Here is a 115,343-nt window from a genome sequence, read left to right on the forward strand (position 1 = left end):
GCTATGACCGGTTCATGGTCCGTGTCGAGGAAGTCCGGCAGAGCGCGCGGATCATGCGCCAGTGCCTGAATGAAATGCCCGGCGGGCCCGTTGCTTCGACCGACCGCAAGATTGTCCCGCCCAAGCGCGGCGAGATGAAGCAGTCGATGGAAGCCCTGATCCATCACTTCAAGCTTTACACCGAAGGCTTCCACGTTCCGGCTGGCGAAGTCTATGTCGCGACCGAAAGCCCCAAGGGCGAATTTGGCGTCTATCTGGTCAGCGACGGCACCAACAAGCCCTATCGCTGCAAGATCCGCCCGACCGCGTTCAGCCATCTGCAGGCAATGGATTTCATGACCAAGGGCCATATGCTGCCGGACGCCACCGCCATATTGGGCGCGATTGACGTCGTATTTGGAGAGTGTGACCGATAATGGCTGAAGCACCCAACATCCCCGACGAAATCGAAACCCGCGCCAAATGGGGCGATTTTGCGTTCACGCCGGAAAACGAGAAACTCGCCAAATGGCAGATCGCCAAATATCCGGCCGGCCGACAGAAATCGGCGGTTATGGCTTTGCTTGATCTGGCCCAGCGGCAGGTCGGTGCGGATACGAAAACGCAGGGCTGGCTGCCGGTTCCGGTGATCGAATATGTCGCCGCCTATCTCGATATGCCTTATATGCGGGCCTATGAGGTCGCGACCTTCTACACCATGTATAATCTCGCGCCGGTCGGCCGTTTCCATGTGCAGGTTTGCGGCACCACGCCGTGCATGCTGCGCGGCAGCGACGATGTGATGGCGGCGTGCAAGAACAAGGGGCTCAACAAGGGCAAGACCACGCCGGATGGCCTGTTCACGCTGACCGAGGTCGAGTGCATGGGCAATTGCTCGAACGCGCCGATGGTCCAGATCAACGACGACAATTACGAAGATCTCGATTATGACATCATGACCCGGATCCTCGAAGATCTCGCCGCGGGCAAGGATATCAAGGTCGGTTCGCAAATCGGTCGCAAGACCAGCGAAGCCGTGGGCGGTCCGACCAATCTACAGGCGATGGTTGAAGAAAATCACGATTACCGGGGGGAATGGTGATGGGTGTTGCAGTGCGCCGTTTTCCGTTCGTGTCGAGGCTAGTCGAGACACATTGCGCGATATCCGGTCTCTCGACTTCGCTCGAGACGAACGGTGTTGGAAGGGAGCGCTAATGCCATGCAACTCGACGGATATGCAGGCTGGATCGCGCTCGCGGTGGTTGCCATTGGCATCATCGGAGGCGTCATGGGCCGCTGGAGGAAAAAATAATGGCGTTTGATTTCCTGCAGGACAAGGACCGCATCTTCACCAATGTCTACGGTTTCCAGCACTGGGGGCTGAAAGAGGCGCGCGCGCGCGGCGACTGGGACGATACCAAGAAATTTATCGCACTCGGCAATGACAAGATTATCGAGGAAGTGAAGGCTAGCGGCCTGCGCGGTCGTGGCGGGGCGGGTTTCCCGACCGGTCTGAAATGGTCGTTCATGCCCAAGGAAGCGCCGAAGGACAGCCAGGGCAATCCACGGCCGAGTTTTCTGGTTATCAACGCCGATGAATCCGAGCCGGGCAGCTGCAAGGACCGCGAGATCCTGCGCAACGATCCGCACAAGCTGATCGAGGGCGCGCTGATCGCCGGTTTCGCGATGCGCGCGCGGGCCGCCTATATCTACATACGCGGTGAGTATATTTACGAAGCCAAGGTCATGGAGGCGGCCATCCAGGAAGCCTATGACGCTGGCCTGATCGGCAAGAATGCCGCCAAATCCGGCTATGATTTCGACGTCTTCGTCCATCGCGGCGCCGGCGCCTATATTTGCGGCGAAGAAACCGCGATGATCGAAAGCCTCGAGGGCAAGAAGGGCCAGCCGCGCCTGAAACCGCCATTTCCTGCGGGGGCGGGTCTTTACGGCTGCCCGACCACGGTCAACAATGTCGAGTCAATCGCGGTGGTCCCGACGATCATGCGGCGCGGCGGGGCGTGGTTCGCCAGCTTCGGCCGCGAAGGCAATCATGGCACGAAACTGTTCCAGGTTTCGGGCCATGTCGAGAAACCGGCGGTGTTTGAAGAAGCGATGTCGATCCCGTTCAAGGACATGATCGAGAAACATTGCGGCGGTATCACTGGCGGCTGGGACAATCTGCTTGCGGTCATTCCGGGTGGTTCGTCGGTTCCGCTGGTTCCGGCGGCGCAGATCATGGACGCGCCGATGGATTTTGACGGGCTCAAAGAGCTTGGCTCCGGCCTCGGTACGGCGGCGGTCATCGTGATGGACAAGTCGACCGATATTGTCCGCGCCATTTCGCGGCTGAGCTATTTCTACAAGCACGAAAGCTGCGGCCAGTGCACGCCCTGCCGCGAAGGCACCGGCTGGATGTGGCGGGTGATGGAAAAAATGCGCGATGGCGATGCGGATATCGAAGATATCGACACGCTTTACGAAGTCACCAAGCAGGTCGAAGGCCATACCATCTGCGCGCTTGGCGACGCAGCAGCCTGGCCGATCCAGGGCCTGATCCGGCACTTCCGTCCGGAGATGGAACGGCGGATCAACGAGCATAAGGGCGCGGATGTGCTGGAGGCGGCGGAGTGACTTTTCGCACATCCTTCGCTTTGGCTCTGCTCACGGTTGTGGCAACAGCTTCTCCTGCTCTTGCAAAAGAGAAGAACCCGACAGAGGTGCGGGCAATCTCTCAAGAATATGCCGATTGTGTCGTTCAGAAAAAACCTGAATTGGCCCGGGAAGCTATCCTGTCCAATGCGAATAACGACCAAATAGCAAAGCAATATAAGCGACTGATCATAGGGGGCTGCCTTGTAAAGGCAAATGATGGACGCGGCGCACGCATGGCATTCGGTGGGGATTTATATCGATATGCGCTGGCTGGCGCGTTGATCAGGATGGATTTGCAGGATCATGTGCCACGGAGCTTTGCGGATGTTCCGAAATTAATCCATTTACCGGTTAAGATTTCCGATCCGGATTTGATGCAACGGACAGATCGAAAAGGCAGAAGGCATCAAGATTCGGTAGCGAGATCGAAATCCGTGCGTGCGCTTTCGCTATACGGCGAATGTGTCGTGCGTAGCGATCCGCAAAACAGCTATGATCTGGCGATGTCCAAGGTTGGATCGGCCGAGGAAGCAGAAAGCTTCAAGAAATTGCAGCCAGCTTTTGGGCCATGTCTTAATAATGAAGGCGAAGTCGCTTTTAACAAGTCCGCGCTTCGGGGACTGGTGAGCGTTAATTACTACAGACTGGCGATGGCGATGCAGCAGGCAAATATGACAGATGCAACAGCTTTGGAGGTGACCCAATAATGCCTAAAGTCACCGTAGATGGCATCGAACTGGAAGTGCCGCAGGGCGCGACCGTGCTGCAGGCCGCCGAGCTTGCGGGCAAGGAAATTCCGCGTTTCTGCTACCACGAGCGGCTGTCCATTGCGGGCAATTGCCGCATGTGTCTGGTCGAGGTAAAGCCGGGACCACCGAAGCCGCAGGCGAGCTGTGCCTTGCCGGCTGCCGAAGGGCAGGAAATCCGCACCGACAGCGAAATGGTCAAGAAGGCGCGCGAAGGGGTGATGGAATTTCTCCTGATCAACCATCCGCTCGACTGCCCGATTTGCGATCAGGGCGGCGAATGCGACTTGCAGGATCAGGCGATGGCCTATGGCAAGGGCGGCTCGCGCTACGAAGAGAATAAGCGCGCGGTGACCGAGAAATATATGGGGCCGATCGTCAAGACGGCGATGACCCGTTGTATCCACTGCACCCGCTGCGTACGGTTCAGCGAGGAAGTCGCCGGTGTCGAGGAAATTGGCGCGATTGGCCGCGGCGAGGGGATGCAGATCACTTCCTATCTGGAACAGGCGGTGCACAGCGAACTCAGCGGCAATGTTGTCGATCTCTGCCCGGTTGGCGCTTTGACCAGCAAGCCTTATGCGTTTGAAGCGCGTCCCTGGGAATTGACCAAGACGCTTGGCATCGATGTGATGGACGGGGTCGGCACCAATATCCGCATCGATTCACGTGGCCGCGAAGTGCTGCGCGCTCTGCCGCGCGTCAATGATGACGTGAACGAGGAATGGGCGACGGACAAGACCCGCCACGCGATTGACGGCCTGATGAAGCGCCGTCTCGACAAGCCTTATGTGCGCAAGAACGGCAAGCTGGAAGCAGCGAGCTGGAACGAAGCCTTTCAGGCGATTGCCGATGTGAAGGCTGGCAGTTCGGTTGCCGCCATTGCCGGTGATCTGGTGGATTGCGAGACGATGTATGCGGCGAAGAAGCTGCTGAAATCGATGAAATCGGACATGCTGGAAGGCCGCCAGACCGGGCTTTCCTATGATGTCTCCAGTCTCGCAGCGGTGAATTTCAACAGCACCATCGCCGGGATTGAGGACGCGGACGTGATCCTGCTGGTTTCGACCAACCCGCGCTGGGAAGCGTCTCTGGTCAACACCCGTATCCGCAAGGCGGTGCGCAAGGGTGGCGCGAAAGTCTTCGGCATCGGGCCGGAAACCGACCAGACCTATCCGGTCGAGTGGCTGGGCGATGACATGGGTCTGCTGGCGAAACTGCCGAAAGCGGCTGCCGATGCGCTGAAGGGTGCGGAGCGGCCGGCGATCATTCTTGGCGGTGGCGCGCTCAGCGTCGAGGGCGCGCATGGCGGGGCGCTCAAGCTGGCAACCAAGTACAAGCTGGTACGGGATGGCTGGAACGGGTTCAACGTCCTGCATATCGGGGCCTCGCGCACCGGCGGGCTGATGCTCGGCTATGCGTTTGACGGCGGGATCAGGGCGATTGCGGCGAAGAAACCGAAACTGGTCTTTGCGTTGGGCGCGGATGAAACCGACTTTTCGCAGTTCGATAAGAGCTTCAAGGTCTATATCGGCCATCATGGCGATGCCGGTGCCCATGCGGCGGATGTCATTCTACCGGGCGCGGCCTATACCGAGAAAAACGGCACCTATGTCAATCTCGAAGGCCGGGTCCAGCGTTCGAACAAGGCAATTTTTGCGCCGGGCGACGCGCGCGAGGACTGGAGCATCTTGCGGGCCCTGTCCGACGTGCTGGGCAAGACCTTGCCGTTTGACAGTTTCGAGGAATTGCGCGCGCATATGGCGAAGGATCATCCCGAACTGGCCGCCGAAGGTCTGGTGACGCTCGCATGGTCGCCGCCAACCGGCTTGCCCGACAAGCCAAAGGGGCAGGGCGTGCTGCCGATCAAGGATTTCTATCTGACCAACAGCATCGCCCGCGCCAGCGCGACGATGCAGCGCTGTTCCGCAGAATTGTTGCATGCCGATGACGAAATGATGGAGGCGGCGGAATGACCGAGTATCTCCAATCCCTTCTCGGCTTTGAAGCCGGCTGGTTCGTCGGTACGCTGGCGTTGATTCTACTGATTGCGCTGCCGCTGATGCTGGCCGTGGCGATGATCATTTACACGGACCGGAAAATCTGGGCGGCCATGGCGCTGCGCCGCGGTCCCAATGTCGTTGGTCCGTTCGGCCTGCTGCAAAGCTTTGCCGATGGTCTGAAAGTATTCCTGCAGGAAACGATCATCCCCTCGGGTGCCAACAAGGGCCTGTTCCTGCTCGCGCCGATCATCACCTTTTCCGTGGCCTTGCTTGCCTGGGCGGTGATTCCCTTTGGCGAGAATATGGTGCTGGCCAATATCAATATCGGCCTGCTCTACATTCTCGCGGTCAGTTCACTGGGCGTATACGGCGTGGTGATTGCAGGCTGGGCAAGTAACTCGAAATATCCGTTTTTCTCTGCCATGCGCGCCGCCGCGCAAATGATCAGCTACGAAGTGTCGATCGGTTTCGTGATCATTTCGGTGGTGCTGTTCGCCGGCAGTTTCAACATGCAGGATATCATCACTGACCAGAAATCGCATCTGCTCGGGATCAATGCCTATGGCGTCAATCCGCTGCTGTTCCCGATGGCGGTGGTCTTCCTGATCTCGTCACTGGCCGAAACGGCGCGGACGCCGTTCGATCTGACCGAAGCGGAAAGCGAACTGGTCGCCGGCTATCAGACCGAATATTCTTCGATGTCGTTCGCGCTCTTCTGGCTCGGTGAATATGCCAATGTGCTCTTGATGTGCACGCTCAACGCGATCCTGTTCTGGGGTGGCTGGCTGCCGCCGATTGACTGGGCACCGCTTTACATGGTGCCGGGTATCATCTGGCTGTTCGCCAAGATATTCTTCTTCTTCTTCATCTTCAGCTGGGTCAAGGCGACCGTTCCGCGCTACCGTTATGACCAGCTGATGCGTCTGGGCTGGAAAATATTCCTGCCGCTGAGCCTGTTCTGGGTATTCCTGGTCAGCGGCTATCAGATGATCGACAAATTTGGATTGCCGCTATGAGTATTGCACAAACCATCAAAGCCTTCACCCTGTTCGAATTTATTGGCGCGCACTGGCTGACGCTGAAATATTTCTTCAAGGCGAAGAAGACGATCAACTATCCCTACGAGAAGAATCCGATTTCGCCGCGGTTCCGGGGCGAGCATGCGCTGCGCCGCTATCCCAATGGCGAGGAACGCTGCATTGCCTGCAAGCTGTGCGAAGCGGTCTGTCCGGCGCAGGCGATCACGATCGAGGCTGAGCCGCGCGAAGACGGATCGCGCCGCACCACGCGCTATGACATCGACATGACCAAGTGCATCTATTGCGGTTTCTGTCAGGAGGCGTGTCCGGTCGATGCGATCGTCGAAGGTCCGAATTTCGAATATGCGACGGAAACGCGCGAAGAACTGATTTACGACAAATCGAAGCTGCTTGAAAATGGCGACAAATGGGAGCGGGCAATCGCGGCAAACCTTGCCGCCGACGCGCCCTATCGGTAATGGGCGTGCGAATTGAAAATCAAAACCCGGCTCCGTTCGTGTCGAGCGAAGTCGAGACACAGGGAAAACACGCAAACGTCTCTCGACTTCGCTCGAGACGAACGGGAAATGTGGACAGGGGCTAAGACAGAATAATATGCAAATTTTCGCATTCTATCTCTTTGCATCCATCGTGCTCGCCAGTGGTGCGTTCTGCATCTTCGCGCGCAATCCGGTGCATAGTGTATTGTGGCTGATTCTGGCCTTTTTCAACGCAGCCGGTCTGATGCTGCTGGTCGGCGCGGAGTTTATCGCGGCCTTGCTGGTGATCGTCTATGTCGGTGCGGTGGCGGTGTTGTTCCTGTTTGTCGTGATGATGCTCGATATTGATTTTGCCGAATTGCGCGCCGGTTTCATGAAGAACCTGCCGCTTGGCCTGCTGCTGGCGCTGGTGCTGGTGGTGGAAATCATCTTTGGTGTCGGGGCCTGGCAATCCTCGGGCATGGGACAGGCGACTGCCGTGGTCGGGCTGCCGGAAGGCGCGCCTTCGAATATCGAGCAGTTGGGCGCCTTGCTCTACACCAAATATGTTTTCCTGTTCGAGACCGCGGGCCTGATCCTGCTGGTTGCGATGGTGGGTGCGATCGTACTGACCCTGCGGACGCGCGGTGGTGTGCGGAAGCAGAATATTGCTGACCAGATCGCTCGCCGTCCCGAGGACGCAACCCGCAACACGCAGCCTGAAGTTGGCAAGGGAGTGGAGCTATGATCGGCATTGAACATTATCTCGTCGTCAGCTCGATACTGTTCGTGATGGGCATGCTCGGCATATTTCTCAACCGCAAGAATATCATCATCATCCTGATGGCGATCGAATTGATCCTGCTTGCGGTAAACCTGAATTTCGTCGCGTTCAGCGCCTTTCTCGGCGACATGACCGGCCAGATATTCGCGATGTTCATCCTGACCGTTGCGGCAGGCGAGGCGGCTATCGGGCTCGCCATTCTTGTGATTTATTTCCGTCAGCGCGGCACGATTGCCGTCGATGATGTCAACCGGATGAAGGGATAAGACCTTGGCTATCCAGCTAATCGTATTCCTGCCCCTGCTGGCAGCGATAGTCGCCGGGTTCGGCAATCGCGTGATCGGCAATGTGCCGGCCAAGATCGTCACCACGGGCGCGCTGTTCGCCGCCTGTGCGCTCAGCTGGCCGATTTTCATCGGCTTTCTGACCGGAGCCAACAGCGCCGAAGTCGTCCCGGTGCTGACCTGGCTGATTTCCGGTGACCTGCAATTTGACTGGGCGCTGCGCGTCGATACGCTGACCGCAGTGATGCTGGTGGTGGTGACCACCGTCTCCGCGCTCGTGCATCTCTACAGCTGGGGCTATATGGACGAGGACCCGGACCAGCCACGCTTCTTTGCCTATCTGTCTTTGTTCACCTTCGCCATGCTGATGCTGGTGACTGCCGATAATCTGGTCCAGATGTTCTTTGGCTGGGAAGGCGTCGGTCTGGCATCCTATCTGCTGATTGGTTTCTGGTTCAAGAAGCCGAGCGCCAATGCCGCCGCGATCAAGGCATTTGTCGTCAACCGGGTTGGCGATTTGGGTTTCATGCTGGGCATTTTCGGCACGTTCCTCGTTTTTGGCACCGTCTCTATTCCCGAAATTCTCGAAGCGGCTCCGGGCATGGCCGGATCGACGATCACCTTTGCGGGCATGCGTTTCGATACGATGACGATTCTCTGCCTGCTGCTGTTCATAGGCGCGATGGGCAAGTCGGCGCAGCTCGGCCTGCACACATGGCTGCCGGACGCGATGGAAGGCCCGACCCCTGTGTCGGCGCTGATCCACGCCGCCACCATGGTGACCGCGGGCGTGTTCATGGTCTGCCGCCTGTCGCCGATGTTCGAGACCAGCGATGTGGCGCTGACCGTTGTCACCATAGTCGGGGCCTGCACCGCGATATTCGCGGCGACCGTCGGGCTCGTCCAGAATGATATCAAGCGCGTCATCGCCTATTCGACCTGTTCGCAGCTCGGCTATATGTTCTTCGCCGCCGGTGTGGGCGCTTATAATGTCGCGATGTTCCATCTGTTCACCCACGCCTTTTTCAAGGCCTTGTTGTTCCTCGGTGCGGGCAGCGTGATCCACGCGATGCACCACGAGCAGGACATGCGCTATTATGGCGGTCTGCGGAAAGAAATCCCGCTGACCTTCTGGGCGATGATGGCCGGTACGCTGGCGATCACCGGTGTCGGCATTTACTGGCTGCACGCGGGTTTTGCCGGCTTCCATTCGAAGGATGCGATCATCGAGGCGGCCTTTGCCTCCGGCACCGAAGCGGGGCAATTTGCCTTCTTCATCGGCGTGCTCGCGGCCCTGCTGACCAGTTTCTACAGCTGGCGGCTGATGTTCCTGACCTTCTGGGGCAAGCCGCGCTGGATCCAGTCCGAGCATATTCAGCACAGCGTCCACAAGACGCCGGAACAGGCTGGCAATGACACAACCGGCGGCTATCATCCGCATGAAAGCCCGCTGTCGATGCTGATTCCTCTCGGCGTACTCTCCGTCGGCGCGGTGCTGGCAGGCTATGTGTTCAGCCACGCATTTATCGAAGATGCCGGCTTCTGGAATGGTGCGATCGCCTATGATGCGGGCCTGATGCACCATATGCACGAAGTACCGCTCTGGGTGAAATTGTCGGCGACTGCCGCCATGTTGACCGGTCTCGCCACTGCCTATTTCATGTACTTCCGCGGCACTGACCGTCCGGCGCGCCTCGCTGCGACCTTCAGCCCGCTCTACCAGTTTTTCTTCAACAAATGGTATTTTGACGAGCTGTACAACCTGATCTTCGTTCGGCCCGCATTCTGGCTGGGACGGCAGTTCTGGAAGAAGGGTGACGAAGGCACGATCGACCGCTTTGGTCCCAATGGTATCGCGGCGCTGGTCGCCAGCGGTGCGGGCGTGGCCAAGCGCTTCCAGAGCGGATTTCTATATAGCTATGCCCTCGTGATGCTGCTCGGTCTGGCGGCTGCGGCCACCTGGGTTATCGTACGGGGAGCCAGCTAATGAACCAGCTTGATTTTCCGATCCTGTCGCTGATGATGGGCCTGCCGATGCTGGCCGCAATCATCTGCCTGTTCCTCAACGCGCAGGCCGCGCGCTGGCTGGCTCTGGCCACCACGCTGGCGTTGTTCCTGCTCGGCGTGGTGCTGTGGGCCAATTACGATATTGGCGGTCCGCAATGGCAATATGTCGAGCGCGCCGAGCTGTTCGGCAATTTTTCTTGGGCGCTGGGTATCGACGGCATTTCGATGATGTTGATCATGCTCACCGTATTCCTGATGCCCATCTGTATCGGCGCCAGCTGGGAATCGATCCAGACCAGGGTCGGGGAATATATGGCGGCCTTCCTGTTCATGGAAGTGCTGATGATCGGCGTGTTTGCCGCGCAGGACATCTTCCTCTTCTATATATTGTTCGAGGCAGGCCTGATCCCGATGTATCTGATCATCGGTATCTGGGGCGGCACCAACCGGATTTACGCCAGCTATAAATTCTTCCTCTATACATTGCTCGGTTCGGTGGTGATGCTGATCGCGATGTTGTGGATGGTGCAGGACGCTGGCACCAGCGATATTCCAACCTTGCTCAACTATGATTTTGCGCCCGAGGCACAGACATGGCTCTGGCTCGCCTTCTTCGCCAGCTTCGCGGTCAAGATGCCGATGTGGCCGGTGCACACCTGGCTGCCGGACGCGCACGTTCAGGCACCGACCGCCGGTTCGGTCATATTGGCCGGCGTGCTGCTGAAAATGGGCGGCTACGGCTTTCTGCGCTTCTCGCTGCCGATGTTCCCGGAAGCATCCGAACAGTTCATCTGGCTGGTCTTTGCCCTGTCGATGGTAGCGGTGGTCTACACCTCGCTGGTGGCGCTGGTGCAGTCGGACATGAAAAAGCTGATTGCCTATTCGTCGGTCGCGCATATGGCGATTGTGACACTCGGCCTGTTTGCCTTCAACCGCCAGGGCATCGAGGGCGCGATTGTCGTGATGCTGAGCCATGGTCTGGTATCCGGTGCATTATTCCTGTGCGTCGGCGTGATCTACGACCGTCTGCACACACGCGAAATCAGCCGCTATGGCGGGCTGGCGATCAACATGCCGAAATATGCCATATTGTTCATGCTGTTCACCATGGCCTCGATCGGCCTGCCGGGAACCAGTGGATTTGTCGGCGAATTTCTCTCGCTGATCGGCCTCTACAAGGTCAACAGCTGGGTCACTCTCGTCGCCACGACCGGCATTATCCTGGGAGCAGGCTATATGCTCTATCTCTATCGCCGGGTCGCTTTCGGTGAACTGGTACACGAGGATGTCAAAGCCATGCCGGACCTGTCGGCGCGGGAAATGGCGCTGCTTGCCCCGATCGCTGCTGCGGTCATGTGGATGGGCGTCTATCCCGAAAGCTTCATGGCCCCGATCCGGGGTGACGTTGGCGCGCTGGTGGCGCGTATCGACCGGGCCGCGCCAGAAGGCGATGCTCATCTGAAAATGGGTGAGGCCAAAGCCGTCACCAAAGATCACGCCGAAGGGGAGGCGCACTGATGGATATCGGAAATTCCCTCTGGCTGGTTTCACCGGAAGCCTTTCTGTCCGTATCGGCCCTGATCCTGCTGATGATTGGTGCCTGGGGCGGCGAAAAATCGGCGCGTCTGGTGACGATCTTGTCAGCCGCGGCGCTGTTCGGTGCTTCAACCCTCTTGATGGTGCTCGCCCACCTGCCGGAATTCAAGGATGGCGCCTCTGCCTTCAGCGATCAGTATCGCATGGATGCCTTTGGCAGCAGCGCGAAATTCCTGGTCTATCTGGCGGCGATCGTATCGCTGATGATCGCGCCCCGTTTCTTTCAGGGCGGTCGCAAGTATCGACCGGAATATCCGGTCCTGATCCTCTTTGCCTGCATCGGCATGGGCCTGATGGTCTCGGCAACCGACATGATGACCCTTTATATCGGTCTCGAACTGAACAGCCTTTCGGCCTATGTGCTGGCCAGTTTCATCCGCACCGACGTCCGCTCGTCCGAAGCCGGTCTCAAATATTTCGTTCTCGGCGCGCTGGCCAGCGGGATGCTGCTGTTCGGCATATCCCTGGTCTATGGCTTCGCCGGTTCGACGAATTTTGCCGTGATCGGCGAAACGCTGGAAGGAGATCTTTCCACCGGACCGCTGATCGGTCTGGTGCTTGTCCTCTCCGGTCTGGCATTCAAGATCAGCGCCGTACCGTTCCATATGTGGACGCCGGATGTTTACGAAGGCGCGCCGACACCGGTCACCGCCTTTTTCGCCAGTGCCCCGAAAGTGGCGGCCATTGCGCTGACAGCGCGGGTGATTATCGACGCCTTTGGCGGCCAGACATCGGCCTGGCAGCAGATCATCGTGTTTGTCGCGCTGGCCTCGATCGTTCTTGGCGCGGTTGCCGCAATCGGGCAGCAGAATATCAAGCGTCTGCTGGCCTATAGCTCGATCAACAATGTCGGTTTTCTGCTTATCGGTCTCGCTGCCGGTACCCCGGAAGGCATTTCGGCGATGATGTTTTATCTCGCCATCTATGTCGCGATGACATTGGGCAGCTTCATCTGTGTGCTGGAAATGCGCGACAAGGACGGCAATCCTCTGGAAAGCCTGTCTAGTCTCGCCGGTCTGTCACAGACACGGCCGGGTCTGGCGGCAGCTTTTGCCGTGTTCATGTTCTCGCTCGCCGGCATCCCGCCATTGTTCGGTTTCTGGGGCAAGTTCCTGGTCTTTGATGCCGCTGTGGCAGCGGGCATGTTGCCGCTGGCTGTAATCGGTATTGCCGCTTCGGTGATTGGTGCCTTTTATTATATCAAGGTCGTCAAGATCATCTATTTCGATGATCCCTCTGGCGAGATTGTGGTCACCGGGCACAAGACGGAAAATGCCCTGATTGCTCTTATGGCGCTGCTGGTATCGCCGCTCGGATATCTGACGATACCGTTCGTGGCACCGATTACCGCTGCTGCGGCGGCGTCGCTTTTCTGACTATCCGGGTAGAAACCGTAAAACAGACCGCATCCACCAATGCGGATATGAAAGCGCTGGCGGGGCAGGGGAGCGCCGGCGAAGGTTTTTGGCTGCGTGCGGAAAGGCAAAGCGGCGGCGTCGGCCGTCTCGGGAGAAAATGGGAGAGCCCGGAGGGCAATCTCTATTGCAGCACGATTGTGGATATCCGGGCCGGAGATCCGGCTCCGTCCTCGCTATCCTTCCTGGCCGGGCTAGCGGTTTATGACGCCATTCGCTCGTTTCTTCCTGACGCCGATATGGTCCTGAAATGGCCCAATGATATTCTGGTGTCTCGGGCCAAGATTTGCGGTATTTTGCTGGAACGCGTGAAGGATCAGGTGGTGGTTGGTATCGGCGTGAATATCGCTGTTGCGCCGGAAGTCGCTGACCGGGCGGTTACCAGTCTTGCCGATCAAGGTGCATCAGTGGATGCCGCTGGCTTTCTCGCCTGTTTGTCGCAGGCATTTGAAGCATTGGTGAAAATCTGGCGCGAACGGGGGGTGGCGTATATATTAAGCGAATGGCAGAAGCTGGCCCATCCAGTTGGCAGCATGATATCGACAAGCGATGAGCGCGGAGAGAAAATCACCGGAGAATTTGCTGGTCTGACAGCAGAAGGCGCACTTTGCTTGAGAAAAACTGACGGAACGCTTATCGAAATACATGCCGGTGATATTTCGATCGGATAACAAGAAGAGTCGCTCATGCTATTGGCCATCGATGCCGGGAATACCAATGTTGTCTTCGCCCTCTTCGACGGTGATGAGATTCGTGCGCGCTGGCGCATCGCAACCGATGCCCGGCGTACGGCAGACGAATATGTCGTCTGGCTCCGTCAGCTGCTGGAGCTGGAAAGTCTCGAACTCGGCGCCGTGGACGCGGTAATCATTGGCACCGTTGTGCCGCGTGCGCTCCATAATCTGACGGTATTGGCCGAGAAATATTTTGGCGTGACGCCGCTGGTCGCCGGTCGAGGTGCGGCGCACTGGGGTATTGCTCTGGATGTTGAACAGCCCGACAGCGTCGGCGCTGACCGCGTGCTCAATGTCATTGCGGCGCATGAGAAATATAAGCAGGATATCGTGATTATCGATTTCGGCACAGCGACAACCTTCGATGTCGCCGACTATGAAGGCGCCTATAAGGGCGGCGTCATTGCGCCCGGTATCAATCTGTCGCTGGATGCTCTGGTCGGCAAGACCGCTCAGCTCCCGCGTATCGCACTGGAATCTCCGGAGACGGACAATGTTATTGGCACCACGACCGAAAGCCAGATGCTGATCGGCATTTTCTGGGGTTATGTAGCGATGATCGAGGGGCTCGTCACACGCACCAAGGCGCAAATCGGTCGCCCAACAAAAATCATTGCTACCGGCGGCCTGGCCGTACTTTTTGACGAACATACAGATGTATTCGATCATCTGGAATCGGACCTGACTCTTCAGGGCCTGCATTTCCTCTATCAGCGAGCAACACACGCTTCATGACAAAACCAAAAAAAGAACTTCTGTTCCTGGCTCTCGGTGGGTCAGGCGAGATCGGCATGAATGTCAACCTCTACGGCTGTGATGGCAAGTGGGTGATGGTCGATCTCGGCATGACCTTTGCCGATCCCAGCTATCCGGGGATTGACCTGATCCTGCCCGATCTCGAATTTATCGAGAAACATCGGAAGGACTTGCTTGGCATTGTGCTGACGCACGGCCACGAGGATCATATCGGTGCGGTGCCTTATTTTGCGGCGGATCTTGATGTTCCGCTTTTCGCAACCCCGTTCACGGCAGGTCTGATCCGTCGCAAACTGGAAGAGGTCGGTCTGGAAAAACAGGTCGAGCTCCATATCATTCCCAATGAAGGCAGCTTTGATCTCGGGCCCTTCGGCTTTCGTTATCTGCCGATCGCACACAGTATTGCCGAGGGCAATGCGATGCTGATCGACACGCCTTATGGCCGGATTTTCCATACTGGTGACTGGAAGCTTGATGATGAGCCCGTGCTCGGTATTCCTTCGACACCGGCAGCTTTTGCCGAGATTGGCGACGATGGCATATTGGCACTGGTGTGTGATTCCACCAATGTATTCAACGACAAGGCGTCCGGATCGGAAGGCGAAGTGCGCCGCAATCTGATGCGGGTCGTCGAAAATATCGACACGCGCATCGTGGTGACAACTTTTGCATCCAATGCGGCCCGGCTGCAGGCATTGGGAGAAGTCGCTAAATATACGGGACGCAAGCTCTGTGTGGCTGGCCGTTCGCTTGATCGCATCATCGATAATTGCAGGGAAACCGGCTATCTCAAGGATTTTCCGCCAACGGTGAATTTTGAAGAAGCCATGAGCCTGCCACGCGGAGAGGTGATGATCATTGCAACCGGCGGGCAGGGGGAAGCCCGGGCCGCATTGGGGCGAATTGCAGGTGATAGCCACCAGATCAAACTCTCCGAGGGCGATCATGTCCTATTCTCGTCCAAGCAGATCCCCGGCAATGAAATCGCGATCGGCCGGATTCAAAACCAGCTTGCAGCCAAGGGTGTTGTGATGATCACCGAGCGTCAGGAACATATCCACGTTTCCGGTCATCCCGGACGTCCCGAACTGGCCCAAATGTATGACTGGATCAAACCGGAAATATTGGTACCGGTTCACGGCGAAATTCGGCACATGAAGGAACAGGCGCGCTTCGGCCTGGAGCAAGGCATTCCCAAGGCAGTCTTCCAGCAGAATGGCGATGTCGTGCGACTGGCTCCGAAAGGCCCGAAAATATTGGGACAGGAGCGGACCGGACGGCTTGTTCTGGACGGCGATGTGATCATCCCGGCTGACGGCAAAACTCTGAACGAGCGGCGTAAAAGTGCGCATAACGGGATGATTTCGGTCGCCATTGCGCTTGATCACAACGGCAGTATTTTCGGGCAGCCGGTGCTGAAATTAAACGGTGTGCCGCTTGAGGAAGACGAGGAAGATTTTCTCGATGAAGTCATTGACGATATCCTGTCAAAATATAAAAAACCCGTCGGTGATATCAATAAGTTCAGCGAAGCCGTCCGGCTGCTTGTCCGCCGTGCCGCGACCGAGTGGACCGGCAAGAAACCGGTCGTCTCGGTGCTCACTGTGGAAGCCTGACCAGCGATGGAATTCACCTCAATTTTGGCTATTTACGTGCTCTTCTGGGTGCTGTCGGCATTTATCATCCTGCCGATTGGCATTCGCAGCCATGATGAATCCGGAGTCAAAATGGTGGAAGGGCAGGCCGATGGCGCGCCGGTTAACTTCCGGCCGCTACGGGTGATATTGCTTACCACATTGCTGGCGACAGTCGCATTTCTGCTGTTCTATCTCAACTATGCCAACTGCTGGATCACACTTGACGATATCGATTTTTTCGGAAGCCGCTCACGGCTGAACTAGTTGCGCAGGCGCTCGATCGCCTGTGCCAGTGCGACATATAGCTTGCCGACGTCCGACGACAGCAAGGTCACGCTAATCGCACTGCCATCCCGCGTGGCGAGGACCCCGCGCAGCATCGCTTCGAAATCATGGATATAACGGTTCACATGTTCGCGGAATTCGTCATTGCCGGAATATTGGGCAAGGATTTCGCGAACCTCTTTGCCGTCCAGCAAGCGGACCGCTCGGCGCGTGAATATTCCGCGGTCGCCTTTCAAATAGGCGGCCCATTCCATATCGGTGACATCATTCGACAGGATTTTTCCGACATCGATCGAGATTGAATTGAGCGATTCCGTCAGTTGCGCAACCCGCCGGCTGAAATTCTCGTCGCTGCTCTGCTCGGATTTTTCCTTTGCAAAGAGGATGCGCTGCTCGAGATTGGTTGTCATGTCCTCGATGGCGGCCAATTGATCCGTCAGATGGGCTGCGGTTGACTGGGTCGTCGCCACCGCGCTTGATACCGCGCGCTCCAGTTTCGGTGCGATTGAGGCAATTTTTTCATCAATCACCCTGTTCAACGCGTCTTCGCTCATCTTTTCGAATGTTTCAGCCGAGCCAGCGATCGAATTCTCAAGCACTTCTCGCGAATGTTCCGAAGCCTGTTTCGCTGTGTCCTTGACTCGCAGAAGCGCGCTGATCAACTTTTCGCCGGCGCTTTCCGCGAGCGATTCATTCTGTTCGCGAACGGCTTCGATCGATTTCGAAATCTCTTCAATTTGCTCGACAATGGACTGGCTCGCCAGGTCTCCGTCTTCCTGCAATTTGCGAATTCGATCCTGTTGATTGCTGATCGACTGATCTGTTTGTGCGATCTGCTCTGCAACGCTGCGCGCGGACTTGCGCGCCTTGTCCGCTTCGCCAGCAATCTGGCCGTAAAGCGCCAGGCTTTCCCTGGATTTTTCAGAAACGCGCTCGAAGGCGTTCGGCAGGGTTTCGTCCAATTCCCGCGCGCTGCTGTCGAGTGCGACGAGCAGCTTCTCCATCCGCTCGAGCATGCTATCGGCAACGCCATAACCATTTTCGAGGGATAGTTGCAAGGCAGCGCTATTCTGTTCCATTGCAGTCATCGCAAAGGCGAGCTTCGCCGTTTTCTCGCCGCTTTCATTATCAAGGTTTTTGACATTCTCGGCAATATCGGAAATATTCTGATTGAGCGTTGCGGCCATTGCCTTCAACCGGACTTCTTCGTCATTGGCAATTTGACTGGCAGCAGCCAGAGCCGATTCCAGCGCATCAAGGTCGGCGCGCATGGCCAATGTCGCATCCGACGTTTCAGTGGCCAGCTCTGACCGCGTTTTGTGGAGGGCAGCGATTGTTTCCGACGTCGTGTTTTTCAACAAGGTCGCGAGCTGGGTCGATCCGGCTTCGGCTTCCTTCAGCTGTTTCGTCAGTCCGATTTTAATCTGCTCTGCTTCAATCGCAAGATTTTCGACCGATAGCGTAGATTTGTCCGTCAGCTCGCTAAGGCTTTGGTTGGCCAAGGCCCCGACATTCTCGATTTTCTGGAGGATCGAAGCCATCGCTGTCATTTCGGTTTGCGCGGTGCGTCCGCAATTGCCGATCTGATTGGTTACGTCTTTTGCAGTGTTGATAACCACTGGCAGATGTTCACGAAGCTGTTCAAGATTCTTGTAAGCGGCTTCACTGACTGTATCGAGATTCTTCATCTTGCCCAGACCGTCGTCCATAGCCTTCTTGATCAAATCGGCGGCGGTGGTGAGTTTGCCGGAAGATTGCTCTCCCAGAAATTCGAGTTCGCGGCTTTCCCGACCGAGGAATTCACGTGCGACACTGAGTTCGTTATTGACCGTCTTCAGCCGGGTTTCCAGCAAATCGGATTCAGCCCGCAGCGACGAGGATACATCCGCAAAACGGCTTGCTTCTCTGGTGCTGTTGCGCATGTAAAGCAGATAGCCGACTCCGAGTGTCGCGATCGGCAGGCACCATTGGCTCAGAAGATCAATGCCGCCCTTCGGAGTTGGCATTGTTGTAAAAATGTCGCGATTTGCCCACAGGAAAAACCCGGTCCAGCAGACCGTTAAAAAGGCCAGCAACAACGCCGGCATAAACCGGCCGCGGGCAGGGGGCGTTGCGATATCATCGGCATAATGGCTCCAGTCGTCGTCCGGAACGCCATCGCTAATTTGCTGAATTTCTTCAGAAAAACCCTGGTCGTCCATCTCTGGATCCTGCGTGTCATCTTCCACGCTTGTTGTTGCTTTCTGGTCGTCAGAGGGACTTTCCTCCCGGTCACGCCACATCCCGATAATTTTATTTTCACCTGCCATATAAGCTATTTAACACAATAATGGATCATAGAAACCATAAGTTAACCATATCGCCTGTAAAACGGACAAATGTCATTTGATTATGGAGCTTTAGATGCCGCTCTAACGGCTGCTGTAGGGGACGACCAGTTCCTCATTGCAGAATTGCGCGCGGCGTTTCTGGAAAGTGCAAAACGGCAAGTCAATCTTCTGGGACGAGCGCGCTGCGATGCTAACTGGGAATATGCTGCATGGCGATTGAAGGGGCTGGCGGCCAGTTTTTCCGCAACCCACATTCTTCAACTGGCGGATGAAGCCGCCCATTCCGCGCCGGGCGATCCGGTCATTTTGCGAAAGCTGGAACGCGCGGTTTCGGCGGTTGAGGCCCATCGGGACTGATCGCCCGTTTGTGGCACGTTGTGCGTGCCTTTATCTCAGAGAATATCGCTTGGCATGTCCCGATGCCACCATCTATGGACAGGATAGATTTACCTATTCATCTTTCGGGAACCCAATATTCGTGAAACTGGCATTGATTTCCCTCGCAAAGGACGATCTCGACGGAAACGGACCAATTGCCTTGTTGCCGATGTTCGCCGGTACTCTGCTCGACCTGCAGATCAACGCCGCGCAACGTTTTGGCTGCGAGAAATTTATTTTTCTCTGCCCGGTAACTCATGGTGCGCTTCTGCAGAAAATTGATGCAATGAAACAGCAGGGGCTGGATGCGGAATATGTCCGGAGCCCCCGCGATTTATTGCAATATGCAAGCGAACAGGATCATGTGGTCTATATCGCGGACGGTATCCTGCCAAATGACGAGATTGTCGCTCAGTTGAGCGGTTCGCCGCAGGAACTCCTGTTCACCGTGCTGCACGGCGAGGAATATCAGGAGTTTGAACGCATCGATCTCAATCAGCGCTGGCTGGGTATTGTTTCGCTCAAAGCATCGCGTCTGACGGCTCTGATCGATGTTCCGGATGATTGGGAAATTGGATCAGCCTTGCTCAGAATGGCCGTTCAGGCGGATTGTCCGCGGGCCATTATCTCGGATCGGAAGATGGGTGCCGGGGCGATCGCCCATGTCCAGAGCGAGATTAGCGCGGGGCAATTTACCCGGCGCAAATTGAAAGAAATCCCCACAAGGGGCGATAATTTTCTGAACCGTTTTCTGCTGCGTCCCTTGACCAAGCGCAGCCTGCCCAAGCTCTGGGCAAAGAAAAGTGCACCGCAATATCTCGGGCTTTTCTCCCTAGCGGCTGGTTTTTCAGCAATAGTCACGACCATTTTAGGCTATCCCCTCGCATCATTGAGTCTGTTGCTTTTAGGCAGTATTGCGCAATTCACCCGGGCTTCGATGGTGCAATTTGGCAGCGTCGCGAAAATCGACGACTGGGCCGATGTTGTGCTGGATTTGCTCGTCGCTGCTGGTGTGATCGTGCTGCTATCGAAAGAGTCGGACGCGACGACATTGGTGCCAAATCTGATAATAACAGCATTATTGCTATCCCATCTGCTGTTGTCGAGGACCGGGGTCGAGGATCGTCGCTTGGCGCTGGCCAGACCGGACATGCGGATGGTTCTGGTCATATTGCTGCTGGCGAGCTTTGTGGGTTCCATGGTTTATGGCCTCTACGCGGTGGCACTTTACACAGGCATGTTTCTTGTTCTTGATCGTCAATTGGCGCAAAACTCGCGGGAGCGGCGGGATTAGCCGGATTTTGGCACACTGTTCCACTTAGCAGCTTGTTAACCACATTAGGGTACGGCCTAACTATGGCACAGCGAGTTTTTCCGATGGACCGAACAAAGCGAAACGATATCATCAGCTATGCTTCGGCGACGGCCGACAGGGCTTCTTACGTGGCTGGTGATTTTGCTCAGGCTCTGTTTCCGCGCACCAATGTGGTTTTTAATGACCGCATGCTGTCGAGTGCGCGCCAATATCTGCACCGTGTCGTTGATCAGATTGAAAAACGCATCTGTTTGATTGCGACCGAAGAGCTTGGTGTTACCGACGAAAAACTTCTGACAATCGGGCATGGTGGAGACGGGCCGAGCTTTTCCTTGCTTGAGGATAGCGGTTTGCTCAAGACTGATGAAATTGTTCATCATCTGTTTGTAAAAACGCAGCAAAACGAATTAGCGGCCAGATTGCTGCAAAAAATTTCTCAGGAAGATCTCGAATCAACGTTAACCTGTCATCTGGATCATGAAGATCCCATTGTCGCAGAAGCTGCGATGGCACTCCTTGTCGCTCAATCCAACGCCACCGGGGCGACAGGCGAAATCGCTGCCAGTCTCGCTGACCTGCCGGCTGAAATTGCCTATGCTTTCGCATGGCCAGTGACGGCTGCACTCACCAGGCTTGCCGATTTTTCCGGAACGCAGTTGCGACAGGCGACAGAACGACTGCTTGCCTCGCACGACGAGAGCGCTGGTGTAGCGCGCAAGGCTGACCGTCTCGCCCAGTTACTCATGCAATCCATGACGGATAAGGATTCTATCCCGCACCCGATGAGAGATGGACTGTCATTATTTGTCGCACGGCTGGCGCGGAAATCCGGCCTGACCGGAGATCAGATCATTGCCTTTACGGCGGAGCCAAATATGGCGCGCCTGGTCGTGGTGATGCGCGCGGCGGATTTTCCTGCTCAGGAAGCCTTGTCGATATTTGCCGCACTCGATGGCGGTAGCGAAATTTTGACTGCGGCAACTTATAATGAGGCCGACCAAGGGCGAGCGAAAGCCCTGGTGTCACACTGGGCGACACCTGCTGCTTATCAAAATGCTGTACGGATTCTGGCCCGCGACACGCTGGGCGATCGCGAAAAATGACGGCTTTGGGAAAATTGGCCGAGCCGGTGCGCGGGCAAGTGGACGCTGATGGATTTTTACTGTCGGCCGATCCGTTGCTTTTGCGGCTTCATTTGCACAGCGGTGGTTATGAAGGCGGACCCCTGGCGGTTCCCGAGCTGGCAGAACTCTGCCGGCTCAGTCGGCGCCTGGGTATGAACTTATCGCGACCGGCGCAGGCATCGGATGACGACTGTCTGATCGATATGTGGGTCGAAACGCGGATTGCCGCGTCGGAACAAGACGAACTGCTCAGTCTGGCGATAGTTGACTGGAAAGAGCGGGCTTATGATGCAGCCGACAAGATCGATCCGGCGCGCGACAGGGATTTTGACCGGCTGGAAGGAAAAGGCACGATCCGGACCGACGCTGCGCTGCGGATCATTGCCCAACAAATGCCCGGAGAGGACAGCGAGGCAGCCCAGACTATCGGGAGATCGCTGATCGACATATTTGATGTGATTCCACCTTCCGCTCACGCCCGATTGCTCGAAGCGGTAGCGGAGCGCCAGCCAATGCACAATCAGCGCATGCGGGAAAAATATGGGGCCCAGCGCTTGTTCATGCTGCAAGGCCAGCCGTTGATAGACAAGGCGGGTATTTTTTCGGGCTACCGTTTCACCGCCACGCCGGATGGTAGCGGAGTGAGTGGCACGGACCAGAAGCGCTCGGCTGGCAAACTGATTAGCGACAGCCTGTTCGGGTTGCAGTTGGGGCCGGCCCTCCGGCAGCCACTGGGTAAGATCATTGCCAATGCCGAAACGATCAGTGGCAAGCTGGAAGGGCCGCTTAGGGGCGATTATGCCAGCTATGCCAAGGATATCGCCTCCGCTGGGCGTCATTTGCTCGACCTGGTCAATGATCTGTCCGATCTGGAAGCCATTGAGCGTCCTGACTTTACGGTGGCAGCGGATGATATTGATCTCGTGGACCTGGCCCATCGTGCGGCCGGTCTGTTGGCGGTCAAGGCCGCCGATCATCAGATACGGATTGATTTGCCGGACGAGGATGAAAAACTGCCCGCTCGTGGTGAATTTCGTCGGTCTCTGCAAATTCTGGTCAATCTGATCGGAAATGCAATTCGCTATTCGCCCGATGGGTCGGTGATCAAAATCCGGGTTTCCGCTGACAAAGAAAGGGCCCGGATTTCGGTGGCCGATCAGGGCGACGGTATCGCGCCGGAAGATCATGACCGGATTTTCAAAAAATTTGAACGGCTGGGACGATCAGGTGATGGCGGCAGCGGGCTGGGACTGTTTATTTCTCGGCGGCTGGCACAGGCAATGGATGGCAGTCTTACCGTAAAGAGCGCAGCTGGCAAGGGTTCAACCTTTACATTGACCTTGCCCGGTCGAAGCGAGAACAACAGCTAGGAAACTGACAAAAAAAAGGGGAGCGCCAGGCCCCCCTTCTTTCTCAAAATTCGATCATTCTAGCGCTTGTCGATCGGCACATAGTCGCGCTTGGTCGGACCGGTGTACAGCTGGCGTGGTCGGCCGATACGCTGGCCCGGATCGGAAATCATCTCGTTCCACTGGGCAACCCAGCCAACGGTGCGGGCGAGAGCGAACAACACGGTGAACATCGACGTCGGGAAGCCAATTGCCGACAGGATGATTCCGGAATAGAAATCGACGTTCGGGAACAGTTTCTTGTCGATGAAATAGGGGTCGTTGAGCGCCATTTCTTCAAGCTGCAACGCTACATCGAAGACTGGATCCTTGACCTTCAGCGTCTTGAACACTTCGCGGACGGTTTCCTGCATTACCGATGCCCGCGGATCGTAATTTTTGTAAACGCGGTGGCCAAAGCCCATCAGGCGGAACGGATCATCCTTGTCCTTGGCGCGCTCGATATATTCCGGAATGCGGTCAGGATGACCGATTTCATGCAGCATGTTGAGCGCCGCTTCGTTGGCGCCGCCATGGGCAGGTCCCCACAGGCAGGCAATGCCGGCTGCGATGCAGGCAAACGGGTTGGCACCGGATGAACCGGCAAGGCGTACGGTCGAAGTCGACGCATTTTGCTCATGGTCGGCATGGAGGATGAAAATCCGGTCCATCGCTTTTTCAATTGCCGGGTGAACTTCATATTCTTCTGCCGGAACGCCGAAGGTCATGCGCAGGAAGTTGCCGGTATAGGACAGTTCGTTGTCGGGATAGACGAACGGCTGGCCGATCGAATATTTATAGGCCATGGCTGCAATGGTCGGCATTTTGGCGACCAGACGGTGGCTGGCGATCATCCGCTGGGCGGGATCGTTGATGTCGGTGCTGTCATGGTAGAAGGCAGACAGCGCCCCGACCACACCGCACATGATCGCCATCGGGTGAGCATCACGGCGGAAGCCCTGATAAAAACCGCGCAACTGCTCGTGGACCATCGTGTGGCGGGTGATCGTATTGGTGAAGTCGGAATATTCATCCGCTGTCGGCAATTCGCCGCGCAGCAAAAGATGGGCCACTTCCATGAAGCTGCTGTGTTCGGCGAGTTGCTGGATGGGGTAGCCCCGGTGCAGCAAAATGCCTTCGCCGCCGTCGATGAAGGTCAGCTCGGATTCGCAACTTGCGGTCGATGTGAAGCCGGGATCATAAGTGAAGGCATCGGTCTGGCCATATAATTTGCGGATATCGACAACATCGGGGCCTTCAGTGCCTTTCAGAATCGGATATTCGTAATTGTCGCCATGGATGCTGAATTTTGCGGTATCGCCCATGAAATTGTCCTTTCTGCTCCTGAAACTCAGGTTTTCTCTATTTGATCTGCAAGGCGTCCCAGCGATTCTTCTTTGCCAAGAAGAATCAGGACGTCAAAAATTCCGGGTGAACTGGTGCTTCCTGTCAAGGCGGCACGCATGGGTTGTGCGAGCTTACCTAGCCCCAATTCGGCAGACTCTGCGATCGCTTTTATGGTTTCTTCCGTTGTCTCAAGCGTCCAGTCTTCCAGATCGGTCAAGCCAAGGTGAATCGATTTAAGCAGCGTCCGTGCGTCAGCGTCTAGCAGGTTTTCTGCCCGCTCGTCGAGGCCAAGTGGGCGTTTTTTAAAGAGAAAAAGACTGGATTCGGCCAATTCAATGAGATTTTTTGCCCGGCTTTTCAAAACCGGCATCGCCTGGCCGAGCAATTCTTTATCGGAAGCCGTCAATGACGCACCCAAATGTTGCTCGATCCATGGGGTCGCAAGCTCTGCCAGATCCGCATCACCGGCATCGCGCATATAATGCCCGTTCAGATTTTGCAGCTTTTTCGTGTCAAACCGCGATGGCGATTTGCCGACGCCCGACAGGTCGAACCATTCGATCGCCTGTGCCCGGGAGATGATCTCGTCATCGCCATGACCCCAGCCCAGACGCAGCAGATAGTTGAACATTGCGTCTGCCAATATGCCCATGTCGCGATAGGCTTCGACGCCCAGCGCGCCATGGCGCTTCGACAATTTGGCACCGTCATTGCCGTGGATCAACGGGATATGGGCATAGACCGGCTCCGCCCAGCCCATCGCCCGGATCAGGGCCAGCTGACGGAAGGCGTTGTTAAGATGGTCATCGCCGCGGATGAGATGGGTGACGCCCATGTCATGGTCATCGACCACAACCGCGAGCATATAGGTCGGCGTACCGTCGGAGCGCAGCAGGATGAAATCGTCAATCTCGCTATTCTGGACCGAGACATCGCCTTGCACCTCGTCCTTTATGGTGACCTTGCCGGATGTTTCCGTTTTCAGCCGGATCGCGAAGGGCGCGCCTTCCGGCGCTTCCGACGGATCGCGGTCGCGCCAGCGGCCGTCATAGCGCATCGGCTTTTTCTCCGCGCGCTGCTGTTCGCGCATGGCGGTCAGCTCTTCCGGGGTTGCGAAACATTTATAGGCATTGCCGGTTGCCAGCAGTTCGTGCGCGACTTCGGCATGGCGCGCGGCGCGTTCGGACTGGAAAACCGGTTCATCATCCCAGTCGAGACCCAGCCATTCGAGCCCTTCGAGAATCGCATCAATCGCTTCCTGCGTCGAGCGCGCCTTGTCGGTATCCTCGATCCGCAGCAGCGCCTTGCCGCCATGGTGGCGGGCAAACAGCCAGTTGAACATCGCGGTCCGGGCACCGCCGATATGCAGAAATCCGGTAGGCGAGGGGGCAAAGCGGGTTACGACCTCGTTTGTCTGTTTCGGCTGATCTGCGACATTTGAATTCACGCTTGCTTGACCCTTGTGATAGGTTTTGAAAAATGCGGGATGGATTGAGCCTGTATGGCACCAGAGGCACCGGTTCCGGTTCGATTGGCACCGCCCTTAGCATGCTGTTTCATCCACGACAATTGCTTGAATTGATGCGCGCAAAATGGTCTCGGGAGCCGCTTGAGCGCCTGCTGGAACGCGAACGTGACCAGATGGCTCTGTGGCTTCCCGTGGCACTGGGCTGCGGGATTGCGGCCTGGTTTGATCTCGCCGGTAGCGCCTGGTGGCTGGCGTTCATCAGCCTATGTGGTGCGATCGCTCTGTTCACGGCGCTGCCCGGGCAGAAGAGCAGGGCGGGACAGGCGCTCTGCTGTTTCTGTCTGGTCGCTGCAATCGGCTGCGGCCTGATCTGGTTTCGGTCCTGGCAGGTGGCCGCACCGGTGCTGGAGCGTCCCGTGGTTACCCGGTTCACCGCCAAAATCGAACGGATCGAGCCGGTTCTGGCCCGCGACATGGTGCGGCTGACGCTGAAAACCGGTAAAGGTCAGCAGCTGCCACCGCATGTCCGGGTGAATGTGCCCCTCGATCATGCCGGAGCGGATCTGCAAAATGGGGCCCTGATCCAATTGCGCGCGCGTTTGATGCCACCGGCGATGCCCGCTCTTCCAGGCGCCTATGATTTTTCCCGGCGGGCCTGGTTTCAGGGGCTTGGCGCGACCGGCCAGGCGCTGGGAGAGATCAGCATATTGCGACGCGCCGATCCTCTGTTCTCGCTGTCAGAATACCGGCAGCAACTGTCCGCCCATGTCCAGTCGCAAATGACGGGGGCTGCGGGTGCGATCGGGGCGACATTGGCCAGCGGGGATCGCGGCGCCATTGCCGAATCCGATGCGGAAGCCATGCGGCGCAGCGGGCTGGCGCATCTGCTTTCGATCAGCGGTCTGCATGTCACGGCGGTGGTCGGGGCCATCTATCTGATGATGTTGAAGGCACTCGCATTTTTCCCAGCGCTGGTCCTGCGATTTCGTTTGCCGATTTTTGCCGCAGGCTGCGCGGTCCTGGCGGCAGTGGCCTATACGCTGATGACCGGCGCTCAGGTTCCGACCATCCGGGCCTGTGTCGCGGCCCTGCTGGTGCTGGTGGCGCTGATAATGGGCCGCAGCGCGATCACCCTGCGGATGGTCGCGGCGGGGGCGCTGTTCGTATTGATCTTCTGGCCGGAATCACTGGTCGGGCCGAGTTTTCAGCTCAGTTTTGCAGCGGTCACCGCGATCATTGCCCTGCACGAACATCCGCGGATCAAGGCTTTGTTTGCGTTGCGCGAGGAAAATCTGGCACGCCGGACCGGCCGCTTCCTTCTGTCCCTTTTCCTCACCGGTCTGGTGGTGGAAATCGCCCTCATGCCGATTGCGCTGTTCCATTTCCACAAGGCCGGGCTTTATGGCGCGCTGGCCAATATCATCGCTATTCCGCTGACAACATTTGTGATCATGCCGCTGGAAGCGCTGGCGTTGGTGCTCGACTGCGCCGGGCTTGGCGCTCCGGCATGGTGGCTCTGCGAGAAAGCGCTGGGCAGCCTGATCGCTGTGGCCCATTTTGTCTCCAGCCGGCCGGGTGCGGTGACCCTGTTGCCGACCATGCCGGTTGTCGCTTTCGGGCTGGTGATCGCAGGGGGGCTGTGGATCTGCCTGTGGCGGGAGCGCTGGCGCTACTGGGGTCTGATGCCTGCCGCTGTCGGGGGATTGCTGATCGTCACCACCGGCGCGCCGGATATCTATATCACCGGTGACGGCCGTCATGTCGGAATCCGCAATGAACAGGGAGAGCTGGCGATGTTGCGTCCCCGCAGCGGCGATTATATTCGCAGCATGATATTGGAAAATGCCGGCGTTTCCCGAGGGGCACAAATGCTTGACGATTGGTCCGGTGCCGACTGCAATGCCGATTCCTGTCTTGTCACCCTGTCCGGCAAGGATCGCAACTGGACGCTGATGGCGACCCGCAGCTCGCATTATATCCCGGCGCTGGCGCTTTCCGCAGCCTGTCGCCGCGTGGATATCGTCGTCAGCGACCGGCATCTGCCGACCAGCTGCGAGCCACGCTGGCTGAAAGCGGACCGCGACTTGTTATCGCGTGTGGGCGGGCTGACCATCAATCTGCAAAAGCAGGCAATATCCACTGCACTCGGGTGGACAGGACGTCATGACTGGACGCGCTACAAGTCCCGGAAAATTGGCGGGCAGGACAAGCGTCCCGCCGTCAAAAATCAGTAACGGCGGAGCAAGCCGGCCATCTTGCCCTGGATACGGACTTCGCCCGGCCCGTAAAGCTGTGGTTCATAGGCGGCATTGGCAGGATCAAGCCGCACACGAACTCCGTCCTTGTGGAGATATTTCAGCGTGGCTTCTTCCTCGTGGATCAAGGCCACGACAATCTCGCCATCGCGCGCCACTTCGGTTTTCTGGATCAGCGCATAATCGCCGTCCAATATACCCGCGTCGATCATCGAATCGCCGGATACTTCCAGTGCATAATGTTCGCCGGGGCCGAGCAGGGCGGCAGGAACGCTGAGCGCCGACTGGCCTTCCATCGCCTCGATCGGCGCGCCGGCGGCGATCCGGCCGTGCAGCGGGATTTCCAGCACGTCATTATTGGCGGCGGGGGCAGGATTGGAGATCACTTCGCGCACCGGCGTTTCCGGATGCAGCGAGACAACATTGGAGGGCTCCGCTTCCTGCACGCCACCTTCCGGCAGCTTCAGCACTTCCAGTGCCCGCGCCCGGTTGGGCAGGCGGCGGATGAAGTGCCGCTCCTCGAGCGCGCTGATCAACCGGTGAATGCCCGACTTGGACTTGAGCCCGAGCGCTTCCTTCATTTCCTCGAACGAGGGGGAAACGCCGCTATCCTTCAGCCTGTCATCGATGAAACAGAGCAATTCATGTTGCTTTTGCGTGAGCATGTCCAGTGTCCTGTTCTGGGAACGAATAAGGAACAATTAAGAAACAAAACGGGGGAAGTCAAGCGGGAAGTGATTATCCCTTTTACATAGGTAATTGACTCGACTCACTATCGACGCGATAGCTGATGAATGTCGCTTCCCATGAAATGCAATAAATGTGACCATCAATTCATAGCCCACGGGATTAAAATTAGAAACTCGCGCGGCGGTTACATCGGTAACGTCAGTGAACCTTGTGAACGCTCAGATTGCAACGGTATCGCGAGCAGCCAACCCGGCACATATGATCACGATGCTGATGGAAACATTACGTTTTTTATTAGTGGAGTTGCGAGAGCATTTCACGCACCTGAAATGACACGCGAAAAGGTCAGCGCAGCCAAGGAGGTTGTCCAAGATGCATCGAATGGCGCAATTGGATCAGATGAGGCCTTAAAACAGCTAGAAGAAATAAGTGCGACGTTGGCGTCGGTGCTCAGGCAATCAGGACAAAGAAAAATAAATTGGGAGCTTCTACTCGCAATAATCGTTTTTATTGTTTCGATTTATCAACGTGAGCAAGACGCCGCTGACGCTCAATCTCAGATAGAAGCTCTTGAGCAGCAAGTCGAGTTGTCTCAGAAGCAGTTAGATGCAACTCAGAAACAGACTGAGACTTCTCAAGAGATGTTAAAAGAGTGGCGGAAATTGCGCGCTGACGCTCAAGAGCGGGAAGCCAGAACAATGAAGCAAGAGCAACACCAAGTAAAAAGCACAGTCTTTGGGACGGCAAATCGCCACGAGCGCAGAAAACAGAAGGCGATTGAAAGGCGCGCTCAAAAGAAGAAATGACATTTCTTAGCATTGATGATAGAATCGCATAATGCCCACCTTAAAGCAAGCAATAAAAGACAATAGACTCAAAGAGTTCATCAAGGAACATGAGTCGGATCATGACGGCGACGAAGCCGCCATTGAGGCCACGCTCACATCGATGGTTGGTAAGTCGAAACCAGTTCCGAAAACATCGTCTCGGGACGGTGACGACGATTGAAACGATATTCAGCTTCCTTGGCATATTTCCAAAGGTGCTGCGGCGAAACATGAATGTGAGTGCCAAAGATACCGCGCTTCAACTGTGACCAGAAACCTTCAATTCCGTTTGTCGTCGTGCCGGTAGGGCTAACCCACTGCTTTTCGCTGTGATTGACCGTCTTGTGCCAATATTTGTGACCCGTTCCGTCCAGACCGGCATAGCTCATGAAATCGTCGGTGTGAATTTCGGTGTGAGGCAGCACGTTGGCGACGATATTGCCCTGTAGCGTCGATTTGCGGCGATTTGGGATAACAACCGTCATGACTTCGCCGTTACGCTGCATCATGCCCATGATCGCTGTCTTGCCGTCTTTGTTGCCGGGACCGCCGCCATGATTGACGCCGCCAATATAGGTTTCGTCCACTTCAACGATTTTCATAAAGCCGCCAAGGGGTGTTTCACCGTCCACATCGGCCATATGCTCACGGATCAGGCCAGCCATGCGCCATGCGGTCTTGTAGGTGACGCCTAGCTGGCGCTGCAATTCCTTGGCCGCGACGCCGTGGCGCGTGGTGGTGAACAGATAGATCGCATAGAACCAAAGCTGCAAGGGCGTCCGGCTCTTTTCAAAGGGAGTGCCAACAGTCGGGTGCAGGTGGTGACCGCACCACTGGCAGGAATAAGCGCGCTCGGCTTTGATCCGATACCAGTTCGACGCCTTTCCGCATTTTGGGCATTCGTAGCCCTGTCCGAAACGAACATCAAAGATATGCTGCAAGCAAGCTTCATCATCGGGAAACTGCTTAAAGAATTGAGCGATTGTGAGGGGTTTCTGTTTCATGCCTATTATGTAGCATAAATCACTACGTATGGCAAGGGGATAACCACTAAGCGGGAAGTGATTGTGCCGTTGGCAGAACGGTGGGCAACATGGACAAATTGATCCGTGGCCTCAATGGGGGGCTATTGGCGTTTTCCGGTAGAAAGCTGTCGTTCTGGACACGCCCCAAATGCTGGTCGTTCAATGATGATTCGAAGCTGTCTGAGAGCCGTTATTTTCAATCCGAAATGCACGCTTACCGAACGACGGGCAAGGGGTGGGAACGGATCATATCTCGAACTTGAAACGATCAACAGTGATGAGATAATTCTGAATCAACGCTCCAGAGTTTATGGTCTGAAGCGGATTATTTACCCCAGCCTCCGAGCGACTTGGCGACCATCCACAAGTAGAAAGCGTAGAGTGCGACAAACAGAAGTGCGACGAAAGCAATTGCCGGAATGACGAGTCCTTCGTCGCCGGGCTTTGTCGGGACAAAGATTGAAATGAAAACCATCGCAATAAGCACGAAGGCGAACAAAGCCGGGATAAAGGCGAGGGCGAAGCGACGCGGTGCTGTTTTGGTCACCGTGCCATCGAGCAACCATTGCATTGGCAGCGTCGTTTCGTTGCGATAGCGGTAATTTGCTCGCCGCGACATTTCCGTCATTACAACTATCGTTATGATTGCAATAATGGACTGGAGCATCTCGCAAGCCTTCTGTGTCTGCCTTATCCTATGCCTGTCCTCCTTTTTTGCAACTAAATGTGGAAGGCCAATGGAACGCGTGATCACGTCGAGCAGACTATTTGATGTCGCTTATCGGATCCTAGGCGGTGGTGGACACAATTCTAAGGAGTGCCGTACGCCTGTTTTCACCTCTCGGAACCCGACATTCCGCGAACCACCCAATTTCAGCCTTTCAGCGCGCTCTGGCAGCAGGCCAATAGCGGACCTCAACTAGGCAAAAAGATTAGGAGAAGGCCTGAGAAATTAAGTGTCAATCGCTGTTATCGAAGCGTTATCTTTCGACCCTGGCAATTATATCGCAATATAGGGCACCATCTCGCCTACATCAGCCGCCTCCGCCTCGGCCGGACGGCAAAGCAGCGCATTGGCCGCAGCCAGCACCGAAAGCTTGGCGCTGTCCTGGCTGCCAAAAGGCATGATCCCGGCTTGATCAACTTTCGCACGCAGAAACTGGGCGCGGGGGCCGTTGGCGGGTAGGGGCTCTGTGGTCGCTGCGCGTTGATATTCGGGCAGAAAATGGTTGGATCCGGCCATATATCGTATCAAAGGGAGCAGAAACAGGGTTGCCGCGACAAAGGCGGAGGCGGGGTTGCCGGGGAGCGCCAGGATCACCGTCTTGCCGAGCGTTCCGGCCATCACCGGCTTGCCCGGTTTCATCGCGATCTTGTAGAAATCAATGTCCGCGCCAAGCCGCTCGAACGCGGGGCCGACCAGATCGTGATCGCCGACCGAGGCGCCGCCGATGGTCACGATGATATCGCAATCCTTCGCGCTTGCCAGCGTCTGGCACAATATCTCCATATCATCCGGAATCCGGCTCAGACTGCGGGTCTCGGCGGTCAGGCCGGACAGCATGGCTGACAGCATGACGTCATTGCTGGCGGGTATCTGGTGGGGCAGGGTGGCGCTGCCCGGCGCGACCAGTTCATCGCCGGTCGAGACCACCGCCACGCGGGGCTGCTGGCCGACCGAAAGTTCGCCATAGCCGGCGATCACCGCTTCGCCGAGCGCCGCCGCATTGAGCAGGCTGCCTGTGGGCAGGCCGACGCTTCCCTGCTTGAAATCGCCGCCCTGATGGCGGACATGGCGGCCTTTTGCGGGCGAGGGTTCTGCGGTCAAGCGGATGGTGGTGCCGTCGGCCGCGACATTTTCCTGCATGACCACGGTATCAGCGCCTTCGGGTAGCAGCGCTCCGGTGAAGATGCGCGCGGTTTCGCCGGGTTGCAGGGCGCGGCAGGGCGGGCTTCCGGCGGGACATTCGCCGATCAGGGTCCACGGGCCGTTCCGGTCCTCGAAACGGATCGCATAGCCGTCCATCGCCGACATATCGGCAGCCGGCTGCTCGCGTCTGGCGATCAGGTCTCCGGCGATATAGCGGCCGAGCGCATTATGGACGGAAAGCGTTTCGGCGGGCAGGCGGGACGCCAGCGCGATCAGTCGCTGCTGCGCTTCGTCCAGAGGCAGCAAGCTGCTCATTCCGCTACCCAGTCTCCCGATTTTCCGCCGCTTTTCGAGAGCAGGCGGATATCGCTGATCACCATGTCCTTCTGCATTGCCTTGGACATATCATAGATTGTTAAGAGTGCGACAGAACAGGCTGTTAAGGCTTCCATTTCTACGCCCGTCTTGCCGGTCAGGCGGGCCATGGACGAGACCTTGATGCCGTCATCGAGAAAGGTGAAATCCACCGCCACCTTGGTCAGCGCCAGCGGGTGGCATAAAGGTATAAGATCGCTGGTCTTTTTCGCCGCCATGATCCCGGAAATGCGAGCGGTCGCCAGCACATCGCCCTTTTTCATGGCGTTCGCTTTTATAGCTTCCAATACTTCCAATTTCATCGCGATCCGGCCCTCGGCACGGGCCTCGCGGACCGTGTCGGCCTTGCCGCCCACATCGACCATATGGGCCGCGCCATCGCCGTCGATATGGGTCAATTTGCTCATGGAGTTCCTGTCAGCAGCTGCCGGGTTGCGGTCTCGACATTATCCTGTCGCATAAGAGATTCACCTACCAAAAAGGCGCGGGCCCCCGATTGGGAGAGGCGCTTGCAGTCTTCATGGTTGAAGATACCGCTTTCCGAGACCATGATCCGGTCGTCGGGCACCAGCTTGGCCAGTCGTTCGGTCTGGTCGAGGCTGGTCTCGAAGGTCTTGAGATTGCGGTTGTTGATGCCGAGCAGGGGCGATTGCAGCTTCAGCGCCCGTTCCAGCTCTGCTTCGTCATGCACCTCGATCAGCGCGTCCATGCCGAGCGCCAGCGCTTCCGCCTCGATCTCCGCCGCCAGAGCGTCGTCCAGCACCGCCATGATGATCAGGATCGCATCCGCGCCCAGCGCCCGCGATTCGGCGACCTGCCAGGGATCGACCATGAAATCCTTGCGCAGGCAGGGCAGGGCCACCGCAGCGCGCGCCGCCACTAGATATTCGTCCGCGCCCTGGAAATAGGGCTGGTCGGTCAGAACCGAGAGACAGGCCGCACCACCGGCCTGATAGGCAAGCGCGTGGGCCGGGGGATCGAAATCCTCACGGATCAGACCCTTGGACGGGCTGGCTTTCTTGATCTCCGCGATCAGGGCAAAGCCGTTGGCCGATTTCGCTCGGATCGCTGAAGCAAAACCGCGCGGCGCGCTCTGACGGGCGATGTCCTCGCTCAGCTTCGACGCCGGAACATCAGCCTTGCGTTGCCGCACATAGTCCCGCGTCGTTGCGCAGATTTCTTCAAGCTTGTTCATTGGTTGGCGATCCAGCAATTCAGCATGGCGTTGGCAAGCCCCTTGTCGAGCGCCTCGGCGGCTTCCTCGACGCCTTCTTCCCAGCTGTCGACCTCGCCCGCAACCATCAGCGCCGCGGCGCTGTTGAGCAGCACGGCGTCGCGATAGGCGGATTTCTCGCCCTGCAGCAGCGCCTTGAGCGCAGCGGCATTATATTCGGCATCTCCGCCCTTGATTGCGTCCGCCGGATGGCGGGTCAGGCCAGCATCTTCCGGCGTAATACGGCTGATGGTGACGCTGCCATCTCTGATGATGGCAACGCGGCTTGGCCCCGAGATGCTGAGCTCGTCGAGCCCTTCCTCACCGGAGACGATCATCGCCTTGTCATAGCCCAGCTGCAGCGCTGCTTCGGCATAGGTTTCGACCAGATCGGGCGAGGCAACGCCGATCAACTGGCGCTTGACCTTGGCTGGATTGCACAGGGGACCGAGCAGATTGAAGATCGTCCGGCGACCGATGGCCTTGCGGATCGGGGCCAGCGGACCGAGTGCCGGATGATGGTTGGGGGCGAAGAAAAAGGCGATGCCGATGTCGCGCAGGCTCTGCTCGCCATTGGTCGCCGCTTTCGCCAGATCGAGACCAAGCGCTTCCAGCGTGTCCGCTGCTCCCGATTTGCTCGATGCGGCGCGGTTGCCATGTTTCGCCATCGGAATTTCGCAGGCGGCGACCACCAGAGCGGTGGCGGTGGAAATATTCAGGCTATGGCTGCCATCGCCACCGGTGCCGCAGACATCAATCGCATTGGCAGGCGCATCGACACCGATCATCCGGGCGCGCATTTCTGTTGCTGCTGCGGCGATCTCGGTGGCCGTCTCGCCCCGGTCGGCCAGCGCGACCAGAAAGGCTGTAATGTCTTCTGCGGAACAGGATCCGTCCAATATCGCGGAAAAGGCTTCGCGGGCCGCTGCTTCGGACAGGGCGCTTGCCGGATCGGGCAAGGTCATGCCCGTTCCTTCGCTTCGATCCCCGCGATCGCCATGAAATTGGCCAGCAGGGCATGGCCATGTTCGGTGGCGATGCTCTCGGGATGGAACTGGACGCCGTGAATCGGCAGGCTTTCGTGGCGGAAGCCCATCACCGAACCATCGTCGGCGGTCGCGTTGACCGGCAGGCAGGCGGGAATATCCTCGACTATCAGCGAGTGATAGCGGGTCGCGGTATAGGGTGAGGGCAGGCCGGCAAAGACACCGCTGCTGTCATGGGTCACCGGCGATGTCTTGCCATGCATCAACCCACCGCGCACCACCTTGCCGCCGAAATGCTGGCCAATGCTCTGATGGCCCAGGCAGACGCCAAGCAACGGTTTCTCGGCATCGGCGCAGGCCGCGACCAGATCGAGCGATATGCCCGCTTCATTGGGGGTGCAGGGACCAGGCGAAATCAGAAAGGCCTGCGCGCCCGTGGCCAGCGCTTCGCTGGCGGTCAGCGCGTCATTGCGCTCAACCCGCACCTCAGCGCCCAGTTCCATCAGATAATGGACCAGGTTGAAGGTGAAGCTATCATAATTGTCGATGACGAGGATCATGCAAAGCTGCCTAGTGGGAAATATCCCTCAGGCCAAGTGTTTCTGCGAAGGCTTTGACCTGAGCTTTTGTGGTGATAGGGAAATAGCCAATCACCTGCCGTTAGCACTGAGCTTGTCGAAGTGTGCTTGTCGTCGATAGGCGTCCTTCGACAGGCTCAGGACTAGCGGTTTTAGTAATATGCCTGTTTGGAGAATCATCATGGGCCAGCCCGTCACCGTCAATATTCCACACAAACTGGGCCTGGCCGAAGCCAAGAACCGGATCGGCAGCGGGGTTCACACGCTCGGCGATATCATCCCGGGCGCCAGCCTTACCGACCATCGCTGGGAAGGCGATCATCTCCATTTTACCCTGGAGGCCGTCGGCCAGCGTATCGGCAGCGAAATGCAGGTCCGCGAAGACGAGGTCTACGCCATCTTCGACCTGCCGCCGATGCTGGCGATGTTCGCCAACAAGATCAAGGCGAAGCTGATGAAGGAAGCGCCGAAGATGCTGGAATAGCGGGCGAGCGACACAGTCTCTGATCGTTTGCGGAAAGGGAGAGCAAGATCTCGCGCGGTTCCGGATCTAGCTGTCGTTATTGTCGGCGGCGGAGGCAAGCCGGTCAAGCCAGGCCTGCGCCTGTTTTGGTTCGCCGACGGCCTGGGGGCCGACCGGCCCGCGTGACGCGAGGAATTGTTGGTGCAGTTCGAACGGTGGCATGAAGAGAATGTCCCGCGCCCTATCTATCTCTTGACCGATTTCCTTCAATTCATTGACTGTGGGCGCGATGGCTGCGCGGGTCCAGCGATCCCCATTGTGGTCAAAAAGGCCCCACTTGCCCGCGGTTGCTTTTCGCAACGCATCAAGCAGCATTGTCTTATAGTCCGCTTCGAGAGCGGAACGGCGGGAATCGAGGCGGTCAAGACGATCAGCTTTGGACATTGTCGGGCTTTACTACGCCCAAATCCCGTTGGCAATCGAGGCGGCAATGTGATTGCTCCGTCGGCCGCCGCTTTTTCAGATCACTGTCCGAAACCCACATCCCGCGCCCGCTTCACCGCCTCTTTCGCGGCAGCCAGCAAAGCGCCCGCTTTCGCCCGACACTCCGCAAGCTCATAGGCCGGATTACTATCGGCAACGATCCCCGCGCCGGCCTGCACGTGCAGCGTGCCATCCTTCACGATACCCGTTCGCAGGACGATACAGCTGTCCATGCTGCCGTCGGGGGAGAAATAGCCGACGCCGCCGGCATAGGCGCCGCGCGTTTCGGGTTCGAGTTCGGCGATGATCTGGCAGGCGCGGACTTTCGGGGCGCCGCTGACCGTGCCGGCGGGGAAGCCGGCGAACAGCGCGTCGAGCGCATCCTTGTCCGGGGCGAGTTCGCCAACGACGTTGGAGACGATATGCATGACGTGGCTGTAGAATTCGACGGTATAGCTGTCGGTGACCTCGACGCTGTTTGCGGTCGCCACCCGTCCGACATCGTTGCGGCCCAGATCGAGCAGCATCAGATGTTCGGCCCGTTCCTTGGGATCGGCGAGCAGGCTGTCCCGGTTGGCCTTGTCCTCGGCGGCATTCTTGCCGCGCGGGCGGGTGCCGGCGATCGGCCGGATGGTGACTTCGCCATCGCGCGCGCGGACCAGGATTTCCGGGCTCGAGCCGGTCAGGGCAAAGCCGGGCAGGTCGAGGAAGAACAGGAATGGTGAAGGATTGATCCGGCGGAGCGCACGGTAGAGTTCGATCGGCGGCAGGGTGAAGGGCGTGGTGAATCTCTGCGCCAGCACCACCTGGAAGATATCACCGGCCTCGATATAATCCTTGGCGCGCAGCACCATCTCGCCATATTTCTCGGCGGTGATTTGCGGCGTGAATTCTATTCCGTTCGGGCTGAGCCCGTCGAAGGCTGCCTTCTGAGTGTCCGACAATCGTCCTTCGACAAGCTCAGGACGAACGGGGGTTGAAAGGCCTCGCTCCACTTCATCCAGCCGCTCCATTGCCGAAGCGATCTTCGCTTCGTTATCGCTGTCGGTCTCCGGCCACACCGGTGCCACCAGAAACAGCTCGTCGGCCAGCCGGTCAAAGATCAGGATTACCGTTGGCCGGACGAACAGCATGTCGGGCAGGTCCAGCTCGGATTGCGGGGCGCGGGGAAGCTTCTCGACCAGGCCGATGGTTTCATAGCCGAAATAGCCGACCAGACAGGCGAGGGCGCGGGGCAGTTCTTCCGGCACATCCATCTGGCAGGCCTTGACCAGATTGCGCAGGGCGGAGAGGCTGTCGCCGCTTTCCGGGGCAAAGGCGGTGCGGTCCGTCAGCCAGGTCCGGTTGATCGCGGCCTGCTCGCCATCGGCGCGGAACACCAGATCGGGCGCAAGGCCGATCAGGCTGTGCCGTCCGCGGGTTTCGCCGCCTTCGACCGATTCGAGCAGATAGTCGCCGCGGCCTTCTTCCATCAGTTTCAGGGCAGCGGACACCGGTGTTTCGGTATCGGCAACCTGTCGCCGCCAGATTAGCGCGGGTTTGCCAGCGTCCAGGGATATGCGTGCCGCTTCGGATCCGAAACTGCCCGCCATGATGATATCAATTCCCGCCGAGAAGCTGGTTTTTCAGGGCGGTGAGCGAGTCATCGTTGCGTTCCACTCCGACATCCGCCTTCATCGCGTTAATGAACTGGGCGGTATATTCATTGCCGAATACCTGCTTGAACTGGGCCTTGGTGGCCTTGAGCAAATCTTCGCGCTTCGACGCATCGCCGCGATTAAGCTTGTCGAGAACGACCACGAACCAACCCTGATCGCGCGGCGCTGCCAGAGGTTTGGCAGTGCCCTGCGCCATGCTGAACATCAGGCTGAGCGGCGCAGGCACTTGCCCCTGCTGGCTCTGCCGGGCAAGATCGGCTCTTGTAGATTTTATCCGTTCAGGCCGCGGCAGTTTCACCCCGGCATCGGCCATCGCTTTGGACAGGGGTGTGCCACTGCTAACCGCTTTTGCAATTTTGTCCGCGACTGCCTTGGCTTTTTTGGAACCCTCGCTGAGCATATAGTCGCGATTTACCAGCTGCTCAATCTGCGCCAGCGGCGGGGGAGCGGCTTCGGCAATATCGGTCACATCGATAGCGGCATATTGCTGACCAGGAATGATTTCGACGATCTGGGGATCGGAATCTGCCTCAACTGCGAAGGCTACCGGCAATATACGCTGCATTTCGGGGATTGGCCGGTAATTTTGATCATCGGGGTTTTGACCATTGGCGAGGAGGGCAGGGGTGGATTCAATCTTTAGCTCTTCTGCCTTGGCAATATCGCCGAGCGTTGCGCCGTCGGCAAATTCATCCTCCAGCCTCACCGTAAGTTCGGCCATTGCTTCCTCGATTTTTGCACGAGTCAGTTCGCTGACAATTTCGCTGCGCACCTGTTCCAGCGAGCGGGCAGGGATTTGCTTGATATCCTTGACCTTGACAATGTGCCAGCCAAGCGCGCTTTGTGCCGGACCGGCAACAGCACCGGACGGAACCGAAAATGCGGTATTGGCGACAGCCTGCGAGGCGTTGCTGGCAAAGTCGGTTTTGCTGATCGATCCAACTTCGGCAGCAGACAGGCCGACTGACTGAGCGGCTTGCTCGAGCGAGGTGCCGCCGTTGATCTTGTCGGCCAGCGCCTTGGCGGCGGCCTGGGTTGGCAGGATGACCTGATTGAGATTGCGGGTCTCGCTGGCCGAATAACGGGCTTTGTTCAGATTATAATAGCCCGCGATTTCCTTTTCACTGGGCTTGATCTTGTCGTTGAACCGGGATTTTTCGAACAATGCGTAACGGATCGTGCGGCGTTCGGGAATTGTGTAGCGGGATGCATTTTTGGCATAAAAGGCAGCGACCGCTGCTTTTGCAGGCTTGCTGTTTTCGATGAAGGCAACCGAAGGTACGGTTGCAATCTGACCTTCTCGCGATTCCAGCAGCAGGGAGGCATAGGGGACGACAAGTTTTTGCGGTACGGCTGCTCCAAAACCTGCTGCCGTCAACAGCTGGTCGGCGAGCAGATTGCGGGTAAAGTCATCACGCAACTGGGTTTCGTTTATCCCCTGCTGCTGCAAGGCCCGCCGAAAATTTTCCTCGCTGAACTGGCCATCCGCACCCTGAAAGGTCGGAATATTCGCTATCTCTCCGTCGACCAGACGCTTGCCCGCAGCCATACCATATTTGGTGCCGAAATCGGCAATGGCAAAGCTGTTGATCAGCCGTTCCAATACGTCGTCAAAGCCGCCGCCGTTGATAAAACTTTTTAGGTCCAGCGCCGTATTCTCACGCTGTTGCCCGCGGAAAGCATTGTTCACCGACTGGCTGAGCTCGGCAGTGGTCAGTTTGCTATCGCCAACCTTTGCAGCTGTTCCCGAACCGGTGACCCCGCCGAATGTGCCATTGCTGGATACGTCGGCGGTGGCGAAGGCAATGGCGATTAGACCAACGAAACAAAAGGTCAGGAAAAGACCGAGTTTCGAGGAAAAAATACGGCGAAAAAAACTGATCATGAAAGAGAGGTTCCATTACGGGAGTTGGATTTGCGCCTGCTTTAGGCGGCTATGCTTTCCGGTTCAAGCAAAAGACTGCGGAAGGAAATTGGCAAGGCCGGGGATATTTGTTAGCGGGCGAATATCACAATATTCGAAAAGGCAGAGGGCATCATGGCAAATCGCAAATATATCGTCGGCAACTGGAAAATGAACGGGTTGCGTGCGCAGCTGTCGGATATAGCCGCGATTGCAGCGATCGCAGGAAATCATGAGGGCGCAGATGTCGGTATCTGCCCGCCGGCAACGCTGATCGCAGCTGCTGTGCAAGCGAATCCCGGCTTTGCCATTGGTGCACAGGATTGTCATTTTGCCGAAAGCGGCGCGCATACGGGCTGTCTTTCGGCTGCCATGCTCAAAGAAGCAGGGGCAGGTTTCTCAATTCTCGGACACAGCGAACGCCGCGCCGATCAGCAGGAGAGCGATGCCGAGGTGAAGGCCAAGGCGGAAGCGGTCCACGCAGCCGGCATGGGGGCCATCATCTGTGTGGGGGAAACCGAAGAGGAGCGCGATGCCGGTGAAGCCATTGAAGTTGTCAAGGTGCAACTCGCGCGCTCCTTCCCCGCCGGAGCCAGCGCAGACTGGCTGACGATTGCTTATGAACCGGTATGGGCAATCGGTACCGGCCGGGTTCCCGAAGCCAGCGACGTCGCGGAAATGCACGCAGCGATCCGCAAGCAGCTTGGTGAATTGATGGGACAGGGAAGTGAGAGCGTCCGCATACTTTATGGCGGATCGATGAACGGAGGCAATGCAGCGGAATTGCTGGCGGTACCCAATGTTGACGGTGGGCTCGTCGGTGGTGCAAGTTTAACCGCAGCCAAATTCGGGCCGATTATCGAGGCTGCGGCTGCCAGCTAACCGTGTCGCATTTTGGGTAGATGGTGCGAAAACGGCGTTGGTATCATATCGTCATTAAAGGAATTTAATTTCCAGCATTTGACAGAATTTATCCAACAATACCCATTTCCAGGCTTTCCAGGCCCGAACTATGACGAACTTTGGCTGTTGGAGAGGCGTGTATCATCGCTTGAACTCGAGCGGGCCAATCGCTATGTGCGCTGCACAAACCAACAGATCACGTCCGGAAAATTCATGTTTCTATTTCTTACCGTCGTTCAAGCCATTGTCGCCGCCATGCTGGTCGGCGTTATATTGATGCAAAAATCCGAAGGCGGCGGACTGGGTGTCGGCGGCTCGCCGTCCGGTATGATGTCGGCGCGCGGTGCAGCCGACCTGCTGACCCGGACGACATCGGTCTTGGCAGTCCTGTTTGTCGTCCTGTCCATCACACTGGCGGTTTTGGCTGCTGCAGAAGGCAAGGTTGAATCCATCGACCAGAGCCTGCAGCGCGATACCAGTGCGCCAATTTCCGCGCCTGCTGACGATGTGCCCCTGATCGGTGACGATCCGCTGGCTGCCGCTGCGGCCGCCGCGGAAGAGGACAAGACGCCGGCTGCCCAGTCGCACGGCTCCATCCCGTTGGATCAATAAGCTGAATTCTGGTAAATATCCGGCTCTGGATTTTTAGCCATCAGCGGTAATTAATGATGCGTGGTGGGTGAACGACCACGCAGTCGATGGCCACGCCGTGAAACAAAATAATATTTATTTCGCTTTTCCGGATTCGCGGGATTGCCATATGCGGTGATAACGGCTTAAGCCTCTCCCCCCATGGCGCGATATATTTTCATTACCGGCGGCGTGGTTTCCTCCCTTGGCAAAGGCCTGATGGCGGCAAGTCTCGGTGCTCTTCTTCAGGCCCGCGGATTTTCCGTGCGGATTCGGAAACTCGACCCCTATCTGAACGTTGATCCGGGGACGATGTCACCTTATCAACATGGTGAAGTCTATGTGACCGACGACGGGGCAGAGACCGATCTGGACCTCGGCCATTATGAACGGTTTACCGGCGTTCCGTCGCTGCAGTCGGACAATGTGACGTCGGGCCGAATCTATCAGTCGATCATCACCAAGGAGCGGCGCGGCGATTATCTCGGTGCGACGGTGCAGGTCATTCCGCATGTGACCGATGCGATCCAGGCATTTGCCGAAGACAAGCTTGACGGCATTGATTTTGTGCTATGCGAGATTGGCGGAACGGTGGGCGATATCGAAAGCCTGCCATTCATCGAAGCGATTCGCCAATTGCGCAACAAGGTTGGCCGGGACAATGCGATTTCCGTGCACGTCACGCTGGTTCCCTATATTGCCGCTGCGGGTGAACTGAAAACCAAGCCGACACAGCATAGCGTCAGGGAACTGACCTCGCTGGGGATTCAGCCGGATATCCTGCTGTGCCGCTGCGAACACCCGCTGCCCGAAAGCGAGCGGGCCAAAATTGCCCAGTTCTGCAACGTCCGCAAGGAATCAGTCATCCCCGCGCTGGATGCGAGCAATATCTATAATGTGCCGTTGCAATATCATCAGGAAGGTCTCGACAGCGAAGTGTTGCGCGCCTTTGGCATTGACGATGCACCGGCCCCGGATTTGTCGCGTTGGTCTGACGTGATGGAACGGATCGAAAACCCGGAAGGCGAAGTGATCGTTGGCGTGGTTGGCAAATATGTCGGCTTGCAGGATGCCTATAAATCCCTTCAGGAGGCATTATTTCATGGCGGACTGGCGAACCGTGTAAAGGTGCAGGTGCGCTGGCTTGACGCCGAACTGTTCGAGGATGACGAGGACCTCGCTGCAAAATTGGAACCATTGCATGCGATATTGGTCCCCGGCGGCTTTGGCGAGCGGGGTAGCGAAGGCAAAATCGGATCCGTCAAATTTGCCCGCGAAAACGATATTCCTTTCTTCGGTATCTGTCTGGGCATGCAAATGGCGTGCATCGAGGCAGCCCGTAACTTGGCGGGAATTGCGTCAGCATCGACCACCGAATTTGGCCCAACGGAAGAACCGGTTGTTGGCTTGATCACCGAATGGATGACCGAAGAGGGACTGCAAAAACGCGAAGCCGGCGGCGATCTGGGCGGTACCATGCGACTCGGTGCCTATGATGCCATGTTGCAGCCGGGATCGAAGATAAGCGGAATCTATGGCAGTCAGGAAATCAGCGAGCGTCACCGCCACCGCTATGAAGTGAACAAGGGCTATGTCGAGCGGCTGGAAAAAACCGGATTGATCTTTTCGGGCATGTCTCCTGACGGCGAGCTTCCTGAAACGGTAGAAAGGCCGGACCACAGCTGGTTTATTGGTGTCCAGTTTCACCCCGAACTCAAAAGCAAACCTTTTGATCCGCATCCTTTGTTCGCGTCGTTCATTGCCGCAGCGTTGCAGCAGAGCCGTCTAGTTTAAGTGCGATAACCCCCAACTATTATGAGATTCTGGACAGTGTCGATTTTGTCCAATCTATTTTACAGGATGTGACTATTGTCACAAACATGTTGCAAAGGGGAGGGCGGAAAGAACGCCTCCGATTTGGACTGAAGGACAGGAAGAGTGAAAGCCGAGGAACTGGCAAATATTTTGGCAGAGCACAGCCTGTTTGCCGATTGTGACGAGGCTGAGCTAGCGGACCTGATATTGCGCGGTCATTTTGTGCAACATAAAAAGGGGGACGAATTGATCATGCAGGGAGATCCTGGCAACTCGCTGCTGATATTATTGTCAGGCAATGCGCGCACCAGCATGATTGCCAGCAATGGATATGAAATTGTTCTCGATTATGCGGAACCGGGACAGGTATTGGGTGAAATAGCTTTGTTGGATGGTGGAGCAAGGACCGCCAGCGTGACGGCAATCGAGCCAACATCGGCACTTTCAATCACCCGCGAGGCGTTTGAAGAGATTCTGTCCAAGCATAAGAACATGGCCTTGCGCCTGCTGAAAGTCATGGCCGGTCGAATCCGGATGGCCAATAGCATGATCGAAGGCGATCGTGCTTATACATCCGGGCCACGGCTGGCACGCTATCTGCTGCGGCTTTCGGTAGTCGGGGCAGATGAGGGACGATTGAAACTGGACTTGAGTCAAAGCGAACTCGGTAACTTTGCCGGCATGTCGCGCGAACATATTAATCGGCAGCTGTCCACTTGGTCTGAGAATCAGATTGTGGCAGTGGAAAGCGGAAAGGTCCGGATATTGGACCATGCCATGCTTTCCCACATTGCCGAAGCAGATTCTTGACGAAAATTTGCCTTTTGCGACCCGGGCTAATTATCGTCAAGAGTGACACCAAGCGGGTGTCAGGGGCAGTCGGATCCTCATCCGGCTGCCCCATTTTATAATTATACTGACAAAAAATAGGCAGCCAGATTGCTCTGGCTGCCAGGTTTTCTTCAGAAGAGACCGAGCTTATGCAGCCTTGTCTTCTTCCGTTTTCTTCTGTTTGTGATCGATTTTGGTGACATTGTCGCCACTGTTTATAGCGATGGTCTGTGGTCGCATTGCTTCGGGAATCTCACGGACCAAATCGATGGTCAGAAGTCCGTCAGCCAAAGCTGCGTTATCCACACGGACGAAGTCTGCAAGTTCGAACCGCCGTTCAAAGCTGCGGTTGGCAATACCCATATGCAGAAACTGTTTGCCTTCGTTCTCATCGGTATTTTTATTACCGGAAACGAGCAAAAGATTTTGCTGGGCGGTGATTTCAATTTCTTCGTTCTTGAACCCTGCGACGGCTAGCGTGATCCGGTAATGATCTTCTCCGCTGCGTTCAATATTGAACGGCGGGTAGTTCTCGGACTGTTGCGTACGGGCATTATTCTCAAGCAGGTCAAACAACCGGTCAAACCCGACGGTCGAGCGGCGATAGGGGGTAAAGTCTAAACGATTCATATCTATATCCTCTTACGATGAGCAATGTAAATTCTGGACCCGCTAATGCGGCGTCCGGTTCGTTATTGTGAAACCCGAACGGCGTTCCACAACCATCAAGATATTATCATTTTGCCAAAGTTCAAGACCCAGAAAAGGATGAACTACCAATCGTTTGGAAAGTTTGTTGGGCAAAAAAAAACGCCCGGATGCCAATGAGCACCCGGGCGAAAATGGTGACGAATTAATTCGCCCCCTGTTTTCCTGTCCTATTCAACGCCGCTTGTCCCCCAACATTTGGCGGAACCGGAAAGGATCCCTGAACCATGACCCGTTAATCGAGATATTTGATTCTGTCACTATCTCTGATCGACTGACATAAATTTGTCATGATAAATTTGGTCGTTTCGGAAGATTGATTGCCGCTTGTGTCATATCGGCAACAGCGAATTGGTAACCATGCCACTTGCTTGCTCTGACTGGCGCCCGTAAAGGCAGGAGGACCTGATCCAAGGAAGTCTTCGAAAGCCATGCTCCTATCCCGTTACGAATGGGTAATCGCAAAACGTTATTTGTTACCCGGCAAGGGGGAGGGATTTATTTTTCTCGTTGCCAGTATCAGTTTGGTCGCGGTTATGCTGGGCGTCGCCGCTCTGATTGTTGTGATGAGTGTCATGAACGGATTCAGGGCAGAGCTTTTTGACAAGATCGTTGGACTCAATGGACATGCCGTAATCCAGGGTTACGGTGGTCGTTTGCCGGGCTGGCGAGACTTGCTGGAGGAAACACGGCAAACGGAAGGTGTTGTTTCCGCTTCGCCGCTGATTGAGCAGCCGTTGCTCACAACATTCAATGGCCGAGTGGAAGCCGTTCTTGTGCGTGGCATGCTGGTTCCAGACATATTGAACAATGAAACGTTGGACGGCAAAACAGTCGCTGGCGATTTGGCTCGCCTTGAACCAGGATCGGGGCGCGTGGGCATTGGCAGTCGCTTGGCAACCACGCTGGGGGCTCAGGTTGGCAGCCAGATCACCGTGATCAATCCCCAGGGGCGCTCGACACCATTCGGCACGGTGCCACGCGAGATTGCCTATGAAGTGGCGGCAATTTTTGAAGTTGGTGTCTATGATTATGACAAGGCCTTTGTCATCATGCCTATGGAAGATGCGCAAACATTGCTCTTGCTCGGCGACCAGATCGGAATGATTGAAATAAAGACCAATGACGCTGACAATGTGGGAAAGATTGTCGCTCCCCTGATCCCGAAAGTCGCGGATCGCGGTGTCATTACCGACTGGCAGACGATGAATGCGTCCTTGTTTGAAACACTGCAGGTCGAACGTGTCGTGATGTTTGTAATTCTGTCGATCATCATTTTGGTTGCCGTGTTCAATATCTTGTCGTCGTTGATCATGCTTGTGCGCGCCAAAACAAGGGATATAGCAATCTTGCGTACAATGGGCGCTTCGCGATCCTCATTGTTGCGGATATTCGTCACCGTGGGAACCGCAATCGGCGCACTCGGCATCGCCGCAGGGATCGCCCTCGGCTTGATTGCAATCTTCTTCCGTCAGAATGTCATTAATTTTGTCCAGATAGTTACCGGGCAGAATCTGTGGGATCCTTCGATCCGTTTCCTGACCGAACTGCCGGCACGGACCGACCCGATGGAAGTGGTCGGCATCGCCGCGCTGGCGCTGTTGTTCAGTTTTCTGGCTACGCTCTATCCTGCCTATAAGGCAGCCAGTACCGATCCGGTCCAGGTCCTTCGCTATGAGTGATCGGGCCATCGATAAGACCGTAGAATTGCGCGATGTCCGACGTAGCTTCGTGCAGGGGGATGCCGTGATCGAGGTCCTGCGCGGCGTAAATCTGGACATCAGAGCCAATGAAATTGTCGCGCTTCTTGGCCCTTCCGGTTCAGGCAAATCCACGCTGTTGCAAGCAGTTGGCTTGCTGGAAGGCGGATTTGAAGGGTCGATCAAACTCAATGGGGAAGAAACCGCTCACTTGTCAGCCAGTGGTCACACGCGGATCAGGCGGGATATGCTCGGTTTTGTTTACCAGTTTCACCATTTGTTGCCCGATTTTTCCGCTTTGGAAAATGTGGTTATGCCTCAACTGATCGCGGGTACGAATGAAAGCGAGGCCGAGGCAAGAGCGGAAACATTGTTACGCAGCCTCGGGCTGGGTGAGCGGCTGAATCACAAACCGAGCAAATTATCCGGTGGCGAGCAGCAGCGCGTCGCCGTCGCCCGTGCGCTAGCCAATGCGCCGAAACTGGTGCTGGCGGATGAACCAACGGGCAATCTTGACGAAGCCACCGCCGATCTGGTGCTGGCCGAATTCATACGTTTGGTGCGACAGGAAGGCAGTGCGGCATTAATCGCGACACATAACGAACGTCTCGCAGCCAAGATGGACCGGATTGTTCGGCTTCATGAGGGAGTTTTAACCTAGGCTTTTCAACTCGAAACGAGAATGGCTTTGACTTTTCGGGTGCGACTCTCAATTTGATGGTCAAAATAGACCTAAAAGAATATAAAATATGGGGCGCATATGACAGTTACAGATTTTCAGGTAAAGCAAGCGGACGGTTCTGTTCAGGACTTGTCTGTCCACAAAGGCAAAGTTCTATTGGTTGTGAACACCGCTTCGAAATGCGGGTTTACACCGCAATATGAGGGGCTCGAAAAGCTCTACGAGGAGTATAAGGACAAGGGTCTGGAAATACTGGCTTTCCCTTGCAACCAATTCGGCAATCAGGAACCGGGTGATGCGGAAGAAATCAGGAATTTCTGTTCGCTCAACTATGATGTGAGCTTTCCGCTGATGGGCAAGATCGACGTCAACGGCAATAATGCCGATCCGCTATGGAAATATTTGAAGTCTGAAAAGTCAGGGCTTCTGGGTTCCCGGATCAAATGGAATTTTACCAAATTCCTGGTCGACAGGGACGGCAATGTCGTTGCCCGTTACGGCCCTGCCGTAAAGCCGGAGCAGTTGAAAAGCGAGATTGAAGCGCTTCTGTAAGGGATGTCAAATGGGGCGGCTTGTTGCTCCATTGGAAAGATGACGGCTCGTGCCGACAGGTCGGGAGATCACAGACAAAATGGTCCGGCTTTTACGAAGCGGCAAATATGCTGTGGACAAATAGTCGATAGATAGACGCTCGACCGTACTCCTCATATGCAAGACGATTTTGCTGCGCTAGTCTGATATCATGGCCCAGATTCCTTTTGTCCATCTTCGCACCTTTTCTGCTTATACGATCCTGGACGGTGCGATGGAGCCCGCGGCCATAGGCGTTGCTGCGAAGGAGCGCGGATTTCCGGCGGTTGCGCTATGCGACCGGATCGGCCTCTTCGCTTCCATGGCCTTTGACGACGGTTGTCGGGCCCAGGGTGTGCAACCCATTACCGGTTGTTTCCTGCGTGTCGCGCGCTCTGGCAGCGGGGATGCGGACAAACCTGTCCTGGACTGGGTCGCGCTCTACGCGCAGGACGCAGAGGGTTACGAAAATCTCTGCAAGCTGGTTTCCGCTTCCCATCTGGATCGGCCGAGCGAACTGGATGCCCATGTCACGATGGAAAAATTGGGGATGCACAGTGCCGGTCTGATTGCCCTGACAGGCGGCGGGGAGGGGGCTCTGGCGCGTCTGATCGCGGAAGAGCAGCAATCAGAAGCCGAGGCCTATCTGTCGTCGCTGCAACAATATTTTCCGGGGCGGCTTTATATCGAGTTGTCCCGACGCGAGGATCCGGTCGAAATGGCGGCGGAAGCCGGGCTGATTGCGCTGGCCATGGATCGGAATATTCCACTGGTGGCAACCAATCCGAGCTGCTTTTCCGAACCCGATTTTCACGAAGCCCATGACGCGATGAAATGTATCGCGCAATCCGCTTATGTCGAAAATAATGACCGCGAGAAGCCATCCAAACATCTCTGGATGAAAAGCGCGCTGGTGATGGAAGATCTGTTTTCAGATATCCCGGAAGCGTTGCAAAACACCCTGGTCATTGCACAGCGCTGTGCATTCTCCCCGCCCAAAAGAGATCCGATTCTGCCAAGCCTTGCTGGTGATATGGCGGGAGAAATCGAGCAATTGCGGCGCGATGCCGCCGCCGGACTCGAAAAGCGCCTGGCGGTGCTGGATATTTCAGACGAGAATGAGCGGAAAGCCTATTTCGATCGACTGGAATTCGAACTTGATGTGATCGTTAACATGGGATTTCCCGGTTATTTTTTGATTGTTGCCGACTTTATCAAATGGTCCAAGGACCACGATATTCCGGTCGGACCGGGACGTGGTTCGGGCGCTGGTTCGGTCGTCGCATGGGCGTTGACCATAACCGATCTTGATCCGATCAAGCTGGGGTTGCTGTTCGAACGGTTTCTCAATCCGGAACGTGTCTCGATGCCGGATTTCGACATCGATTTTTGTGAAACGCGGCGTGGCGAAGTCATTCGTTATGTGCAGGAAAAATATGGCGACCGGCAAGTCGCGCAGATCATCACGTTCGGAAAATTGAAGGCGCGGGCCGTGTTGCGCGACGTGGGCCGGGTGCTGCAAATGCCTTATGGGCAGGTTGATCGATTGACCAAACTGGTGCCCAATCACCCGACAGATCCCTGGGATCTGAAGCGCTCGCTCAATGGTATTTCTGAACTGGCGCAGGAATATAAGCAGGCTGATGTCAAACGCCTGTTCGATCTTGCAATGAAGCTCGAAGGCCTGCCTCGCCATAGCTCTACCCACGCCGCCGGCGTCGTGATTGGCGACCGACCGCTTGATCAGCTTGTGCCGCTCTATCGTGATCCGCGGTCGGACTTGCCCGTTACCCAGTTCGACATGAAATTTGTCGAAAAGGCCGGTTTGGTGAAATTCGACTTTTTAGGATTAAAAACGCTCTCGGTCCTGAAGAAAGCGGTCGAACTGCTGGCAGAGCGCGGTGTCACAGTCGATCTCGATACGCTTAGCTGGGAAGACGAAGATGTATTCGAGCTACTCCAGCGGGGTGATACGGTAGGCGTGTTCCAGTTGGAGTCCGAAGGTATGCGGCGGACACTTGCGGCTGTGAAGCCAACAAATTTTGGTGATATTATCGCGCTGGTGTCGCTCTATCGACCGGGGCCAATGGATAATATTCCACTATTTGGTGACCGCAAAAACGGTCGCGTCGACATTGCCTACCCGCATCCCTTGCTGCAGGATATATTGAAGGAAACCTACGGGATTTTTGTCTATCAGGAACAGGTGATGCAGGCCGCGCAAATCATCGCCGGCTATTCACTGGGCGAAGCAGATTTGCTGCGTCGGGCGATGGGTAAAAAAATCCAGGCAGAAATGGATGTCCAGCGCAACAGATTCGTTTCGGGTGCCGCGAAGAACGGCCTGAACAGCGATCAGGCCAATGAGCTGTTTGACTTGATCGATAAATTTGCCGGCTATGGCTTCAACAAAAGTCACGCTGCGGCTTATGCATTGCTTGCTTACCAAACTGCTTGGCTGAAAACCCATTATCCGCATGAATTTTATGCAGCATCAATGTGCTTTGATATGCATCAATCTGAAAAACTCAGTATTTTCGTCGATGATATGAAGCGCCTAGGCTATACTGTCCTACAACCCGCGATCAACAAAAGCCGACCGAATTTTTCTGTTGAAGAAACGGGAGAGGGCCTGTTCGCTGTCCGATACGCGCTGGCGGGTTTGAAAAATGTTGGTGAAAAGGCGATGCAAGCCGTTGTGGCCGAGCGTTCCGCGGACGGCCCTTTCTCGTCAATTGAGGATTTCGCGAATCGTATTGATCCACGGGGGCTGAACAAGCGTCAGATTGAAAGTCTTGCGTCGGCTGGCGCGTTTGACGAGCTGGAAGCCAATCGCGCGGCTGTCCATGACGGGGCGGACATGATCCTGTCGGTTGCCAACAGCGCGGCTGATGCAAGGGAAAGCGGGCAGGGTGGTCTTTTCGGTGAGGGCAGTGCAGGCGGTGAAATGCAGGCCATCCGGTTACCGGAGAACAGCAACTGGTCGCTAAGTGAAATCATGGTCCGTGAACGTGATGCTTTTGGCTTTTATTTTTCCGCGCATCCGGTTTCCCAGTTTCGCGCCGTGACCTCATCGCTTGGCGCGCTGACTTATGCGGCGCTATGCGGCGAGGGACCGATCGGCGAAGGGGTGCGCAAGCCAGCGGTGATGGCAGCGCTCATAGAAAAAGTGCGTTGGCGCGACAGCCGCCGGGGAAAAAGATTCGCACTGGCCGACCTGTCGGACAGCAGCGGGCAGTTTTCTGGTAGTTGCTTTGAAGAAGAACAGTGTAAAATTTTGGCCGAACTTGCAGATCAAGGGCGCTGTGCCCTACTCCATGTAGAACTGGACCAGCAGTCGGAAGATGAAAATCCGCGCGTAGCGATAAAGCGGGTTCAGCCGCTGGACAGGCTCGAGAAAACTACCAGGACCCGCATGCAACTGGAAGTGCATGATATAGCGGGATTGCATGAGCTGACCAATCTGGTGGCACCACTGGTTGGCGGTCAGAGTGAATTGGTTGCCATCATGGTAGGCCCCGAAGGCGAGCCGGTCAAAGTTTGCCTCGGACGGTCCTTTCGGCTTGATGCAGAAACAGTGGAAATGCTCGAACGGGTAGATGGTATCGCCAGCGTGCAATTGGGGCCGGCTCGACCGATGCGGGTGGCAAAACCCAAATTAAGACTTGTCAGCTAGTGCTAAACATACGAGGAACCGGCCAAATATAACTTGTCTGGAGAGATAATATGGCCGGTGCGATGCAAGCGAGCTCGCTCAAGATTACCAATTTGATTGATCATGCCGCGCGCGAGCATGGTACGCGCGAGATTGTGAGCTATTGGGCGGATGGAAATGTCACCCGCAGCAACTGGGCTGAGGTCGGGCTGGATTCCCGCAAATTTTCGCAGGCATTGCAGCGTCTGGGAATGAAAAAAGGCGACCGGATTGCCACGATTGCGATGAACCACGCGCATCATCTGATAAGCTGGTATGGCTCGGCAGGTATTGGGGCTATCCTCCATACGATCAATCCGCGGCTGTTCGAGGAACAGCTGGTCTATATCATTAACCATGCTGAAGATCGTGTCTTGCTGTTTGACAAAATGTTCACACCAATCGTCGAAATGCTCAAGCCTCAGCTGAAGACGGTCGAACATTTCATCCAGTTTGACGGTGAGAAAGGGGACTATCCGACCTTTCGCGAGCTTGTGGACGCGGAAGACGGGGATTTTGAATGGGTCGATGTCGAGGAAAATGACCCCTGCGGCCTTTGCTATACCAGCGGTACCACCGGTAATCCCAAAGGTGTGCTGTACGAACATCGCTCGAATGTCATTCACGCGATTACCGAGGTGCAACCCGATGTGATGGATTTGGCGACGCGTTCGGTCATGTTGCCAGTTGTGCCGATGTTCCATGCCAATGCTTGGGGGTTGCCATTTGCCTGTGCGGTGGTGGGAGCAAAAATGGTGTTCTCCGCGAGCAACGAAGCAGAGGTGTTGTGGAAATTGATCCGCGAGGAAGGGGTCACGCATAGCGCCGGAGTGCCGACGGTCTGGCTATCCATGTTTGCTGATATGGATGCCAATGGTGGTGACTATGGGAAACTGGGCGTGGTTGTAATCGGTGGTTCTGCTTGTCCCCGCTCGATGATCGAGCGGCTGATGAAGAATGGCATCCGTGTGGCCCATGCCTGGGGCATGACGGAGACATCTCCAATCGGCACTGCTGGTTCGCTTCCGGCCAATTGGGACGAACTTAGTTTTGACGAGCAGGTGGATGTGATCTGCAAACAGGGTCGCCCGCCTTTTGGCGTGGAACTGCGCGTGATTGACGAAGAAGGTAATGTTGCTCCTCGCGACGGAAAAACCAGTGGTACTCTGGAAATTCGGGGGCCGTGGATCATAAAGCGCTATTATCGGGCGGACGAGGATGCCGTCGAGGATGACGGCTGGTTTGATACAGGTGATGTTTCGGTGCTGCATCCCGATGGCACGATGCAGATAACCGACCGAGCCAAGGATGTGATCAAGTCGGGCGGCGAGTGGATCAGTTCAATCGAACTGGAAAATGCCGCTGTCGGTTGTCCCGGCGTAGCCGAAGCAGCTGCGGTAGGTGTATATCACCCGAAATGGGATGAGCGGCCGTTGCTGTTGATCGTCCGCAAACCCGACGCTGATGTTTCCGAAGCTGATGTGATTGCATATCTGGCTGACAAGGTCGCGAAATGGTGGCTTCCCGATGAAGTAAAATTTGTCGATGAACTGCCGCACACAGCGACCGGGAAAATCCTGAAACGCGCGCTGCGGGACGAATATAAGGAATATGAGCTCAGGAGTTTGGCTGACGCCTAAAAAAGCTCCAGCTGGCTGCCCGTTACAAGTGGACGCTGAAACAGGTCGACTCTGAGGTTGATTTTGGTCTTGTTCAAGCCGGCTTTGCGCGACGCGATGGCGATCCTAGTGCGGATGAGATCAGCCCATGGTCCCTGGCCGCGCATGCGGCTGTAGAAATCCGGATCATTGCGTTTGCCGCCGCGCATTTGCATGACAATGCTCATCACCTTTGATTTGCGGTCCGGATAATGTGTTTCGAGCCATTGTTCGAATAAGGGTGCGACTTCGTGCGGCAGGCGCATCGGTATGAAGGAAATGCTTTTCGCACCACAATCCGCTGCAGCGGAAACAATCGCTTCGATTTCATGATCGGTGATTCCCGGAACGACCGGTGCGACGTTGACGTGTACATATATGCCCAGATCACTCAGTTTTTGGACGGCGTCCAGTCGCAGTGCAGGGGACGGTGCGCGGGGCTCCAGCAAGCGGGCGGTCTTGCTATTGAGAGTGGTGATGGAAATTGCAACCGCAGTGAGCTGCCGAGCTGTTAGCTGCACCAGCAAATCACTATCTTCGACCACGCGATTGGATTTTGTGGTGATGGCGACCGGATGCAGCGTCTCGAGCATTACCTCCAAAATCTGACGTGTTATCCGGTAGTTTTTCTCGATCGGTTGATAGGGATCAGTGTTGGTACCGATGGCCAAGCTAGCTGGCTGATAGGTTGATTTTGCAAAGGTTTGACGGAGTAGATCCGCCGCATTTGGTTTGGCAAATAATTTGGTTTCGAAATCGAGTCCGGGGGACAGGTCATGATAAGCGTGGGTGGGACGTGCAAAACAATAAACGCAGCCATGTTCGCAACCACGATAAGCATTTATCGAGCGGTCGAATGGCAAATCGGGCGAGCCATTATAATTGATGATTGATTTCGGGAATTCGATCGTAACGTCGGTTTTCAGTTTGGTGGGGCGATCACCGATCTGGTCTCGTTCGTCAAGCCAGTCCCCGTCCAGCTCGCGGCCTTGAAGATTAAAGCGCTGTGGGACCGCGTTCGACGGAGCACCTCTGCCCTTTTGTGACAATGGATAAGATCTGTTTTTGTAGCTCATTTGCTCTATATACAATGAGAACAAATAAAGAACAAATAGATAGATTCTCTATTTTTCCAGCAATCGGGGGATCAGCTCGACAAAATTACAGGGGCGATGGCGGCTATCTAGTTGAGTATCCAAAATACCATCCCAGCCATCTTTCACTGCGCCGTTGGAGCCGGGGAGCGCGAATATGTAGGTTCCACGCGCCACGACTGCACAAGCCCGAGATTGAACCGTGGACGTGCCGATTTTTTCGATACTCAGATAGCGGAAAAGTTCACCGAACCCCGGAATGCCCTTGTCCTTGACCGCATCCAGCGCCTCCGGCGTAATATCCCGGCCCGTCAAGCCGGTACCGCCTGTGGTGATGACAACATCAACTTGTTCGTCATCAATCCATTGGTGGAGTTGGGCCACAAGAACAGACTTATCATCACGTAGCAGATTTCGGTAAAGAAGCGTGTGGCCCTTTTTGATGATCCGGTCCGCTAGAATGTCGCCGGATGTGTCCTCTTTGTGAGTCCGCGTATCGGAGACCGTCAACAGGGCGATATTAATCGGCTTGAATGTCCGGCTTTCATCGATCGACACTGCTAATCTCCGCTTTGGTTCGACGACAGGAATAGCTCAGTTTGCAGCGCTTTTCCATGTCATAAAGAATAGGGGTTTTCGTACCTTAACTATCCGTCTAATCGATAGTTTCATGGCGAACGTCCCGGATCTTACTGCTGTCATTTTGGGCCTTATTCTTGCCATCTGGTTGGGAGTTGCCGCTTGGGCAATCTGGACTGGCATGGCAATGAAAAATAAGGCGGATGCTACCCTGCGCCAATCGGGGCGGCTTGGGCGGTTGCTTGAAACATCACCTGCTTTGCCATTGCTTGTGCGATCTGATGGCAAGCTGGAAGCTTCCCAGCGGTTGATGCACTGGCTCGGCTTTGATCATTTACCGGCCCATATTTCGGAATTGCACGAGCCCTCGCGGGGAATAAGCAGGCAAGATCTTGAAGCACTGATGCAGGACGTCAATCTGGCTCAGAAAACCGGTAGCGATTTCGTGCGTGCGATCAAGGTCGTTGGCTCGGACAAGGCGCTGTTGATCCGTGGTGGACTGGCTGATCATAAAATTGCGCCGAACGGCAGTGCGCTTTTGTGGGTTTTTGACGCGACCGACAGTGAGGGGCAAATCGAAAAGCTGCGCGACGAAAACGAAGCCGCGCGCGCCGCTTTTGATGCGCTTTCTGCATTGATCGAGGCGGCCCCCATTCCGATGTGGCATCGTTCACCAGACCTGCGTTTGACGCTGGTGAATAGTGCCTATGTTGCTGCCGTCGATGCCGCGAGTGGAGCTCAGGTCATTGCCAATGGCATTGAACTGGTGGAAACGATCGACGGCTTTAGTCCGGTCGATGCTGCGGCATTGTCCAAGGAGAGAGGCGAACCGTCGGAACGGATTGTTGCGACGACGATCGGTGGTGAACGACGGATGACACAGGTGGTCGATGTGCCGCTCGGGAAGTCCGGTATCGCGGGCTATGCCATCGACATTGAGGAACTGGAAGATGCGCGCCGAGAGCAGCGCCGCTTTGGCGAATCGCAGCGCGAGATGCTTGACAATATCTCCGCGGGTGTTGTGCAGTTCGATGCAGACAAATCGCTGAGATTCTGCAACCTCCCTTTTCAACGTATTTTCTCGATGCGCCAGCAATGGATAGCGGAACGTCCAGAGTTTCCGCGTGTTCTGGATCGCATGCGCGAAATGAATCGCATTCCGGAAGTTCGGGACTTTCCGGAATGGCGGGAAGAGCGCACGGGCTGGTTTCAGTCGACCACCGCGAGAGAGGAGAACTGGCTTCTCGCCGATGGAACCCATTTGCGGGTGCTGGCCAATCCGACGCCGGATGGCGGGTTGTTGGTAATTTTTGAGGATCGAACCGAACAGGTGCAACTGGCGAGTGCTCGCGATACGTTGTTGCGTGTCAGGACCGCAACATTCGACAATCTGTTTGAATCGCTGGCGGTTTTTGCGGCGGATGGAAAATTGAATATCTGGAACCATCAATTTGCAAATAATTGGGGCCTGGAAGAAGAAGATCTCGGAAAGCACCCGCGGGTAGACGCGCTTATGCAGAAAATGGCGCAACAATTGAAACAGCCCGCTCGTATTTCCGAAGTACGCGATATGGTGCGTAGCGCAACCACCGAACGTGAGCAAAAAGGCGGCCGTATAAACTTTGCTGATGGCAGGCGTTTTGAATTTGCTGCCATCCCGTTGCCCGATGGCAATGCGCTTTTCACTATGCTGGATATTTCGGACAGTTATCGGATTGAGCAAGCGCTGCGCGAACGCAACGAAGCGTTGGTTGAAGCCGATTCGATCAAGGGCAGCTTCCTGTCCAATATGAGTTACGAATTCCGGACGCCGCTAACCTCGATCGGCGGTTTTGCTGAACTTCTGGAGCAGGGAATTGCCGGTCCGTTGACGGATCAGGGACATGAATATGTGCGCGCTATTCTGCAATCCGTCAAGCGGCTGGGTACCCAGATCGATAATGTTCTGGACCTGAGCCAGAGCGAAGCTGGTGCGCTCCCTATTGCCAAGGACAAGGTCAATTTGAACAGATTGATTGAGGATGTAGCCGCTCATTTCTCCGATGATGCCAAAGCAAAGGGCATTGGCGTGGAACTACAGCTGGAAGAAACACTTGGATCGGCAATGGCCGACAAGAAGCGGCTTAGTCAGGCAATTTCCCAAATTGTCGACAATGCGATCAAATATACAGGGGAAGGTGGACGGGTGCTCGTTCACGGGTCCGGAGATGTGAAACAGGCCGTGATACATATTTCTGACAATGGTCCCGGGATGACCGCTGGCCAGCAATCCAAGGCGTTTGACAGTTTCGCACGTTCACGCGATCAAAAAGCCAGTGAGAAATCAGGCGGCCTCGGGCTTCCTCTGGCACGACAGTTGATCCGGGCTCACGGTGGCGAATTGACGCTGACCTCTGAGCCGGGGCAGGGGACGCTCGTCACCTTGCATCTATCGAGGCAATGACAAGATGACGATCTTGGCAGATGAGCAAGCGACGCTGAAGGTCGGCCGGGAACTTGGTGCCTTGCTGCGCCCAGGGGACAAGATTGCGCTAACCGGGACACTTGGTGCAGGAAAAACAACATTGGCGAGAGGCATTTTGGAAGGGCAGGACTATGACGAGGAAGTCCCCAGCCCGACATTTGCGATAATCCAGCAATATGAGCCGCCCGAAACCCGGATTCCGATTGCCCATGTAGACTTGTACCGAATTGAAGATCCAGAAGAAATTCCGGAACTGGGACTGGAAGATATACTGACCGATGGTGCCATGATCGTTGAATGGCCGGACAGAATGCCTGACAGTTTCTGGAATGATGCGCTCAGGATAGACCTCGAAATAACCGGCGAGGGCAATCGCCGGTTGACTTGGAGCGCCGGGCGGGCTTGGGAAGACCGATGGCCACTGACATGAAACCGCCCGCTACTGCGGCAGATTTTTTAGCAATGCACGGTTGGGGTGATGGACAAATATCACCGGTTGCGGGAGATGCATCTTTCCGCCGCTATTTCCGTGTCCAGGAAGGAGATCGCCAGGCGATCCTGATGGATGCACCGCCGCCGCACGAAGACCCGAAGCCGTTTATTGCCATGGCCGAATATCTTGCAAATTCAGGTTTTGCGGCACCGGAGATTTTCGCTCGAGATCTAACGCAGGGTCTGGTTCTGCTGGAGGATTTTGGCGAGCATCGGATGCGCGAACATCTGGATCAGCAGCCGGAAGATGAAGAATCGATCTATCGCCAGGTCATCGACTTGCTCCGGGAATTGCACCGGATACCGGCAGCGCCTGTGCCAGCCTATGACTGGTTGCAATATTTGCGGGAAGTGAACCTGCTGACAGAATGGTATTGTCCGGCCCAACAACTGGACGTCGATGCAGAGGCATTTGTTGCTTGCTGGAAGCAAGTTCTCGCACCGGTTCTTGCAGCGCAGAATAACCCGGTGACGGTGATGCGCGATTACCACGCCGAAAATATCATGTTGCTGGCCGATGGCCGGCTTGGCTTGCTTGATTTTCAGGATGCTCTTGTTGGTCACCCTGCTTATGATCTGGTTTCGATGTTGCAGGATGCTCGCCGGGATGTATCGGACGAGCTTGAAGAGAAAATGCTAGCATATTATCTGGCGGACCGAAACGAAGAGGCGGCGCAGGAATTTCGCAGTCACTATGCGATTTTGGGCGCGCAGCGGAACACCAAGATCATAGGCATCTTTACCCGTCTTTGCGTGCGGGATGGCAAACAGCGCTATCTTGAATTCCTGCCCAGAATGTGGCGCTTGCTCGAGAAGGACTTGCAGCATCCCGCACTGGAACCGGTTGCGCAATGGTACGCCCGGAATATTCCCGCCGAAGTACGAAGTCGCTCAATCCCGCTTCCGGAAAAGACTGAATGACTGTGATCAAAACTGCGATGGTCATGGCTGCAGGTTTAGGCACCCGCATGCGCCCGCTCACAGAAACGCGGCCAAAGCCGCTGGTTGAGGTGGGCGGAAAGGCGATGATTGATCATTGTTTCGAGAAACTCGCCGAGGCCGGAATCCACAAGGCTGTGGTGAACGTGCATTATCTTGCGGATAAACTGGAAGCGCATCTTGCCGCTTTGCAATATCCGATCGAAATTCGGGTTTCCGACGAGCGGCAACAGTTGATGGAAACAGGCGGGGGGTTGGTGCAAGCCGAACCGCTGATCCATGAACCGAATTTTTTCTGTATCAATAGCGACAATTTGTGGACCGACGGACCGACAAACAGTCTCCACCAGATCGCCCAGGCGTGGGATGATACGAAAATGGATGCGCTTCTGCTGCTGATTCCACATGCGTCGGCGCATAATTATCAAGGCACCGGCGACTTCCATCTGGACCGCGAAAACCGGATTTCGCGCAAACTTCCCGATCAACCGGCCCCTTTGATTTTTTCGGGCATTCAGCTGATGTCCAAGCGGCTGCTGCGAGATGCCCCTTCGGGACCATTTTCGACCAATATTTTATGGGAACGCGCGATTGGAGAAGGACGCCTGTTCGGTATCGTTCATCAGGGCGAGTGGTTCGAGGTAGGCTCGCCCGAGGCGATAGCGCCGACAGAAGCTGCTTTGGCAAGTGTCTGACCGCCGCCGACCTTCCATTTACAATATTGCCGCCCATGGCGGGTTTGCAGATGCGCTGGCCCAGGGACTGATCGACCGCTTTGCGAAAGATGCGTTCGGATTGGCCCGTGGCCTTGTCATTCTTCCCAATAATCGAGCCCGGCGTGCCTTGCAGGAAGCCTTCGTCCGGCTAAGCGAAAACGGACTGCTGTTGCCGCAAATGGTGGTGATCGGCGATCTTGAACTGGACGAGGCGATCGGCGTGGCGCTTGATTCCGGGGAATTGGCGCTCAACATTCCGGCAGCCGTTGATCCGATGGACCGACTGCTGACCCTTGCCCAACTGATCCAGAAGGAAGTCAGGCAGCGTGATGAGGTCATATTGGCCAAGGATGCACTGCGACTTGCCCGTGAATTCGCCCGCACGTTCGATCAGTTGACCGTAGAGGAAATTGCCTTAGCTGATCTCATGAAGACCGAGCCGACAAGTCTCGATCTGTCCAGTCACTGGCAGGACTCCTATCGTTTCTTCCTGATCATCGCGGAAAAATGGGAGAAAAAACTGGCTGAATGGGAGAGGGTTGATCAGGCTGTTCGCCGTAATGCACTGTTCGATCATATCGCAAAAACATGGCAAAGATCACCACCTGGCCATTTTATTGTAGCTGCAGGTATAACCACTTCGGCCCCGGCAATCGCCCGGTTTTTGGAAACCATTTCTTTCATGCCTTCCGGCCTTGTGGTGTTGCCTGATCTCGATCTGGTCATGCCGGAAGAGGAATGGGATTTGCTCGGCCCGTTTCAGCCTGACCCGGAAACCGGATATGTTCCACGTGCTCAGGAAACCCACCCCCAATATCATATGAAGCTGCTGCTCGACCGGATGTCGATCGCAAGAGGAGAAGTCATGCGTTGGCCGCGTACGGGCGAAAGCGGTGCGGTGGCCAAGCGCAGCCGGGCGCTCAGCCATGCCTTTGCAATACCAAAACTGACGGTGCGCTGGCAAACGCTCGAAAGCAAGGAACGCAGTCTGGCCGGGGTGCAAACGATTGAGGCGCGCAATAGTGCGGAAGAGGCTCAAACCATAGCACTACTCGCGCGCGAAGCGCTGGAAGACCCCCATCAGCGGGTGGCGATTGTTACGCCGGACCGGTCGCTGGCGACCCGCATTTCGGCCCATTTGAAGCGTTGGGAAATCCAGGTCGATGATACAGCAGGCCAGCCTCTGGCCAAGCTGCCTGAAGGCATATTGTTTCTCAACCTGATCGCCACTGTTGCCGATGGGTTCCCACCGGCGGAATTTCTCGCTTTGCTCAAACATCCACTGGTACGGCATGGGCAGGAGCGCCTCGATTGGCTGAATCAGGTCCGCAAACTTGATCTGCTGCTGCGAGGCCCGAGGCCGTCACCAGGTCTGGCGGGCATCGATGCGCTTCTGAAAGATCGTAATCCCCGGAGGAAGAAGCTGCGGGAGGGCATGGCGCCGTGGTGGAAGACCGTTCGGGCAATGTTCGAGCAGATGGAAAATCTTTTTGCGCCGCCCCTCAACTGGGGAAGCCTTCTTGATCGGTTGCAGCAATTGGCAGGGGATTTAACCGACGGTTCGATTTGGGCCGGTCCGGCCGGGCGAGAATTGGCTGACTTGCTAACAAAATTACAGAGCCGCACGGAGATGGGGCCCGTCCGAATTGTGGCCGATGAACTCGCGGGTTATTTCGAAAACCTGATGTCGGCGATTTCCGTGCGGCCTGCTTATGGTGGTCACCCTCGCATCGCGCTCTATGGATTGTTGGAAGCGCGTCTGCAGCAGTCCGATCTGGTCATTTGTTGCGGCCTGAACGAAGGCAGCTGGCCGCAAGCGATTACCCCCGATCCCTGGCTAGCACCGATGATCCGGAAATCACTTGGTTTGCCAGCGCAGGAACGACAGATAGGGCTTTCTGCTCATGATCTCGTGGGTGCTATGGGAGCGAAAAATGTCATTCTTTCCCGCGCCCGGCGTGATGATGGCGGGCCAGCCATCGCTTCGCGGTTCCTTCTCCGTTTAAAAGGCATGTGCGGGGAGAATCTGAAGGAACATAGCGATGCGCAACGGTGGATGTCTTCGATTGATCAGCCCCGAGCACCAATTGTCGCTTACGAACGCCCCGCTCCGGTGCCCAGCGCCGAGCAACGCCATATCCCGATCTCGGTAACGCAGGTGGACCGCTTGATCGCCGACCCCTTTGCTTTTTACGCCAATAAAATCATGGGCTTCGCCTCTCTCGATATGATCGACGCCGATCCCAGCGCTGCCTGGCGAGGGACGATCATCCATGACATTCTCGATCAATGGGCCAAGCAGAATGATTATGCACCTGAGGCATTGATTGAAAGCGCACGGGCGTTTCTCAATGATCCTGCTTTGCACCCGCTGATGCGTAGCCTTTGGGCGCCGCGTCTGCTCGAGGGCCTGACATGGATCGCCGATACTGTTGCCGACAATCGTAAGGCTGGTCGCGAACCGATCGCGTCAGAAATTTATGGAAAAGCCGAGATAGCGGGCGTCCAATTGTCCGGCATTGCGGACCGGATTGATCGCATGCCTGATGGTGGATTGGCAATTGTCGACTACAAGACTGGCGGTGCGCCCACGAACCGGGCCGTTGTCGAAGGCTATAATCTGCAACTCGGTCTGCTGGCTGCCATCGCCGAACTGGGTGGCTTCGGCGATGTCTCTGGTCAGGCAGTCGCCTTCGAATATTGGTCGCTCGCGAAAAAGAGCGGCGTCGACAGCTTTGGCTATGTCAGTTCGCCGACGAAAGGCCGGGGCGAAAATTTTGTCGCGGCGGATGCGATGGTCGATCATGCTGTGGCGCGGTTTAATGAGGCGGTGGACCTATATATAAAGGGTTTGGAACCAATGACCGCCAAGCTCCATCCGGAATATGCAATTTATGCAGACTATGACCAGTTGATGCGGCTCGAAGAATGGTACGGGCGCTCGCCAATGGAAACGGTAGATCATGAGTAGCGGCAAATCGAAGATATTCCCGCTTAAGGATCGACAGATAGATGCAGTCGAGCCCGAGACGAATATCTGGCTCAGCGCTTCTGCTGGAACCGGGAAAACCCAGGTTCTGACCGCGCGCGTATTCCGTTTGCTGCTGCGAAAAAATGTTGATCCCGAGCATATTCTTTGCCTGACCTTCACCAAGGCTGGCGCGGCGGAGATGGCGGAACGGATCAATCGCCAACTCGCGGCATGGGTACGGATGGACGATACCCAGCTGGCAAGTGATCTGGCTGCCATCGGCGCATCTACCGGGCCGGAGGTCAGAGAGCGCGCACGAACCCTGTTTGCCCGTGTTCTTGACGCGCGCGGCGGCGGTCTGCGCATCATGACGATTCACAGTTTCTGTCAGTCCTTGCTCGCTTCCTTCCCCGAAGAGGCCGGGATTGCTTCAATGTTCAAGCCGATCGAAGCGCGCGACCAGAAAATATTGGCTCGCGAGGCATTGGGCGATTTGCTGCTGGATGAGGAGCGGGCAGGGCGCGGGGACATTGTCGCAGCAATCCAGCGTCTGAGTATTCGGATGGGGGAGGAGGCCACCGAACAATTTTTGATGGCGTGTGCCTCAAAAGCCGACGCCATGGAAAATCTGCCGACTGGTGTCTTGCCCTTCGCAAGGGGAGTGTTAGGCCTTCCCATAGAGGGCGCCGCGGAATCATGGCTTGCGGAACGCTGTACGGATGCGGCGATTGACCGCCGCTCGATGGAGATTTTGCGCGATGCGATGGCAGAATTTGGGGGCAAGAAGGAACAGGAGCGTCAGTTGGCGCTCCGTCTTTGGTTGACGCTCAATCCGGAGGAGCGCGCTGCCGCATTACCCGAGGTTCATCTGGCCTGGGCGACAAAGACTACGGGCGCACCGCCCAAAGCCACCAAGGGGCTGCTGAAGGCCCTGCCGGATTATGATTTTATTGCCGGATCACTGTTCGAATGGAGCAATGGCCTTCTCGAGAAGATGGCTCTATTCGAATATGCCGACCTATTCGCGGGCGCGTTGGCCGCCGGGCGTGCTTTCTACCATCGCTATGCGGATGCAAAAAAACTGCATGGTGTGGTCGATTTTGACGACATGATCCGGATGACGGCAAGGCTGTTGCAGAAAAGCGATATGGCGGCGTGGATCCGGTTCAAGCTGGATCAGCGAACCGACCATATATTGGTCGATGAAGCGCAGGATACAAATCTCGCGCAATGGGAAATTGTTCATGCGCTGGCCGACGAGTTTTTTGCCGGCCTAGGCACCGAACCCGACCGTCTACGGACCTTGTTCACCGTGGGCGACTTCAAGCAGGCCATATTCGGTTTTCAGGGCACCAGTCCTCACAATTATACAGAAGCCAGGACGCGGTTCTTCAGCTTGGCAGAGTCATCGGAGCAGCCTTTTGGGGATATGTCTCTGGACCGTAGTTTCCGATCAACGCCACCAATTCTGAACGTTGTCGATGCCACGCTGGAACAGCTTAGTCATGAGCAATTGGGCCTGGACAAAACCATTCCCGAACATCGAAGCAACTATCCCGATGCGAGTGGCAGTGTTACGCTCTGGAAGCCTATCGCCAATGGCGGATATGGTGATCCGGAGGATGAGGAATCCTGGGCCAGTGAAGAGAAACGGGATTTTGCCCAGAAGCTGGCACGGCAGATCAAGCATTGGCTGTCTCCGGAAACCCCGCTCTGGCTGGACCGGGAAAACCGTGCGCTGCAACCTAAGGACATTTTGATTCTGGTGAGCAAGCGCGATGAACTGAGTGCCCTTATTGTGGCTCGCCTGTTTGCCGAAAACGTCCCGGTAGCGGGTATCGACCGTATCCGATTGAACCAGCCGCTTGTCGTGCAGGACTTGCTCGCCGCCATTCGCTTCGTCCTGCAGCCGAATGATGACCTCAATCTGGCCAGCTTGTTGATGTCACCGCTGCTGGGCTGGTCTCAGGAACAATTGCTCGCTCATGGATATCGCGGTGAAAAGCATGCGAGCAAGAGCCTTTGGGAATATTTGCGCGGGCAACCCGCAGTCGCCGCAGACATCGAACCGCTTTCAAAAATGTTGACGATGGCCGATTTTAATACGCCCTATCAGTTTTTGGAAACGATCTTGTCCGGGCCAATGCAGGGAAGACGAAAATTGCTTGCACGACTGAGTCATGCGGCCGTGGACCCGCTTGATGAACTGTTGGCGATCGCGCTAGCTTTCGAACGCGATCATATTCCCACGCTTCAAGGGTTTCTTGACTGGTTCGACCGGGGCGATGTCGAAATCAAGCGCGAACAGGTCGAGGGTGGCAATGAAGTGCGCTTGATGACCGTTCACGGTGCAAAAGGCTTGCAGGCACCGCTGGTAGTTCTGGCCAATGCGACGTTTGACCCCGCGAGCAAGAAAAGCGGAGGCTTTGATATAAAGCTGAAGCCGACAGGGGGGGCGGAGCTTGAATATCCCGTTGTGCCGCTCCGCAAGTCAGAGCGTGTCGGGGTATTGGCAGAGCATGCTGCCCATGCTGACAGGATCGCAATGGAAGAACATTGGCGGCTGCTATATGTCGCGATGACCCGGGCGGAAGAGCATCTTGTGGTGGCCGGTGTTCTGGGACCAAAGGCGCGAGGAGAAGTGCCGGAATTAAGTTGGTTTGCCGCAATCGAGCGTGGTTTGGTCGCACTTGGATCTGACTGGCAGAATGATCCGCACTGGTCGGCTGCCCGGGAATATCGGATCGAAAGTCCAAGCAAGCCTGCTGCACTATCTATAGCCGGGGCGACCCTGGATATGAATGATGACCTCACGGCCCCGCCGGATTGGTTGTTCCGACCAGCGCCAGAAGAATCCCGGCCACCACGTCCCTTGACGCCATCGGACCTTGGCCCGGATGATGCGAGCAATCCACCGCCCGGCCCGACTATGCGGACCGCTGCCGAGAGAGGGATAATGCTCCATAGCCTGTTTCAGCGGTTGCCGAATATTGCACCAGAACGACGTACAGAAGTGGCTGACCGGTGGCTCGAAAAGCAAAAACGGGTGGAGGAGCCGACTATTCGCAGCGAGATTATCGAAACGGTTCTGTCGGTGATGGACAATCCGCAATGGTCGGCATTGTTCGTACCGGAAAGCCTGGCCGAAGCACCGATCGCTGCGGTTGTCGGAGAGCATGTCATATCCGGCACCGTGGACCGGTTGCTGATCACCGACGGCTGTATTTATGTGGTGGATTTTAAAACGGGTCGCACGGTACCGAAGGAGGTCGAGCAGGTTCCAGTCGCGTATCTTCGGCAGATGGCAGCCTATGTCGCTGCGCTGGAGAAGATATTTCCTGGACGCCCGATCAAAACGGGTTTGCTCTATTCTCACGGCCCGAAAATGCTGGAGCTTTCCACTCGTCTGATCGAACAGCACAAGCCCGGCTTTGAACCGGCATGAAAATCCTTTCCCCCACAGCGCTTGAGCCCAGACCGGACCATCCCTAAATAGAGTTTAAACAATTGGAGATTCGTTATGGCTACCAAAGCAATTACTGATGCAAGCTTCGAAGGAGATGTCCTGAAAGCTGACGGCCCGGTTCTCGTCGATTTCTGGGCGGAATGGTGTGGTCCTTGTAAAATGATCGGCCCGGCGCTCGAAGAGATCAGCGACGAAATGGGTGGCCAGGTCACTATCGCCAAACTCAACATTGACGACAGCCCGGATGCGCCTGCCAAATATGGTGTACGCGGTATCCCGACCATGATCCTGTTCAATAACGGCGTACCGGTTGAAACCAAGGTCGGCGCGGCTCCGAAGAGCCAGCTCAAGCAATGGCTGGAACAGTCGCTCCCTGCTTAAACTTTGAAAATATCCCCGAGCTGCTCGGCTGCTTCGTCCCAGAGTTTCGGTGACGCGGCGCCGAGCAGTCCTTTTTCGTGATCCGCAGGCCGATAGGCCGAACCGTCCCAGCGTGCGCATTTGCCGCCAGCTTCGTTAAGAAATAAAATTCCGGCAGCATGATCCCAGGGCAGGGTGCGTTCAAATACGGAAATATGGTTGGTGCCCGATACCAGTCGCGGATATTGCTCTGCGGCGCAACGCGGAATGTCGACAATCTCATAATCACGTGCAGCAGCGCGCAACAGCGATTCCCGCTGCTCGGGGGTCATGAATCCGGTCGCCAGGGCGGCAACCGGCCGGTCCGGTTGATCCTCCGGCACAGTGACGGGCTTGCCATTCATCAGCGCGCCGCCATTTTTGACAGCATGGCATATACGCGAAGTGAGCGGGTCGTATAGCCACCCCGCCACGGTCTCATTTTCTTCGGCCAGAGCGATCAGGATTCCGAAGGACGGCTGTCCTGCGGCATAATTGCCGGTGCCGTCGATCGGATCGATGATCCACACCCGACCGTCGGCCAGTTGATCGAGAACCGCGGGGTCGGCGGCATAGGCTTCTTCGCCCACGATTTTTGCTTCCGGCAGTAGCGCCGCCAGTGCCTGTGCGATAAATTCCTCGCTAAGCCTGTCCGCGATGGTGACCAGATCGCCGGGAGTTTTCTCATTGACCTGATGGGCTTGCAGATTCTGATAATAAGGCATCACGATGTCCCGCGACGCGTTTTCCATTATCTCCAGAACGGGGTGATAGAGCGGATGCAAGCAGTCAGCTCCGGTAGTCGGCGTTAATTTCGATATATCCGTGAGTCAGATCGCAGGTCCAGACCGTTGCCTTGCCATTGCCCAGGCCGATGTCGACGGCAATATCGATTTCGCTGCCCTTGAGATGGGCGGCGACCGGTGCTTCATCATAATCCGGCACGACCAGTCCGTCGCGCGCCACGGTGACGCCGCCGAAGCTGATTGCCAGCCTGTCGCGATCCGCCGGTTCGCCAGCCTTGCCAACGGCCATAACCACCCGGCCCCAGTTGGCATCCGCTCCGGCAATAGCGGTTTTGACGAGAGGAGAATTTGCGATCGACAGGGCAATGCGTTTTGCGCTGTCGTCGCTTACTGCACCGGTCACGGCAATCTCGATAAATTTGCTTGCCCCTTCACCGTCCCGCACGACCAGATGCGCCAGTTGCAGGCACAGATCACTGAGCGCTGCCTGAAAGGCATCAGCGCCATCGTCACCGAACCCTGTCAGGGCAGGGGCGTTGCTTTGCCCTGTGGCAAAGGCGAGTACCGTATCGCTGGTCGATGTATCGCTGTCGACGGTGATGCAATTGAAGCTTTTTGCCGTAGCCGCACTGAGCATTTCCTGCAGAAGTCCGGACTCGACCGCCGCATCGGTAAAAATATAGCCCAGCATGGTGGCCATATCCGGAGCAATCATGCCCGAACCCTTGATAATGGCATTGAGTTGGACCGTCTGGCCCCCAACAATGGCGCTCGAGCTGGCCATTTTCGGAAAAGTGTCGGTGGTCATGATGGTTGCCGCCGCATCTTTCCAGTCGCAGGGCTGCGCCGCAAAGGCATTGCGCAGGCCCGCCTCTGCCTTGTCTTCTGGAAGAGGCACGCCGATGACTCCGGTGGAGGAGATGAATATTTCCGCTTCCGAACAACCCAGATGGTCTGACGCGACGGCCAGTATCTTGTGCACCGCCGCCATCCCGCGCGCGCCGGTAAAGGCATTGGCATTGCCGGCATTGACAACCAGGGCGCGTGCCTTGCCACCCTTCAGCGCTTCCCGGCACCATTCGACTTCCGGCGAGGGGCATTTGCTGTTGGTCAGCACCCCGGCAACCGTCGTGCCCGCGGCCAGTTCCACGAAGGTCAGATCGCAGCGGTCCCAATCCTTGTAATGGGCGCGGGCCACGCGGCTGGTGACGCCGGCAATATCGGGTAATGCGGGAGATTGTGCTGGCGCCAGAGGCGAAAGTTTGTCCGACACTTGACTTGCCTTTATCCAATGTTTTGATAGAACGCGCTGATATTGTCGGGTGCCTTGTCCATGAACGCATATTTTGCAAGTTTTATGTTGCTGCTATTCAACGCTGTCGGCTTGGCCGTGCCTGCGTCAGCGGCAGCTGCAGAGCGCATGATGCCCGAATTGGGAAGCGCCGCCAGCCTGTCGGAAGCGTCGATTGCCGTTCAATCTTCAGTCGCCAAACCGGCAAAGGTGCAGGCATCATCGCATCACGCCTGCACGGTAGCCCAATGCCAGATTTCTGCGCTAGTCGCTCCTGCGAAGGCCAGCGACAGCCAGCCAGCCTGGGCCGTCGTTGCGATGCGCCACGAAGTCGGCGACAAGCTGGAACATGAAGAAGGCGCGCCCTAACGCGATTCAGGCTCTTGTCTAATCTTTGAAGGCGAGAAATTCTCCCGAAATTCATCCTCTCACCGGCCCTTGATTGGCCGGATAAATCTATAAACTGGAAAATGTCATGTTCGGCAATCTAGCCAAATCCATCTTCGGGTCAGCCAATGACCGCTATGTGAAATCCATGCAAAAAGTGGTCGATGCGGTCAATGCATTCGAACCCCAAATTGAGCCCCTCTCGGACGAGGAACTTGCCGCCAAGACGCCCTATTTCAAGGAGCGCGTTGCCGGCGGTGAATCGCTGGACGATATTTTGCCGGAAGCTTTTGCGGTTGTACGGGAAGCGGCCAAACGGACTCTGGGCCAGCGTCACTATGATGTGCAGCTGATCGGCGGTATCGTGCTGCACCGCGGGGAAATTGCTGAAATGCGCACCGGCGAGGGCAAGACCTTGGTCGCGACGCTCGCCTGCTATCTCAATGCGATTGACGGCAAGGGCGTGCATGTTGTCACCGTCAATGACTATCTCGCCCGCCGTGACGCGGAATGGATGAGCCAGGTCTATAATTTTCTCGGGCTGGAAGTCGGCGTCATCGTGCCGAATCTCGGCGAAGACAAGCGCCGGGCAGCCTATGCGGCAGATATTACCTACGGCACCAACAATGAATTCGGCTTCGACTATCTGCGCGACAATATGAAGCACGAGCGCGCCCAGATGGTTCAGCGGCCCTTCAACTTCGCGATTGTCGATGAAGTGGACTCGATCCTGATCGATGAAGCCCGGACGCCGCTGATTATCTCGGGGCCGACCGACGACAAATCGGACCTCTATTTGCAGGTCAACGCCGTGGTCCAGAATATCACCGAAGACGATTATGAAAAAGACGAGAAATCGCGCAATATTTCCCTGACCGAAGAAGGTACGGAAAAGGCCGAGCGCCTGCTCGAAGAGGCTGGACTGCTAGTCGGCAATAATCTCTACGATTTCGAGAATACCCAGGTGGTCCACCATCTCAATCAGGCGCTGATGGCCAATGTCATGCGCAAGCGCGATACCGACTATATTGTCAAGGACGGCAAGGTCATCATCATCGATGAATTTACCGGCCGGATGATGGACGGACGTCGCTGGTCCAACGGCCTGCACCAGGCGGTCGAAGCCAAGGAAGGTGTCCAGATCGAGCCGGAAAATCAGACCATGGCGTCGATCACCTTCCAGAATTATTTCCGCATGTATCCGAAATTGTCCGGGATGACCGGTACTGCGGAAACCGAAGCGGCAGAATTTTTCGAAATCTACAAGATGAACGTCGTCACGATTCCGACCAACAAGCCGGTGCAGCGGATCGACGAGAATGACGAGTTCTACAAGAATACGCTCGACAAATTTGCCGCCATTGCCAAAACCGTCAAGGAACATAGCGACAAGGGCCAGCCGGTTCTGGTCGGCACTGTTTCGATCGAAAAATCCGAACTGCTCTCCGACTTTCTGAACAAGGAAGGCGTGAAGCATAATGTCCTCAACGCCCGCTTCCACGAACAGGAGGCGCATATCGTCGCGCAGGCCGGTTCGCCCGGCGCGGTGACAATCGCGACCAACATGGCTGGCCGCGGGACCGATATCCAGCTGGGTGGCAATATCGACTTCCGGATCGAAGACGAGCTGGGTGAGATGGAAGCCGGTCCGGAAAGAGATGCGGCGATCGCGAAGATCGAGGAAGAGGTCCGGGCGCTGCGGGCAACGGTGAGAGAGGCGGGCGGCCTGTTCGTTCTCGGCACCGAACGGCATGAAAGTCGCCGGATCGACAACCAGCTGCGCGGGCGCTCCGGTCGTCAGGGCGATCCCGGGCTGAGCCGCTTCTATCTCTGCCTCGAGGATGACCTGCTGCGCATCTTCGGCACCGAGACGATGTTCGCCAAGATGATGAACAAGAATCTCGAGGATGGCGAGGCCATCGGTGGCAAATGGCTGTCGAAAGCCATTGAAACGGCTCAGAAAAAGGTCGAGGCGCGCAACTATGAGGCGCGCAAGCAGGTCGTTGAATATGACGATGTGATGAACGACCAGCGCAAGGTGATCTACGAGCAGCGTTCGGAAATCATGGATGCGGACACGGTCGGCGATGTGGTCGAGGACATGCGGCACGAAACCGTCAATGCGATTGTTGCCGATGCCTGCCCGCCGGGAAGCTATCCCGAACAGTGGGATATCGAGGGCCTGAAGGTCCGAGTCAGGGACGTGCTCAATCTCGAGCCCGATTTCGACAGCTGGATGCAGGAGGACGCGCTCGAACCGGAAATGATCGAAACGCGCATATCCGAATTGGCCGACGCCGATTTCGAGGCCAAAATGGCGCAGGTCGAAGGCGAGAACCCCGGTGTCTGGCAGCAAATCGAGAAATCGATTCTGCTCGAATTGCTCGACCATCACTGGAAAGAGCATCTGGCGACGCTGGATGCGCTGCGTCAGGTCGTGTTCCTGCGCGCCTATGCCCAGAAAAAGCCGCTCGACGAATATAAGCAGGAAGCCTTCGGCCTGTTCGAGCGGATGCTGGAAATCATCCGCGAAGGCGTGACCAAGACGATCGCGATCAGCCAGTTCCACCAGCAGGAAGAAATCGCCGTGCCGGACCTGCCGGAACTGCCGGACTTTCTGACCACCCATATCGACCCGCTGACCGGCGAAGATAACAGCAATGATATCGACGGCGGTACCTTGGGAACGGTTTCTTCATCGTTGCCGCCGAGACAATCCGGACAGTTGAATAATCCGCAGGACCCGTTTGATGGCAGCAAAGTTAGCCGCAACGCGCCTTGCCCTTGTGGTTCGGGCCGCAAGTATAAACATTGTCACGGCAAGTTCTGATCTGAAACACCAGCGGCCAGGCGGGAACTGAGGTGAGTTTTTCAATTATCGGCCTGGCCCTGCTGTTTGCGGTGACTGCCGCGCTCTACGCAAGCGTCGGATTTGGCGGCGGGTCGACCTATATCGCGCTGCTGGCGCTGACCGCGCTCGATTTTCAGGCGCTGCCGGTGATAGCATTATTATGCAATATCATCGTCGTGATCGGCGGTACCATCCGTTTCCAGTCACGGGGCCTGATCGACTGGCCGAAAATATGGCCGATCCTCATTCTGTCGGTTCCAGCGGCCTGGTTGGGCGGCCGAACTATTCTGGCCCAGGATAGTTTCATATTGCTGCTCGGCCTGTCGCTCGCTTCGGCGGGCATCCTGCTGCTGGTCGAACCGTTCATCAAGCGGGCAGGGAGCGGGTTCGGCAACCGACGCTGGACCGGCCATCGGCTGTTCGCGCCCGCCATAGGCAGCGGCATCGGCTTTCTGTCCGGTATGGTCGGCATTGGCGGCGGCATTTTTCTCGCGCCCATCCTGTTATTGACTCGCTGGGCCGACAGCCGCCGGATCGCGGCGACCGCCAGTGTGTTCATTCTGGTCAATTCCATCGCCGGCCTTGGTGGGCAGGTGATGAAATCAGGCTGGGTTATCGGCGAAGGGGCGATAATTTCCTACTGGCCCCTCTTTCTTGGCGTTGTGCTGGGTGGCCAGGTTGGCAGTTTTTTGGTGAGCAGGGCATTGCCCGAGAATTGGATCAGGCGGCTCACAGCATTGCTGATTCTATATGTCGCTATACGGTTATTGTGGATGTGAATTTGTCGTCGGATGACGGCCTTGTTCAAGATGAAAAATCATAAAACCAAGTAACAAGCTATTGTTAACAATATTTCTATTCGTGATTGGCTACAGTTAACCTTTAATTGACCAATTGCTTTTAAATATCAAACAATGTCCGACAATCCTGGCTTCCACATACAAACGGCCATCATTTTGGCGGTGTTTGCGTTTGTATTCGGCGTTCTGTACTTCGTAAACCGAAAGCAGTGGTTTTCCGGTTGGATAGCAATCGCCTACGCTTGCGCCTTTGTTGGCTATATAATCGACAGTACGCGAACTTCCTCGACGGCGATTGGCTTTATATTTGTATCCACGAGTATGTTCTGGATATTCTGTTTGGGGATTGTAAAGGCAATTTATGTTCGGTGTGAAGCAGCTTTTCCGAAAATAGCGGCATTGCTAATTTTGATATTGGCAGCGGTATACTTTTCCCTGCTGACGTTGATCGATTCTGATATTTCCATGCGATCCATAGTGGTCAACGTAACGGCCGGAGCGCTTTTAGCCTTGGCTCTTCCTCCATTGTGGAAGTCTCGGAAACAGCTTGTCGATGCAACATTATTCGTTGTGATCGCTGCGGTTGCTGCTACTTTTATCGCCCGGGTGGTGGTGGTATATTCCGTTTTGGATCATACGCTTACTTCTCACGGCTATGCCGAATCGACCTATGCCTGGATTTTTCATTTTTCCAGCGCCATTTGTGCTCTTGCCCTTGCTATAGTGCTCTTGCTCGCGGCGGGCCACGATACGGTGCAGCATTTTTACACCAAGTCCAATTTGGATCCGATGACAGGTTTGTTGAACCGGCGTGGCCTGGAGGGGCTCTTTGAGGCCCGTAAGGTCAGAAAGCAGGGCGTCGTATATGCACGTTCTATCATCATGTTCGACGTCGATCATTTTAAGCAGATCAATGACCGATATGGTCATGCGGCTGGGGACAAGATACTGCAAAGAATTGCGAAAACCGCTACGCTTCTTTGTCAGGAATATGGCCATGTCGCGCGTACCGGTGGCGAGGAATTTGCGATTCTAACCAAATGGCTGCCGGTAGAAACCGCAGAGTTTTTGTCGCAACATATTTGCGATTCGCTTGGCTTGATTGTCCATCCGGAATTGGAGGCAAACCAGAAGGTTACAGCAAGTTTCGGACTGGCGATACTGGCCGATACAGATTCGCTTTTTGTTGCAATGGATCGAGCGGACGAGGCAATGTACCACGCCAAGCGCAATGGCCGCAATCAGGTCGCGCTGGCCAAAGCTGCCTAATTTTCAGACCCCGCCGTGATTGCCGAAACGCGCGCGTTATTTTGTTTGATGGACGGTATGTTCCGGTTGCTACCGCTGCTATCGCAGGCATTGCGGATTTTGTATTTTTGTAAGTGGCGGAAAGGCCAAAAAATGGCTCCCCGAGTAGGATTCGAACCTACGACAACTCGATTAACAGTCGAGGGCTCTACCGCTGAGCTATCGGGGAACAAACTTGATTCATGATCAAGACCTTCGTTCTGAAGCGCGCCTATAACAATGTCATTTGCGTCCCGCAAGCCATCAAACGACAAATTGTTCCATTGCTATACGATCATCAAGAGCATGCTCCGGATCGAATAGCATGGTTAGCGGCTGGCTACGGTCAATTGCCACTTTTACACAGCGCACATCGCGCACTTCCTGCTGATCTCCCACAGCGCTTACTGGCCGTTTTTCGGGGTTGAGCACACGGATTGTGATTTCCATCTTGTCCGGCAGAATCGCGCCTTTCCACCGTCGCGGCCGGAACGGGCTGATCGGGGTCAACGCCAGAAGATTGCAGGTAAGCGGCAGAATAGGACCATTGGCGGACAGATTATAGGCGGTGGAGCCAGCGGGCGTGGCAATCAACACACCGTCGCAGACGAGTTCTTCCATCATGATCCGGCCGTTGATCTCGATCTCCAGCTTGGCCGTTTGCCGGGTTTCACGCAACAGCGACACTTCGTTTATCGCCGGTAGGTTGAAACGGGCTCCGGAAATGGTTTCCACTTCCATCCGAAGAGGTTTGACTTTGAAAGCGCGGGCTTTGGCAAGCCGTGCTTTTAAGTCCTCCAGATGCCAGTTGTTCATCAGAAACCCAACCGTGCCAAGGTTCATTCCATATACCGGCATGATGTTTCTGCGATTGAGCATCTGGTGCAGTGTTTGCAACATGAAACCATCGCCGCCAAGGACGACCGCCTGGTCAGCTTCTTCTACCGGCACCCAATCGATCAGGTCCTTCAGCTTCTCACCGGCTTCCTGTGCTGGCTGGGTTGGCGAAACGATTAGCGCCCATTTTTTTTTGTTCATCCGCCCGTAACGTTCATGTGACGCTCCAATATTTCTGCGGATCCATCAAGCTGTGCATTAAAATCGTGCTGCCGTGGTTTGAGCTTTAGGGCTTGCCGGAGCAGTTGGTCAACGGCGGGAATACCATTATTGCGAACAGCCGAGCGCAAGTCGACATGCGCGTTGTGACCAAGACACATGAATATCTTGCCATCGGTAGTGAGCCGCAGTCGGTTACAGTCGTCGCAAAAATTATTGCTCAGCGGCGTGATCATGCCGAGTTTGAGGCCAAGTGGCTCAACAGAAGCATAGCGTGCAGGACCGGCGCTGCGGTGGGGAATAGGGGTGATACTGTAACAATTGCTCAGAGGCTTCAAAAACTCATCGGCTGAAATATGGGCCAGGGCGCGGTCTGCACCGACATCTCCCAACGGCATCGTCTCGATAATGGTTAGATCATGCCCATTTCTGGCGCAATACTGGGCCATCGGAACAAGATCCGATTCATTGAAATCACGCAGCGCAACCATATTGATTTTTACTCGGATACCCGCCGACTTCGCTGCCTCTATACCAGCCAGCACCACGTTCACGTCCGCGCCGCGCGTTATTTCGGCAAACCGGCGGGGATCAAGCGTATCCATACTGACATTGATCCGCTGAACGTGATGGGCCGCTAGATGATCAGCATATTCGGACAAAAGCGATCCGTTGGTAGTCAGCGTTAATTCCTTCAGATCCCCAGATTCGACTTTCCGGCCAAGGCGCTGGATCACATCTTTCATGTCCCGCCGAACCAGTGGCTCACCGCCGGTTAGCCGAATTTTTCGGATGCCGTGCCCGATGAATCGTTCTGCGATAAGGGTGATTTCCTCTAACGTCAGCAGTTCCGATTTTGGCATGAACGTCATTTTTTCTGACATGCAATATTGGCAGCGAAAATTGCATCGGTCGGTGACCGAAATTCGCAAATAATCGATTTTGCGGCCGAAACCGTCCTGCATAGGGATATTCACCTCTTGGATAAGTCTATCGCTAGCGATTTCCATTCGCTCAAGCAACGCCCTATAAAGGTTTTATCGCTATGGAAAAAGACGATCAATTATGGTCAAGTCGATGTTTCCGCTATCAAATTTCAGGAGTTTTAAGGTCCACGAAATATCTATCTCTACGGAGCACCGGGCTGAATTCAGAAATCTGTTTCTGCTTTCATTCCATGAGCGCGATCCACTTGCCGCTGAAATTGCGTCTTTTGGATGGAGGGTGCATTCGGCTCGTAGATTGGATAATCTAAGCGCCCGTTTCTATTCAGCCGGCGCAATGATTGCTGTCATCGATACACGCAAGGCAGATAAGGACGGCTTGACGGCAATCGCGGAGCTCTCAAAAACCACTATTGATGCCGGCGTCGCCATATTCGCGTTGGTCGATAGCATGGCAAGTCCGCAGATTGTTGAGCGCTGCTATGATTCAGGCGCAACCCATTATCTGGACACTGCCAATGCAGAAGCGGATTTGGCACAGTCGATCAAATATGCGTACCGCTATGTCGAGAATTTCCGGGGCGGTGCCGAACGCACAAGTCATGAGCAGCTGTTGCTGACCGTTGCCGACTTGCAATGGTCCATGCAACTGGCCTCGATGAACGAATATTGGATCAGCGAAAGCCTGCTGGCCTCCGCCGGAGAGATTGATTTCCAGCAATATCCGGTAACCGGCATCTATCGAGGATTATCTTTCGAAGAACGCAAGCGCGTGCGGGGGGCGATGGGACGTCTGCGCGACGGTGCCCGGCAGGCCGCGGTGCCTCATCATCTAAACGGTCGACCAGTAATTCACCACTTGCATGAAGCTGAGGGCCGAATATTCGGCCGAATTGAATATCTAGCGAATAATGACGAAGTCGATAACTGGTCGGATCGAGATTTGCTGTCGGGGCTGAGTAATACGGCAGCTGTCCGTTCTTGGATTCGACAAAAGCTAGACGCCGGGAGGCCATTGACACTCATTGCTATCGGCATCAAAAATTTCCGGATGATCAACGCGGCTTTCGGAAGAAAAGCCGGGGATCAATTTCTACGAATTGTCGGGCATAGACTGATGGATCAGACGCATCGCCAATATGCCGGTTCGCAGATTGTTGCGCGGTTGGATGGTCAGAATTTCCTGATTGCGTTGGCGGATATCCGAAGCGATGAAATTTCAGTTTTCGCGAATGAATTACTCATCACAGTTTTTCGTGAAATGCAGCTGGAGGGGAGGTCGATTAATCCTGTTGCAAGAGCCGGAGTGGCGATCGGAAATGCCAATTCCAAAGAGAAGACCCTGATCAGAAAAGCTGTTCTTGCACTGGCGGAGGCAACCGCTGCAGATGCTTTGCCGATCCACTTCAGCGCCGTGTCGGAAGCGGATGTTCATCTGGAGGAGGTGCTGGAAGATCAATTGGCCGGGGCGATGGGGCGCGGAGAAATTGTCATTGCGTTTCAACCGCAAATAAAAATTGATACCGGGCAACTCGTCGGAGCAGAAGCATTGGCGCGATGGGAACATCCGGAATATGGGCTTCTGGGTGCTTCGACCTTATTTGCTGTTGCGGAACGGGCAGGGGTTAAGGAATCTCTCTCTGCACAAATCCACAAACAGGCTTTGATTTTGGCCGCGAGATGGCCGGGAAGTTTGGCGTTTTTACGTCTTTCGCTTAATGTAACAGCGAGTGATCTGGCGACGATAACATTTGATTCCGATATATTGAAGCAGGTCGAAAACGCTGGATTCAAACCGCATCAACTGACTCTGGAAATTACAGAATCCGAACTGATTAGTAATATGGCGGCATCGGTGGACAAATTGCAGCGGCTACAAGCAGTTGGTGTCCGTATCGCGATCGACGATTTCGGAACTGGCTACAGCAGCCTGGCTTACCTCAAAGAACTCCCGATTGATTATCTTAAGATCGACAGCGGACTTACCGGGGATATCAGCGGATCTCCGAAAGAACAGGTGGTGGTGCGGTCGATCATCGACATGGCCCACAGCCTGCATCTGAGCGTGATAGCAGAAGGCGTTGAAACGGAAGCCCAGCTCGAAACGCTGGCCGAGCTGGGTTGCGAATATTTTCAGGGCTTCTTGCGTTCCGGGCCTCTTTCACCAGATGAATTTGAAACTTTCGCCCTGCTCAACAGCTAGTTGGAAACGCGTTGTGCCAGTTTCGACAGACCTGTTGTGAGCTGGGTTAATCCATGCAGTCGAGATTTGGGGTCGCGCCATTTCCGTTCGATGAACAATTTATTGTCGGGCCGGATCCGCGCAGTGCCTTTCAGGCGCTCAACATAGTCCAGCAGTCCCTGGACATTAGGAAAATGGTCGTTGTGGAAGGTGACCAATGCACCGCGTGGGCCCATCTCAATTTTTGCAATCTGCGCTTTCACGCAATTCATTTTGATGTGCATCAGCTTCAGCAGATTGTCCGTCTGCACCGGCAGATCACCGAATCGGTCGATCATCTCTGCAGCAAAGGATTCAATCTCCTGAAGAGTTTTGAGCCCGTTCATGCGGCGATAGAGCCCCATCCGCAACGAAAGGTCAGGCACATAATTTTCCGGTATCAGGATTGGCGCGTCGACGGTGATCTGCGGCGAGAAACTATCGGTCTGGATTGGCAGGCCAGCGCCTTTGGCCTTGGCTTCCAAAATGGCGTCTTCCAGCATGGATTGGTAAAGTTCGAATCCGACTTCCCTGATGTGCCCCGATTGTTCGTCGCCGAGCAGGTTCCCGGCACCACGAATATCGAGATCGTGACTGGCGAGTTCAAACCCGGCCCCGAGGCTGTCGAGATCACCGAGAATTTTCAGTCTTTTCTCCGCCTTCTCGGTGATGATTCGGTCTTTTGGCGTAACCATATAGGCATAAGCGCGCGTTTTTGACCGGCCGACGCGGCCCCTGAGTTGATAGAGCTGGGCGAGGCCGAAGCGGTCGGCGCGGTGAATGATCAGTGTATTGGCGCTCGGGATGTCCAGGCCGCTTTCCACGATTGTCGTCGATAGCAGCACGTCATAATTACGGTCATAAAAGGCTGACATCCGCTCCTCGACCGTCGCGGGAGACATTTGTCCATGCGCCACGACATAGGTCAGTTCAGGCGCATGTTTTTTGAGAAAATCTTCGATATCGGGGAGATCGGCGATACGGGGTACGACAATGAACGACTGGCCCCCCCGGTAATGTTCACGCAGCAGAGCCTCCCGCAGCGGGACAGGATCCCACGGCATGACATAGGTGCGCACGGCGAGACGGTCGACGGGCGGAGTCTGGATGACGGATAGTTCACGCATGCCGGTCATCGCCATCTGCAAAGTCCGCGGGATGGGTGTTGCGGTTAACGTCAGGACATGAACATCCGCCTTCATGGCCTTGAGGCGTTCCTTGTGGGTCACGCCAAACCGCTGTTCTTCGTCGACAATGATCAAGCCGAGCCGTTGAAATTCGATGGATTTGGCTAATAGTGCGTGCGTGCCAATGACAATGTCGACTTCGCCGTTAGTCAGGCCTTCTTTGGTCTTTTTGGCTTCCGTTGGCGAAACTAGCCGGGAAAGGCGGCCAATTTTCAGGGGAAAGGGGCGAAATCGCTCTTCAAAATTGTTGAAATGCTGCCGCGCGAGCAGAGTCGTGGGTGCGATAATCGCAACCTGCATACCGGCCATGGCCGCTGCAAAGGCCGCGCGCATCGCAACCTCGGTCTTGCCAAAACCCACATCCCCGCAAACCAGCCGGTCCATTGCCTTGCCCGACGCCATATCGCCGAGCACTTCCTCGATGGCCTGCTGCTGATCATCGGTTTCCTGATAAGGAAAGCGATCAGCGAATCCAGCCATTTCACTGGCTTCCACTCGGGCTGGCGTTGCCGGCTGCACAGCCCGTGCCGCCGCAGTCTTCAGCAATTCATGGGCAATGGCCCTGATGCGTTCCTTCAGCTTTGATTTGCGCCGCTGCCAAGCTTCGCCACCAAGTCGGTCGAGCACAACGCTGTCACCACCATCGCCATAGCGGCTGAGAACGTCGATATTTTCGACCGGGACATAGAGTTTGTCGCCGCCGGCATATTTCAGATGTACGCAATCATGCGGGCTCTCACCCACCGGAATGGACACTATACCTTCGTACAGACCTACGCCATGTTCCAGATGGACAACCAGGTCGCCTTGGCTGAGAGCGGACAATTCTTCGATAAAGGCATCACTGCTCTTCCGCCGCTTTGATTTGCGCACCAGCCGGTCACCGAAAATATCCTGTTCGGTGAGCAGCGACAGGTCATCCGTCCGAAATCCGGAAGAAAGAGGTAATATCGTCAGGGCTATTCCAGGACCGGCTGAGAGGCATGATTTCCAATCATCGCAAAGCACGGGGGTCTTGACGTCGTGATCGTTGAGGAGGTCAAATATCCTTGCGCGCGATCCCTTGCTATAGCTCGCCACAATGGCAGTGGCCCCGGATTTTACCAGACTGTTGAGATGGGTGCCCAGCGCCTGATAAATATTTTCATTGCGCGCCCGTTCCGGTGAAAAATCGCGCGGCGATGACACCGACATGGAAATGACCGTGTCGGTTTCGGGTTCGTCAAACTCACTGAGCACATGGATCGGTGCATCGTCTTCGCGGGATCGCCATTCGTCCGGTGTCAGATAAAGCATCTCCGGAGGTAGCGGGCGGTAACTCGACAGGTTCGCCTTGTCGGCATCGACCCGGTTTTTGTGATAATCTGCAATTGCTGTGAACTGCGCTTCTGCAGCCGCGGAACCGGCTGTATCGCGCAAAATTATACAATCATCTTCCACATAGTCGAAAATAGTCGCCAATCGATCTTCGAGAAGCGGCAGCCAATGCTCCATTCCTGCCAAACGGCGGCCCTCAGAGATAGACTGATATAATGGATCGCTTGTCGCAACGGCGCCGAAAAGATCGCGATAGCGGGTGCGGAAGCGGGTAATACTGTCCGCATCCAACAAAAATTCCGAAACCGGAAGTAGATCGAGGCTATCGATATCGCCGACTGTGCGCTGGTCCGCAGGATCAAATTGGCGGAGCGTCTCGATCTCATCTCCAAATAGGTCGATTCGGACAGGAAATTCCGCGCCGGGTGGGAATAGATCGATCAACCCGCCACGGGCCGCAAATTCCCCGCTGTCGGCTACCGTATCCACCCGCACAAACCCGTTGGCGTAGAGAAACGAAATCAATTTTTCCTGTTCGACAATCGTACCGGGCGCAAGATGGGTGACAAAATCCTGGATTCGCGATGGTGCCAGAACCCGCTGTGTTATGGCATTGATCGTCGTCACCACCAGTTGCGAGGTCGTGAAGGGCCGCGCGAGCTTCGCCAAGGCAGCAAGCCGGTCAGAAGTGGTGTGCAATGCGGGTGACGCACGGTCATAGGGCAGGCAGTCCCACGCCGGAAATTCTATAATCTCCAGATCTGGTGCGAAAAAACGGGCGGCTTCCGCAACAGCGCTCATGGCTGCGTCGTCGGTGGCGACAAACATTGTGCGTCGTCCTGACCGGTCCGCGATTTCCGACAGAAAAAGAGGGCGGTAACCTGCTGGTACACCCGCCAGCGTCATGCCTTTTTCAGATGACAGTAATTTATCTAGATGAGACACTTATAATCGCTTCTGGATATGGAATAAAATGTTATTTCGTGGCGTCAATATAGTCGAGTTGCTGCATGGCATCCATTTGAGGACCGTCAAAAGCTTCCGGAACGGGCAATGTGCCGATTGCCCATGCCATGACATCCACATCTTCCTCCGCAAGCAGCTTTTCAAACCAGTCCATTTCTTTTTCCGACCAGTCTTGCCCATAGCGATCAAAAAAACCGCCGATCAAAAAGTCAGCCTCGCGCGTACCGCGATGCCATGCGCGAAATTGCAGCCGTTTCAGCCTTGTTTCGCGATCCATATTTGCTGCTCCAACTTGGCTGGCATATTGGGCCAGCGAGGGTATAAAGGCGGATAGACATGCGGCCCGAGATACTCAATCCATTATTTGGTGAAACCCAGTCGCTCAAGGGCGTCGGCAAGGCATTGGCCAAGCCGCTCGAGAAGCTGCGGCTGAATCGGGTCAAAGACCTGCTTTATCATCAACCGAGCTACTGGTTGCGCCGGAAACGGGTCGACGAGCTGAACGAAATCGATGTTGGAGAGACGATAATCATTGAGGTTACCCCGGTCGACTATCGCACCGGAGGGCCACGCAGCCCGCTAAGGGTGCACGCAACGGACAAGATCGGAAACTATATCAGCCTGACCTTTTTCGGGCGTAATCCGGGCTGGCCGAAGAAATTGCTCCCGCTCGGAGAGGCAAAAGTTATTTCCGGTAAACTTGAACGCTATGGTGATGAACTGCAGATCGTTCACCCCGATCAGATAATTGAGCCGGGGCAGGCCGGGGACATTGCGCTGCTTGAACCCGTTTATCCCTTGTCTGATGGTCTAGGCAATGCGCGGATGAGGCAATTGATAGAACAGGCGCTGACGTTAGCGCCGGAGCTGCCGGAATGGGTCGAGCCAAGTCAACTTGCAGCTCAGAACTGGCTTGGATGGCGGGACAGTATCGTTGCGCTGCATCATTTGGAAGGGGAAACTGCTAGCGATCGGCTCGCCTATGACGAGGTTTTTGCCAATCAACTGGCTTTCATGCTGGTGCGTGCGAGCAACCGGAGCAAGCGGGGTATCCCGATCCAGGGTGATGGACGGTTTCGCAATCAGCTGAAGCTGCCTTTTGAACTGACCAACGCCCAGAATCGCTGCATTGCAGAGATAGATGGTGATCTTGCCCAAAGCGCACCGATGCTCAGGTTGCTGCAAGGTGATGTGGGTTCCGGCAAGACTCTGGTGGCTCTGATGGCGCTATTGTCGGCCGTGGAAGCCGGCTATCAGGGTGCTTTTCTGGCTCCGACAGAAATATTGGCGCGGCAGCATTTTGAAGGTCTGCAAAAATTGCTGTCTGGACTGCCTGTTAACCTCGCCATTTTGACGGGGCGCGACAAGGGCAAGGTTCGGGAGGCTTTGTTGATGGGATTGGCGGACGGTTCAATCCACATCTTGATCGGTACCCATGCGATTTTTCAGGAGCAGGTCCGGTATAAGAATCTCGCGGTAGCCGTCATCGACGAACAACATAAATTCGGCGTTTCCCAGCGCCTCATGCTGGCCCAAAAGGCGGAACGGACCCCGCATTTGTTGGCAATGACCGCCACACCCATACCGCGGACCCTGACGCTAAGCCAATATGGGGAAATGGATGTTTCGCGCATTGATGAACTTCCGCCTGGCCGGCAATCCATAGATACCAGAGTGATCGCCGACGCCCGGTTGCCTGACGTCGTCGACGGCCTTGCGCGCCATATTGCATCGGGCGGCCAAGCTTACTGGGTTTGTCCTCTGGTCGAAGAGAGCGAAAAAAGCGATCTTGCGGCCGCCGAAGAGCGCGCCGCGAGTTTGAAGGCGCGATTTGGTGAGCAGGTCGGTTTGGTGCACGGCCGGATGAAGGGCCCTGAAAAAGATTTGGTTATGGGCCGCTTTCAACGGGATGAAATCAAGATACTTGTTGCGACCACGGTCATCGAAGTCGGTGTAGATGTTCCCAACGCCAGCCTGATGATCATTGAAGCGGCAGACCGTTTCGGTCTGGCCCAATTGCATCAGTTGCGGGGGCGCGTGGGTCGGGGCGGCGTCAAGTCCAATTGTTTGCTCGTTCGAGGTGAATCGCTGAGCGAAACGGCGCGTGCCAGGCTCAAGCTGATGCGAGAAACCAACGACGGATTCCGTATCGCAGAAGAAGATCTTCGTTTGCGCGGGGCAGGAGAATTACTTGGTACGCGGCAATCGGGGGACGCAGGCTTTCATGTCGCAACACCGACGCAAGTCAATGAGCTTATTGGACCGGCCACGGATGATGCCCGTCTTTTGCTCGACCGCGATGGTGGATTGGACAGTGAAAGGGGGCAGGCAGCGCGGATAGCACTTTATCTATTCGAGCGCGATTGGGGTGTCAGTCTGTTGCGAAGCGGATAGGCCTTAGCGGGCTTTTATGTGGTCCAGCATAGTCACAAAATCTGGCTCGCGGATCACTCGTTCGAATTTAAAACCGCTGCGACCTTGATGGGACCAGACGAGAAAGGCTTCAATCCTTCCAACGACAGGCAAGCGGACAGTGACCCTGCCTCCCTTCGCCATACCCATGACTTCGCCGAGCATCATGCCGTTAGCAGAAATATTGGCAATATGTACCCGGATTTCCTGATTCGGATGAATTTCGCAGATGGTTTCAAAATCGACCGAAAATCGGGTCGCACGGCGCGAATCGGGCGATGTTTGATGCGGTGCACTGGGCATATCTTGCGAACTCCCAAAATTGGTTCAGTCCAGCGATAGTTGATGATCAAGAATAAAAGGTAAACGTTCGTAAAAAAGAGGAGGGCGCGCGCAGGTCAGATGTGTCTCAGCAACCCGTGCTTCTTTTTCCCGGCTGAAATTTTCACATTCCCGTCGGTAATGCCGATCATATGTCCGCCGTCTTTTATCTGTTCATCATCGATGCGGGCACCACCGCCAGCAATCAGTCGCTTCGCTTCCCCTTTCGATGCGCAGAAACCGATTCCGACCAGGGCATCAAGAAGCGAAACCTCATCTTCGGATATATCGAGCACAGGCAAGTCGGCTCCGGCCGTACCTTGCTCGAACGTCTGCTGCGCCGTTTTGGCAGCGTCTTCTGCAGCGGTCTGTCCGTGGGCCATTGCCGTTGCAGCATCTGCCAGAACTTTTTTGGCCTCATTGATTTCGGAACCTTCCAGCGCTTCCAGTCGCGCGATCTCCGCCAAATCAATATCGGTGAATAAGCGCATGAATTTGCCGACATCCCGGTCATCGGTATTGCGCCAGAATTGCCAATAATCATAAGGGGAAAGCCGGTCAGCATTTAACCAAATCGCGCCGTCTACGGATTTCCCCATTTTGGAGCCGTCGGCTTTGGTAATCAAGGGGGTGGTGATGCCGAACAGATCCGTCCCGTCAACCCGGCGGCCGAGTTCAATCCCGTTGACAATATTCCCCCATTGATCGGACCCACCCAATTGCAATTTGCAACCATGTTGGCGAGATAGCTCAAGAAAATCATAGGCCTGCAAGATCATATAGTTGAATTCAAGGAAGGTCAGCGGCTGTTCCCGCTCCAGCCTGAGTTTAACGGAATCAAAAGTCAGCATGCGGTTAATTGTGAAGTGGCGACCGATATCGCGCAAAAATGGAATATATTTGAGCTGGCCCAGCCAGTCGTCATTGTTGACCATTATGGCGTCGGTGGGTCCGTCCCCGAACGTCAAGAAATTCTCGAAGCTGTCCCGTATCTTGGCAAAATTCGAAGCGATTCCATCATCGTCCAGTAATTTTCGAATCTCGTCTTTCCCCGAAGGGTCACCGACTTTGGTAGTGCCGCCGCCCATCAAGACAATTGGCTTATGTCCAGCCTGTTGCAGTCGGCGAAGGAGCATGATCTGGACAAGATTCCCGACATGGAGAGAATCCGCGGTGACGTCGAACCCGATATAACCTGGGATAATCGTAGTGGCGGCAAGAGAATCCAATGCCTTGGCATCGGTCAATTGGTGGATATAGCCGCGTTCATCTAGCAAACGCAGCAGATCAGATTGATATTCGCTCATGAGAAGGGTCGTTACAGCCTTGTAACCTCCGGTGCAATTGCCGGTTTCCAGCAACGCAATTCTTTGCCAAGTGATGAGATTGGGTATCGGATTCGCTTTTCATCAATCCGCTCCGGAATTGACTGTTGAAGCACGAGAAGGATCACGATGGCCCTTAGACTATCCTGCCACCCCGAACATCCTACTGATGCCGTATCTGCGATCAATGCGACCGTTGAGTGGCTGACATTCGGTAAATTCACTGTGCGTTACAATCTCCTGGGTGCCGTTGACCAATTGGTCATGCCGGAACCGGTCACGCCGAAAAGGACCGATAATCTCTGGCAGAAATCCTGCTTCGAGGCTTTCATCAGTCGAGAAGATGCGCCAGAATATCTCGAACTGAATCTGTCCCCTTCGACGGAATGGGCCGTCTACGCATTCGAAAATTATCGTGAGGGTATGAGCAGTCCAGAATCGATCAACACACCGCGAATCGAAAGCTCATCATCGGCAGAAAATTTTGAGCTGATCGCAAAGCTCGATCTCGGAGATCGACCGGAACTGGAAGCAGGTTGTCTGGAAATGGCTTTGACGGCCGTGATCGTGGAAAAAAATGGCCGAAAATCATTTTGGGCTCTAAACCATCCTCCAGGCAATCCGGATTTTCACAACAGGGATTGCTTCATCCACAAGATAAAGGCTGCAGAATCACGATGAAATTTGGAATTGACCGGCTAGTTGAAGACAAAGAGCTCAGGCGGCCTTTGGACGGGAAGCGGGTGGCGCTGCTCGCTCATCCGGCATCTGTGACAAGCAATTTGACACATTCCCTTGATGCGCTGTCATCGTGCGCCGAGATCAACATTGCCGCGGCTTTTGGCCCCCAGCATGGCCTGCGAGGCGATAAGCAGGATAATATGATCGAAACCGCCGATTATTTCGACCCGCTCCATGATATTCCGGTTTTCAGCCTCTATGGGGAAGTTCGTCGGCCGACCGACACGTCAATGGATAGCTTCGATGTCATTTTGATTGACCTTCAGGATCTGGGCTGTCGAATCTATACGTTTATCACCACCTTGCGATATATGCTGGAAGCTGCTGCGGAGCATGGCAAATCTGTATGGGTGCTGGACAGGCCCAATCCGGCCGGACGGCCAATCGAAGGGACAATTCTCGAGGAAGGTTGGGAGAGCTTCGTGGGGGCGGCTCCCATGCCCATGCGACACGGGCTGACTATGGGGGAAATGGGGCGCTGGCTAATCAGTCATTTTGGCCTCGATATGGATTACAAGGTTATCGAGATGCGGGGGTGGCAGCCCGAGGGTCCCGGATTTGGCTGGCCGGAAGACCGTATCTGGATCAACCCCAGCCCCAACGCACCGAATGTGAATATGGCGCGGGCCTATGCCGGGACTGTGATGTTGGAAGGCACAACGCTCTCCGAAGGGCGAGGAACGACGCGCCCTCTGGAGCTGTTTGGCGCGCCGGATATTGATGCGAGGGCTGTAATTGCAGAAATGCAAAGAGAGGCACCACAATGGTTGAACGGCTGTGTTCTGCGAGAAATCTGGTTCGAACCGACTTTTCACAAGCATCAGGCTCAGCTTTGCAACGGTGTCCACATTCACGCTGAGGGTCCAGTTTATGATCACCAGATATTCCAACCATGGCGTCTGCAGGCGCTGGCGCTAAAAGCGATCAGAAAGCTGAATTCTGATTATCAACTGTGGCGTGATTTCCCTTATGAATATGAAGAGGAAAAATTGGCCTTCGATGTCATCAACGGTGGGCCGTCCCTAAGAAAATGGGTCGAGAATTCATCCGCTGCAGCAGATGATCTGGACGCTATCGCCTCGCCGGACGAGCGCTTGTGGGAAGAAATGCGCCGCGATTATCTCATTTATTAGCAATGCTGCGCTGCAACATAATTATTGTATTTTATCGGAATCCTGCTAATTCGGGATGATGTTACCGAGCAAAGAAATTTTCGAGGGCGTTGCACTGAAAAAATGTGTGGCCGCGACCTATAACAATACCGCATTCAAGTTGGCGCCGCATATCCTGTATACGCGGCATGACGAAATGTATGTTGATGCAGTGCCGCTGGAAAAAGACGGTCAGCCGCCGCGGGAGATCAAGATCGGGACGTTCAAACTTTCCGGCCTGAAGGATGTCCGCGTCGAAGATCTGCATTTCGAAAAGTCCGAAATTTTTGAACCGGCAGCCGAGAAATATGACGGCACCACACTGTTGGCCGTTGACGGCTGACGACTAACCTTGCTTGCGGGTCAGTTCCTTCATCGCATCGCCGAGGCCGTCAATCGTTAGCGGATACATCCGGTCATTCATCAGCTCGCGGATGATTTTGACGCTTTGTGAATAGCCCCATTGCTTCTCCGGCACCGGATTGAGCCATGCTGCTGCGGGATAGGTGTTGGTCAGGCGGTGCATCCAGGTGACACCCGCTTCTTCATTGAAATGTTCCACCGAACCGCCGGGGTGAGTTATTTCATATGGGCTCATCGAGGCGTCGCCGACAAAAATCAATTTATAGTCGTGGCCATATTTGTGGAGGATATCCCAGGTATTTGTGCGCTCGGAAAACCGTCGGCGATTATCTTTCCACACACCTTCGTAAGGGCAGTTATGGAAATAGAAAAACTCGAGATTTTTGAACTCGGTGGTTGCTGCGCTGAACAGTTCTTCGCAGAGCTTGATAAAGGGATCCATTGAGCCGCCAACATCCAGGAACAGCAGCAGTTTGACGGCATTGTGCCGTTCCGGACGCATATGGATGTCGAGCCAGCCCTGTTTGGCGGTTCCACTGATTGTCCGGTCAATATCCAGTTCGTCTGCCGCACCTTCCCGAGCGAATTTGCGCAAGCGCCGTAGCGCAACCTTGATATTCCGCGTGCCGAGCATCTTGGTGTTGTCGAGATTTTGAAACTCGCGCTTGTCCCAGACTTTTATCGCCTTCTTCTGGCCGCCTTCGCCGCCAATCCGGACGCCTTCGGGATTATAGCCGGAATTGCCATAGGGCGATGTGCCGCCGGTGCCGATCCACTTGCTGCCGCCTTCGTGCCGTTTCTGCTGTTCTTCGAGCCGCTCTTTCAGCGTCTCCATAATTTCTTCCCAGCTGCCGAGGGACTTGACCTTCTCCATTTCTTCTTCGGAGAGATATTTCTCGGCGACTGCTTTCAGCCAGTCCAGCGGGATGTCTTCTTCCTGCGTACCGTAACTGCTTTCGATGCCCTTGAACACTTTTGAGAACACCTGGTCAAAGCGGTCCAGCAAACCTTCGTCCTTTACGAAAGTGGCGCGGGAGAGATAATAAAATTCTTCCGGACTACGCCGGATAACGTCTTTTTCGAGCGCTTCGAGCAGAACGAGATGTTCCTTGAGCGAAGCCGTGATGCCGGCTGCTCTTAGCTCATCCATGAAGTTAAAGAACATCGTCTGTGCCTTTGCTTAGCGCGCTTCACGCTTGGACATGAAAGCAAGTCGTTCGAAAAGCATCACGTCCTGCTCATTCTTCAGCAAGGCACCGTGCAGTGGCGGGATAGCCTTGCTGGGATCCTTCGACTGCAGGACTTCAAGAGGCATATCTTCGCTGAGCAGCAATTTTAACCAGTCGAGCAATTCGCTGGTGCTTGGTTTCTTCTTGAGGCCGGGTACGTCGCGGACTTCGTAGAAAATATCCATCGCCTTTTTGACCAACACGCCCTGAATGTCAGGAAAATGGACATTGATGATTTCCTGCATCGTTTCGCGATCGGGGAATTTTATATAGTGGAAGAAACAGCGGCGCAGGAAGGCGTCTGGCAGTTCTTTCTCGTTGTTGGAAGTAATCACGACAATCGGGCGATCGACGGCCTTGATCGTTTCCTTGGTCTCGTAAACATGGAATTCCATGCGATCGAGCTCCTGCAGAAGGTCGTTCGGAAACTCAATGTCCGCTTTGTCGATTTCGTCGATTAGGAGGACCGGAAGTTCAGGCGAGGTGAACGCTTCCCAGAGCTTGCCCTTGCGAATGTAGTTCGAAATATCGTGGACGCGTTCGTCGCCGAGTTGCCCGTCGCGCAACCGGGCGACCGCGTCATATTCATAGAGGCCTTGATGGGCCTTGGTTGTCGATTTGACGTTCCATTCGATCAATGGCGCGCCGGTAGCTTTGGCTATTTCGTACGCCAGCACGGTTTTTCCGGTTCCCGGTTCGCCTTTGACGAGGAGAGGGCGTCGCAATGTCACGGCGGCGTTGACCGCAACCTTCAGGTCATCGGTTGCAACATAGTCTTTAGTACCGTCAAAACGCATGATTTTCTATTCCTTGCCGTGAAAGTCAAAGCAAAGGCGATAGGGAAAACCCCCTTTGTAGGCAAGTTAATCATTTAGTTAAGTTCTGTAGCAGCCGGAGGGAAAATCAATGGGAAAGGCGCGTGTTCCTGCGTGCTTCCAGAAGTTGCCACAGGCCGCGATGCTGATTGAGGAGCTGTTCCGAACCGAAATTTATCGCCCGCTCCAGAGCGGGGGTTGCGGCTAGACGATCCTTCAGGGCAGCAGTTGTCTCAATATCTGGAAGGGTTGACGAGCCTACTTCCACGCCGACGCGCAACGCGATCCGGTCCAGCACCGGCCGAATGAAGTGCCAGTCCGAAACCAGCGCAAAAGCCGCGCCGATAGCACATCCATTGCGATCGGATTGGGAAAGCATCTCCAGAGCCTTGCTCTGGCCCAGCACGGCCGCATTGCTCTGATCATCGGCGCTGACACCCGAAATCGGTCCCGCCGCTACGGTTAATTTGGTCAGCAAAGCGCGCTCGGCGGCGAATCCGGCAGTCGCCTGTGTCAGCCATTCGCCAGTGATATCATCGGCTGTTTTTGTCGCGGCGTGATCGGGTACGCCGGGATAGCGCCCGTGTAAAACGGACAGAAAATGCGCGATGTCGGCGACGTCGGCACCCGACAAGCTCGAGAATTCTTCGATGATGAATCGAACATGAGGTGCCGCATCACTGCCTTGGCTGCTGATATGTTCAGCGAAGCCTGTTTGGGCTGTGAATTGTGCATTTTGTCCTAGCATCGCGTTTCCGATATCCCGAGAATTATCGCGAAAATGCACCCGGCATCCTCGTCTATCCTGAGCTATACAGGTGAATCCTAAAGAGCCGGTTTATTGATCGTTAGGGAATTGCAAACCATAGTCGACGGTCGAGCGATCGCCAGGCTACTGGTCCAGGAAACTCCGCATTTTGCGACTACGGCTCGGATGCTTCAGCTTTCTTAGCGCCTTGGCCTCAATCTGCCGGATACGTTCGCGGGTCACGCTGAACTGCTGTCCGACTTCTTCGAGCGTATGATCGGTGTTCATGCCGATACCGAAGCGCATACGCAGAACCCGTTCCTCACGCGGGGTCAGGCTGGCAAGGACACGGGTAACCGTTTCCTTGAGGTTCGCCTGAATAGCCGCATCGACTGGAATGATCGCGTTCTTGTCTTCGATGAAATCGCCGAGATGCGAATCTTCCTCGTCGCCGATTGGCGTTTCGAGGCTGATCGGTTCCTTGGCGATCTTCATGACCTTGCGCACTTTTTCCAGCGGCATGGACAGGCGTTCCGCCATTTCTTCCGGCGTTGGCTCGCGGCCCTGTTCGTGGAGGAACTGACGTGACGTCCGGACCAGTTTGTTGATCGTCTCGATCATATGGACTGGAATACGGATGGTCCGCGCCTGATCGGCGATGGACCGCGTGATCGCCTGACGAATCCACCAGGTGGCATAGGTGCTGAACTTGTAGCCGCGGCGATATTCGAACTTGTCGACCGCTTTCATCAGGCCGATATTGCCTTCCTGAATAAGGTCGAGGAATTGCAGGCCGCGATTGGTATATTTCTTGGCGATCGAGATCACGAGCCGGAGATTGGCTTCCACCATTTCCTTCTTGGCGATGCGCGCTTCGCGCTCACCCTTTTGCACCATGTTCACAATCCGGCGGAATTCGACCAGCGAGGTACCGGTGGCATTGGCGATATCAGAAATTTCCGCCCGGATACGATCGACAGCATCCGCTTCTTTTTCAGCAAAAGCCGCCCATTTCTTGTCGGTCTTCGCCATGCTTGCAAGCCAGCCGTCATCAAGCTCGTTGCTGATATAGCTTTCCAGAAAAGCGCGACGTGGCACCTTGTGTCGTTCGGCCAGACGAAGCATCTGTCCGCCCAGTGCAGTCAAGCGGCGATTGAAGGAATAGAGTTGGTCGACAAGAAATTCGATCTTGTTCGCATGAAATTGCACGCTTTCAACCAGCGCAGTCAATTCTTCCCGCAAATTCTGATATTTGGTCTCTGACGCTGCCGGAAAATCCTTGCCCGCTGCCAGCGAATCCAGTCTGGTTGTCTGCAATTTGGAGAATTTCTTGAACACCGACGTAATCTGCGCAAATTTTTCCAGTGCGTCGGGTTTTAGGGCTTCTTCCATTTGCGCAAGGGAAAGGGTGTTGTCTTCTTCCTCTTCCTCGACCACGCGCTTGGTACGGCGTTCGGTCAGATCGGATTCGTCGTCATCTTCGCCGTCAGCCGGATCTTCATCCTCGACCTCGTCATCATCCTTGAACGAGGGGCCGGCGGTCTTTTCGCTGATTTCGCCGTCGTCATCCTCGGCCTCTTCCAGATTTTCCGGAACAGGGTCCTTGGACAGCATGGCGTCGAGATCCAGGATTTCGCGGAGCTGCATTTCGCCGTCGTTGAGCGCGGTCGACCATTCGATGATCGCGTTAAAGGTGGTCGGGCTTTCGCACAGACCCCAGATCATGGTGTCGCGGCCAGCCTCGATGCGCTTGGCAATGGCAATTTCGCCTTCGCGGCTGAGCAGTTCCACGGCGCCCATTTCGCGCAAATACATACGCACAGGATCGTCGGTCCGGTCGCCAGCGGCTTTTTTCGGAGCGGTGGCAGTGGTTTTTTTCTCTTTGTCCTTGCCGTCGATAGATTCGACTTCATCGCCACCCATTTCTTCGGCGGCTTCCTCATCATTCTCGACAACCCGGACACCCATTTCCGAGATCGCCGACATGACGTCTTCAATCTGTTCATTCTGGTCCTGCGGCAGAGCTTCGTTCAACTCGTCAATCGTCAGATAACCGCGTTTTTTGGCTTTGGTAATCAGCTTCTTGATCGCGCTGTCGTTGAGATCGATCAACGGTTCATCTTCGGCTTTGGTGTTTTTCGCTTTGCTTGCCAATGGCTGAGGCCCCTAATTAAAAACTATAAACTATCGTCGATCTGGGTCAGTTCCACCAACCGCTCGTGAAATAACTGCTTTGCTTGGCGAAGGCGCTGCTGCTCGGCATAACTCTCTTCCGTAAGATCATCCTGCACTCGCCGCGTTGCCTCTGCCAGAGCCGCTTCCAGTCCTGGACGCGCGGTTACCACCTTGATCGCTTCTGCCAAATCCCGATGCGCCCGTTCGACCGTTTGCGAAGGGGCATCGTCTGGCAGCTTGCGGTTGAAAGTGAAATTCAGCGCATCGGCCCGTAACAGCCCTTTTGCGACATTATAACAATCTGTCTGTCCCAATATGGTAAGAAGGCCCTGCATATCAAGCGTTTCTTTACTCATTGCGATATTGATCAGTTCGCCGAGCAATTGCTGCAATTGCGAATCGGCGAGTTTGATTGCGCTGAGCTCTTCAAAATGACCGTAAATCCGGCAGGGATGACGGATCAGGCCACCCAATATGCCCTTGGCGATTTGCAGGTCATAACCCTCGATCAAAAAGGACTTGGTGTCGTCCATTGGTTTGTACGAGACAAATTTTGCGGAGAATTTGCGATTGTTGTTTTGCGGGCGTCTGACCTCGCGGTGGTCGTCTCGCTTGCCAAAAAAGGCGGCCTGATAGCGATCCTGAAATTCCTGGCGATAATGCTGCGCGATATCCGGGTCGGTAATTTGGCGGGCGTGATCGGACAGGCGTTTTTTCAGGCCAGCCTTCATTTCCGGGGTGTTGAGTGGCTCGGCATCATATTCCACCTGCCAGATCTTGTCATCAAGCGTCTGCGGCTTTGCGATCAGCGCGGCAAAGGCCTGCGCACCGTCGGAGCGGATCAGGTCGTCGGGATCTTGTCCGGCGGGGAGGGAAATGAAGTTGAGGCTGTGCGAGGGTCGCAGGATGGGCAGGGCGCGCAAGGCCGCCCGCATCGCCGCTTTCTGGCCGGCGCTGTCGCCGTCAAAACAGAGGATCGGTGCCTCGACCATCTTCCAGATGCGTTCGATCTGATGCTCGGTCAGCGCCGTGCCGAGCGGGGCGACAACATCCTCAAAACCCGCCTGGGCCAGCGCGATGGCGTCCATATAGCCTTCGACCACCAATATCCGACCGGTCTGGCGGGAAGCTGGCGACGCCTTGTCGAGATTGTACAGGGTGCGGCCCTTGTCGAAGAGCGGTGTGTCGGGGCTGTTGAGATATTTCGGTTCGCCATCACCCAATATCCGGCCACCAAAGGCGATCACACGGCCGCGTGGATCGCGGATCGGGATCATCAGGCGACCGCGAAACCGGTCATAAGGCTCCTTGTCGTCAACCTTGATCAGCAGGCCGGCCTCAATCAACCGGTCGACGCCATGGACAGAGAGCGCTTCCTTCAGCCGTCCGCGCGAATTGGGGGCAAAGCCGAAGCCAAATTCGCGGATGGTCTTTTCCGAAATGCCCCGGTTTTTCAGATATTGCCGCGCTTCCGCGCCTTCTATGCCGTTGAATTGGGTGACGAACCAGTCCTGCGCCGCCGCCATGACATCGTGCAGGGTGGCCCGCACCTCCTGCCTTTGTGCGGCACGGGGGTCGGGGGCAGGGACTTCCATCTGCGCTTCTGCTGCCAGATCCTTGACCGCGTCCATGAAGCCGAGGCCGCGCTGTTCGGTCATCCAGCTGATCGCGTCACCATGGGCACCGCAGCCGAAGCAATGGTAGAATCCCTTTTCGTCGTTGATCGTGAAGCTGGGCGATTTCTCGTTATGAAACGGGCAGCAGGCCTTGTACTCGCGTCCCGCCTTCTGGATCTTTACGGTGCGACCGATCAGCGTCGACAGGGTGACGCGTGATCGCAGTTCTTCCAGCCATTGCGGGGTGAGGGTCATTTTAGAGTCTCGGTGTCTCGGCTACGCTCGACACGAACGGGATTTAGGGCGTTGGCCTCTCCGTTCGTGTCGAGCGAAGTCGAGAGACGTTCTTGGGGTGGCTTCGCGAAATAGGACAATTTTTTCCAGTCACCTGCAATTAGAGCGCGCTTTTTGGCTTGGGACCATTTCTTGGCTGTCAATTCGGCTGACAAAGCCTCTTCTCGAGTCGAGAAAGTTTCCGACCAAACCAATTCTATAGGTCGTCGCGGGCTCGTAAACTTACAATATCCGCCATTGCTATGCTCAGCCACCCGGCGTTCCAGATCATCGGTGTGACCGGTGTAGAACTTACCATCTGCACATAACAGCATGTAGGTCCAAAAGGCCAATTACGCGCCTCCCAGGTGTCTCGACTTCGCTCGACACGAACGGTTGCAGCGATGTCTCACGAAAGTGCCGCCTTCACCAGCGCGCTGGCTTTGCTCATGTCTATTTCGGTGCCATGGCGCTTTTTCAGTTCGCCCATCAGCCGGCCCATGTCTTTCATGCCGTCGGCGCCGAGTTCGGTCTTGATGCCGTCGATCAGGGCAGCGGTTTCGGCCTCGCCCAACTGGGCCGGGAGAAATTCCTCGATGACGGCCAGTTCCATTTTCTCGGCGGTCGCGAGTTCGGTCCGGCCGCCCTCTTCGAACATGGCGATCGATTCGCGGCGCTGTTTTGCCATTTTCTGGAGCACATCAATGACCATGGCGTCGTCGTCCTGCGCGGCATCTTTTGTCCGCAGTTCGATATCCTTGTCCTTGATCTTGGCGAGAATGGAGCGAGTCGCGGCGGTGCGATCCTTGTCTTTTGCCTTCATCGCCTCGATTTGCGCGGCTTTCACGGAGTCGCGAATCATGGTCACCTCTTATTTTGGAATAAGCGTTAACAGTAGCGGGAAGTTTCGGAATTTCATAGATTGTGTCGGAATTATTTCACCCCTAGTTCGCATGAAATTTTGCGCCAGCATCTGACCGAAAGATAGATATCATGTCCGATCCAAATATCCCCGACGCACCCAAGGGCGCAACCGGGATATTGCTATTGGCCGATGGCACGGTAATCTGGGGCAGGGGCTTTGGCGCGACCGGCTCTGCGGTTGGCGAAGTCTGCTTCAACACCGCGATGACCGGCTATCAGGAAGTGATGACCGACCCCAGCTATGCCGGGCAGATCGTCACCTTCACCTTTCCCCATATCGGCAATACCGGGACCAATGACGAGGATATCGAGGCGGACAGCCCGCATGCCCTCGGCTGTATCGTCCGCGAGGAGGTGACTGCACCTTCCAGTTTCCGCGACCAGAAGCCGTTTGACCAGTGGATGGCCGAGAATGGCCGGATCGGGCTGAGCGGCGTGGATACACGGGCTTTGACCCGGCGGATACGCGAGGCGGGGGCGCCCAATGCGGTGATCGCCCATGATCCCGATGGCAAGTTTGATATCGATGAACTGCTCGCCAAGGCGCGGGGCTGGGCGGGTCTGGAAGGCATGGATCTGGCCAAGCAAGTGACCGGACACCAGACCCATCTCTGGGACAAGGGTGGTCTGTGGCGACTGGGTCATGGTTATGATCCATTGGAAGAATTGGAAGCATCTTCGACCCGGCCGCATGTTGTCGCGATTGATTATGGTGCGAAGCGCAATATCTTCAGAAACCTTGTGAAGGCTGGCGCGAAAGTCACTGTTGTTCCAGCAGAAACATCTTTTGATGAAATCATGGCTCTGAAGCCCGATGGCGTCTTCCTGTCCAATGGCCCCGGCGATCCGGCGGCGACCGGCGTCTATGCGGTTCCGGTGATCCAGAAATTACTGGACGCGGATATTCCGCTGTTCGGCATCTGCCTCGGCCATCAAATGCTCGCTCTCGCGGCAGGCGCCAAGACGGTCAAAATGCACCAGGGCCATCGCGGCGCCAATCATCCGGTGCAGCGCATCGGCGGCGGCTGGGCCGAGACCGAAGGGCTGGTCGAGATCACCAGCATGAACCATGGCTTTGCGGTGGACAGTGAAACGCTGCCCGACAATATCCACGAAACCCACAAGAGCCTGTTCGACGGCAGCAATTGCGGCATCGAAATCATCGGCAAGCGCGCCTTTGGCGTCCAATATCACCCCGAAGCCAGTCCGGGGCCGCAGGACAGTTTCTATCTGTTCGAGAAATTTGTTGGCGGCCTGACCCAATGAGCGGCCCGGTTGATCCTGCACATCTTGCCGAAGAATGGGCAATTGATGACGAAATCCTGCAAAATATGGCAGCGGGTGGCGATTTGTCGCATGTTGTGCGCGAGATTAACGTGCAATTTGTCGGCGCGGTCGCCGATCTGAACAAGTTGAAGAATGACGCGGCGAAATGGGGCTTTCGTTCGGCGCTGGTGTCCAACGAGGATGACGAGTGGGTGATCGAGCTGCAGATTGACCTCGACACCAGGCGCGAGACGATCCGCGAACTGACCCGCAAATGCCTCGAGATCGAAAGCGAATATGACATCGACCATGATGGTTGGGGCTGCTTTGCCTGCAACGAAAATGGCGAGATTTCCGACGAGAATCCGGCGTGATGGGGTGTTGTCTTACCCCGAAACTAGTGGCTACCCGCAGGACGGTCGAAACCTGTCCGAGAAACCTGTTGGGGGGCTAGGGTGAGCGAACTTCCAGATCACATAGCTGCGTTAATTGTCCATCGAGCATCGCTAGAAAGTAATAATCGTTGGAGCACATTTTTGCCGGAAATGGTGCAGGAATTAGCGAGTAGACACGGATTAGAGATACCACAAAGTATAGTAGACGAAGCGTGTGAAAGGCTTCAAGATATCGGGGGGTGTTCAATTCTGCCTAGTTCGTTCGCAGGTGATATGTTCATTGTTGATGCCAATAATGCGACACAATTTTATCAAATTAATGCCGAACCAAATGAAAATACGTCAATCGCTTACGATCAAAAATGGGCCACTGCGAACGAGGACTATCCTGCTTTGAAGGCATATTATCACGGAGGCTCCGCTTGGATCGAAAAAGTAGTATTGGCCCTATCCAATCAGGATTTTTCTGAGATAGAACCGCGATCGTTCAGCGAAACATCTTATATCCCGGCGTCGGACAGAGTAGTTTCAATAGATCACAATAGCCCTGAGGTTGTACAAATCTCAGATGGTCTAGAAGAAGTCTCGGAAGTTTTTCGCGGCCTGAACTCTGCGGACATAGACCAAGACGCTAAGAGTCGACTTACAGCATCATTAGAAGCAGCCAAAACACTGTGGGAAAGTAGTCAGCTAAAGGTAATTCAGATCAACGTCGGGATCTTGATGGTGTTAGAAGAGGTTCATTCGTACATCAAAGAAACGGCAAAAGCTGCGTCGGTTGCTGGACTGATTGAGTTGATAAAACTGTATTTGAAACAATGAATTTGATGGAAATCGATCAATAATGCCAAAAAGAACTGACATAAAATCCATCCTCATCATCGGTGCCGGCCCCATAATCATCGGCCAGGCCTGCGAATTTGATTATAGCGGCACGCAGGCGTGCAAGGCGCTGAAGGAGGAGGGTTACCGGATCATCCTGGTCAACTCCAACCCGGCGACGATCATGACCGATCCGGAAATGGCGGATGCGACCTATATTGAACCGATTACGCCCGAAATTGTCGAAAAGATCATCGAAAAGGAACGGCCCGATGCGATTCTTCCCACCATGGGCGGGCAGACGGCGCTGAACACGGCTTTGTCGCTCAACAAGATGGGCGTGCTCGAGAAATATGGCGTCGAGATGATCGGTGCTGACGCCGAAGCCATCGACAAGGCCGAGGACCGCGAGAAGTTCAAGGACGCGATGGACCGGATCGGGCTGGAAAGTCCGCGCAGCGCGGTGGCGCATAGCGAGGAGCAGGCGCTCGAGATTCTCGAGGATATCGGCCTGCCGGCGATCATGCGGCCGAGCTTCACCATGGGCGGCACCGGCGGCGGCGTCGCCTATAACCGCGAGGAATTCGTCCATTATGTGAAAACCTCGCTGGAAGCCTCACCGACCCACGAGGTGCTGATCGACGAAAGCCTGATCGGCTGGAAGGAATATGAGATGGAGGTTGTCCGCGACAAGGCGGACAATTGCATCATCATCTGTTCGATCGAGAATGTCGATCCAATGGGCGTGCACACCGGCGACAGCATCACCGTCGCGCCGGCGCTGACCCTGACCGACAAGGAATATCAGATCATGCGCAACGCCAGCATCGCGGTGCTGCGGGAAATTGGCGTGGAAACAGGCGGTTCCAACGTACAGTTCGCCGTCAATCCGAAGAATGGCCGGCTCGTTGTCATCGAGATGAACCCGCGGGTCTCGCGCAGTTCGGCGCTGGCCTCCAAGGCGACCGGCTTCCCGATTGCCAAGGTCGCGGCAAAACTGGCGGTTGGCTATACGCTGGACGAGATTGACAATGACATTACCGGCGCCACCCCCGCGTCGTTCGAACCGACGATCGACTATGTCGTCACCAAGATTCCGCGCTTTGCCTTTGAAAAATTCAAGGGCGCGGAGCCGCTCTTGTCCACCGCGATGAAGTCGGTCGGCGAGGTGATGGCGATCGGCCGCAATATCCACGAATCCATGCAGAAGTCGCTGCGCGGTCTGGAAACCGGGCTGGACGGCTTCAACCGGGTGCAGGAACTGATCGGCGCGGACCGCGACGAGATTGCTTCGGCTCTGGCTCGCGCCACGCCGGACCGCCTGCTGGTCGCGGCGCAGGCGATGCGCGAAGGTTTCAGCGACGCGGAAATCCACGATATTGCCGGTTTCGACCCCTGGTTCCTTGCCCGGGTACGCGAGATTATCGAAGCGGAGCAGGCAATACTAGATAATGGCCTGCCGAACGAGCCGGAGGCCTTGCGCAAGCTCAAATCCATGGGCTTTTCCGATGAACGGCTGGCCAAGCTGGCGGTCGATTCCGTCCATGTCGCCGGTGGCACCGGCCGCACGGTCGCCGAGGGGCACGGGCTGGTCCATGACGCGCTGGCCGCCATGGCGGGGGCGACGACCGAGGCAGAAGTGCGCGCCTTGCGCCACAAGCTGGGCGTGCGGCCGGTATATAAGCGGATCGACACTTGCGCGGCGGAATTTGAAGCCAAGACGCCTTATATGTATTCGACCTATGAAGCGCCGATTTTCGGGGCGCCGGAAAATGAGGCGCAGCCGTCGGACCGCAAGAAGATCGTCATTCTCGGTGGCGGGCCGAACCGGATCGGGCAGGGGATCGAGTTTGACTATTGCTGCTGCCACGCCTGTTTCGCCCTCTCGGACGCGGGCTATGAAACGATCATGGTCAACTGCAACCCGGAAACCGTGTCGACCGATTATGACACATCCGACCGGCTCTATTTCGAGCCGCTGACCGCCGAGGACGTGCTGGAAATCCTGCACGTCGAGCAGCAGTCGGGCGAACTGGTCGGCGTGGTCGTGCAGTTTGGCGGGCAGACGCCGCTGAAGCTGGCGCAGGCGCTGGAAGACGCGGGCATTCCGATCCTCGGCACCTCGCCGGATGCGATTGATCTGGCTGAAGACCGCGAACGTTTTGCCAAGCTGGTCAACAAGCTGAAACTCAAACAGCCGGAAAACGGCATGGCGCGGACCCGCGACGAAGCGGTGAAAATCGCCGACCGGATCGGCTATCCGGTGCTGATCCGGCCGAGCTTCGTGCTCGGTGGCCGGGCGATGGAAATTGTCGACGGACCGGCCCAGCTGGAAAATTATATCAACACCGCGGTGCAGGTGTCGGGCGACCAGCCGGTGCTGGTTGACCAGTATCTGCGCGATGCGATCGAGGTCGATGTCGACGCGATCTGCGACGGCGACGAGGTGATCGTCTGCGGTGTGCTGCAGCATATCGAGGAGGCCGGCGTGCACTCGGGCGACAGCGCCTGCACGATCCCGCCCTACAGCCTGCCCGATGACATAATCGCGGAAATGGAACGCCAGGCGGAGGCGCTGGCCTTTGGTCTGAAGGTGCGCGGGCTGATGAATATCCAGTTCGCGGTCAAGGATGGCGAGGTCTATCTGATCGAGGTCAATCCCCGCGCGAGCCGGACCGTGCCCTTTGTCGCCAAGGCGATTGGCGTGCCGATTGCCAAGATTGCCTCGCGGGTGATGGCGGGCGAGAAGCTGAAAGCCCTGCCAACCATAGACCGGCATATCGATTATATCGCGGTGAAAGAAGCGGTCTTCCCGTTCAGCCGTTTCCCCGGCATCGATCCGGTGCTCTCGCCGGAAATGAAATCCACCGGCGAGGTGATGGGCATCGACCGGAATTTCCCGATCGCCTTTGCCAAGTCGCAAATGGGGGCGAATAATCATCTCCCCGATGGCGGGACGGTATTCATCTCGGTCAAGGAAACCGACAAGAAAGTGCTCGAACCGGCGGCGCGTCTGGCCGAGAAGCTGGGCTTTACCCTGATTGCGACCTCGGGAACTGCGGATTATCTTGCAGAAAAGGGGATCAAGGTCGAGAAAGTCAACAAGGTTGCCGAGGGCAGGCCGCATATTGTCGACCGGATCAAGGATGGCAAAGTGCATCTTATTTTCAACACCACCGAAGGCTGGCAGTCGCTCAAGGATTCCAAATCGATCCGGGCAGCGGCGCTGACCGACAAGATTCCGATCTATACAACAGCAACGGCCAGCAACGCCGTGATGCAGGCGATAGAGGCGCTGCGCGACGAGACTCTTGAAGTTCGCGCGTTACAGTCCTATTATAGAGCTTCGCAGACGTAATTTTCCGACATTTTGTCAAACTGCGGGTGTCCGTCGACAGGGGGGCGCCGGAAAACTGTTTTTGACGCTGCACGGCTGAAATCGGCAGCGTATAGGCAAGGAAAGGCCAAGAAAATGGCTGTTGAAAAAGTACCAATGCTGGCCGAAGGCCATGCAAAAATGGAAGCAGAACTCAAGGCACTGAAGGCCGAGCGTCCGATCATTGTCGATGCGATCGAAACCGCGCGTGCGCATGGCGATCTGTCGGAAAATGCCGAATATCACGCGGCCAAGGAACGGCAGGGACAGGTCGAGGCGACCATTGGCGATCTCGAGGACAAATTGTCCCGCGCCCAGGTCATCGATCCGAAAACCCTGTCCGGCGACAAGGCTGTCTTTGGTGCAACGCTGACCTTGCTTGATGAAGATGACAAGCCAGTGAAATATCAGCTGGTCGGGCAGGCGGAAGCCGATGCCAAATCTGGCAAGATCAGCTATAATTCGCCGATCGGCCGGGCCCTGATCGGTCGCAGTGTCGGCGACGAGATCGAAGTGACGGTGCCGGCGGGCGACAAATATTTCCTGCTCGACAAGATCGAGTTTATCTGAAGCCAATGGATATTCCGGCCGGAAAACTGACCAACGGGCTGATCATCGCCAATGTGGTGATCTTTCTGGTGATCTGGATTTTCGGCTGGCAGCAGGACGCGGTGCTGCGCGGCGGGATGTTTCCAATCCGGCTGGGCGGGGCTGAGATAGATGTGTCGCAATATGGCTGGATGGTCCCGGCCTGGCTGACTCCGCTGTCGTCGGCCTTTCTGCACAGCGGTCTGCTCCACCTCAGTTTCAACATGTTGATGCTGCTCTTCTGTGGTCGCTATGTCGAACAGGCGCTGGGGTCGCAGCTGATGGCAGCGCTCTATATCGTCGGCGCCTATGCGGCGTCCTTCGCGCAATATGCCGCCGAAAGCGATTCCATCGTGCCGATGATTGGCGCGAGCGGGGCTATTTCGGCGATATTGGGGGCTTATGCGCTGCTCTTTGCGCGCAACAAGGTCGATCCTGTCGGTCCGATTCCGGGCCATGTCGTCCGGATCATCTGGCTCAGTCTGGCGTGGATCGGAATCCAGCTGATGATCGGACTGGCAACCGCAGGCAATCTGCAGGGTATTGCGATCTTCGCGCATATTGGCGGATTTGTGGCTGGCCTGGTGATGACCAGACCGCTTCTGGAATGGCGTTTCCGCAACGCCTGAGCCTTTTCCGGGACTCAGTCTTCTTCGGGCAAGTCCGGTTCGAGCAGCTTATGCAAATGTACGACGACATATTTCATTTCGGCATCGTCGACCGTCATCTGGGCTTTTGAACGCCAGGCGTCCTCTGCTTCCTCATAGTCGGGATAGACTCCGACGAGATCCATCGCGTCCAGATTGACGAATTCCAGCCCGCGGGGATCCTTGACCCGTCCGCCCATGACCAGATGAATTTTGCTGCGTGCTTCGCTCATTTTTTACCCTGATGTTCTTCTTTTACCGCGTCCTGTGCGGCGATCATCGCGGTCTTAGCAGCCTCGATGGCTTTGCCAAACATATCTTTGAACTGAGCCCGCATATTGTCATTGCTCAGCCCCATTTCGTTGATCTGGTCGCGGCTGGCATCCTTGGCCGCCTGATAAGCGGTCCTTGCGGTTTCGTTGATCTTGCGACCCGCTCCGCCGACATATTTGCCTTCCGCCTTGCTTTTCGGAAGCAGCGCACCGATGAGCACGCCAAGGGCGGCACCACCGGCAACAATAGCCAGCGGACTGTTGGTGATCGTTTCTTCCGATCGCGCGACAGCTTTTTTCGCGACGTCCCTGGTGGCAGCGACGCCTTCGGCGGCTTTCTCGCGCCCTTCGCCCAGCAGGGCCGCTGCTCGCGCCTTGCTTTCGGACATTTTCTCCAGCGCAACGACGGAGGTTTCACCGGCAATTTCCTTTGCCGTTTCAAGCCGTTCCCGGGATGCGGCGCGGGCTTTGTCGATATTATCGGTCAATCTGCTCATATTTTATTCCTCGGTTTCTTCCGGCTTGGACTGCCTGTGGTTGGCGATAAGCTTGGCAATCGGCTTGCGCATCGCAATCAGCGTGGCGGTCGCCGCGACGGTCGCCGTGATGCCAGGGTGTGCCCGCATGCCATTGATCGCAGAATTTCCGGCGCTGCGGACGCGTCCCACGGCTTTGCTCCGGGCTTCGGCCACAAGATTGGACGGTTTCAATCGCTCTCTGGTTTCGGCGGCATGGCCCTGAAGATTTTCACGGGCTAGATCGCGCTTGATTGCCCGGTCACGCAGGCTGACTATTTCATCATTATGTTTCGGCATCGTCATTCTCACGCGTCATTTTCATCCAGTGGCAGTTTTTTTGCTCTTTTTATCGCCATGCTCATCATGATGGCAGCGACCAGCAACGCCGATCCCGTCGTTATGCCGGTCGCCGCCACCGAGCCTACATGTTCTGAAAGAATCAGCAATAGCCCGAGTATCAGGGCAATGACGCCCATGGTCCCGACCACCAGTGCGAGGCCAAACAGGACCAACATATTCTTGGTTGCCGCCAGGTTGACCGACAGCTTGGCGCGATAATATTCGACCTCGGCATAAGCCAAGGTGCGCACATCATCGATCAGGCCGGTCACCTGAGATTGCAGGGATTTGACGTCTGCATCGTCCGGAATCGAGGCCTGGGGCTCGGCCCCGTGATGCTCTTCATCCAACGCTGGAATATCTTTGTCCTGCAACATTCGTCACCCGCTAATATGGTGGCCCCATGCTACACTCATGCGTCGCTATCATCCATCCCTGATTTGATCAGACGGGAAATCAGAAAGCCGACCACGGCTGCTGCGCCAATCGCCACAGCGGGACTTTTCCGCACGAAGCCGCGCGCGTCTTCTACCATCTCGTCCACGTCTTTGGCGTTGAGCTTGTCTGCGAAGGACGAGACTGCATCGGCGGCAGAACGGGCGTAGTCGCCATATTTTTCGCCGACATTGTCGTCGATCGTCTTCGCGCTATCCTCGATCATCTTGCTCAGACTTTCAATTGCATTGCCGGTGCGTTCCTTGCCCTGGCTGGCTGCCGTTTTGGCTTTGGTTAGCGCCCGGTCTTTGAAATCACCACCATTGTCCGCTTTGGTTGCGGCCGCCTTGGTCGCTCCAGCTTTCAGAGGTGCTGCTTTCTGCGGTTTCGTCGTTCGCTCTTCCGACGTGTCCTTTTGCGGCGCGGCCTTTCGTGGCGCAGCTTTCTTGGCTGCAGGCTTTTTCGCCGCAGTTTTTGTCGTCGTCTTTCCGGTTGTCTTTTTGGCTTCTGCCATGATCAATAATCCTTCCTCATCTGTCCCTTGCCAACACCCCATAAACGGAAACGGTTCCATTTATGTTTCCCCTCTACAGGAAATGGTATCATTTGCTTTGGAATCAAGGGCCATGGCAGCGAGAAATGCGGTGCAATGGATTGCAACAAGCCCGCCATCGCGATAAGGGCAGGGCCAATGTTTTTACTTCATCCGGAGCCATTTTCATGACCGCAATAATCGACCTTCATGCCCGCCAGATTCTGGATAGTCGCGGTAATCCGACGGTAGAGGTCGATATTCTGCTCGAGGACGGCAGTTTTGGCCGCGCTGCCGTTCCTTCCGGTGCTTCCACAGGAGCCTATGAGGCGGTTGAACTGCGCGACGGAGACAAGAGCAAATATCTTGGCAAGGGCGTTCTCAAGGCGATCGACGCGGTCAATGGCGAGATCAAGGACGCGCTGACCGATCTGGACGCCGAAGACCAGGAAGAACTGGATGCGGCGATGATTGCCCTGGACGGCACGGCCAATAAAGCCAGGCTGGGTGCGAATGCGATTTTGGGGGTCAGTCTGGCCGCTGCAAAGGCTGCTGCGGATGCGCGCGGACTGCCGCTCTATCGTTATGTGGGTGGCGTATCGGCCCATGTTCTGCCGGTACCGATGATGAATATCATCAACGGCGGCGAGCATGCCGACAATCCGATTGATTTTCAGGAATTCATGGTGATGCCAGTTGGCGCCGACAGCCTCGCCGAGGCTGTCCGCTGGGGATCGGAAATTTTCCATACGCTGAAAAAGGGACTTTCGGAAAAGGGGCTGGCGACAGCAGTGGGCGACGAGGGGGGCTTTGCGCCCAATCTTGGTTCGACCCGCGAAGCGCTCGATTTCATCATGGCGTCGGTCGAAAAAGCCGGGTTCAAGGTCGGCGACGAAGTGGTGCTCGCTCTGGATTGCGCGGCAACGGAATTTTTCCGGGACGGCAAATATCATATTTCCGGCGAGAACAAGATTCTCACGCCAGCAGAAATGTCCGACTATCTGGCGGACTTGTGCAAGGACTATCCGATCAAGTCGATCGAAGACGGCATGTCGGAAGATGATTTTGAAGGCTGGAAGCTGATCACCGATGCGGTTGGAGACAAGGTGCAGCTGGTTGGCGACGATCTTTTCGTCACCAACCCCGAGCGCCTGTCAATGGGTATCGCGGACGGGCTGGCCAATTCGCTGCTGGTCAAGGTCAACCAGATCGGAACGCTTTCGGAAACGCTTGCGGCAGTACGGATGGCGCATAATGCATCCTATACGGCCGTTATGTCTCATCGATCGGGAGAGACCGAAGATTCGACCATTGCCGATCTGGCGGTTGCGACCAATTGCGGTCAGATCAAAACCGGAAGCCTGGCGCGGTCTGATCGGCTGGCCAAATATAATCAGCTGATCCGGATCGAAGAAGAACTGGGCAATGTCGCGCATTATGCCGGGCGATCCATTTTCAGCTAATCGCTATTTCCTCTTGATATAAAGGCAGTTCGACGCCGGTTTTTCGAAATTTTCGTTAAACCGCTTGCCAGCGAATCACTTTTCTGATTCAAGACTATTCCATGGCGCAACGCGAAAAAATTGCAGATCTGATCAAGGCGGCTCTTGGGCCCGGATTTGCGCTCGTGACCTTGCTGGCCATCGCTGGCTACGCCGTTTTGGGTCCGACCGGTGTTCTCGCCTGGGGCGAGTATCAGGCCGAGCTGGAGATGCGCGGTGTCGAGCTGGCCAAATTGCAAACCGAACGTGATGCGTTGAAGAACCGGGTAGAGTTGCTCGATCCCAAGGGCGCTGATCCTGATCTGATCGGTGAATTGTTGCGCGAGAAGGTCAATGTCGTCCATCCCGACGAGATTATCGTTCCGTTGAAATAGCTTTCGGCGGGTTCAGCCAGCAGTCGCAAATTTTAATCTGTCAACTGGTCTAAGCGCTTGGGTAACGGCGCAGTTTTGGTTATGCTGTTCATTCGTAAACAAAAGGACCCGCTCGCGTGGCAAAAGCTCCCCGGAAAACCACCCCAGCCAAAAAAACAGCCGCGCCCAAGCGCGCGCCAGCCAAATCCAAATCAGTCGTGCATTCGACGGGCGGACTGAAGGCACCGATTTACAGCGCAACCAAGGCAGAGATGCTGGAATTCTATGAACAAATGCTGCTTATCCGGCGCTTTGAGGAAAAGGCAGGGCAACTCTATGGTCTCGGTCTGATCGGTGGTTTTTGCCATCTCTATATCGGACAGGAGGCCGTCGTCACCGGCCTGCAATCGGCGATAAATCCGGGCAAGGACAGCGTGATTACCGGTTACCGTGATCATGGCCATATGCTGGCATGCGGCATTGATCCGAATATCGTGATGGCCGAACTGACCGGCCGTGCTTCCGGAATTTCAAAAGGCAAGGGCGGTTCGATGCACATGTTCTCCGTCGAGCATGGCTTTTACGGTGGTCACGGCATTGTCGGTGCGCAAGTCTCGCTCGGCACCGGTCTGGCCTTTGCCCATAAATATAAGGAAGATGGCGGCGTCTGTCTGGCTTATTTCGGCGACGGGGCTTCCAACCAGGGGCAGGTTTACGAAAGCTTCAACATGGCGGAACTCTGGCAGTTGCCGGTGATCTTCGTCATCGAAAATAACCAATATGCCATGGGTACCAGCGTCAACCGCTCGTCCGCTGAAGACCAGCTTTACCGGCGCGGGGAAAGCTTCCGCATTCCCGGCGTGCAAGTCGACGGCATGGATGTTCTGGCCGTGCGCGGTGCGGTGGAAGAAGTGTTGAAGGACGTGCGTGGCGGCGGCGGTCCGGTGCTGATGGAGCTCAAAACCTATCGCTATCGTGGCCACTCCATGTCCGATCCCGCCAAATATCGCAGCCGGGACGAGGTGCAGGACGTCCGCGAAAAATCCGATCCGATCGAGAGGCTGAAAGCGGCTCTGCTGAAAAAGGGTGTGAAGGAAGAAGATTTGAAAGCGCTGGATAAAAAGGTCCGCAAGACGGTGATGGAAGCGGCGGATTTTGCCGAGGAATCCCCGGAACCCGAGCTGTCCGAACTTTATACCAATGTGCTGGTGGAGCAATATTGATGGCGATCCAACTCAAGATGCCGGCTCTGTCCCCGACCATGGAAGAAGGCACATTGGCCAAATGGTTCGTGAAGGAAGGCGATGAAGTCAGTTCCGGAGACATATTGGCGGAGATTGAAACCGACAAGGCGACAATGGAATTTGAAGCGGTCGATGAAGGTGTGATCACCAAAATCCTGATCGCAGCAGGAACCGACGCAGTCGCGGTTGGAACGGTTATCGCTGAAATGGCCGGGGAAGATGAAGCAACTGGCAAAGCAGGCGGAGAAAAACCGGCGAGTGTAGCCAAGCAGGAGGCCAAGCCCGAGCCCGTGGAAGACGCCAAGCCGGAGATCATGGAAGCCGCGCCGCCCGCGCCGATCTCTCGCGCGGAAGATCCATCGGTACCCGCCGGTACCGATCTCGTTTCGCTCACCGTTCGTGAAGCCCTGCGTGATGCGATGGCCGAAGAAATGCGCAAAGACGGGGATATCTTTGTGATGGGCGAGGAGGTCGCCGAATATCAGGGCGCTTACAAGGTTACACAGGGTCTGCTCGAAGAATTTGGTCCGAAGCGGGTCATAGACACCCCGATTACCGAACATGGTTTTGCCGGCATAGGTGCTGGTGCGGCCATGGGTGGCCTGAAACCCATTGTCGAATTCATGACCTTCAATTTTGCCATGCAGGCGATTGATCAGATCATCAATTCAGCGGCCAAGACCAACTATATGTCCGGTGGCCAGATGCGCTGCCCGATTGTGTTTCGCGGCCCCAATGGTGCGGCATCCCGGGTGGGCGCACAGCACAGCCAGAATTACGGTCCGTGGTATGCCTCCGTTCCCGGCCTGATCGTCATCGCGCCTTATGATGCGGCAGATGCCAAAGGCCTGTTGAAGGCGGCTATCCAGACTCCCGATCCGGTCGTGTTTCTGGAAAATGAACTTCTTTATGGCCGCTCCTTCGACGTGCCGGCACTCGACGATCATATATTGCCGATCGGCAAGGCGCGGATTATGCGCGAAGGCAGCGATGTCACCATTGTCAGCTACTCAATCGGCGTAGGGCTTGCGCTCGAGGCGGCAGACAGTCTGGCGGGTGAGGGCATAGAGGCTGAAGTTATTGATCTGCGCACCCTGCGTCCGCTGGATACGGAAACGGTTCTCAAGAGCCTCGCCAAAACCAACCGGATGGTCGTCGCGGAAGAAGGCTGGCCGACCTGTTCGATTTCGAGTGAGATTGTCGCGCTATGCATGGAGCAGGGGTTCGATGATCTCGATGCTCCGGTGATGCGGGTGACCAACGAAGACGTTCCGTTGCCTTATGCGGCCAATCTGGAAAAGGCGGCCCTGATCGACAGCGCGCGGATCATCGCGGCGGTTAAAAAGGTCTGTTATCGGTAGCGCGGGAACGGGTGAGGGGAACCGCTCGCCGGGGCGTCTCAACTGGGCGGATTGTCTATCGTTCCGTAGACATTGCATTTCCAGAGCTGATTGTTCGGGATAGAGCTGGCGTTTTTGATCGCATGATCGTCGCGCTCGCGGGCAACGAAGGCGCTTTCATAGCGAATCACCTTATTTCCGAAAAACCGGTCAGATACCAGGGGCTGATATTCATAAACGACTTCCGCGAAATTAATTGCGGTTGCTCCCGACGCCGATATTTTTTTGCCCACCGGCCCGATGCCATCGGCAAGGCTGGAATCAAATTTCCCGTCATTCTCATTCCCGTAAGAAGATGAATAGTTGGTGTTGGCTCCGTAGCATCGCTGCCAGCGTATCCACTGGCCGGCGGAGGCGCCGGTTTGGCCGTTTTTCTCCAGGTTGGAAAGAATGACCCGTGCATGGGTCGAGAAATCGATCGCGTCGCCGGTGAGATGGGTCCCGGTAAATATTTCGCGAATATCAGCCTCATCAATGGATTCGCGTGCCCGCGAAGCATTGTCCGCGACCAGCATGGCAATCTGGCTGACCTGCATATGGGCAATGGCCAGGTTCGCCGTTTCCAGGCCGCCCAGGCCGATAAGGAGAATGACCGGAGCGGTGAACGCAAATTCAAGCAGCGCGAGGCCGCTGGTATCTTCGATGACCGGCAGATGTTTGAAACGGTTGATCATTTTGACAGCGCGCTGTTTTAATGTCTTTGCCATATCCACTCAGCCTCGCTCTAATCCAGCGTCGATATGCAAGTTTCGACCAAATCCACCTGCGCGCCAAACGGTTGATTGCGCACGGCTGTACTGTTCGAGATGGTCATCGTATCGGACAGTCCGATCATCGATGCCAGCGGGAAAAGACGCGGTGAACTAATGTCGATCTGATAGCTCACAATATCATCGGGACCACCTGTTCCAGCGATACCATAGTCGGTGTCGAACACCTCATTGCCATTATTGTCGATGAAGCAGTCACCGGGGTCCACTTCGCCGTTATTGTTATTGTCGGTCGTCAGTTTCTCCGGTTTGCCAACATTGGTGAAATCGAAGTAGCTCTGGGTTGATACAGAAATAACGGCATCGTCGAGAACCAGCGCATCCAGTCCGTCGTTCACCTGTTGCTCAATCTCGGCCAGGGTCATTTCGCCCGTCGAAGCGTCGCGCGCAACCCGATGCAGTACAGATTTGGACACCGTATCCACATAGCCCCGGTAGCCCAAATCCATAATGCCCAGCAACAGCAGCAGGAATGGTCCGGCGACGAGCGCGAATTCAACCAAAGTTGCGCCAGATTGATCCTCGCGGAGGCGAGTTGATTTGGTCCATGAACGCATCATTCCGACAGCCTCAGTCCGCCAATGGTTTTCGCAATATCGCCAAATGCCGCCTCAAGTGCTGTGTTGCTGGTAGCAGCAGTGGCGTGGCTCGAACTGGTCGCGCAGCTTTCCAGATGCGACTGGACAGTCGAACTGTTGGTGAACTGGATGACCCAGATCGTGATCCCTTTTGCCTTGACCGCGTTGCACATCAACTGGAAGCGTTGCGCCTGTCTGGCTTCATAGTCCGTTTTGTTCAGGCTGGTGGGGCCGAGGCGGCCATCGAGCTCGTTATATCCGTAGACATTATAACGGTCCGGACCGACGTTCAAATCACCATCGGTCATGAAGATCAGGTGCCGGGTAATATTGAACCCGTTGCTGGACGTCGAATTTTCTGCCGCGAACAAGCCTGTCGCAGACAGGAAGCGCGCACCCCAGATCATCCCGATCGTATGGTTGGTATAACCATTTGGCTGGAGGGCATCGATATAGTTTTTGAGGCTACCCGAATAAATTGTATTTCCGGTGCTATTCAGACCGGGATCTGATTCATAGCTGGCATATTGCGCCAGGCGGCGGCCCTTGGCCGGGCAGTCGGAGCTAGTCGCCTGCCATCCTGAACGGAGATATTCCACACCGCTCCAGTAAGGACGCCAGCGGGTTGCCTTGCTGTTCGGGACCAGGTCAATATCAAGGTCATAGGCATTGGCAGGAATGGCATTGGTCGTGGGCGTGATATCGGCATAGGTATCGCGTTCTTCGATACACCCGTTCCAGCGGTCAGAAGGACCGTGCGCCGCGTGGGATGGATTATCGTAAAGAGTCGGCCGCAAAGCAGACGGATTGCCGGCTTTTATCGACGCAACATAGGCCGAAACATCGTGGTCGAACTCATCATATTCCCAGAAGTCGAATACCGCTCCGGGCTGCCACTCGGTCGTCTTGATGGGTGCCGAATCGAATCTTTCGACCTTGCGCTTGCAGGCCTTGTAATTATTATTGTAGCGATAATAGCTGTAATAGCTGAATTCGTAATAATAGCCATTTTGGGTGAGCGGGGTACCGGAAGCATATCCATTGTCGCTTGGCTTCCAGATCGAGTTGTCTACCTTCTTGTTTTGTCCGAAATCATATTCGCACGCGTCGCGGTCGCTGCCTTGTGCACCAGCAACGTTGATTTGCTCAAATGTGACGGTCGGATTCGCGCCGGGAATGACCCAGTGTGCCCGCCGGGTCTGATAATTCCATTCATCTTCGACGGCTGTTCCGACACCGCCAACCAGCCACGACGGATTCTCGTCATATAAGGTCTCGCCGACATTGATCATCGCGTTATAGGGCATGAAACCGTAGCGGATCTGGCTGCCATTGGTACCGCCGCCGCTGCCGAGAATGGCATAGAAATCCTCGACCGCATTCTTCAGACCGCCGATTTTCTTCTCTGCTTCATTGTTGGTGATACTGCCGTTCGGCTTTCTGTCCATCGAGCCGGTGACGTCGAGCACCATCATTACATCGACATTGCCGATGTCCAGGCGGCTGGTGCAGTCCGCCTTCAATGTCATTTTCTTATAGCCGAATATTCGCATTATCGACGTGTTCATGGTGGTTTCCATGACGCCCACGACGGTTTTTTCGCCGGGCGCGCCATCGACAAACCGGGGGTTGGCCTTGCCATTGACGGGCACAAAGGGATCGGTGTCGAACGACCCTTCCGGAAAGTTGAAGTCGAAAAATTTGCGGGCTTCCACAGCATCAGCGGCAGACATGGTGGCTCCCGTCATAGCACGACGACCAGCCAGAGCGCCCGCGTCACAGGCTTGCTGCAAACGCGCCTGCGCCATGTAAGCACGGCCAATATCAACGCCTCCGCCAATTATAGCGGCAATCGGAAATATCGCTGCTGCGGCCATGGCATATACGTTGCCCGCCGTATCCGACCGCAACGCCGCCCAAAAGGTACGCGCAAAATTTTCGCTTTTTTTGCCAAGCATGCGCTCTGGCCCCCTGAAATAACCCAATTTGAATGTGTGAAATATGCGAAAAAGGGTTAGCGGCGGCCCAATGGCCATGGTTAAAATGACGTTTACCTTGATTTTCCGCAGAAAACTGTCAACGGCCTGCGCATGCAAGACACGTTTTTACATCTAGACCCGTTGCATCGGTTGATTCTTGCTTACGCAAAAAGGCCTGATCGTCCTCGATATGCGCTTTTATTCGCTCTCGATTCAAGATTCGCGGATATTATTCGTTCGACAAAGGAAATATTGATTGGACAGATGCGGTTAACGTGGTGGCGGGATATATTAACCAAGCCTGCGTCTGAACGGCCGGCGGGCGAACCGCTGATTGAGCAGATTAATCTGCTGGAAGAACAAGGCGACAGTCTGGCTCCGCTTTTGACCCTGCTCGACGGGTGGGAAGCGATGCTCGATGATTTTCCGTGGGATGACCGGCAGTTTGACAACTATGCTGTCGCACGCAGTGGCGGTTTTTTTGATTTTGGCTCGGGCGATGACAATGCACTGACTGATGCGCAGACTGAGCATGGTCGCGCCTGGGCGTTGTGGGATTTCGCGCGTCATTGCTCGGATACCGATATGCGGCAGTCTGCCTTCGACCGTTGCACGCAAATCGTGCAATCTCATCCAAACGCGAATTTTGACAGAAGCGGACGACCGCTCTCAATCCTCTGCAAACTGATGATCCGCGATGTTAGGACGGGGCAATTGTCTGTCGATCTGTACCGTCCAGCCAGCGCCGCCCGTATCATCTGGCACGGTATCGCTGGTCGCTAGAAGCACAGTCGCTGATCCGCGGGATCCGCTTATGAGAAAATTTGCTGCCGGTGCCGCCGGGATGATTCTGATGCTCACGGCAGGCCTGTTCATCTGGATCGGTGCACAGGGGCAAGATGTTCCCATACCCACTGCACCGCCGCCTCCCGAACCGGTCGCACCGGATAGCCTCCCGGTGGCGGAACTGGACGCGGAAACGATCGGTCCTGCGCCGCCGACACCGCCCAAAGCTTATAAGGCCTCGCGTGAAGAAATGCGGTTCAACCGCTATGACCGCAATCGCGATGAAGCCATCACCCGTCTCGAAATGATGAGCAGCCGCACCGATTCTTTCCGCAAGCTCGACAAGGACGGCAATAATCTGCTCACCTTCGAAGAATGGGCGGTTGCCACCAGTACTCGTTTTGCGGGAGCAGATGGTGATGGCAATGGTCAGCTAACCCGCACCGAATTTCGAACCACGCGGCCCAAGCGTTCTGCGCCACGATGCAAATGCTAGGCGAGCTGGAGCCCCTTTGACGAAAGAGGGTGTAACCACAGAGCAAAATCTTCACGCGCGCGCGCGGTATAGGCTTCCTTCCGTTCCTTCTTTTTCACACGCTGCTCAAAGGGCGGGAACAGGCCAAAATTGACATTCATCGGCTGATAGTCCCGGGCATCGGCACCGCCGGTGATATGCGACAATAACGCGCCAAATGCGGTGGTCTGCGGGGGCAGGGTGAAGGGTTCGCCGCGCACTTCCGCCGCTGCCATCCGGCCGACCATAAGGCCGACTGCCGCGCTCTCGACATAGCCTTCACAGCCGGTGATCTGACCGGCAAAGCGGATATGCGGGGCTTTTTTGAGGCGCAGCTCCTTGTCGAGCAGTTTCGGTGCGTTGATGAATGTGTTGCGGTGGAGACCGCCCATGCGGGCGAACTCGGCCTTTTCCAGCCCGGGAATGGTGCGCAGCAATTCAGCCTGTGCGCCATATTTCAGCTTGGTCTGGAAGCCAACCATGTTCCAGAGCGTACCCAAGGCGTTATCCTGCCGGAGCTGAACCACTGCATAGGCCTTTCCGCCGGTGTGACTGTTGGTCAGTCCTACCGGTTTCATCGGACCGTATCTGAGGGTCTCGGGACCGCGAGAGGCCATTACTTCAATGGGCATACAGCCTTCAAAATAGGGTGTGTCTTTTTCCCACTGTTTGAAATCGGTCTTTTCGCCGTCGAGCAGGCCCTGGATGAATGCTTCATATTGATCGCGGTCCATCGGGCAGTTGATATAGTCCTTGCCGTCACCTTCGGGGCCAACCTTGTCCCAGCGCGACTGCATCCAGGCGATGCCCATATTGATACTGTCCCGGTAGACAATCGGGGCAATCGCATCGAAAAAGGCGAGCGAATCCTCTCCTGTCGCCGCGCCAATGCTTTCCGCCAGCGACATGGCGGTGAGAGGGCCGGTGGCAACAATGGTCAGGCCGCTTTCGGGTAGTTGATCAACCCGTTCGCGGACAATCTCGATATTCGGATGCTCGCTCAACCGTTTTGTGATGCCAGCGGAGAAATGATCGCGGTCGACGGCCAGAGCGGAACCAGCGGGGAGCCGATGCTTGTCGCCTTCTCCGATGATGATTGAATTGAGGTCGCGCATTTCCTGATGCAACAAACCGACGGCATTTTTTTCGGCATCATCTGACCGGAAACTGTTTGAACAAACCAGTTCTGCGAGTCCGTCGGTCTGATGGGCAGGCGTCATCTCCCCGCTGCCCCGCATCTCGGAAAGGCGGACTTTTATGCCCTGTTCGGCGAGTTGCCATGCTGCTTCGGACCCGGCGAGTCCGCCGCCGATAATATGTGCATCTGTCATGGGCGCCTTAGTGTTGTGGTAAGAGTCCAATGTCAATCTGGCAGTCGCGCTTGTTGCGTGATAGGGCCGTTCCGAAAAGGGGGAAGAGGACATTCCTATGAAAAGCGCATTTGCCGAAAATCGACCATTTTTGATGATCAGCCTGTTGTTCGGGATCAGCTATTATTTTGCATGTGTCTTGAAC

General features: G+C 55.7%; 101 protein-coding genes, 1 tRNA gene and 1 pseudogene (1 of these 103 only partly in view). 61 read left to right on the forward strand and 42 right to left on the reverse strand.

The genetic code is table 11. From position 1 onward, the window contains the following. The 16 genes and pseudogenes from ACN0WX_RS06810 to ACN0WX_RS06885 form a co-directional block, all read left to right on the forward strand. Window positions 1–416 (forward strand): annotated as a pseudogene (locus ACN0WX_RS06810) (NADH-quinone oxidoreductase subunit D); the annotation flags it as partial. Next, on the forward strand, window positions 416–1,081 hold the full coding sequence (locus tag ACN0WX_RS06815) for a complex I 24 kDa subunit family protein (RefSeq protein WP_417621543.1): 666 nt from the start codon (window positions 416–418) through the stop codon (window positions 1,079–1,081). The pseudogene ACN0WX_RS06810 and the gene ACN0WX_RS06815, both read left to right, overlap by 1 nt. 209 nt (window positions 1,082–1,290) lie before the next feature. Further along, entirely contained in the window at window positions 1,291–2,613 is a 1,323-nt protein-coding gene (gene nuoF / locus ACN0WX_RS06820; RefSeq protein ID WP_417621544.1) for an NADH-quinone oxidoreductase subunit NuoF, read from the forward strand. Beyond that, entirely contained in the window at window positions 2,610–3,341 is a 732-nt protein-coding gene (locus ACN0WX_RS06825; protein ID WP_417621545.1) for a hypothetical protein, read from the forward strand. Before nuoF ends, ACN0WX_RS06825 begins: the two co-directional genes overlap by 4 nt. Further along, complete coding sequence (nuoG, locus tag ACN0WX_RS06830; protein ID WP_417621546.1) at window positions 3,341–5,356, forward strand: NADH-quinone oxidoreductase subunit NuoG; 2,016 nt, start codon at window positions 3,341–3,343, stop codon at window positions 5,354–5,356. The genes ACN0WX_RS06825 and nuoG overlap by 1 nt, the downstream gene beginning before the upstream one ends. Further along, a complete protein-coding gene (gene nuoH / locus ACN0WX_RS06835; protein WP_417621547.1) occupies window positions 5,353–6,399 on the forward strand; it encodes an NADH-quinone oxidoreductase subunit NuoH in 1,047 nt (348 codons plus the stop codon). The genes nuoG and nuoH overlap by 4 nt, the downstream gene beginning before the upstream one ends. Then, the gene (gene nuoI / locus ACN0WX_RS06840) at window positions 6,396–6,881 is read left to right on the forward strand and encodes an NADH-quinone oxidoreductase subunit NuoI (RefSeq protein WP_415178708.1); all 486 of its coding nucleotides are present in this window, start codon (window positions 6,396–6,398) and stop codon (window positions 6,879–6,881) included. The genes nuoH and nuoI overlap by 4 nt, the downstream gene beginning before the upstream one ends. A gap of 136 nt (window positions 6,882–7,017) precedes the next feature. After that, entirely contained in the window at window positions 7,018–7,629 is a 612-nt protein-coding gene (locus tag ACN0WX_RS06845; RefSeq protein ID WP_417621548.1) for an NADH-quinone oxidoreductase subunit J, read from the forward strand. Further along, window positions 7,626–7,931 carry an NADH-quinone oxidoreductase subunit NuoK gene (gene nuoK, locus ACN0WX_RS06850; protein ID WP_323800948.1) on the forward strand — a complete coding sequence of 102 codons (306 nt, stop codon included), beginning with the start codon at window positions 7,626–7,628 and terminating at the stop codon, window positions 7,929–7,931. The genes ACN0WX_RS06845 and nuoK overlap by 4 nt, the downstream gene beginning before the upstream one ends. 4 nt (window positions 7,932–7,935) lie before the next feature. After that, a complete protein-coding gene (gene nuoL, locus ACN0WX_RS06855; RefSeq protein ID WP_417621549.1) occupies window positions 7,936–9,936 on the forward strand; it encodes an NADH-quinone oxidoreductase subunit L in 2,001 nt (666 codons plus the stop codon). Beyond that, window positions 9,936–11,474 (forward strand): NADH-quinone oxidoreductase subunit M, encoded by a 1,539-nt coding sequence (locus ACN0WX_RS06860; RefSeq protein WP_417621550.1) that lies wholly within the window; start codon window positions 9,936–9,938, stop codon window positions 11,472–11,474. The genes nuoL and ACN0WX_RS06860 overlap by 1 nt, the downstream gene beginning before the upstream one ends. Beyond that, complete coding sequence (gene nuoN, locus ACN0WX_RS06865; RefSeq protein ID WP_417621551.1) at window positions 11,474–12,928, forward strand: NADH-quinone oxidoreductase subunit NuoN; 1,455 nt, start codon at window positions 11,474–11,476, stop codon at window positions 12,926–12,928. The genes ACN0WX_RS06860 and nuoN overlap by 1 nt, the downstream gene beginning before the upstream one ends. Window positions 12,929–12,930: 2 nt before the next feature. Then, window positions 12,931–13,638 (forward strand): biotin--[acetyl-CoA-carboxylase] ligase, encoded by a 708-nt coding sequence (locus ACN0WX_RS06870; RefSeq protein ID WP_417621872.1) that lies wholly within the window; start codon window positions 12,931–12,933, stop codon window positions 13,636–13,638. A gap of 15 nt (window positions 13,639–13,653) precedes the next feature. After that, entirely contained in the window at window positions 13,654–14,436 is a 783-nt protein-coding gene (locus ACN0WX_RS06875; RefSeq protein ID WP_417621552.1) for a type III pantothenate kinase, read from the forward strand. After that, window positions 14,433–16,073: a ribonuclease J gene (locus ACN0WX_RS06880; protein WP_417621553.1), complete on the forward strand. Its 1,641-nt coding sequence runs from the start codon at window positions 14,433–14,435 to the stop codon at window positions 16,071–16,073. The genes ACN0WX_RS06875 and ACN0WX_RS06880 overlap by 4 nt, the downstream gene beginning before the upstream one ends. Before the next feature lie 6 nt (window positions 16,074–16,079). After that, complete coding sequence (locus ACN0WX_RS06885; RefSeq protein WP_417621554.1) at window positions 16,080–16,358, forward strand: DUF1467 family protein; 279 nt, start codon at window positions 16,080–16,082, stop codon at window positions 16,356–16,358. On the opposite strand, the gene ACN0WX_RS06890 is transcribed toward ACN0WX_RS06885, so the two are convergent. Then, the gene (locus ACN0WX_RS06890; RefSeq protein ID WP_417621555.1) at window positions 16,355–18,688 is read right to left on the reverse strand and encodes a hypothetical protein; all 2,334 of its coding nucleotides are present in this window, start codon (window positions 18,686–18,688) and stop codon (window positions 16,355–16,357) included. The two genes, ACN0WX_RS06885 and ACN0WX_RS06890, sit on opposite strands and share 4 nt — an antisense overlap. Before the next feature lie 69 nt (window positions 18,689–18,757). On the opposite strand from ACN0WX_RS06890, the gene ACN0WX_RS06895 reads away from it, so the two are divergent. The 4 genes from ACN0WX_RS06895 to ACN0WX_RS06910 all read left to right on the forward strand — a co-directional run bounded on the left by ACN0WX_RS06895 (window position 18,758) and on the right by ACN0WX_RS06910 (window position 22,896). After that, window positions 18,758–19,066: an Hpt domain-containing protein gene (locus ACN0WX_RS06895; protein WP_417621556.1), complete on the forward strand. Its 309-nt coding sequence runs from the start codon at window positions 18,758–18,760 to the stop codon at window positions 19,064–19,066. 121 nt (window positions 19,067–19,187) lie between these two features. Further along, a complete protein-coding gene (locus ACN0WX_RS06900) occupies window positions 19,188–20,381 on the forward strand; it encodes a hypothetical protein (protein ID WP_417621557.1) in 1,194 nt (397 codons plus the stop codon). Window positions 20,382–20,464: 83 nt separating this feature from the next. Then, window positions 20,465–21,505 carry a hypothetical protein gene (locus tag ACN0WX_RS06905; RefSeq protein ID WP_417621558.1) on the forward strand — a complete coding sequence of 347 codons (1,041 nt, stop codon included), beginning with the start codon at window positions 20,465–20,467 and terminating at the stop codon, window positions 21,503–21,505. Continuing rightward, a complete protein-coding gene (locus tag ACN0WX_RS06910) occupies window positions 21,502–22,896 on the forward strand; it encodes a sensor histidine kinase (RefSeq protein WP_417621559.1) in 1,395 nt (464 codons plus the stop codon). The genes ACN0WX_RS06905 and ACN0WX_RS06910 overlap by 4 nt, the downstream gene beginning before the upstream one ends. 59 nt (window positions 22,897–22,955) lie before the next feature. Here ACN0WX_RS06910 and ACN0WX_RS06915 read toward each other — a convergent pair whose 3' ends face one another. Further along, on the reverse strand, window positions 22,956–24,239 hold the full coding sequence (locus ACN0WX_RS06915) for a citrate synthase (RefSeq protein ID WP_417621560.1): 1,284 nt from the start codon (window positions 24,237–24,239) through the stop codon (window positions 22,956–22,958). A gap of 26 nt (window positions 24,240–24,265) precedes the next feature. After that, complete coding sequence (gene gltX / locus ACN0WX_RS06920; protein WP_417621561.1) at window positions 24,266–25,708, reverse strand: glutamate--tRNA ligase; 1,443 nt, start codon at window positions 25,706–25,708, stop codon at window positions 24,266–24,268. 32 nt (window positions 25,709–25,740) lie between these two features. On the opposite strand from gltX, the gene ACN0WX_RS06925 reads away from it, so the two are divergent. After that, a complete protein-coding gene (locus tag ACN0WX_RS06925) occupies window positions 25,741–27,963 on the forward strand; it encodes a ComEC/Rec2 family competence protein (protein WP_417621562.1) in 2,223 nt (740 codons plus the stop codon). Here ACN0WX_RS06925 and lexA read toward each other — a convergent pair. Further along, a complete protein-coding gene (lexA, locus tag ACN0WX_RS06930) occupies window positions 27,957–28,649 on the reverse strand; it encodes a transcriptional repressor LexA (RefSeq protein WP_417621563.1) in 693 nt (230 codons plus the stop codon). The genes ACN0WX_RS06925 and lexA overlap by 7 nt on opposite strands. A gap of 141 nt (window positions 28,650–28,790) precedes the next feature. On the opposite strand from lexA, the gene ACN0WX_RS06935 reads away from it, so the two are divergent. Then, the gene (locus tag ACN0WX_RS06935; protein ID WP_417621564.1) at window positions 28,791–29,480 is read left to right on the forward strand and encodes a hypothetical protein; all 690 of its coding nucleotides are present in this window, start codon (window positions 28,791–28,793) and stop codon (window positions 29,478–29,480) included. 134 nt (window positions 29,481–29,614) lie between these two features. Here the strand turns inward: ACN0WX_RS06935 and ACN0WX_RS06940 are convergent, their stop codons facing one another. From ACN0WX_RS06940 to ACN0WX_RS06970, 7 genes are all read right to left on the reverse strand, one after another. Continuing rightward, a complete protein-coding gene (locus tag ACN0WX_RS06940; protein WP_417621565.1) occupies window positions 29,615–30,505 on the reverse strand; it encodes an IS1595 family transposase in 891 nt (296 codons plus the stop codon). A 346-nt stretch (window positions 30,506–30,851) separates the two neighbouring features. Further along, window positions 30,852–31,154: a hypothetical protein gene (locus ACN0WX_RS06945; RefSeq protein WP_417621566.1), complete on the reverse strand. Its 303-nt coding sequence runs from the start codon at window positions 31,152–31,154 to the stop codon at window positions 30,852–30,854. Between the two features lie 372 nt (window positions 31,155–31,526). Further along, window positions 31,527–32,711, reverse strand: coding sequence for a gephyrin-like molybdotransferase Glp (glp, locus tag ACN0WX_RS06950; protein ID WP_417621567.1), 1,185 nt, complete (start codon window positions 32,709–32,711; stop codon window positions 31,527–31,529). Continuing rightward, window positions 32,708–33,178: a cyclic pyranopterin monophosphate synthase MoaC gene (gene moaC, locus ACN0WX_RS06955; RefSeq protein ID WP_417621568.1), complete on the reverse strand. Its 471-nt coding sequence runs from the start codon at window positions 33,176–33,178 to the stop codon at window positions 32,708–32,710. Before moaC ends, glp begins: the two co-directional genes overlap by 4 nt. Then, the gene (gene trpC, locus ACN0WX_RS06960) at window positions 33,175–33,966 is read right to left on the reverse strand and encodes an indole-3-glycerol phosphate synthase TrpC (RefSeq protein ID WP_417621569.1); all 792 of its coding nucleotides are present in this window, start codon (window positions 33,964–33,966) and stop codon (window positions 33,175–33,177) included. Before trpC ends, moaC begins: the two co-directional genes overlap by 4 nt. Then, complete coding sequence (trpD, locus tag ACN0WX_RS06965) at window positions 33,963–34,949, reverse strand: anthranilate phosphoribosyltransferase (RefSeq protein ID WP_417621570.1); 987 nt, start codon at window positions 34,947–34,949, stop codon at window positions 33,963–33,965. The genes trpC and trpD overlap by 4 nt, the downstream gene beginning before the upstream one ends. After that, on the reverse strand, window positions 34,946–35,530 hold the full coding sequence (locus tag ACN0WX_RS06970) for an anthranilate synthase component II (RefSeq protein ID WP_417621571.1): 585 nt from the start codon (window positions 35,528–35,530) through the stop codon (window positions 34,946–34,948). Before ACN0WX_RS06970 ends, trpD begins: the two co-directional genes overlap by 4 nt. A 199-nt stretch (window positions 35,531–35,729) precedes the next feature. Here ACN0WX_RS06970 and ACN0WX_RS06975 point away from each other — a divergent pair, with 199 nt between their 5' ends. After that, a complete protein-coding gene (locus ACN0WX_RS06975; protein ID WP_417621573.1) occupies window positions 35,730–36,032 on the forward strand; it encodes a polyhydroxyalkanoic acid system family protein in 303 nt (100 codons plus the stop codon). A gap of 66 nt (window positions 36,033–36,098) precedes the next feature. On the opposite strand, the gene ACN0WX_RS06980 is transcribed toward ACN0WX_RS06975, so the two are convergent. From ACN0WX_RS06980 to ACN0WX_RS06990, 3 genes are all read right to left on the reverse strand, one after another. After that, the gene (locus ACN0WX_RS06980) at window positions 36,099–36,455 is read right to left on the reverse strand and encodes a hypothetical protein (RefSeq protein ID WP_417621574.1); all 357 of its coding nucleotides are present in this window, start codon (window positions 36,453–36,455) and stop codon (window positions 36,099–36,101) included. An 80-nt stretch (window positions 36,456–36,535) separates the two neighbouring features. Then, window positions 36,536–38,086 carry an anthranilate synthase component I gene (trpE, locus tag ACN0WX_RS06985; RefSeq protein WP_417621575.1) on the reverse strand — a complete coding sequence of 517 codons (1,551 nt, stop codon included), beginning with the start codon at window positions 38,084–38,086 and terminating at the stop codon, window positions 36,536–36,538. Between the two features lie 7 nt (window positions 38,087–38,093). Further along, on the reverse strand, window positions 38,094–40,037 hold the full coding sequence (locus ACN0WX_RS06990; protein ID WP_417621576.1) for a SurA N-terminal domain-containing protein: 1,944 nt from the start codon (window positions 40,035–40,037) through the stop codon (window positions 38,094–38,096). A gap of 153 nt (window positions 40,038–40,190) precedes the next feature. Here ACN0WX_RS06990 and tpiA point away from each other — a divergent pair, with 153 nt between their 5' ends. The 4 genes from tpiA to ACN0WX_RS07010 all read left to right on the forward strand — a co-directional run bounded on the left by tpiA (window position 40,191) and on the right by ACN0WX_RS07010 (window position 44,213). Continuing rightward, a complete protein-coding gene (gene tpiA, locus ACN0WX_RS06995; protein ID WP_417621577.1) occupies window positions 40,191–40,937 on the forward strand; it encodes a triose-phosphate isomerase in 747 nt (248 codons plus the stop codon). 234 nt (window positions 40,938–41,171) lie between these two features. Next, window positions 41,172–41,570, forward strand: a complete 399-nt coding sequence (secG, locus tag ACN0WX_RS07000; protein ID WP_417621578.1) for a preprotein translocase subunit SecG — start codon at window positions 41,172–41,174, stop codon at window positions 41,568–41,570. Between the two features lie 180 nt (window positions 41,571–41,750). After that, complete coding sequence (locus tag ACN0WX_RS07005; protein WP_417621579.1) at window positions 41,751–43,382, forward strand: CTP synthase; 1,632 nt, start codon at window positions 41,751–41,753, stop codon at window positions 43,380–43,382. A 144-nt stretch (window positions 43,383–43,526) separates the two neighbouring features. Then, entirely contained in the window at window positions 43,527–44,213 is a 687-nt protein-coding gene (locus tag ACN0WX_RS07010; protein ID WP_417621580.1) for a Crp/Fnr family transcriptional regulator, read from the forward strand. 168 nt (window positions 44,214–44,381) lie between these two features. Here ACN0WX_RS07010 and ACN0WX_RS07015 read toward each other — a convergent pair whose 3' ends face one another. After that, on the reverse strand, window positions 44,382–44,864 hold the full coding sequence (locus ACN0WX_RS07015; RefSeq protein WP_417621581.1) for an Hsp20 family protein: 483 nt from the start codon (window positions 44,862–44,864) through the stop codon (window positions 44,382–44,384). A gap of 509 nt (window positions 44,865–45,373) precedes the next feature. Here ACN0WX_RS07015 and ACN0WX_RS07020 point away from each other — a divergent pair. The 5 genes from ACN0WX_RS07020 (at window position 45,374) to ACN0WX_RS07040 (ending at window position 53,228) form a co-directional block, all read left to right on the forward strand. Then, window positions 45,374–46,624, forward strand: a complete 1,251-nt coding sequence (locus tag ACN0WX_RS07020; protein WP_417621582.1) for a lipoprotein-releasing ABC transporter permease subunit — start codon at window positions 45,374–45,376, stop codon at window positions 46,622–46,624. Continuing rightward, window positions 46,617–47,303, forward strand: a complete 687-nt coding sequence (locus tag ACN0WX_RS07025) for an ABC transporter ATP-binding protein (RefSeq protein WP_417621583.1) — start codon at window positions 46,617–46,619, stop codon at window positions 47,301–47,303. Before ACN0WX_RS07020 ends, ACN0WX_RS07025 begins: the two co-directional genes overlap by 8 nt. A 99-nt stretch (window positions 47,304–47,402) precedes the next feature. Then, window positions 47,403–47,876, forward strand: a complete 474-nt coding sequence (locus tag ACN0WX_RS07030; protein WP_417621584.1) for a glutathione peroxidase — start codon at window positions 47,403–47,405, stop codon at window positions 47,874–47,876. A 190-nt stretch (window positions 47,877–48,066) separates the two neighbouring features. Then, entirely contained in the window at window positions 48,067–51,570 is a 3,504-nt protein-coding gene (gene dnaE, locus ACN0WX_RS07035; protein WP_417621585.1) for a DNA polymerase III subunit alpha, read from the forward strand. A 50-nt stretch (window positions 51,571–51,620) separates the two neighbouring features. Further along, window positions 51,621–53,228 (forward strand): long-chain fatty acid--CoA ligase, encoded by a 1,608-nt coding sequence (locus ACN0WX_RS07040; protein ID WP_417621586.1) that lies wholly within the window; start codon window positions 51,621–51,623, stop codon window positions 53,226–53,228. Here ACN0WX_RS07040 and ACN0WX_RS07045 read toward each other — a convergent pair. Next, on the reverse strand, window positions 53,225–54,322 hold the full coding sequence (locus ACN0WX_RS07045; RefSeq protein WP_417621587.1) for a PA0069 family radical SAM protein: 1,098 nt from the start codon (window positions 54,320–54,322) through the stop codon (window positions 53,225–53,227). The genes ACN0WX_RS07040 and ACN0WX_RS07045 overlap by 4 nt on opposite strands. 48 nt (window positions 54,323–54,370) lie before the next feature. After that, window positions 54,371–54,898: a molybdenum cofactor biosynthesis protein B gene (gene moaB, locus ACN0WX_RS07050; RefSeq protein ID WP_417621588.1), complete on the reverse strand. Its 528-nt coding sequence runs from the start codon at window positions 54,896–54,898 to the stop codon at window positions 54,371–54,373. Between the two features lie 202 nt (window positions 54,899–55,100). On the opposite strand from moaB, the gene ACN0WX_RS07055 reads away from it, so the two are divergent. The 7 genes from ACN0WX_RS07055 to trxA all read left to right on the forward strand — a co-directional run bounded on the left by ACN0WX_RS07055 (window position 55,101) and on the right by trxA (window position 66,348). Next, on the forward strand, window positions 55,101–57,362 hold the full coding sequence (locus ACN0WX_RS07055; protein ID WP_417621589.1) for an ATP-binding protein: 2,262 nt from the start codon (window positions 55,101–55,103) through the stop codon (window positions 57,360–57,362). Between the two features lie 4 nt (window positions 57,363–57,366). Then, window positions 57,367–57,813, forward strand: a complete 447-nt coding sequence (tsaE, locus tag ACN0WX_RS07060) for a tRNA (adenosine(37)-N6)-threonylcarbamoyltransferase complex ATPase subunit type 1 TsaE (protein ID WP_417621590.1) — start codon at window positions 57,367–57,369, stop codon at window positions 57,811–57,813. Beyond that, a complete protein-coding gene (locus ACN0WX_RS07065) occupies window positions 57,810–58,796 on the forward strand; it encodes an aminoglycoside phosphotransferase family protein (protein WP_417621873.1) in 987 nt (328 codons plus the stop codon). The genes tsaE and ACN0WX_RS07065 overlap by 4 nt, the downstream gene beginning before the upstream one ends. Then, on the forward strand, window positions 58,793–59,509 hold the full coding sequence (locus ACN0WX_RS07070; RefSeq protein ID WP_417621591.1) for a nucleotidyltransferase family protein: 717 nt from the start codon (window positions 58,793–58,795) through the stop codon (window positions 59,507–59,509). The genes ACN0WX_RS07065 and ACN0WX_RS07070 overlap by 4 nt, the downstream gene beginning before the upstream one ends. Next, window positions 59,502–62,501 carry a double-strand break repair protein AddB gene (addB, locus tag ACN0WX_RS07075; RefSeq protein ID WP_417621592.1) on the forward strand — a complete coding sequence of 1,000 codons (3,000 nt, stop codon included), beginning with the start codon at window positions 59,502–59,504 and terminating at the stop codon, window positions 62,499–62,501. The genes ACN0WX_RS07070 and addB overlap by 8 nt, the downstream gene beginning before the upstream one ends. Next, window positions 62,494–65,946 carry a double-strand break repair helicase AddA gene (addA, locus tag ACN0WX_RS07080; RefSeq protein ID WP_417621593.1) on the forward strand — a complete coding sequence of 1,151 codons (3,453 nt, stop codon included), beginning with the start codon at window positions 62,494–62,496 and terminating at the stop codon, window positions 65,944–65,946. Before addB ends, addA begins: the two co-directional genes overlap by 8 nt. A 75-nt stretch (window positions 65,947–66,021) precedes the next feature. After that, entirely contained in the window at window positions 66,022–66,348 is a 327-nt protein-coding gene (trxA, locus tag ACN0WX_RS07085) for a thioredoxin TrxA (protein ID WP_417621594.1), read from the forward strand. Here trxA and ACN0WX_RS07090 read toward each other — a convergent pair. Next, window positions 66,345–67,118, reverse strand: coding sequence for an inositol monophosphatase family protein (locus ACN0WX_RS07090; protein ID WP_417621595.1), 774 nt, complete (start codon window positions 67,116–67,118; stop codon window positions 66,345–66,347). The two genes, trxA and ACN0WX_RS07090, sit on opposite strands and share 4 nt — an antisense overlap. A gap of 37 nt (window positions 67,119–67,155) precedes the next feature. Further along, on the reverse strand, window positions 67,156–68,385 hold the full coding sequence (argJ, locus tag ACN0WX_RS07095) for a bifunctional glutamate N-acetyltransferase/amino-acid acetyltransferase ArgJ (RefSeq protein WP_417621596.1): 1,230 nt from the start codon (window positions 68,383–68,385) through the stop codon (window positions 67,156–67,158). Window positions 68,386–68,445: 60 nt separating this feature from the next. Here argJ and ACN0WX_RS07100 point away from each other — a divergent pair, with 60 nt between their 5' ends. From ACN0WX_RS07100 to ACN0WX_RS07115, 4 genes are all read left to right on the forward strand, one after another. Then, the gene (locus tag ACN0WX_RS07100; RefSeq protein ID WP_417621597.1) at window positions 68,446–68,772 is read left to right on the forward strand and encodes a hypothetical protein; all 327 of its coding nucleotides are present in this window, start codon (window positions 68,446–68,448) and stop codon (window positions 68,770–68,772) included. Between the two features lie 106 nt (window positions 68,773–68,878). Further along, the gene (secA, locus tag ACN0WX_RS07105) at window positions 68,879–71,620 is read left to right on the forward strand and encodes a preprotein translocase subunit SecA (protein WP_417621598.1); all 2,742 of its coding nucleotides are present in this window, start codon (window positions 68,879–68,881) and stop codon (window positions 71,618–71,620) included. Between the two features lie 32 nt (window positions 71,621–71,652). Then, complete coding sequence (locus ACN0WX_RS07110) at window positions 71,653–72,420, forward strand: sulfite exporter TauE/SafE family protein (protein WP_417621599.1); 768 nt, start codon at window positions 71,653–71,655, stop codon at window positions 72,418–72,420. 135 nt (window positions 72,421–72,555) lie between these two features. Further along, window positions 72,556–73,710 (forward strand): GGDEF domain-containing protein, encoded by a 1,155-nt coding sequence (locus ACN0WX_RS07115; protein WP_417621600.1) that lies wholly within the window; start codon window positions 72,556–72,558, stop codon window positions 73,708–73,710. Between the two features lie 133 nt (window positions 73,711–73,843). Here ACN0WX_RS07115 and ACN0WX_RS07120 read toward each other — a convergent pair. The 3 genes from ACN0WX_RS07120 to moaA all read right to left on the reverse strand — a co-directional run bounded on the left by ACN0WX_RS07120 (window position 73,844) and on the right by moaA (window position 75,794). Then, window positions 73,844–73,918, reverse strand: a tRNA-Asn gene (locus tag ACN0WX_RS07120). Window positions 73,919–73,992: 74 nt separating this feature from the next. After that, window positions 73,993–74,766, reverse strand: coding sequence for an NAD kinase (locus ACN0WX_RS07125; protein WP_417621601.1), 774 nt, complete (start codon window positions 74,764–74,766; stop codon window positions 73,993–73,995). After that, the gene (moaA, locus tag ACN0WX_RS07130; RefSeq protein WP_417621602.1) at window positions 74,763–75,794 is read right to left on the reverse strand and encodes a GTP 3',8-cyclase MoaA; all 1,032 of its coding nucleotides are present in this window, start codon (window positions 75,792–75,794) and stop codon (window positions 74,763–74,765) included. Before moaA ends, ACN0WX_RS07125 begins: the two co-directional genes overlap by 4 nt. 55 nt (window positions 75,795–75,849) lie before the next feature. Between moaA and ACN0WX_RS07135 the strand changes: the two genes are divergently transcribed. Next, the gene (locus ACN0WX_RS07135; RefSeq protein WP_417621603.1) at window positions 75,850–77,931 is read left to right on the forward strand and encodes a putative bifunctional diguanylate cyclase/phosphodiesterase; all 2,082 of its coding nucleotides are present in this window, start codon (window positions 75,850–75,852) and stop codon (window positions 77,929–77,931) included. On the opposite strand, the gene mfd is transcribed toward ACN0WX_RS07135, so the two are convergent. Together mfd and ACN0WX_RS07145 are read right to left on the reverse strand one after the other, a co-directional pair. Beyond that, the gene (gene mfd / locus ACN0WX_RS07140; protein ID WP_417621604.1) at window positions 77,928–81,398 is read right to left on the reverse strand and encodes a transcription-repair coupling factor; all 3,471 of its coding nucleotides are present in this window, start codon (window positions 81,396–81,398) and stop codon (window positions 77,928–77,930) included. The two genes, ACN0WX_RS07135 and mfd, sit on opposite strands and share 4 nt — an antisense overlap. 31 nt (window positions 81,399–81,429) lie before the next feature. Further along, window positions 81,430–81,696 (reverse strand): succinate dehydrogenase assembly factor 2, encoded by a 267-nt coding sequence (locus ACN0WX_RS07145; RefSeq protein WP_417621605.1) that lies wholly within the window; start codon window positions 81,694–81,696, stop codon window positions 81,430–81,432. A gap of 59 nt (window positions 81,697–81,755) precedes the next feature. Between ACN0WX_RS07145 and recG the strand changes: the two genes are divergently transcribed. Beyond that, the gene (recG, locus tag ACN0WX_RS07150) at window positions 81,756–83,813 is read left to right on the forward strand and encodes an ATP-dependent DNA helicase RecG (RefSeq protein WP_417621606.1); all 2,058 of its coding nucleotides are present in this window, start codon (window positions 81,756–81,758) and stop codon (window positions 83,811–83,813) included. A gap of 3 nt (window positions 83,814–83,816) precedes the next feature. Here the strand turns inward: recG and ACN0WX_RS07155 are convergent, their stop codons facing one another. Then, window positions 83,817–84,134 carry a PilZ domain-containing protein gene (locus ACN0WX_RS07155; protein WP_417621607.1) on the reverse strand — a complete coding sequence of 106 codons (318 nt, stop codon included), beginning with the start codon at window positions 84,132–84,134 and terminating at the stop codon, window positions 83,817–83,819. A 95-nt stretch (window positions 84,135–84,229) separates the two neighbouring features. Further along, window positions 84,230–85,459, reverse strand: a complete 1,230-nt coding sequence (gene tyrS / locus ACN0WX_RS07160) for a tyrosine--tRNA ligase (protein ID WP_417621608.1) — start codon at window positions 85,457–85,459, stop codon at window positions 84,230–84,232. 147 nt (window positions 85,460–85,606) lie between these two features. Here tyrS and ACN0WX_RS07165 point away from each other — a divergent pair, with 147 nt between their 5' ends. The 3 genes from ACN0WX_RS07165 to ACN0WX_RS07175 are packed head-to-tail and all read left to right on the forward strand — an operon-like array spanning window position 85,607 to window position 87,712. After that, window positions 85,607–86,158, forward strand: a complete 552-nt coding sequence (locus ACN0WX_RS07165) for a DOMON-like domain-containing protein (protein ID WP_417621609.1) — start codon at window positions 85,607–85,609, stop codon at window positions 86,156–86,158. Next, window positions 86,155–87,351 carry an exo-beta-N-acetylmuramidase NamZ domain-containing protein gene (locus ACN0WX_RS07170; protein ID WP_417621610.1) on the forward strand — a complete coding sequence of 399 codons (1,197 nt, stop codon included), beginning with the start codon at window positions 86,155–86,157 and terminating at the stop codon, window positions 87,349–87,351. The genes ACN0WX_RS07165 and ACN0WX_RS07170 overlap by 4 nt, the downstream gene beginning before the upstream one ends. A gap of 55 nt (window positions 87,352–87,406) precedes the next feature. Then, window positions 87,407–87,712, forward strand: a complete 306-nt coding sequence (locus ACN0WX_RS07175; RefSeq protein WP_417621611.1) for a hypothetical protein — start codon at window positions 87,407–87,409, stop codon at window positions 87,710–87,712. 3 nt (window positions 87,713–87,715) lie between these two features. Here ACN0WX_RS07175 and ACN0WX_RS07180 read toward each other — a convergent pair whose 3' ends face one another. The 7 genes from ACN0WX_RS07180 to ACN0WX_RS07210 form a co-directional block, all read right to left on the reverse strand. Next, window positions 87,716–88,897: a vWA domain-containing protein gene (locus ACN0WX_RS07180; protein WP_417621612.1), complete on the reverse strand. Its 1,182-nt coding sequence runs from the start codon at window positions 88,895–88,897 to the stop codon at window positions 87,716–87,718. A 15-nt stretch (window positions 88,898–88,912) separates the two neighbouring features. After that, the gene (locus ACN0WX_RS07185) at window positions 88,913–89,758 is read right to left on the reverse strand and encodes an AAA family ATPase (RefSeq protein WP_417621613.1); all 846 of its coding nucleotides are present in this window, start codon (window positions 89,756–89,758) and stop codon (window positions 88,913–88,915) included. A 106-nt stretch (window positions 89,759–89,864) separates the two neighbouring features. After that, window positions 89,865–90,524: a DUF6975 family protein gene (locus ACN0WX_RS07190; protein ID WP_417621614.1), complete on the reverse strand. Its 660-nt coding sequence runs from the start codon at window positions 90,522–90,524 to the stop codon at window positions 89,865–89,867. Window positions 90,525–90,668: 144 nt separating this feature from the next. Continuing rightward, window positions 90,669–92,678 (reverse strand): RNA polymerase sigma factor RpoD, encoded by a 2,010-nt coding sequence (gene rpoD, locus ACN0WX_RS07195; protein WP_417621615.1) that lies wholly within the window; start codon window positions 92,676–92,678, stop codon window positions 90,669–90,671. A gap of 23 nt (window positions 92,679–92,701) precedes the next feature. Further along, window positions 92,702–94,570, reverse strand: coding sequence for a DNA primase (gene dnaG, locus ACN0WX_RS07200; RefSeq protein ID WP_417621616.1), 1,869 nt, complete (start codon window positions 94,568–94,570; stop codon window positions 92,702–92,704). Next, the gene (locus tag ACN0WX_RS07205; RefSeq protein WP_417621874.1) at window positions 94,567–94,923 is read right to left on the reverse strand and encodes a GIY-YIG nuclease family protein; all 357 of its coding nucleotides are present in this window, start codon (window positions 94,921–94,923) and stop codon (window positions 94,567–94,569) included. The genes dnaG and ACN0WX_RS07205 overlap by 4 nt, the downstream gene beginning before the upstream one ends. Before the next feature lie 74 nt (window positions 94,924–94,997). Continuing rightward, window positions 94,998–95,450 (reverse strand): GatB/YqeY domain-containing protein, encoded by a 453-nt coding sequence (locus ACN0WX_RS07210; protein ID WP_417621617.1) that lies wholly within the window; start codon window positions 95,448–95,450, stop codon window positions 94,998–95,000. Between the two features lie 131 nt (window positions 95,451–95,581). Between ACN0WX_RS07210 and carA the strand changes: the two genes are divergently transcribed. The 6 genes from carA (at window position 95,582) to ACN0WX_RS07240 (ending at window position 102,588) form a co-directional block, all read left to right on the forward strand. Continuing rightward, on the forward strand, window positions 95,582–96,778 hold the full coding sequence (gene carA / locus ACN0WX_RS07215; RefSeq protein ID WP_417621618.1) for a glutamine-hydrolyzing carbamoyl-phosphate synthase small subunit: 1,197 nt from the start codon (window positions 95,582–95,584) through the stop codon (window positions 96,776–96,778). After that, on the forward strand, window positions 96,775–97,152 hold the full coding sequence (locus tag ACN0WX_RS07220) for a ribonuclease E inhibitor RraB (RefSeq protein WP_417621619.1): 378 nt from the start codon (window positions 96,775–96,777) through the stop codon (window positions 97,150–97,152). The genes carA and ACN0WX_RS07220 overlap by 4 nt, the downstream gene beginning before the upstream one ends. Before the next feature lie 81 nt (window positions 97,153–97,233). After that, window positions 97,234–97,995: a hypothetical protein gene (locus tag ACN0WX_RS07225; protein WP_417621620.1), complete on the forward strand. Its 762-nt coding sequence runs from the start codon at window positions 97,234–97,236 to the stop codon at window positions 97,993–97,995. A 22-nt stretch (window positions 97,996–98,017) separates the two neighbouring features. Then, window positions 98,018–101,353 (forward strand): carbamoyl-phosphate synthase large subunit, encoded by a 3,336-nt coding sequence (carB, locus tag ACN0WX_RS07230; RefSeq protein WP_417621621.1) that lies wholly within the window; start codon window positions 98,018–98,020, stop codon window positions 101,351–101,353. 114 nt (window positions 101,354–101,467) lie between these two features. Next, a complete protein-coding gene (greA, locus tag ACN0WX_RS07235) occupies window positions 101,468–101,941 on the forward strand; it encodes a transcription elongation factor GreA (protein WP_417621622.1) in 474 nt (157 codons plus the stop codon). Between the two features lie 5 nt (window positions 101,942–101,946). Next, window positions 101,947–102,588, forward strand: a complete 642-nt coding sequence (locus ACN0WX_RS07240) for a rhomboid family intramembrane serine protease (RefSeq protein ID WP_417621623.1) — start codon at window positions 101,947–101,949, stop codon at window positions 102,586–102,588. 14 nt (window positions 102,589–102,602) lie between these two features. Here ACN0WX_RS07240 and ACN0WX_RS07245 read toward each other — a convergent pair whose 3' ends face one another. From ACN0WX_RS07245 to ACN0WX_RS07265, 5 genes are read right to left on the reverse strand one after another with little or no spacing between them, the layout of a single operon-like run. Then, window positions 102,603–102,839, reverse strand: coding sequence for a DUF4170 domain-containing protein (locus ACN0WX_RS07245; protein ID WP_417621624.1), 237 nt, complete (start codon window positions 102,837–102,839; stop codon window positions 102,603–102,605). After that, the gene (locus tag ACN0WX_RS07250) at window positions 102,836–103,375 is read right to left on the reverse strand and encodes a DUF883 family protein (protein WP_417621625.1); all 540 of its coding nucleotides are present in this window, start codon (window positions 103,373–103,375) and stop codon (window positions 102,836–102,838) included. Before ACN0WX_RS07250 ends, ACN0WX_RS07245 begins: the two co-directional genes overlap by 4 nt. Before the next feature lie 3 nt (window positions 103,376–103,378). Next, on the reverse strand, window positions 103,379–103,699 hold the full coding sequence (locus tag ACN0WX_RS07255; RefSeq protein ID WP_417621626.1) for a hypothetical protein: 321 nt from the start codon (window positions 103,697–103,699) through the stop codon (window positions 103,379–103,381). Between the two features lie 2 nt (window positions 103,700–103,701). Beyond that, complete coding sequence (locus ACN0WX_RS07260) at window positions 103,702–104,112, reverse strand: phage holin family protein (protein ID WP_417621627.1); 411 nt, start codon at window positions 104,110–104,112, stop codon at window positions 103,702–103,704. 35 nt (window positions 104,113–104,147) lie between these two features. Continuing rightward, a complete protein-coding gene (locus ACN0WX_RS07265; protein ID WP_417621628.1) occupies window positions 104,148–104,684 on the reverse strand; it encodes a hypothetical protein in 537 nt (178 codons plus the stop codon). Window positions 104,685–104,890: 206 nt separating this feature from the next. Between ACN0WX_RS07265 and eno the strand changes: the two genes are divergently transcribed. The 4 genes from eno to ACN0WX_RS07285 all read left to right on the forward strand — a co-directional run bounded on the left by eno (window position 104,891) and on the right by ACN0WX_RS07285 (window position 109,162). Continuing rightward, window positions 104,891–106,165, forward strand: a complete 1,275-nt coding sequence (gene eno / locus ACN0WX_RS07270) for a phosphopyruvate hydratase (RefSeq protein WP_417621629.1) — start codon at window positions 104,891–104,893, stop codon at window positions 106,163–106,165. 101 nt (window positions 106,166–106,266) lie between these two features. Continuing rightward, a complete protein-coding gene (locus ACN0WX_RS07275) occupies window positions 106,267–106,578 on the forward strand; it encodes an FtsB family cell division protein (protein WP_417621630.1) in 312 nt (103 codons plus the stop codon). Window positions 106,579–106,775: 197 nt separating this feature from the next. Then, window positions 106,776–107,780, forward strand: coding sequence for a pyruvate dehydrogenase (acetyl-transferring) E1 component subunit alpha (gene pdhA / locus ACN0WX_RS07280; RefSeq protein WP_417621875.1), 1,005 nt, complete (start codon window positions 106,776–106,778; stop codon window positions 107,778–107,780). Beyond that, window positions 107,780–109,162, forward strand: coding sequence for a pyruvate dehydrogenase complex E1 component subunit beta (locus ACN0WX_RS07285; protein WP_417621631.1), 1,383 nt, complete (start codon window positions 107,780–107,782; stop codon window positions 109,160–109,162). Before pdhA ends, ACN0WX_RS07285 begins: the two co-directional genes overlap by 1 nt. Before the next feature lie 38 nt (window positions 109,163–109,200). Here the strand turns inward: ACN0WX_RS07285 and ACN0WX_RS07290 are convergent, their stop codons facing one another. From ACN0WX_RS07290 to ACN0WX_RS07300, 3 genes are read right to left on the reverse strand one after another with little or no spacing between them, the layout of a single operon-like run. Continuing rightward, window positions 109,201–109,908, reverse strand: a complete 708-nt coding sequence (locus ACN0WX_RS07290) for a TadE/TadG family type IV pilus assembly protein (RefSeq protein ID WP_417621632.1) — start codon at window positions 109,906–109,908, stop codon at window positions 109,201–109,203. A 17-nt stretch (window positions 109,909–109,925) separates the two neighbouring features. Continuing rightward, a complete protein-coding gene (locus tag ACN0WX_RS07295; protein ID WP_417621633.1) occupies window positions 109,926–110,531 on the reverse strand; it encodes a TadE/TadG family type IV pilus assembly protein in 606 nt (201 codons plus the stop codon). Further along, window positions 110,528–112,507, reverse strand: a complete 1,980-nt coding sequence (locus tag ACN0WX_RS07300) for a pilus assembly protein TadG-related protein (protein WP_417621634.1) — start codon at window positions 112,505–112,507, stop codon at window positions 110,528–110,530. Before ACN0WX_RS07300 ends, ACN0WX_RS07295 begins: the two co-directional genes overlap by 4 nt. Window positions 112,508–112,792: 285 nt before the next feature. On the opposite strand from ACN0WX_RS07300, the gene ACN0WX_RS07305 reads away from it, so the two are divergent. Both ACN0WX_RS07305 and ACN0WX_RS07310 read left to right on the forward strand, forming a co-directional pair. Beyond that, window positions 112,793–113,311, forward strand: coding sequence for a hypothetical protein (locus ACN0WX_RS07305; protein ID WP_417621635.1), 519 nt, complete (start codon window positions 112,793–112,795; stop codon window positions 113,309–113,311). Window positions 113,312–113,342: 31 nt separating this feature from the next. Next, window positions 113,343–113,810, forward strand: coding sequence for a hypothetical protein (locus ACN0WX_RS07310; RefSeq protein WP_417621636.1), 468 nt, complete (start codon window positions 113,343–113,345; stop codon window positions 113,808–113,810). On the opposite strand, the gene trmFO is transcribed toward ACN0WX_RS07310, so the two are convergent. Continuing rightward, window positions 113,807–115,159 carry a methylenetetrahydrofolate--tRNA-(uracil(54)-C(5))-methyltransferase (FADH(2)-oxidizing) TrmFO gene (gene trmFO, locus ACN0WX_RS07315; protein ID WP_417621637.1) on the reverse strand — a complete coding sequence of 451 codons (1,353 nt, stop codon included), beginning with the start codon at window positions 115,157–115,159 and terminating at the stop codon, window positions 113,807–113,809. The genes ACN0WX_RS07310 and trmFO overlap by 4 nt on opposite strands. Before the next feature lie 97 nt (window positions 115,160–115,256). Here trmFO and ACN0WX_RS07320 point away from each other — a divergent pair, with 97 nt between their 5' ends. Beyond that, window positions 115,257–115,343, forward strand: partial view of a lysoplasmalogenase gene (locus ACN0WX_RS07320; RefSeq protein ID WP_417621638.1) — the beginning only. 603 nt of this gene lie beyond the right edge of the window; the window shows 87 of its 690 coding nt (coding positions 1–87); the start codon lies at window positions 115,257–115,259; the stop codon falls past the right edge of the window.

Source organism: Parasphingorhabdus sp., assembly GCF_048269915.1.
In the GTDB taxonomy this organism is placed as follows: Bacteria; Pseudomonadota; Alphaproteobacteria; order Sphingomonadales; family Sphingomonadaceae; genus Parasphingorhabdus.

Bases quoted from the DNA above. Each gene is read 5' to 3' on its own strand.
- ACN0WX_RS07100 (WP_417621597.1), top strand. From the start codon at position 68,446: ATGAACGCATATTTTGCAAGTTTTATGTTGCTGCTATTCAACGCTGTC.
- nuoF (WP_417621544.1), top strand. From the start codon at position 1,291: ATGGCGTTTGATTTCCTGCAGGACAAGGACCGCATCTTCACCAATGTC.
- tpiA (WP_417621577.1), top strand. From the start codon at position 40,191: ATGGCAAATCGCAAATATATCGTCGGCAACTGGAAAATGAACGGGTTG.
- ACN0WX_RS06815 (WP_417621543.1), top strand. From the start codon at position 416: ATGGCTGAAGCACCCAACATCCCCGACGAAATCGAAACCCGCGCCAAA.
- ACN0WX_RS06890 (WP_417621555.1), bottom strand. From the start codon at position 18,688: ATGGCAGGTGAAAATAAAATTATCGGGATGTGGCGTGACCGGGAGGAA.
- secG (WP_417621578.1), top strand. From the start codon at position 41,172: ATGTTTCTATTTCTTACCGTCGTTCAAGCCATTGTCGCCGCCATGCTG.
- ACN0WX_RS06975 (WP_417621573.1), top strand. From the start codon at position 35,730: ATGGGCCAGCCCGTCACCGTCAATATTCCACACAAACTGGGCCTGGCC.
- ACN0WX_RS07045 (WP_417621587.1), bottom strand. From the start codon at position 54,322: ATGAGCTACAAAAACAGATCTTATCCATTGTCACAAAAGGGCAGAGGT.
- nuoH (WP_417621547.1), top strand. From the start codon at position 5,353: ATGACCGAGTATCTCCAATCCCTTCTCGGCTTTGAAGCCGGCTGGTTC.
- dnaE (WP_417621585.1), top strand. From the start codon at position 48,067: ATGGCCCAGATTCCTTTTGTCCATCTTCGCACCTTTTCTGCTTATACG.
- ACN0WX_RS07025 (WP_417621583.1), top strand. From the start codon at position 46,617: ATGAGTGATCGGGCCATCGATAAGACCGTAGAATTGCGCGATGTCCGA.
- ACN0WX_RS07180 (WP_417621612.1), bottom strand. From the start codon at position 88,897: ATGTTCTTTAACTTCATGGATGAGCTAAGAGCAGCCGGCATCACGGCT.
- ACN0WX_RS07090 (WP_417621595.1), bottom strand. From the start codon at position 67,118: ATGGAAAACGCGTCGCGGGACATCGTGATGCCTTATTATCAGAATCTG.
- ACN0WX_RS06935 (WP_417621564.1), top strand. From the start codon at position 28,791: ATGAAATGCAATAAATGTGACCATCAATTCATAGCCCACGGGATTAAA.
- nuoI (WP_415178708.1), top strand. From the start codon at position 6,396: ATGAGTATTGCACAAACCATCAAAGCCTTCACCCTGTTCGAATTTATT.
- ACN0WX_RS07115 (WP_417621600.1), top strand. From the start codon at position 72,556: ATGTCCGACAATCCTGGCTTCCACATACAAACGGCCATCATTTTGGCG.
- nuoN (WP_417621551.1), top strand. From the start codon at position 11,474: ATGGATATCGGAAATTCCCTCTGGCTGGTTTCACCGGAAGCCTTTCTG.
- ACN0WX_RS07125 (WP_417621601.1), bottom strand. From the start codon at position 74,766: ATGAACAAAAAAAAATGGGCGCTAATCGTTTCGCCAACCCAGCCAGCA.
- lexA (WP_417621563.1), bottom strand. From the start codon at position 28,649: ATGCTCACGCAAAAGCAACATGAATTGCTCTGTTTCATCGATGACAGG.
- ACN0WX_RS06980 (WP_417621574.1), bottom strand. From the start codon at position 36,455: ATGTCCAAAGCTGATCGTCTTGACCGCCTCGATTCCCGCCGTTCCGCT.
- trmFO (WP_417621637.1), bottom strand. From the start codon at position 115,159: ATGACAGATGCACATATTATCGGCGGCGGACTCGCCGGGTCCGAAGCA.
- eno (WP_417621629.1), top strand. From the start codon at position 104,891: ATGACCGCAATAATCGACCTTCATGCCCGCCAGATTCTGGATAGTCGC.
- ACN0WX_RS06860 (WP_417621550.1), top strand. From the start codon at position 9,936: ATGAACCAGCTTGATTTTCCGATCCTGTCGCTGATGATGGGCCTGCCG.
- ACN0WX_RS07040 (WP_417621586.1), top strand. From the start codon at position 51,621: ATGGCCGGTGCGATGCAAGCGAGCTCGCTCAAGATTACCAATTTGATT.
- ACN0WX_RS07135 (WP_417621603.1), top strand. From the start codon at position 75,850: ATGGTCAAGTCGATGTTTCCGCTATCAAATTTCAGGAGTTTTAAGGTC.
- ACN0WX_RS07255 (WP_417621626.1), bottom strand. From the start codon at position 103,699: ATGACGATGCCGAAACATAATGATGAAATAGTCAGCCTGCGTGACCGG.
- ACN0WX_RS07170 (WP_417621610.1), top strand. From the start codon at position 86,155: ATGAAATTTGGAATTGACCGGCTAGTTGAAGACAAAGAGCTCAGGCGG.
- ACN0WX_RS06945 (WP_417621566.1), bottom strand. From the start codon at position 31,154: ATGACGGAAATGTCGCGGCGAGCAAATTACCGCTATCGCAACGAAACG.
- moaA (WP_417621602.1), bottom strand. From the start codon at position 75,794: ATGGAAATCGCTAGCGATAGACTTATCCAAGAGGTGAATATCCCTATG.
- ACN0WX_RS07210 (WP_417621617.1), bottom strand. From the start codon at position 95,450: ATGATTCGCGACTCCGTGAAAGCCGCGCAAATCGAGGCGATGAAGGCA.
- ACN0WX_RS07145 (WP_417621605.1), bottom strand. From the start codon at position 81,696: ATGGATCGCGAAACAAGGCTGAAACGGCTGCAATTTCGCGCATGGCAT.
- nuoG (WP_417621546.1), top strand. From the start codon at position 3,341: ATGCCTAAAGTCACCGTAGATGGCATCGAACTGGAAGTGCCGCAGGGC.
- ACN0WX_RS07065 (WP_417621873.1), top strand. From the start codon at position 57,810: ATGAAACCGCCCGCTACTGCGGCAGATTTTTTAGCAATGCACGGTTGG.
- ACN0WX_RS07275 (WP_417621630.1), top strand. From the start codon at position 106,267: ATGGCGCAACGCGAAAAAATTGCAGATCTGATCAAGGCGGCTCTTGGG.
- ACN0WX_RS07295 (WP_417621633.1), bottom strand. From the start codon at position 110,531: ATGATGCGTTCATGGACCAAATCAACTCGCCTCCGCGAGGATCAATCT.
- ACN0WX_RS07175 (WP_417621611.1), top strand. From the start codon at position 87,407: ATGATGTTACCGAGCAAAGAAATTTTCGAGGGCGTTGCACTGAAAAAA.
- trpE (WP_417621575.1), bottom strand. From the start codon at position 38,086: ATGGCGGGCAGTTTCGGATCCGAAGCGGCACGCATATCCCTGGACGCT.
- ACN0WX_RS06910 (WP_417621559.1), top strand. From the start codon at position 21,502: ATGACGGCTTTGGGAAAATTGGCCGAGCCGGTGCGCGGGCAAGTGGAC.
- ACN0WX_RS07300 (WP_417621634.1), bottom strand. From the start codon at position 112,507: ATGCTTGGCAAAAAAAGCGAAAATTTTGCGCGTACCTTTTGGGCGGCG.
- ACN0WX_RS06925 (WP_417621562.1), top strand. From the start codon at position 25,741: ATGCGGGATGGATTGAGCCTGTATGGCACCAGAGGCACCGGTTCCGGT.
- ACN0WX_RS06875 (WP_417621552.1), top strand. From the start codon at position 13,654: ATGCTATTGGCCATCGATGCCGGGAATACCAATGTTGTCTTCGCCCTC.
- ACN0WX_RS06885 (WP_417621554.1), top strand. From the start codon at position 16,080: ATGGAATTCACCTCAATTTTGGCTATTTACGTGCTCTTCTGGGTGCTG.
- ACN0WX_RS07250 (WP_417621625.1), bottom strand. From the start codon at position 103,375: ATGAGCAGATTGACCGATAATATCGACAAAGCCCGCGCCGCATCCCGG.
- ACN0WX_RS07185 (WP_417621613.1), bottom strand. From the start codon at position 89,758: ATGCGTTTTGACGGTACTAAAGACTATGTTGCAACCGATGACCTGAAG.
- tsaE (WP_417621590.1), top strand. From the start codon at position 57,367: ATGACGATCTTGGCAGATGAGCAAGCGACGCTGAAGGTCGGCCGGGAA.
- dnaG (WP_417621616.1), bottom strand. From the start codon at position 94,570: ATGACCCTCACCCCGCAATGGCTGGAAGAACTGCGATCACGCGTCACC.
- ACN0WX_RS07005 (WP_417621579.1), top strand. From the start codon at position 41,751: ATGGCGCGATATATTTTCATTACCGGCGGCGTGGTTTCCTCCCTTGGC.
- ACN0WX_RS07205 (WP_417621874.1), bottom strand. From the start codon at position 94,923: ATGCTGTTATGTGCAGATGGTAAGTTCTACACCGGTCACACCGATGAT.
- ACN0WX_RS07015 (WP_417621581.1), bottom strand. From the start codon at position 44,864: ATGAATCGTTTAGACTTTACCCCCTATCGCCGCTCGACCGTCGGGTTT.
- secA (WP_417621598.1), top strand. From the start codon at position 68,879: ATGTTCGGCAATCTAGCCAAATCCATCTTCGGGTCAGCCAATGACCGC.
- moaC (WP_417621568.1), bottom strand. From the start codon at position 33,178: ATGAGCAAATTGACCCATATCGACGGCGATGGCGCGGCCCATATGGTC.
- ACN0WX_RS06915 (WP_417621560.1), bottom strand. From the start codon at position 24,239: ATGGGCGATACCGCAAAATTCAGCATCCATGGCGACAATTACGAATAT.
- tyrS (WP_417621608.1), bottom strand. From the start codon at position 85,459: ATGAGCGAATATCAATCTGATCTGCTGCGTTTGCTAGATGAACGCGGC.
- ACN0WX_RS07310 (WP_417621636.1), top strand. From the start codon at position 113,343: ATGAGAAAATTTGCTGCCGGTGCCGCCGGGATGATTCTGATGCTCACG.
- ACN0WX_RS06845 (WP_417621548.1), top strand. From the start codon at position 7,018: ATGCAAATTTTCGCATTCTATCTCTTTGCATCCATCGTGCTCGCCAGT.
- ACN0WX_RS07055 (WP_417621589.1), top strand. From the start codon at position 55,101: ATGGCAATGAAAAATAAGGCGGATGCTACCCTGCGCCAATCGGGGCGG.
- ACN0WX_RS07155 (WP_417621607.1), bottom strand. From the start codon at position 84,134: ATGCCCAGTGCACCGCATCAAACATCGCCCGATTCGCGCCGTGCGACC.
- ACN0WX_RS07290 (WP_417621632.1), bottom strand. From the start codon at position 109,908: ATGGCAAAGACATTAAAACAGCGCGCTGTCAAAATGATCAACCGTTTC.
- addA (WP_417621593.1), top strand. From the start codon at position 62,494: ATGAGTAGCGGCAAATCGAAGATATTCCCGCTTAAGGATCGACAGATA.
- trxA (WP_417621594.1), top strand. From the start codon at position 66,022: ATGGCTACCAAAGCAATTACTGATGCAAGCTTCGAAGGAGATGTCCTG.
- glp (WP_417621567.1), bottom strand. From the start codon at position 32,711: ATGAGCAGCTTGCTGCCTCTGGACGAAGCGCAGCAGCGACTGATCGCG.
- ACN0WX_RS06990 (WP_417621576.1), bottom strand. From the start codon at position 40,037: ATGATCAGTTTTTTTCGCCGTATTTTTTCCTCGAAACTCGGTCTTTTC.
- ACN0WX_RS07305 (WP_417621635.1), top strand. From the start codon at position 112,793: ATGCGGTTAACGTGGTGGCGGGATATATTAACCAAGCCTGCGTCTGAA.
- trpC (WP_417621569.1), bottom strand. From the start codon at position 33,966: ATGAACAAGCTTGAAGAAATCTGCGCAACGACGCGGGACTATGTGCGG.
- ACN0WX_RS06880 (WP_417621553.1), top strand. From the start codon at position 14,433: ATGACAAAACCAAAAAAAGAACTTCTGTTCCTGGCTCTCGGTGGGTCA.
- ACN0WX_RS07165 (WP_417621609.1), top strand. From the start codon at position 85,607: ATGGCCCTTAGACTATCCTGCCACCCCGAACATCCTACTGATGCCGTA.
- trpD (WP_417621570.1), bottom strand. From the start codon at position 34,949: ATGACCTTGCCCGATCCGGCAAGCGCCCTGTCCGAAGCAGCGGCCCGC.
- greA (WP_417621622.1), top strand. From the start codon at position 101,468: ATGGCTGTTGAAAAAGTACCAATGCTGGCCGAAGGCCATGCAAAAATG.
- ACN0WX_RS07030 (WP_417621584.1), top strand. From the start codon at position 47,403: ATGACAGTTACAGATTTTCAGGTAAAGCAAGCGGACGGTTCTGTTCAG.
- ACN0WX_RS07245 (WP_417621624.1), bottom strand. From the start codon at position 102,839: ATGAGCGAAGCACGCAGCAAAATTCATCTGGTCATGGGCGGACGGGTC.
- ACN0WX_RS07220 (WP_417621619.1), top strand. From the start codon at position 96,775: ATGAGCGGCCCGGTTGATCCTGCACATCTTGCCGAAGAATGGGCAATT.
- ACN0WX_RS06940 (WP_417621565.1), bottom strand. From the start codon at position 30,505: ATGAAACAGAAACCCCTCACAATCGCTCAATTCTTTAAGCAGTTTCCC.
- ACN0WX_RS07070 (WP_417621591.1), top strand. From the start codon at position 58,793: ATGACTGTGATCAAAACTGCGATGGTCATGGCTGCAGGTTTAGGCACC.
- ACN0WX_RS07260 (WP_417621627.1), bottom strand. From the start codon at position 104,112: ATGTTGCAGGACAAAGATATTCCAGCGTTGGATGAAGAGCATCACGGG.
- recG (WP_417621606.1), top strand. From the start codon at position 81,756: ATGCGGCCCGAGATACTCAATCCATTATTTGGTGAAACCCAGTCGCTC.
- ACN0WX_RS06970 (WP_417621571.1), bottom strand. From the start codon at position 35,530: ATGATCCTCGTCATCGACAATTATGATAGCTTCACCTTCAACCTGGTC.
- ACN0WX_RS07265 (WP_417621628.1), bottom strand. From the start codon at position 104,684: ATGGCAGAAGCCAAAAAGACAACCGGAAAGACGACGACAAAAACTGCG.
- ACN0WX_RS07285 (WP_417621631.1), top strand. From the start codon at position 107,780: ATGGCGATCCAACTCAAGATGCCGGCTCTGTCCCCGACCATGGAAGAA.
- ACN0WX_RS06895 (WP_417621556.1), top strand. From the start codon at position 18,758: ATGTCATTTGATTATGGAGCTTTAGATGCCGCTCTAACGGCTGCTGTA.
- ACN0WX_RS07240 (WP_417621623.1), top strand. From the start codon at position 101,947: ATGGATATTCCGGCCGGAAAACTGACCAACGGGCTGATCATCGCCAAT.
- carA (WP_417621618.1), top strand. From the start codon at position 95,582: ATGTCCGATCCAAATATCCCCGACGCACCCAAGGGCGCAACCGGGATA.
- ACN0WX_RS06905 (WP_417621558.1), top strand. From the start codon at position 20,465: ATGGACCGAACAAAGCGAAACGATATCATCAGCTATGCTTCGGCGACG.
- nuoK (WP_323800948.1), top strand. From the start codon at position 7,626: ATGATCGGCATTGAACATTATCTCGTCGTCAGCTCGATACTGTTCGTG.
- ACN0WX_RS07190 (WP_417621614.1), bottom strand. From the start codon at position 90,524: ATGCTAGGACAAAATGCACAATTCACAGCCCAAACAGGCTTCGCTGAA.
- carB (WP_417621621.1), top strand. From the start codon at position 98,018: ATGCCAAAAAGAACTGACATAAAATCCATCCTCATCATCGGTGCCGGC.
- ACN0WX_RS07020 (WP_417621582.1), top strand. From the start codon at position 45,374: ATGCTCCTATCCCGTTACGAATGGGTAATCGCAAAACGTTATTTGTTA.